General features: G+C 41.6%; 104 protein-coding genes and 5 pseudogenes (1 of these 109 only partly in view). 57 read left to right on the top strand and 52 right to left on the bottom strand.

The window, feature by feature from the left end; genetic code table 11:
- The 6 genes from RMZ43_RS19065 to RMZ43_RS19040 all read right to left on the bottom strand — a co-directional run.
- A protein-coding gene (locus RMZ43_RS19065) for a hypothetical protein (protein WP_322655912.1) crosses the window boundary here: on the bottom strand, positions 1-226 show its 5' portion. The gene continues 329 nt to the left of window position 1, outside the view; the window shows 226 of its 555 coding nt (coding positions 1-226); it begins with the start codon at positions 224-226; its stop codon lies off the left edge, out of view.
- Between the two features lie 137 nt (positions 227-363).
- Positions 364-1,257, bottom strand: a complete 894-nt coding sequence (locus RMZ43_RS19060) for a hypothetical protein (RefSeq protein ID WP_322655913.1) — start codon at positions 1,255-1,257, stop codon at positions 364-366.
- Positions 1,258-1,335: 78 nt separating this feature from the next.
- Positions 1,336-1,602, bottom strand: coding sequence for a hypothetical protein (locus RMZ43_RS19055; protein WP_322655914.1), 267 nt, complete (start codon positions 1,600-1,602; stop codon positions 1,336-1,338).
- The gene (locus RMZ43_RS19050) at positions 1,578-2,129 is read right to left on the bottom strand and encodes a hypothetical protein (RefSeq protein ID WP_322655915.1); all 552 of its coding nucleotides are present in this window, start codon (positions 2,127-2,129) and stop codon (positions 1,578-1,580) included. Before RMZ43_RS19050 ends, RMZ43_RS19055 begins: the two co-directional genes overlap by 25 nt.
- 222 nt (positions 2,130-2,351) lie before the next feature.
- Positions 2,352-2,624, bottom strand: a complete 273-nt coding sequence (locus RMZ43_RS19045) for a hypothetical protein (protein ID WP_322655916.1) — start codon at positions 2,622-2,624, stop codon at positions 2,352-2,354.
- A 92-nt stretch (positions 2,625-2,716) separates the two neighbouring features.
- A complete protein-coding gene (locus RMZ43_RS19040; protein ID WP_163937968.1) occupies positions 2,717-3,049 on the bottom strand; it encodes a helix-turn-helix domain-containing protein in 333 nt (110 codons plus the stop codon).
- Positions 3,050-3,437: 388 nt separating this feature from the next.
- Here RMZ43_RS19040 and RMZ43_RS19035 point away from each other — a divergent pair, with 388 nt between their 5' ends.
- Positions 3,438-3,866 carry a hypothetical protein gene (locus tag RMZ43_RS19035; RefSeq protein ID WP_322655917.1) on the top strand — a complete coding sequence of 143 codons (429 nt, stop codon included), beginning with the start codon at positions 3,438-3,440 and terminating at the stop codon, positions 3,864-3,866.
- Between the two features lie 183 nt (positions 3,867-4,049).
- Here RMZ43_RS19035 and RMZ43_RS19030 read toward each other — a convergent pair whose 3' ends face one another.
- The gene (locus RMZ43_RS19030; protein WP_322655918.1) at positions 4,050-6,461 is read right to left on the bottom strand and encodes an FAD-dependent oxidoreductase; all 2,412 of its coding nucleotides are present in this window, start codon (positions 6,459-6,461) and stop codon (positions 4,050-4,052) included.
- Between the two features lie 612 nt (positions 6,462-7,073).
- On the opposite strand from RMZ43_RS19030, the gene RMZ43_RS19025 reads away from it, so the two are divergent.
- The gene (locus tag RMZ43_RS19025) at positions 7,074-7,337 is read left to right on the top strand and encodes a hypothetical protein (protein ID WP_322655919.1); all 264 of its coding nucleotides are present in this window, start codon (positions 7,074-7,076) and stop codon (positions 7,335-7,337) included.
- A gap of 12 nt (positions 7,338-7,349) precedes the next feature.
- Positions 7,350-7,610 carry a hypothetical protein gene (locus RMZ43_RS19020; protein ID WP_322655920.1) on the top strand — a complete coding sequence of 87 codons (261 nt, stop codon included), beginning with the start codon at positions 7,350-7,352 and terminating at the stop codon, positions 7,608-7,610.
- A gap of 50 nt (positions 7,611-7,660) precedes the next feature.
- Here the strand turns inward: RMZ43_RS19020 and RMZ43_RS19015 are convergent, their stop codons facing one another.
- On the bottom strand, positions 7,661-8,311 hold the full coding sequence (locus RMZ43_RS19015; RefSeq protein WP_428850853.1) for a thermonuclease family protein: 651 nt from the start codon (positions 8,309-8,311) through the stop codon (positions 7,661-7,663).
- Positions 8,312-8,489: 178 nt separating this feature from the next.
- Positions 8,490-8,942 (bottom strand): DUF1392 family protein, encoded by a 453-nt coding sequence (locus RMZ43_RS19010; protein ID WP_322655922.1) that lies wholly within the window; start codon positions 8,940-8,942, stop codon positions 8,490-8,492.
- 116 nt (positions 8,943-9,058) lie between these two features.
- Between RMZ43_RS19010 and RMZ43_RS19005 the strand changes: the two genes are divergently transcribed.
- Positions 9,059-9,820: a sugar phosphate isomerase/epimerase family protein gene (locus RMZ43_RS19005; RefSeq protein WP_322655923.1), complete on the top strand. Its 762-nt coding sequence runs from the start codon at positions 9,059-9,061 to the stop codon at positions 9,818-9,820.
- Between the two features lie 569 nt (positions 9,821-10,389).
- On the opposite strand, the gene RMZ43_RS19000 is transcribed toward RMZ43_RS19005, so the two are convergent.
- Positions 10,390-10,665 (bottom strand): HU family DNA-binding protein, encoded by a 276-nt coding sequence (locus RMZ43_RS19000; RefSeq protein WP_322655924.1) that lies wholly within the window; start codon positions 10,663-10,665, stop codon positions 10,390-10,392.
- A gap of 505 nt (positions 10,666-11,170) precedes the next feature.
- Between RMZ43_RS19000 and RMZ43_RS18995 the strand changes: the two genes are divergently transcribed.
- Together RMZ43_RS18995 and RMZ43_RS18990 are read left to right on the top strand one after the other, a co-directional pair.
- Positions 11,171-11,461, top strand: a complete 291-nt coding sequence (locus tag RMZ43_RS18995) for an HNH endonuclease (RefSeq protein WP_322655925.1) — start codon at positions 11,171-11,173, stop codon at positions 11,459-11,461.
- Positions 11,462-11,741: 280 nt separating this feature from the next.
- Positions 11,742-12,392 (top strand): hypothetical protein, encoded by a 651-nt coding sequence (locus tag RMZ43_RS18990; RefSeq protein ID WP_322655926.1) that lies wholly within the window; start codon positions 11,742-11,744, stop codon positions 12,390-12,392.
- Between the two features lie 222 nt (positions 12,393-12,614).
- Here the strand turns inward: RMZ43_RS18990 and RMZ43_RS18985 are convergent.
- Positions 12,615-14,207, bottom strand: a pseudogene (locus tag RMZ43_RS18985) (alkaline phosphatase D family protein).
- Positions 14,208-14,606: 399 nt separating this feature from the next.
- The gene (gene ftsH / locus RMZ43_RS18980) at positions 14,607-16,400 is read right to left on the bottom strand and encodes an ATP-dependent zinc metalloprotease FtsH (RefSeq protein WP_416212471.1); all 1,794 of its coding nucleotides are present in this window, start codon (positions 16,398-16,400) and stop codon (positions 14,607-14,609) included.
- Positions 16,401-16,753: 353 nt separating this feature from the next.
- On the opposite strand from ftsH, the gene RMZ43_RS18975 reads away from it, so the two are divergent.
- Both RMZ43_RS18975 and RMZ43_RS18970 read left to right on the top strand, forming a co-directional pair.
- Positions 16,754-18,304, top strand: coding sequence for a deoxyribodipyrimidine photo-lyase (locus RMZ43_RS18975; RefSeq protein ID WP_322655928.1), 1,551 nt, complete (start codon positions 16,754-16,756; stop codon positions 18,302-18,304).
- A gap of 182 nt (positions 18,305-18,486) precedes the next feature.
- On the top strand, positions 18,487-18,630 hold the full coding sequence (locus tag RMZ43_RS18970) for a hypothetical protein (protein WP_322655929.1): 144 nt from the start codon (positions 18,487-18,489) through the stop codon (positions 18,628-18,630).
- Between the two features lie 118 nt (positions 18,631-18,748).
- On the opposite strand, the gene RMZ43_RS18965 is transcribed toward RMZ43_RS18970, so the two are convergent.
- Positions 18,749-18,937, bottom strand: coding sequence for a hypothetical protein (locus RMZ43_RS18965; RefSeq protein WP_322655930.1), 189 nt, complete (start codon positions 18,935-18,937; stop codon positions 18,749-18,751).
- A gap of 15 nt (positions 18,938-18,952) precedes the next feature.
- On the opposite strand from RMZ43_RS18965, the gene RMZ43_RS18960 reads away from it, so the two are divergent.
- The 4 genes from RMZ43_RS18960 (at position 18,953) to RMZ43_RS18945 (ending at position 22,449) form a co-directional block, all read left to right on the top strand.
- A complete protein-coding gene (locus RMZ43_RS18960; RefSeq protein WP_322655931.1) occupies positions 18,953-19,192 on the top strand; it encodes a thermonuclease family protein in 240 nt (79 codons plus the stop codon).
- Between the two features lie 19 nt (positions 19,193-19,211).
- Positions 19,212-19,721 carry a thiol-disulfide oxidoreductase DCC family protein gene (locus RMZ43_RS18955; RefSeq protein WP_322655932.1) on the top strand — a complete coding sequence of 170 codons (510 nt, stop codon included), beginning with the start codon at positions 19,212-19,214 and terminating at the stop codon, positions 19,719-19,721.
- Positions 19,722-20,279: 558 nt separating this feature from the next.
- Complete coding sequence (locus tag RMZ43_RS18950) at positions 20,280-21,737, top strand: prenyltransferase/squalene oxidase repeat-containing protein (RefSeq protein ID WP_322655933.1); 1,458 nt, start codon at positions 20,280-20,282, stop codon at positions 21,735-21,737.
- Between the two features lies 1 nt (position 21,738).
- Positions 21,739-22,449: an HAD family hydrolase gene (locus tag RMZ43_RS18945; protein WP_322655934.1), complete on the top strand. Its 711-nt coding sequence runs from the start codon at positions 21,739-21,741 to the stop codon at positions 22,447-22,449.
- Between the two features lie 373 nt (positions 22,450-22,822).
- Here the strand turns inward: RMZ43_RS18945 and RMZ43_RS18940 are convergent, their stop codons facing one another.
- From RMZ43_RS18940 to RMZ43_RS18885, 12 genes are all read right to left on the bottom strand, one after another.
- Positions 22,823-23,110, bottom strand: a complete 288-nt coding sequence (locus RMZ43_RS18940; RefSeq protein WP_322655935.1) for a hypothetical protein — start codon at positions 23,108-23,110, stop codon at positions 22,823-22,825.
- 299 nt (positions 23,111-23,409) lie between these two features.
- On the bottom strand, positions 23,410-23,712 hold the full coding sequence (locus RMZ43_RS18935; protein ID WP_322655936.1) for a DUF262 domain-containing protein: 303 nt from the start codon (positions 23,710-23,712) through the stop codon (positions 23,410-23,412).
- A 30-nt stretch (positions 23,713-23,742) separates the two neighbouring features.
- Positions 23,743-26,148, bottom strand: coding sequence for an exonuclease domain-containing protein (locus RMZ43_RS18930; protein WP_322655937.1), 2,406 nt, complete (start codon positions 26,146-26,148; stop codon positions 23,743-23,745).
- 387 nt (positions 26,149-26,535) lie between these two features.
- Positions 26,536-27,183: a ribonuclease III domain-containing protein gene (locus RMZ43_RS18925; protein ID WP_428850852.1), complete on the bottom strand. Its 648-nt coding sequence runs from the start codon at positions 27,181-27,183 to the stop codon at positions 26,536-26,538.
- Positions 27,184-27,255: 72 nt separating this feature from the next.
- A complete protein-coding gene (locus tag RMZ43_RS18920; protein WP_322655939.1) occupies positions 27,256-31,545 on the bottom strand; it encodes a helicase-related protein in 4,290 nt (1,429 codons plus the stop codon).
- A 10-nt stretch (positions 31,546-31,555) separates the two neighbouring features.
- Positions 31,556-31,777 (bottom strand): type ISP restriction/modification enzyme, encoded by a 222-nt coding sequence (locus tag RMZ43_RS18915; RefSeq protein WP_428850897.1) that lies wholly within the window; start codon positions 31,775-31,777, stop codon positions 31,556-31,558.
- 100 nt (positions 31,778-31,877) lie between these two features.
- On the bottom strand, positions 31,878-32,273 hold the full coding sequence (locus RMZ43_RS18910; protein ID WP_322655940.1) for a nuclear transport factor 2 family protein: 396 nt from the start codon (positions 32,271-32,273) through the stop codon (positions 31,878-31,880).
- Positions 32,274-32,805: 532 nt separating this feature from the next.
- Complete coding sequence (locus RMZ43_RS18905; protein WP_322655941.1) at positions 32,806-33,162, bottom strand: hypothetical protein; 357 nt, start codon at positions 33,160-33,162, stop codon at positions 32,806-32,808.
- Positions 33,143-33,493 (bottom strand): DUF5674 family protein, encoded by a 351-nt coding sequence (locus RMZ43_RS18900; protein WP_322655942.1) that lies wholly within the window; start codon positions 33,491-33,493, stop codon positions 33,143-33,145. The genes RMZ43_RS18905 and RMZ43_RS18900 overlap by 20 nt, the downstream gene beginning before the upstream one ends.
- 84 nt (positions 33,494-33,577) lie before the next feature.
- Positions 33,578-34,558 (bottom strand): hypothetical protein, encoded by a 981-nt coding sequence (locus tag RMZ43_RS18895; RefSeq protein WP_322655943.1) that lies wholly within the window; start codon positions 34,556-34,558, stop codon positions 33,578-33,580.
- Positions 34,559-34,666: 108 nt separating this feature from the next.
- Positions 34,667-35,239 carry a helix-turn-helix domain-containing protein gene (locus RMZ43_RS18890; RefSeq protein ID WP_416212468.1) on the bottom strand — a complete coding sequence of 191 codons (573 nt, stop codon included), beginning with the start codon at positions 35,237-35,239 and terminating at the stop codon, positions 34,667-34,669.
- Positions 35,229-35,450 carry a helix-turn-helix domain-containing protein gene (locus RMZ43_RS18885; RefSeq protein ID WP_322655944.1) on the bottom strand — a complete coding sequence of 74 codons (222 nt, stop codon included), beginning with the start codon at positions 35,448-35,450 and terminating at the stop codon, positions 35,229-35,231. Before RMZ43_RS18885 ends, RMZ43_RS18890 begins: the two co-directional genes overlap by 11 nt.
- Positions 35,451-35,835: 385 nt before the next feature.
- On the opposite strand from RMZ43_RS18885, the gene RMZ43_RS18880 reads away from it, so the two are divergent.
- Positions 35,836-38,886 carry an SUMF1/EgtB/PvdO family nonheme iron enzyme gene (locus RMZ43_RS18880; protein WP_322655945.1) on the top strand — a complete coding sequence of 1,017 codons (3,051 nt, stop codon included), beginning with the start codon at positions 35,836-35,838 and terminating at the stop codon, positions 38,884-38,886.
- Between the two features lie 33 nt (positions 38,887-38,919).
- Positions 38,920-39,624, top strand: coding sequence for a hypothetical protein (locus RMZ43_RS18875; RefSeq protein WP_322655946.1), 705 nt, complete (start codon positions 38,920-38,922; stop codon positions 39,622-39,624).
- A 52-nt stretch (positions 39,625-39,676) separates the two neighbouring features.
- Here the strand turns inward: RMZ43_RS18875 and RMZ43_RS18870 are convergent, their stop codons facing one another.
- Complete coding sequence (locus RMZ43_RS18870; protein WP_322655947.1) at positions 39,677-41,335, bottom strand: hypothetical protein; 1,659 nt, start codon at positions 41,333-41,335, stop codon at positions 39,677-39,679.
- Positions 41,336-41,353: 18 nt separating this feature from the next.
- Positions 41,354-43,558 carry a CHAT domain-containing protein gene (locus RMZ43_RS18865; protein ID WP_322655948.1) on the bottom strand — a complete coding sequence of 735 codons (2,205 nt, stop codon included), beginning with the start codon at positions 43,556-43,558 and terminating at the stop codon, positions 41,354-41,356.
- 46 nt (positions 43,559-43,604) lie between these two features.
- Here RMZ43_RS18865 and RMZ43_RS18860 point away from each other — a divergent pair, with 46 nt between their 5' ends.
- The 13 genes and pseudogenes from RMZ43_RS18860 to RMZ43_RS18800 all read left to right on the top strand — a co-directional run bounded on the left by RMZ43_RS18860 (position 43,605) and on the right by RMZ43_RS18800 (position 64,369).
- Positions 43,605-47,765, top strand: coding sequence for a caspase family protein (locus RMZ43_RS18860; protein WP_322655949.1), 4,161 nt, complete (start codon positions 43,605-43,607; stop codon positions 47,763-47,765).
- Between the two features lie 159 nt (positions 47,766-47,924).
- Positions 47,925-50,654 carry a caspase family protein gene (locus RMZ43_RS18855; RefSeq protein WP_322655950.1) on the top strand — a complete coding sequence of 910 codons (2,730 nt, stop codon included), beginning with the start codon at positions 47,925-47,927 and terminating at the stop codon, positions 50,652-50,654.
- Entirely contained in the window at positions 50,654-53,440 is a 2,787-nt protein-coding gene (locus RMZ43_RS18850; RefSeq protein WP_322655951.1) for a hypothetical protein, read from the top strand. Before RMZ43_RS18855 ends, RMZ43_RS18850 begins: the two co-directional genes overlap by 1 nt.
- Before the next feature lie 163 nt (positions 53,441-53,603).
- Positions 53,604-54,671 (top strand): trypsin-like peptidase domain-containing protein, encoded by a 1,068-nt coding sequence (locus RMZ43_RS18845; protein WP_322655952.1) that lies wholly within the window; start codon positions 53,604-53,606, stop codon positions 54,669-54,671.
- Between the two features lie 170 nt (positions 54,672-54,841).
- A complete protein-coding gene (locus RMZ43_RS18840; protein WP_322655953.1) occupies positions 54,842-56,011 on the top strand; it encodes a hypothetical protein in 1,170 nt (389 codons plus the stop codon).
- Positions 56,012-56,161: 150 nt separating this feature from the next.
- A complete protein-coding gene (locus tag RMZ43_RS18835) occupies positions 56,162-57,412 on the top strand; it encodes a hypothetical protein (RefSeq protein WP_322655954.1) in 1,251 nt (416 codons plus the stop codon).
- A gap of 47 nt (positions 57,413-57,459) precedes the next feature.
- Positions 57,460-57,831, top strand: a complete 372-nt coding sequence (locus RMZ43_RS18830; RefSeq protein WP_322655955.1) for a hypothetical protein — start codon at positions 57,460-57,462, stop codon at positions 57,829-57,831.
- Positions 57,828-58,010, top strand: a pseudogene (locus tag RMZ43_RS18825) (hypothetical protein); the annotation flags it as partial. The gene RMZ43_RS18830 and the pseudogene RMZ43_RS18825, both read left to right, overlap by 4 nt.
- Positions 57,993-58,322 carry a WD40 repeat domain-containing protein gene (locus RMZ43_RS18820; protein WP_428850896.1) on the top strand — a complete coding sequence of 110 codons (330 nt, stop codon included), beginning with the start codon at positions 57,993-57,995 and terminating at the stop codon, positions 58,320-58,322. The pseudogene RMZ43_RS18825 and the gene RMZ43_RS18820, both read left to right, overlap by 18 nt.
- Entirely contained in the window at positions 58,323-59,516 is a 1,194-nt protein-coding gene (locus RMZ43_RS18815; protein ID WP_322655957.1) for an XRE family transcriptional regulator, read from the top strand.
- Positions 59,504-60,418 carry an AAA family ATPase gene (locus RMZ43_RS18810; RefSeq protein ID WP_322655958.1) on the top strand — a complete coding sequence of 305 codons (915 nt, stop codon included), beginning with the start codon at positions 59,504-59,506 and terminating at the stop codon, positions 60,416-60,418. The genes RMZ43_RS18815 and RMZ43_RS18810 overlap by 13 nt, the downstream gene beginning before the upstream one ends.
- A complete protein-coding gene (locus RMZ43_RS18805) occupies positions 60,408-61,523 on the top strand; it encodes a VWA domain-containing protein (protein ID WP_322655959.1) in 1,116 nt (371 codons plus the stop codon). Before RMZ43_RS18810 ends, RMZ43_RS18805 begins: the two co-directional genes overlap by 11 nt.
- Positions 61,511-64,369, top strand: coding sequence for an AAA-like domain-containing protein (locus RMZ43_RS18800; protein ID WP_322655960.1), 2,859 nt, complete (start codon positions 61,511-61,513; stop codon positions 64,367-64,369). Before RMZ43_RS18805 ends, RMZ43_RS18800 begins: the two co-directional genes overlap by 13 nt.
- Positions 64,370-64,382: 13 nt before the next feature.
- Here the strand turns inward: RMZ43_RS18800 and RMZ43_RS18795 are convergent, their stop codons facing one another.
- From RMZ43_RS18795 to RMZ43_RS18730, 14 genes and pseudogenes are all read right to left on the bottom strand, one after another.
- Positions 64,383-65,147 carry an HIRAN domain-containing protein gene (locus tag RMZ43_RS18795; protein ID WP_322655961.1) on the bottom strand — a complete coding sequence of 255 codons (765 nt, stop codon included), beginning with the start codon at positions 65,145-65,147 and terminating at the stop codon, positions 64,383-64,385.
- The gene (locus RMZ43_RS18790; protein ID WP_322655962.1) at positions 65,144-66,064 is read right to left on the bottom strand and encodes a HipA-like protein; all 921 of its coding nucleotides are present in this window, start codon (positions 66,062-66,064) and stop codon (positions 65,144-65,146) included. Before RMZ43_RS18790 ends, RMZ43_RS18795 begins: the two co-directional genes overlap by 4 nt.
- A gap of 100 nt (positions 66,065-66,164) precedes the next feature.
- Entirely contained in the window at positions 66,165-67,475 is a 1,311-nt protein-coding gene (locus tag RMZ43_RS18785; RefSeq protein WP_322655963.1) for a clostripain-related cysteine peptidase, read from the bottom strand.
- Positions 67,476-67,551: 76 nt separating this feature from the next.
- Complete coding sequence (locus RMZ43_RS18780) at positions 67,552-69,339, bottom strand: Hsp70 family protein (RefSeq protein ID WP_322655964.1); 1,788 nt, start codon at positions 69,337-69,339, stop codon at positions 67,552-67,554.
- 29 nt (positions 69,340-69,368) lie between these two features.
- On the bottom strand, positions 69,369-71,243 hold the full coding sequence (locus tag RMZ43_RS18775) for a ligand-binding sensor domain-containing protein (RefSeq protein WP_322655965.1): 1,875 nt from the start codon (positions 71,241-71,243) through the stop codon (positions 69,369-69,371).
- On the bottom strand, positions 71,240-72,019 hold the full coding sequence (locus RMZ43_RS18770; RefSeq protein WP_322655966.1) for a hypothetical protein: 780 nt from the start codon (positions 72,017-72,019) through the stop codon (positions 71,240-71,242). Before RMZ43_RS18770 ends, RMZ43_RS18775 begins: the two co-directional genes overlap by 4 nt.
- Positions 72,019-73,206, bottom strand: a complete 1,188-nt coding sequence (locus RMZ43_RS18765) for a CHAT domain-containing protein (protein WP_322655967.1) — start codon at positions 73,204-73,206, stop codon at positions 72,019-72,021. Before RMZ43_RS18765 ends, RMZ43_RS18770 begins: the two co-directional genes overlap by 1 nt.
- Positions 73,203-76,619, bottom strand: a complete 3,417-nt coding sequence (locus tag RMZ43_RS18760) for a macro domain-containing protein (RefSeq protein ID WP_322656019.1) — start codon at positions 76,617-76,619, stop codon at positions 73,203-73,205. Before RMZ43_RS18760 ends, RMZ43_RS18765 begins: the two co-directional genes overlap by 4 nt.
- A 21-nt stretch (positions 76,620-76,640) precedes the next feature.
- A pseudogene (locus RMZ43_RS18755) lies at positions 76,641-76,991 on the bottom strand (PadR family transcriptional regulator); the annotation flags it as partial.
- A 72-nt stretch (positions 76,992-77,063) separates the two neighbouring features.
- A pseudogene (locus RMZ43_RS18750) lies at positions 77,064-77,402 on the bottom strand (PadR family transcriptional regulator); the annotation flags it as partial.
- The gene (locus RMZ43_RS18745) at positions 77,392-78,600 is read right to left on the bottom strand and encodes a CHAT domain-containing protein (RefSeq protein ID WP_322655968.1); all 1,209 of its coding nucleotides are present in this window, start codon (positions 78,598-78,600) and stop codon (positions 77,392-77,394) included. The pseudogene RMZ43_RS18750 and the gene RMZ43_RS18745, both read right to left, overlap by 11 nt.
- Positions 78,597-82,106 carry an NB-ARC domain-containing protein gene (locus RMZ43_RS18740; protein WP_322655969.1) on the bottom strand — a complete coding sequence of 1,170 codons (3,510 nt, stop codon included), beginning with the start codon at positions 82,104-82,106 and terminating at the stop codon, positions 78,597-78,599. The genes RMZ43_RS18745 and RMZ43_RS18740 overlap by 4 nt, the downstream gene beginning before the upstream one ends.
- A 388-nt stretch (positions 82,107-82,494) precedes the next feature.
- On the bottom strand, positions 82,495-82,959 hold the full coding sequence (locus RMZ43_RS18735; RefSeq protein WP_322655970.1) for a hypothetical protein: 465 nt from the start codon (positions 82,957-82,959) through the stop codon (positions 82,495-82,497).
- A 192-nt stretch (positions 82,960-83,151) separates the two neighbouring features.
- Positions 83,152-83,397 (bottom strand): helix-turn-helix domain-containing protein, encoded by a 246-nt coding sequence (locus RMZ43_RS18730; protein WP_242054395.1) that lies wholly within the window; start codon positions 83,395-83,397, stop codon positions 83,152-83,154.
- Positions 83,398-83,526: 129 nt separating this feature from the next.
- On the opposite strand from RMZ43_RS18730, the gene RMZ43_RS18725 reads away from it, so the two are divergent.
- The 14 genes from RMZ43_RS18725 (at position 83,527) to RMZ43_RS18660 (ending at position 93,921) form a co-directional block, all read left to right on the top strand.
- Positions 83,527-84,441, top strand: coding sequence for a hypothetical protein (locus RMZ43_RS18725; RefSeq protein WP_322655971.1), 915 nt, complete (start codon positions 83,527-83,529; stop codon positions 84,439-84,441).
- Positions 84,442-84,590: 149 nt separating this feature from the next.
- Positions 84,591-84,917, top strand: coding sequence for a hypothetical protein (locus RMZ43_RS18720; RefSeq protein ID WP_322655972.1), 327 nt, complete (start codon positions 84,591-84,593; stop codon positions 84,915-84,917).
- Positions 84,910-85,113, top strand: a complete 204-nt coding sequence (locus RMZ43_RS18715; protein WP_322655973.1) for a hypothetical protein — start codon at positions 84,910-84,912, stop codon at positions 85,111-85,113. Before RMZ43_RS18720 ends, RMZ43_RS18715 begins: the two co-directional genes overlap by 8 nt.
- Before the next feature lie 25 nt (positions 85,114-85,138).
- Entirely contained in the window at positions 85,139-85,528 is a 390-nt protein-coding gene (locus RMZ43_RS18710) for a hypothetical protein (RefSeq protein ID WP_322655974.1), read from the top strand.
- Between the two features lie 100 nt (positions 85,529-85,628).
- Positions 85,629-86,471, top strand: coding sequence for a hypothetical protein (locus tag RMZ43_RS18705; protein ID WP_322655975.1), 843 nt, complete (start codon positions 85,629-85,631; stop codon positions 86,469-86,471).
- Positions 86,472-86,537: 66 nt separating this feature from the next.
- Positions 86,538-86,747: a hypothetical protein gene (locus tag RMZ43_RS18700; RefSeq protein ID WP_322655976.1), complete on the top strand. Its 210-nt coding sequence runs from the start codon at positions 86,538-86,540 to the stop codon at positions 86,745-86,747.
- Between the two features lie 16 nt (positions 86,748-86,763).
- The gene (locus RMZ43_RS18695) at positions 86,764-87,162 is read left to right on the top strand and encodes a hypothetical protein (protein WP_322655977.1); all 399 of its coding nucleotides are present in this window, start codon (positions 86,764-86,766) and stop codon (positions 87,160-87,162) included.
- On the top strand, positions 87,159-88,196 hold the full coding sequence (locus RMZ43_RS18690) for a DNA cytosine methyltransferase (RefSeq protein ID WP_322655978.1): 1,038 nt from the start codon (positions 87,159-87,161) through the stop codon (positions 88,194-88,196). The genes RMZ43_RS18695 and RMZ43_RS18690 overlap by 4 nt, the downstream gene beginning before the upstream one ends.
- An 11-nt stretch (positions 88,197-88,207) precedes the next feature.
- On the top strand, positions 88,208-88,666 hold the full coding sequence (locus RMZ43_RS18685; protein ID WP_322655979.1) for a DUF1392 domain-containing protein: 459 nt from the start codon (positions 88,208-88,210) through the stop codon (positions 88,664-88,666).
- A gap of 29 nt (positions 88,667-88,695) precedes the next feature.
- The gene (locus tag RMZ43_RS18680) at positions 88,696-89,454 is read left to right on the top strand and encodes a hypothetical protein (RefSeq protein ID WP_322655980.1); all 759 of its coding nucleotides are present in this window, start codon (positions 88,696-88,698) and stop codon (positions 89,452-89,454) included.
- The gene (locus tag RMZ43_RS18675) at positions 89,426-90,100 is read left to right on the top strand and encodes an alpha-ketoglutarate-dependent dioxygenase AlkB family protein (protein ID WP_322655981.1); all 675 of its coding nucleotides are present in this window, start codon (positions 89,426-89,428) and stop codon (positions 90,098-90,100) included. Before RMZ43_RS18680 ends, RMZ43_RS18675 begins: the two co-directional genes overlap by 29 nt.
- Before the next feature lie 114 nt (positions 90,101-90,214).
- Entirely contained in the window at positions 90,215-93,406 is a 3,192-nt protein-coding gene (locus tag RMZ43_RS18670; protein ID WP_322655982.1) for a plasmid replication protein, CyRepA1 family, read from the top strand.
- A complete protein-coding gene (locus RMZ43_RS18665; RefSeq protein WP_322655983.1) occupies positions 93,390-93,590 on the top strand; it encodes a hypothetical protein in 201 nt (66 codons plus the stop codon). Before RMZ43_RS18670 ends, RMZ43_RS18665 begins: the two co-directional genes overlap by 17 nt.
- A gap of 1 nt (position 93,591) precedes the next feature.
- Complete coding sequence (locus tag RMZ43_RS18660) at positions 93,592-93,921, top strand: hypothetical protein (RefSeq protein WP_322655984.1); 330 nt, start codon at positions 93,592-93,594, stop codon at positions 93,919-93,921.
- On the opposite strand, the gene RMZ43_RS18655 is transcribed toward RMZ43_RS18660, so the two are convergent.
- Positions 93,901-94,872 (bottom strand): M48 family peptidase, encoded by a 972-nt coding sequence (locus RMZ43_RS18655; RefSeq protein ID WP_322655985.1) that lies wholly within the window; start codon positions 94,870-94,872, stop codon positions 93,901-93,903. The two genes, RMZ43_RS18660 and RMZ43_RS18655, sit on opposite strands and share 21 nt — an antisense overlap.
- A gap of 308 nt (positions 94,873-95,180) precedes the next feature.
- Entirely contained in the window at positions 95,181-95,378 is a 198-nt protein-coding gene (locus RMZ43_RS18650) for an NblA/ycf18 family protein (RefSeq protein ID WP_322655986.1), read from the bottom strand.
- A gap of 109 nt (positions 95,379-95,487) precedes the next feature.
- Here RMZ43_RS18650 and RMZ43_RS18645 point away from each other — a divergent pair, with 109 nt between their 5' ends.
- The 3 genes from RMZ43_RS18645 (at position 95,488) to RMZ43_RS18635 (ending at position 96,747) form a co-directional block, all read left to right on the top strand.
- Positions 95,488-95,793, top strand: a complete 306-nt coding sequence (locus RMZ43_RS18645; RefSeq protein ID WP_322655987.1) for a hypothetical protein — start codon at positions 95,488-95,490, stop codon at positions 95,791-95,793.
- Positions 95,794-96,020: 227 nt separating this feature from the next.
- Positions 96,021-96,527, top strand: coding sequence for a DUF1993 domain-containing protein (locus RMZ43_RS18640; protein ID WP_322655988.1), 507 nt, complete (start codon positions 96,021-96,023; stop codon positions 96,525-96,527).
- The gene (locus tag RMZ43_RS18635; protein WP_322655989.1) at positions 96,514-96,747 is read left to right on the top strand and encodes a hypothetical protein; all 234 of its coding nucleotides are present in this window, start codon (positions 96,514-96,516) and stop codon (positions 96,745-96,747) included. The genes RMZ43_RS18640 and RMZ43_RS18635 overlap by 14 nt, the downstream gene beginning before the upstream one ends.
- Before the next feature lie 356 nt (positions 96,748-97,103).
- Here the strand turns inward: RMZ43_RS18635 and RMZ43_RS18630 are convergent, their stop codons facing one another.
- Positions 97,104-97,982, bottom strand: coding sequence for an MBL fold metallo-hydrolase (locus RMZ43_RS18630; RefSeq protein WP_322655990.1), 879 nt, complete (start codon positions 97,980-97,982; stop codon positions 97,104-97,106).
- 148 nt (positions 97,983-98,130) lie between these two features.
- On the opposite strand from RMZ43_RS18630, the gene RMZ43_RS18625 reads away from it, so the two are divergent.
- Positions 98,131-98,337, top strand: coding sequence for a hypothetical protein (locus RMZ43_RS18625; RefSeq protein ID WP_428850851.1), 207 nt, complete (start codon positions 98,131-98,133; stop codon positions 98,335-98,337).
- A gap of 291 nt (positions 98,338-98,628) precedes the next feature.
- Here RMZ43_RS18625 and RMZ43_RS18620 read toward each other — a convergent pair whose 3' ends face one another.
- A complete protein-coding gene (locus tag RMZ43_RS18620; protein WP_322655991.1) occupies positions 98,629-98,826 on the bottom strand; it encodes an NblA/ycf18 family protein in 198 nt (65 codons plus the stop codon).
- A gap of 241 nt (positions 98,827-99,067) precedes the next feature.
- On the opposite strand from RMZ43_RS18620, the gene RMZ43_RS18615 reads away from it, so the two are divergent.
- Both RMZ43_RS18615 and RMZ43_RS18610 read left to right on the top strand, forming a co-directional pair.
- Complete coding sequence (locus RMZ43_RS18615; protein WP_322655992.1) at positions 99,068-99,193, top strand: hypothetical protein; 126 nt, start codon at positions 99,068-99,070, stop codon at positions 99,191-99,193.
- Positions 99,190-99,393: a hypothetical protein gene (locus tag RMZ43_RS18610; RefSeq protein ID WP_322655993.1), complete on the top strand. Its 204-nt coding sequence runs from the start codon at positions 99,190-99,192 to the stop codon at positions 99,391-99,393. The genes RMZ43_RS18615 and RMZ43_RS18610 overlap by 4 nt, the downstream gene beginning before the upstream one ends.
- Before the next feature lie 30 nt (positions 99,394-99,423).
- Here the strand turns inward: RMZ43_RS18610 and RMZ43_RS18605 are convergent, their stop codons facing one another.
- A complete protein-coding gene (locus RMZ43_RS18605; RefSeq protein WP_322655994.1) occupies positions 99,424-100,686 on the bottom strand; it encodes an MFS transporter in 1,263 nt (420 codons plus the stop codon).
- Between the two features lie 333 nt (positions 100,687-101,019).
- Between RMZ43_RS18605 and RMZ43_RS18600 the strand changes: the two genes are divergently transcribed.
- Entirely contained in the window at positions 101,020-102,378 is a 1,359-nt protein-coding gene (locus tag RMZ43_RS18600) for a glycosyltransferase family A protein (RefSeq protein ID WP_428850850.1), read from the top strand.
- Positions 102,379-102,570: 192 nt separating this feature from the next.
- Here the strand turns inward: RMZ43_RS18600 and RMZ43_RS18595 are convergent, their stop codons facing one another.
- Genes RMZ43_RS18595 through RMZ43_RS18585 form a run of 3 tightly spaced genes read right to left on the bottom strand, consistent with a single transcriptional unit; the run spans position 102,571 to position 105,021 of the window.
- Entirely contained in the window at positions 102,571-103,161 is a 591-nt protein-coding gene (locus tag RMZ43_RS18595; protein ID WP_322655996.1) for a class I SAM-dependent DNA methyltransferase, read from the bottom strand.
- Positions 103,158-103,907, bottom strand: a complete 750-nt coding sequence (locus RMZ43_RS18590) for a PIG-L deacetylase family protein (RefSeq protein ID WP_322655997.1) — start codon at positions 103,905-103,907, stop codon at positions 103,158-103,160. The genes RMZ43_RS18595 and RMZ43_RS18590 overlap by 4 nt, the downstream gene beginning before the upstream one ends.
- Positions 103,897-105,021, bottom strand: coding sequence for an acyl-CoA dehydrogenase family protein (locus tag RMZ43_RS18585; RefSeq protein WP_428850895.1), 1,125 nt, complete (start codon positions 105,019-105,021; stop codon positions 103,897-103,899). The genes RMZ43_RS18590 and RMZ43_RS18585 overlap by 11 nt, the downstream gene beginning before the upstream one ends.
- A 223-nt stretch (positions 105,022-105,244) precedes the next feature.
- Here RMZ43_RS18585 and RMZ43_RS18580 point away from each other — a divergent pair.
- The 4 genes and pseudogenes from RMZ43_RS18580 to RMZ43_RS18565 form a co-directional block, all read left to right on the top strand.
- Positions 105,245-105,778, top strand: a pseudogene (locus RMZ43_RS18580) (DNA cytosine methyltransferase); the annotation flags it as partial.
- A 68-nt stretch (positions 105,779-105,846) separates the two neighbouring features.
- Positions 105,847-106,179, top strand: a complete 333-nt coding sequence (locus RMZ43_RS18575) for a DUF1392 family protein (RefSeq protein WP_322655998.1) — start codon at positions 105,847-105,849, stop codon at positions 106,177-106,179.
- Positions 106,176-106,679, top strand: a complete 504-nt coding sequence (locus RMZ43_RS18570; protein ID WP_322655999.1) for a DUF488 family protein, N3 subclade — start codon at positions 106,176-106,178, stop codon at positions 106,677-106,679. Before RMZ43_RS18575 ends, RMZ43_RS18570 begins: the two co-directional genes overlap by 4 nt.
- Before the next feature lie 84 nt (positions 106,680-106,763).
- Positions 106,764-107,075 carry a hypothetical protein gene (locus tag RMZ43_RS18565; RefSeq protein ID WP_322656000.1) on the top strand — a complete coding sequence of 104 codons (312 nt, stop codon included), beginning with the start codon at positions 106,764-106,766 and terminating at the stop codon, positions 107,073-107,075.
- A gap of 74 nt (positions 107,076-107,149) precedes the next feature.
- Here RMZ43_RS18565 and RMZ43_RS18560 read toward each other — a convergent pair whose 3' ends face one another.
- Positions 107,150-107,965 (bottom strand): SDR family oxidoreductase, encoded by an 816-nt coding sequence (locus RMZ43_RS18560; protein WP_322656001.1) that lies wholly within the window; start codon positions 107,963-107,965, stop codon positions 107,150-107,152.
- Between the two features lie 398 nt (positions 107,966-108,363).
- Between RMZ43_RS18560 and RMZ43_RS18555 the strand changes: the two genes are divergently transcribed.
- Entirely contained in the window at positions 108,364-109,590 is a 1,227-nt protein-coding gene (locus RMZ43_RS18555) for a cytochrome P450 (protein ID WP_322656002.1), read from the top strand.
- A 66-nt stretch (positions 109,591-109,656) separates the two neighbouring features.
- Here the strand turns inward: RMZ43_RS18555 and RMZ43_RS18550 are convergent, their stop codons facing one another.
- Positions 109,657-110,019, bottom strand: a complete 363-nt coding sequence (locus tag RMZ43_RS18550; RefSeq protein ID WP_428850894.1) for a hypothetical protein — start codon at positions 110,017-110,019, stop codon at positions 109,657-109,659.
- Between the two features lie 176 nt (positions 110,020-110,195).
- Between RMZ43_RS18550 and RMZ43_RS18545 the strand changes: the two genes are divergently transcribed.
- Positions 110,196-111,416, top strand: coding sequence for an ISAzo13 family transposase (locus tag RMZ43_RS18545; protein ID WP_322656003.1), 1,221 nt, complete (start codon positions 110,196-110,198; stop codon positions 111,414-111,416).
- 304 nt (positions 111,417-111,720) lie between these two features.
- On the opposite strand, the gene RMZ43_RS18540 is transcribed toward RMZ43_RS18545, so the two are convergent.
- The gene (locus tag RMZ43_RS18540) at positions 111,721-113,376 is read right to left on the bottom strand and encodes an IS1182 family transposase (RefSeq protein WP_322656004.1); all 1,656 of its coding nucleotides are present in this window, start codon (positions 113,374-113,376) and stop codon (positions 111,721-111,723) included.
- Between the two features lie 85 nt (positions 113,377-113,461).
- Here RMZ43_RS18540 and RMZ43_RS18535 point away from each other — a divergent pair, with 85 nt between their 5' ends.
- The 3 genes from RMZ43_RS18535 (at position 113,462) to RMZ43_RS18525 (ending at position 115,102) form a co-directional block, all read left to right on the top strand.
- On the top strand, positions 113,462-113,848 hold the full coding sequence (locus tag RMZ43_RS18535) for a hypothetical protein (RefSeq protein ID WP_322656005.1): 387 nt from the start codon (positions 113,462-113,464) through the stop codon (positions 113,846-113,848).
- 414 nt (positions 113,849-114,262) lie between these two features.
- Entirely contained in the window at positions 114,263-114,502 is a 240-nt protein-coding gene (locus RMZ43_RS18530; RefSeq protein ID WP_322656006.1) for a hypothetical protein, read from the top strand.
- A 126-nt stretch (positions 114,503-114,628) separates the two neighbouring features.
- On the top strand, positions 114,629-115,102 hold the full coding sequence (locus RMZ43_RS18525) for a hypothetical protein (protein WP_322656007.1): 474 nt from the start codon (positions 114,629-114,631) through the stop codon (positions 115,100-115,102).
- Positions 115,103-115,343 lie beyond the last annotated feature (241 nt).

Here is a 115,343-nt window from a genome sequence, read left to right as displayed (position 1 = left end):
GCAGTTCTTTAAGATATCCAGTTAAAGCAGTTTGAGGGACATCACTCGGTTCACCATTTAGTGTGTACCATAGCCCTCCGTGCTGGCGATTACAATATATCTTGCAATTGCCAGCTTCACTGTGCAATCCTAATTTCGGCTTATTGATTGCTGCAACTAACTGCTTGAGCAATTCTTCCTGGCGCATCAAAGCAGCAAGTAAATCCGATGTTTCTTGAGGGTTCATTTGTTTGTACCAAAAGCATTTTCACTTTTGCATTGGCGAAGCCGTTTAATTGTGATATGTGAAGCGTAGAGCCAATAAAATAGCGCTCTTGATTTCACAAAAGCGCTTTTTATTACTCATTATTTGCCCTGTACAGATTATTGATGTGAATTAAATCTTGCTAGCAAATCTTCACGAGATAATTCAAGGCATAGGGGAGTAAATTCTTCTGGTGTTAACTGCAATAAACTCTCGACTACTCTTGAGAGTTCTTCATCCATAGAACCAAATCTGAATCTTAACAAGTTTTCAACAACTTGACGGCGTTCTTGTTGCACTCCTTGCTGTTTAGTAGTTTCTTCCCACTGCTGGTAAGCTTGCGACAAATTCATGATTAATTCCTGCTCATCTTCTGTTAAAGTTTCTTGCTGTTGAACTATAATTACCCGCAAATTAGTAATCAGTTTGAGAGTATTTTGTCTTAATTGGTTGCTTTCAGGTAATGCCAGCAATTCATCAATGGCAGTACGTTGCGTTTCGCCTCTACCCAAAATCCTTAGCCATAATGTTTCTTCTGTTACTGGTAGCTCGTTAACCGCTACTAGTGCTGCCCTAAAACATTTCTGGAAAAAGTAAACTCCCCTGCTCCACTTTTCTAAATCTAGTTTAACCTCTAAATCCTCCAACAGAGAGGCTGAAGCGCTAGGCGATATAATCCACAAACGAGCTAAACTATCTTCTGGTAAGCTGGTTTTCTCCCGCTTGGCTTTGCGTTGTGAGTCTGCAATCACGGTGAACAGTTTCAGAAAACAGTTGCGTACCTCTGACCTACTGGGTTGATTGCGGAATGGTTCCAAAAGTGCCGTATTTAATACAGCTATTCTGCCCAACAATCCAAGATTTTGAGCTTGGGCAGTTGGTGTGCTTGTAAACAAAACGTCAACAAATCTGGCTTCATCAGTGACTTGTTTGTTAACTTCTACTCTACCTAAAGGAGACAACAACTCCTCTAATAATTCCTTAGAAAACTGATCGTAAGGCTTGCTAGTCATGTTTTAAAGACGAACTGTATTTTATTTTACAAGGATTGGTTATGGTTGCATGGTGGGTATTAAAACCCACCATTTCAGTTACGCTGCTACTAACTCCCGACAAACTTGCGGCAGTTCAATCGGAGCAGTTGTCCTGGATAGAACCTCTACAGCCTCTTTCACACTCCAGTACCGTACTCCATCGCCACAGCGCCAGTAGTATGTCTTGCGGTCGTTTTCCCAGACTTCCTCAGCGTTTCTAACCTTGAAGAGTATGCCCAAAAACTCACCGTCCAGATATACATTGTGAGCCGTCTGAAGGTCAGTGCGTCCTACATAAGTCAGTCGGTAGCCGTCCACTGGCATACACAAATCTTCTGCACGAGTCCCGCGATCCCACAGTTACCGCACCCATGTCCTTCGCAATCTGGACAGATAGCAGCAGGCATATTCCACTTCGGCAGGGTGAAGTCCCATTCAGCCGGTGGGGTTAATATTCGAGCCTTGTGAGAGATATAACAACCAGCGTGACCGATTACTTTATCAGGATAGTATTGGACGCTTAACGATAACCAATCACAATCACCTAACAAGCCTATTTTCTCAGCAGCTTGTTTCAATTCCTTATCTTCTTTGTGATTGCACTCTACTGGAGTAGAAAGGCTCTCTTTCACCTCTGCTACTGCACGTTTGAAACACTCTTTGTGGTATCGAGCATAGCCGTGGGTCATTTTCACCCAAACGATATCATCCGAGTTTATCCAGATAGTTACTACATCTTCGGGCTTGCACTCTTTTGAGTAGTCCGACTGATTGACGATGGTTGCAATGATTTGGCGATCGCGTGTGGTTAGCGGATCTTTTGTTGGCGCAAGAACTGAAATTTGTGTCATGATTATAAGTTGCCTCTTCTTTAGTAGGTTGGGGCATAGGGGCGATCGCGTAGTTTTCCAGACAGAGCGATCGTCCTATTTATTGGTCATCTTGTTGTGCTGAAGGCACAACACTCTCAATCTAGATTTGGCGAAGCCTTATAAAAGTATTCCAGGGTAAAGCATATTAACTGAGGATCAAAACACCAGACAGCACAAAGCTGTAGAGAAGATATTGGGATGTTACCGTGTCCTCTGTACAGCCATGTGGAAACTAATTGAAAAGGCGATTACATACTGAGGAGTAATAATCGCCTTCATTCTGGGAGGATTGAAGTTTTTACAACCAGTTTTTAGACGTGGTAGGTCATCGGAATCATCTCCGGTGGCTTGAGCAATACAAGTTTTTGGCTTCCGGCTGCTAGTCCCGGTGGCGGCTGGTTTTAGGTTTCGTATCGTTAACTCGATTTGTAAGGGTTGAATTTTGAGCGCTTCTTTATTTTTCAAAAGAGGCATCGCGCTCATCTCCTCTATTATGATTACTATATTACTACGCACACCAGTAGTTGTCAAGCAGTTTTTAATGGTGAGCGTAGTAGATAATTCTCTTAGCTGTTGTAATCTATGTTCCAAATAAGTGAAGTGATATCCCCATCTAAAGCAGCACAAAGTTTTTCTAGAATTTCTGTACTAACAGTCATCTGAGTTGGTTTTTTTGGTTTGTTAATAAAGACGTGAGGAGTCTCTAGCTGCTGAATATAAGCCACAGAAACTCCCACAGCATCAGATAGCTTTTGTCTACTATATCCAGCTTTGTCTCTTAGCTCTCTGAGTTTTTGGGCATTTTCTTCATTCCACCTAAACGCAGCGATGGGTGTTACATCTACTGTGATATTCATTTTTACTTTAATTTTATTTTCACTGCGCTCGCCAGTTGACATGATAATATTATTAATATACTGGTGTCAACCATAAGGCTACACCAAGCAAAGGTGAAAGCGATCGCTTGCCCATTAGCAATGCGATTATTTCAGCCTGCGTCAACTGGAGAAACACAACACCTGTTCAAAGCCTCTTACGGTTAATTTCCTCAAGGCCAAGTGAAACTCACAAAGAATTCATTGCCATAGAGATAAGAAACCGAGATATAAAACTACTTAACTAGCTTTGAGAATCCAGGCAAGGTTTAAGAATGGCTCTCACCAGCAGTAATTGTGGAAGGGCTTGAAAGTTGATATTGCTACCCTAATCTCTACCGCTAGAAAGATTTATACAAAGGACAAGAGGTTTAAGGTAGGTACAACCAACAGTAACGCAAGGAAAAAACAAATGAATCTACCTGCAACTGTTAGCACAAAACTCCAGAAAAGTGCGGCATTTATATTGCTTTCTCTAGCTTTGGTCGGTTTAGAAATTCCTTCTTCAACTGGACAAAGCTTGCCAAATAGCTCAACCAAATCGGCTCCGCTTGTTGATGGAACATATTTATACGGCGAAACTCCTAAACCTAATCAAATAGGGAAAGCCTACTTAGTAATGCAACATCAACAAGGAAATATTGTCGGAGCTTTGTACTATCCTAATTCTGAGTTTAGTTGCTTTACAGGAAAACAGAATAACAACACAGTTTCTGCTAAATCACTTAGTTACAATAAAGCAAAAACTGAAAATATGAAAATTAACCTATCCAATTTTCATCAAATCAAACTTATTAGCGCTAACGACCAACGCATCCTCTCAGTCTGCAAGCAAACATAGGACACCAAGCCTAAAACAGATTCCATCGCTTCCCGAAGAGTGTCAAACAAAAGAGAGTTGTTTGTTCCCTTGTTCACCTCTGTCTGCTAGAAAAGCGCAGAATACACTAAAATTTACTCATTTAGGCGGTAATTTTTCGGTTTTTAACTCAAACACTGCTGTAGAACAGTTCCTTTCGGGCTGCTAGAAAAAATCTTTCTTAGTATTGTAGAAATTGCTAGAATTGGCTACCTGATATTCCTCTTGAAGGGTTGAAAAGTCATGATGGCTCAAAACAATAGCAATGGCAATATCCCTCATACTTTGTGATTTTTCCAGTCTTTCTCCCAAATAAATCTGCCAATAAATTTCCACATCACTTTCAAGAACTGGCTTCTCAATTTCTGTAATAACACCATTCTGCTTTGGATGAATCGAGGAAGCGCTGTACTTCCACTCATTTCTATCCTTGAGAATGATATCAGGCGAATCACCAATCTGTAATTGGAGATGTAACTCGTTTAGACGTAGCCCCTGATATATGTAAAACATTCTTGATACAAGCGCTTCCGGGGGGCGTGCAGCTACTTCCATTAGGATTGCTTCTTCACTGAGAGAAGGTAGTAATAAATCTATATTGAGTACACCATTTTTCGGGTAATTGTGTTCTAAACTTTCTAACACATCACTTGAAAATTGCCAGAGTTTCTGAAATTCTGGTTCTTCTTCTCTAACAATAATATTGCCAATTTGATGGCCAGAAATGAACTCATCATTAGGTCGATACTGCTTGCAGGCAGCGAAATAACAAGGCTGACCGTTTTTTAGAACAACACTTGTATTGTATAACTGACCTCTTATAAATTCATTCATCTCATATTCGGAATCTGAATCTACATTGCTTTCACACCAAGCTTTCAAATCATCAACAGTATAGATTATTCTGCTTTTTTCACTTCCAGCTCCGATAACTGGTTTGATCAAAATGTGATTACCTAGTTCTTCTAGAACAAACTTTAAGTATGAAACCGGCTCTTTACGGTATTGATCTTGAGCAAAAATCAGATACTTAGGCACCCGAATCAGGGAATTTTTGAGGGCAGATTTGAGGTAACTCTTATCAGTAAACTGCTGGATCATGGTTGGGCGATCGCCTGGCAGATTTAGAGCCTCACGCAACTGTGCAGCTAACAGTACTGAATACTCGTCGTTGGTGATAATCCGGCAGCTATTATCTAATAGTTTATAGTCAGTCTTAATCTGTTGATAGGTTTGGAGCAGATTTTGTAAATTATAAGGTTCTACAATCTGCACAAGATCCAAGTATTGATACTGGGAGGGTACAACCTCACTGAGTCCTCGCCTACTACAGAGTAAAACTAGATTTCTATTCTCTAAGCAGATATGTCTAAAATCAGTTTTGCTCAGAAACATATCATGTAGCATGAAGACAGTCTGCTTATTGCTATCTATCTTACTACTATGTAAAGCAACTGGATTTGCCGATTCGCCGAGCATTTGTTGTACTAAGTGGACAATTTCTTGTGAACATCCCCATGACAACGTTACACCTGACCCTCCATGTCCATAATTATAAAATATGTGTGTGTTTAAAACTCTTTCCACACAAACATTTTCCGATGTTAATGGTCGTAGACCAGTCCTAACAGGCTCCTGATCATCTAGGGGGAGTTCTTTTAATTCCGGTAGAAACTCTAAACAACCATCATACATCTGTCGAATAATTGGAACCTCAAGAGATAAGTCTGTACCCCATTGGTCTTGCTGCGTTAATCCTCCTAAGACCACCAAATCATCCCCTCTAGGAACTATAAAAATGATGTCTTGCTCATTTAAAGAAGATTCTTCATGGGAAATGCAATGAGCATCCTTGACAACTTTCCCTAGATTTTTAACCCTGACAAGTGCGCCCCTCACGGGATACATGGAACTATCCCCTGTAGTTGCTATTGAACCTAGCCCAGCACAATTAATAATTGCCATTGCATTAAAACGGCTAAGTAGTTCCTGTTCGTTTTGAACGACATTGACAGTGATTTTCTCCTGAATAATTTCACATCCAATATCCTTTACATATTGAAGTAGCCAATTCATGTAAACATCGGTATTTGTCATCGGAGCCATGTGTTTATAAGCATCTTTTATACCTCCTTGAAAATTCAAATCAATCGTTTTTTTGACGATATGTAAACCTCTTTCAAATCCATCAACTTTATCCTTCAACTCATTCATTTTGCTTAGATCAGCAGGTCGATTTTCCAAAACATCCTTAAAATAGAAATACCCATCCCTCAAATAAATTCCTGTTTTTTCTGAACCAAACTCTGTGTGTATTTTCTTGAATTTATTATAGGTAGTCATACACCAGTCTTTAGAGCGTTCCAGCGATCTCGGAGATCCATGACGACCACAGACTGCTGGAGGCCATTCCCATAATGCACCTGCCACAATAGAGGTTAAATCTGGAGCAAAACGATCTGCAACAATCACAACATTAAAACCCGCCTCTCTTAGACATATAGCAGTTGTTAGACCACTGACTCCTGCTCCAATTACTAAAATGTTCGTATCATTTTTTGCTAATGGATTGTTCATCAAAGGTTCTCTCGATTTTTTGTACTACAAAATCAATGCATTCTCTTGCACATTACTAATATTAATTGGGACAATTTTGGGGTGACGCAGCGTTAAGGAATTCTTAGCCTTTGACATTTACTGCTACAAAAATTATTTATTAATAGTTTTCGATTAAAAACTAAGTATAAGCAGTATTAATAATTCTGAAAATGAGTAACTGTTTTTGAGTACTAGCTCAATTATAGATGAGCTTCTTAGTACAATATCTAATAAATTTGTGACTAATTGAGCAACCTACTGGTTAGCCTTTAAGAGACTCGATAAGACTACGAACTTGTAAATTTCTTACTTACAATATGTCTAGAAAGTAAGACAGTCTCCCAATACATACACCACTCATCACTCCAATTGCCTATATCAGCACCGCTTTCGCCAATAAAAGAGAAAGAACATCAATTGTGGAAGCGATGAACTACAAAGAATAGAGCAAAAGAGAGAGGAGTTCGACTTCAACCTTCGACTAGCTTGAATCAACACATTGCACACTGAGTATCTAAAAGTAAAAGGCGAAATATTGTTATTGGCAGCCAAGGTGGAGTGAGGCTGTTAAAGCCAGATTAAACTAAGAGTATGAAAATTGGTATTTTCGAGCAGATGACAGTTAATAATGGATTGATTCTTACGCTCTTTATTCTGATTATAAGCCTGCTAGCTCTTGGCTATGGTTTTGGTGTGAAAGCTCAACGTTTGCCCTTTACGGCAGAAATTGGGTATAACCAGCAGCAATGGCAATTTCTGCGATGGTGGGTCAAATTAGCCTCCTTTGCTGGAGTTTTGTTACCGATGTGCTTGTTAGCCCTGGCTTGGAAACAACCATCTTCAGGGGTATTTTGAGGAAGTTACCTGTTGATAGTCGCCGTACAACTCATATCTGAACGTGTTTTTAGTCGCTCCCTAGTGCCAAGTATTGTTGTACCTATTGGCTTTTTATACACAGCTTTTCGGTTGTGGCAATTGGTAGATGGATTCACACAATTAACATTTTCCTATTTGACATTATTGGGTTTTGGCGTTGTTGTCTTGTTTTGGGTTTCTAACTTAATAATGTTGATGGTGATGCCCATTCCAACAATCTTTAAAGGTTCGGAGTCAATTGAACAATCTTGATATTGATAAAACATTTTTACTGCCTAATTAAAAGCTGTGTTTCGTTGTAGTTATTTTTCGCAACCCACACCATCACCATCTCTGTCAAACCCATGAGGATCGGGTGGCAGCACTTTAAACCTTCGTTGGCTAATATCTCGGCAATCCAAATCGGGTGAATTCTTTGGAATGCAAAAATCTGGGTAAGAGGGATCACAGTTATTCTGTTGCTGTGGTTGAATCGGCACTGATGTTGTCTTTTGGGTAGCTCTGTGGCGGAAGTCCCAAGGCATCACAGGATTAGCCTGATTCCAAAATGCTAAACGCTGTTGTTTAGCGCTGTTTTCACCCTGCAACAAACTATCTTTAGATTGTGGGCAACCTTTGAGATACTGGCGATAAACTACAGCCTGACCCTCTTGCACCATATTGAGGTTGACACTGCGATTCTCGACAAACACCTCTGCAACCAGGCGCTTATATTTGTCAGTTTCAATAGCACGTACAGTAACGGACTGTCCTACTGGAAGTAATTGCTTTAGTCGTTTTGCAGATTGTTGACCCCAAGGATTCTGTTTCATCTCTGGTGCATCGATGCAAGCAAGGCGGACTGTTACAGTTTTGTTACCAGTTCTCACTCGTATGGTGTCACCGTCACCGACGCTTACAACTGTAGCAGTAAGGTTATTAGCAACAACTGGTAATGTTTGAGCTAGAAGCAAAACGCTAATTGCAACAAAGCCAAATTTTGGGAGCATCTGTAGTAATAATCACTATATACTTAATACTTATGATGCCCAGATTAGTAGTTAAAAGTAGCTAATAAAACCAGTAATTTGAGATTAATAATCCAAATTGTTAGTTAACTTGGTGCTGCTCTTTTGTCGCAACTGATAATCGTCATACGCTAACATTGACTAAATCAACATCAGCAAGCCATATTGTTCTGCTTTGGGCAGACACTTCTTCTAAAATTGGAGAGCGCCACTCTACCCCATAGAGCCAATTATCTTTGAGGCTAAAAATTCCTTGAATAATACGGCGTGTCGGCTGTTCACCGAAATCAACCTCAACTATATCCCCCAATTTAAAAGCTGGAGTAAAAACAGTGGACTTCTCTAGTACATTAGTTCTATAAAATTCTTGTTCAGCTAAGTAGAGAGTTTCACTCTGGCAAACAATTGCATAAATCCATTGCTGTCTTTCCCACTGAACACCACAGCAGTAGCCTGACAAATCTGAGATTGACAACAAAACTTTTTCTAACATTTTCACTGCTAAGGGAGGCATGGACTGGCCCCATTCAGGAGAAATATGCCAACAGGATTCTAAGGCGGTAATTTGGTTAATCATCTGGGAATGTAGTTCTCTTTTTTATACATACACTCACTTGCATCAGCCTGATCCGGAATATAATTCAAAATAAATATAGAAGTGATTGACTGATATCTGATGTTTATTAGCAGAGAATGAACCAACCCACGCTCGCTTATGTGGAAATGTCTCTACCAGATGGAACTCAGGCAGAAAAATTTGCAGCCATCCGGCGTTGGGGCATCGGTTTAGAGATTGCTAATTTGGAGGATATACAGATAGACGTGTATAAATCTGCCCAGATCCCAATTACTGCTGTGCAGGCATATCAAATGCACGATTTCCATCCGCTTCATCGGAATGCCGAACATCGTCATCAAGCCAAAATTCATGTAGAACATACCTTGGAGGTAGCCGCTCAACTGAATGCCCCTAGAATTGTGACAGTCTGCGGCTTTGGATATAATCTAGCAGATAATCCATTAGAACGAGCGGTGGATTTCTTCTCCAACTTGGCTCAACGAGCAGCAAAGTTAGGGGTTCGCATCATGATCGAACCCTTGAGTCCCAAACGTGCTGGGGCATTAACACATCCTGATGAGATTGTGTCTCTCATCAGATGCCTAAATCAACCAAAGGTGTTTTCTATTTTGCTGGATACTGGACATCTGCTCGATAGTGGTTTTAATCTCAATTTGTTTTTCTCCCTTTGGCAGTATCCAGTTGAAGAACTGCAACTCAAAGGCATGAACTCAACTCCACCAACCTTGACCATACCGTTCACGAACTGGATAAAAGCCAAATCCCCGCCTGATGTTATTTGTATAGAGCATCGTCAGGCTATTTCCTGGAAAGAATTTGACCAGATTATCCAAATATGTTCTCACTCCCTAGAGAAATTAAATAGAAACATTTGAGTTGCAATTACCCTTGTGAGTTTACAGGAACTGAAACAGCATTGGGAATTCTGAAGCGATCGCTTTAAGGTGAAAGCTATCCATACCATCCCTATCTTTATCAAACCCGTGCAGATTTGGCGGATTAACTTTAAATTTGCGGTCAGGAATATTAGGACATCACTATATAATACTTATGATGCCCAGACAACTAATTAAAAGTAGCTAATAAAAGCAGTAACTTGAGATTGATAACCCAAATTGTTAGTTAACGTGAGGCTGCTCTTTTGTGCTGTGGACGCAATAGTAAGCGATCGCCTACGGCGGGATACTGTTGGCGAAAGTGTTACAAACGCAGAAACAAAAGTGTTACAACTAAAAGCCGCAACGACAGATTGAAGGTTTGAGCTTAAGTGATACTTGAAAACACAACTATGTATTATATTCGCCAACAGTATCCGGCGGGCTGTTACGCCATCGCGGTTGTGTAACATCTGCAACCCAACACTCACGTTCCCTCTAACGTTGCCCCACGCTGCCTTGAAAACAGCGAACGCAGTGATTGGATTGCTAGTGGTAAAGCAATTTATCTATGGCGCTACTTTTTCTTTAAACTGTTTTCCAGCAGAAAACGCAGGCACTTTAGTCGCTGGGATAGTCATTGGCTCATTGGTTTTGGGATTACGCCCTTCGCGTTCTGAGCGATCACGTCGCTCGAATGAGCCAAAACCAATCAGCGTTATCTTCTCTCCATTCGCTACAGCTTCGATAACTACTGACAAAAAAGCACTAATCACTTCATCAGCTTGCTTTTTTGTGATGTTGGTCTTTGCCGCTACAGCATCCACTAATTCACCCTTGTTCATAAATCACCCTGAAGTATTGCCAGTAACGGAAATCTAGCATTAATAGCTCTTGTTGGCAAAGGGTAAAAAGAGTAAAAATCTAGTGACATACAAAAATTGATAATGCGCGGCTACTACTGCGTTCTTGCTCTCTCCTTAGATTTCCTCTCATCAGCATCCCATCGTCAGCAGCTATATTCTGTGGACTGCCAAGGAAGAAGCTCAAAGTCGCAGATATCATCAATGAATTCGGTAGTATTTGGGATACCTTGGCGTTACTTCTAAAACTTTGTAATGCCAATTTCAAGATTATTCGTTTTTTGCGTAAAGTTTCAGACAGGAGGTGAATAGTATTATATAACGGTATTTACTATGCATTAACCGGGGACAACAGTATAAGTCTCCTACATAACTTACTTCTATCAAAAACTGCTCTGGACAAAAGCTAGGGCAGTTTTATGTTGAGTCGATTAGTCCTAAGTTGAGTAATCGCTATGATATTAGATAAGGTTTTATCACTCATCTGGTGTCAAATAATCAACACAAGCAATGCCAACTGTGTCAAAGAGAGATGGAACATTTAACTGTCCATCACTTAGTTCCACGACAAAATACCAAACGCAAAAAACAAGACTCAGGCCCAACAGCAAATATTTGTTCTGCCTGCCATCGCCAGATTCACGCTTTATTTGATAATAAGCTGCTGGCCTTTGAACTCAACACTCTAGACAAGCTCAAAAATGAGCCGCAAATGCAAAAATTCTTAGTTTGGGTAAGAAAGCAAGACCCAGGTAAGCGAATTTCAGTTCATCGATAAACAATAAAGCGTTGTTTGTACTAGTTGTATCCGTCATCTAAAAGAAAAACTAGAAACCGTTAACGTTCAACCAGAAGTGAGCATCGCTTTCTGGTGGGATACGCCTGTTGATAGACGCGCACGGCAGGAATTGGAATTGAGTTTAATTTTGAAGTGGCGTAGTTCATTTAACAAAGAAAACTGGCAGAGATGAGGTCAGCCGTTTGGGTAGGGTGAAGAGAATTTAAATATTGCTGTATTCTTATACTCAGGCTTTTCACTGCTAAATACCTAAGTTTTTATGCATCGCTCATACACTACATGGCTTGTGACAATGGTATTGGCTTTTATTGGTTTTGGGTTAGATGTAAAAAGTGCGATCGCACAACAGCTTTACACATTCAATGCCACTTATGACGTATTCTCCACGTCTAAACCCATTACGCCAGATGTTTCAGCAACAACTATTTTAGGGCAAAGTATTGATGCTCCTTATGATTTAACGAAGGTTAGCGGTTTAACATACAGCCAAGTTAACTTTGCTACTGGAGAGTTCCGATTTAACACAGATGCCGCCACATTTGGCTTGCAGGGCTTCCCAGTAGGCGAGGTAGTGTTGTTTGGTAACGGCAGTAATAAATTGTTTGGCACAAATAAAGCTACTGGAGTAATTGATTTCCTCTCCTCAAAAGGCACTGCTACTAATATTTTTACTATTACTAGTGGCGAAGGTTTATTTCTTGGCGCTGTCGGCACACTAACACTTAGAGAAGTTTATCAAATCAGTCTAGACCCAAATATTCCTACCACAGGCAAATCAAAAGTCAATGGAACCATTCAGGTATTTTCAAAAAACATTCCAGAGCCAAGCACTACCACTGCGTCGGCTCTTATAGGCATGACGGGGGTGGCTTTTTGGCTACGCCGACAACGAAATACGCCCACTTTATAGCGATCGCTATAAAGCGTAAGCAAAAAGCTCCTTAATCGTGTAATCTAGTTGGCATTGAGCCGAAATCCTTGTAATTTCCTACAAGATGGTCTGAAAAACCTTATCCTGTTTGCCTTTTAGAATTTGCTACATCAGAGTCAAAAAAGCCTCTATTTACAACAAAAAATCAAGCCTTTTAAACTCATATTGCAGGACATTACAAACATCTCGGCTTGATACCTACTAAACTTTTGCTACAACTCCCTGATTTGGCAACTCGAAGGAAGCCGCCGTAATGACAGATGCATTTGGATTGGACACTGTAATTTCAGTAGGTTGAGACTGAGGCAACAGTCGGTAGTCACTACGCCAGCGTTCGCGGTTGAGATCGCAGCGAACATAACCGCGCAGTCTACCATTGAAATATTTCACCCACGGGTTCTGTGGCAATGCTGCTTCTACGTCGAATGTCCAAGGACAGCTTGAACTAATCGAAGTACCAACAAACTCAGTCGCTACTGTTTGTGAGTTAGAGTCGTCGAAGTTAGCCTTAAGGTCATTAACCCAGCTAGAATGCCAGTCACCACTAATGACTACGGGGTTCGATGGGCGGCGTTGCTGGATGAAACCCAGAATGCGGTTGCGAGAGGCAACATAACCATCCCACTGGTCAAGGTTGAAAACTTCTCCCGCTCCGGTATCGTAGTCAAACTGAGCCATAACAATCTGTTGAGCAATGACGTTCCAGCGAGCGCTAGAGCGATCTAGTCCTTCAAACAGCCACCGCTCTTGCTCGGAACCAGTCATTGTGGCAGTTGGGTCAGTAGCCTCAGCGCATCGCGGCTTACGTCCGTCACCACAGGGTTGATTGGTACGATACTGGCGGGTATCTAAGACATTGAATTCAACGAGATCACCAAAAGTCAATCGTCGGTAGAGCTGCATATCAATGCCTCTAGGGATTGAGGAGGGACGGAGCGGCATGTGTTCGTAGTATGCCTGAAAAGCGGCAGCACGGCGGGCAAGGAACACCGAGCGTGATTGTACTTCGGGGTCTTGAGGAATTTCGTCGGCCCAGTTATTATCAACTTCGTGGTCGTCCCAAGTGACTAACCAAGGAAATGCAGCATGAGTTGCTTTTAGGTTTGGGTCACTCTTGTACAGAGCGTGGCGGTTACGATACTCCTGTAAGGAAAATGGTTCACCATTGCCATTGTGCGGGCGTAGCGCAGTTGTACTCGGTGCGCCTTCATAAATATAATCACCCAGATGAACCACTAGGTCTAAATCCTCTTGAGCCATATTTTTGTAGGCGGCATAATAACCACTTTGCCAGTTTTGACAGGAAGCGAAGGCAAAACGGAAGCGATTAACGCGATCTCGCGGGTTAGGAGCAGTACGAGTTCGTCCAATAGGACTGACTTCATTACCTACCCTAAATTGATACCAATACCAACGGGCAGGTTGTAATCCTTGCACTTCTACATGAACAGAGTGTCCAAATTCTGGAGTAGCCATCTGTGTGCCACTGTGGACAACTTGCTGCATCTTTTCATCGGTAGCAATCTGCCACTGCACTGGAACATTATATGGTGGCATCCCACCACCATTGAGCGGATCGGGTGCTAAACGTGTCCACAGCACTACATTATCTGGAAGTGGTTCACCGGAAGCGACACCCAGACTAAAAGGATAATTAGAGAATCGGGGTTGAGCCAGAACTTTGTTAGACCATTAATTGGCAATCGCAAAACCAGTTAAGGCTCCAGTCCCAATCAAAACTTGTCGCCGTCTCAAGCGACTTGATAGCAAGCGCTCGAAGTTGAAGTTCTGCATATACTCCCCTGATTGTCGCGTTTGAATCACAGCAAAGTGTAACAGCGCAACTTTAATGCCTCTTTGCAATCAGGTTAAGCGTTGATTATTCCAACACAACCTTAAATTGTTTAATCTGAATTAATCCCTCTTTTGTCACTTTCGGCAGAGAATAATCTGTAACCCTTGCCCAGATAAGATTTTAACTGTAGAGCTTTGTTTGAAGGTTTCTATTAGCTTGCGATCGCTAATCTTCCCACTAAATCTAGGTTTCATCATTTAGCTCCAATTTTTATTTCCCCAGAGTGACAAAAGAGGGATTAAAGGGTAAAGAAATATTCAATTTCTTTCCCTTGATCAAAACAATGCCAATAAGTCTATTGATTTGCAAAGGTTTTTGACATCTGGTGAGTGAGGATGCTAACCCTTCATCAACCAATTATTCAAACTTATCGGTGCTTGCACTTGAGACAAAATCCGTTGCAACTCATCGCCTTCTAACACCTCTTTCTCTAACAAGGCTTGGGTCGTAGATTCTAGCAAGCCACGGTTGAGTTCCAGAATCTTCAAGGCCATATCGTGTGCTAGATCAATGTTTTGTTTGACTTGGCGATCAATCTCCACCGCAACTTCCGCACTAATTGACCGACGAGAACTGCTGCCTTGTAAAAATTGGGCTGAGTTCTTTTCAAAGGCAATCGGGCCAAGGGTATTACTCATGCCATATTGCGTGACCGCACGCTCGGCTAAATCTGTCGCTTTTTGAATGTCGTCACTAGCTCCGCTAGAGACTTTGCCCAAAATAGTTTCCTCAGCCGCTCGTCCACCAAGCAAGGTTGCAAGTTGTCCACGCAATTCATCTTCTAGCAGCAAGAAGCGATCTTCCTCTGGCATTTGCAGAGTATAACCCAACGCTCCCACTCCACGAGGCACAATAGAAATTTTGGAAACCTTGCTACCACCAGGCATGAGTGCGCCAACAAGAGAATGTCCAACCTCATGATATGCTACGGTTTGCCGTTCTTGAGGAGTGAGAATGCGCGAACGCTTTTCTAACCCTGCAATTACCCGTTCGATCGCCTCCTTAAAATCTGCCATGAGAACCGCTTGGTGATTGTTGCGAGCCGCCATCAGCGCTGCTTCATTAACAAGATTGGCTAAATCTGCACCAACAAAGCCAGGGGTTTGGGCGGCAATTACCTCTAGATTCACGTCTTCGCTGAGAATTACCGAACGGGTATGCACCAGCAAGATTTCTAATCTACCGCTCTTATCGGGACGATCTACCAAAACTTGCCGATCAAAGCGACCAGGGCGAATCAGGGCCGGATCAAGGATTTCAGGACGGTTGGTGGCTGCAATCACGATTACGCCATTATTGCCATCAAAACCATCCATCTCTGTGAGCAATTGATTCAAAGTTTGTTCCCGTTCATCATTGCCACCGACTACATTATTGCCGCGAGTCTTACCGATGGCGTCTAGTTCATCAATAAAAATAATGCACGGGGCTTGGCGCTTGGCTTGGTTAAACAAATCACGTACTCTTGATGCACCTACACCGACGAAGACTTCAACAAATTCTGAACCGGACATACTCAGGAAAGGAACCCCGGCCTCGCCAGCAACGGCCTTTGCCAAAAGGGTCTTACCCGTTCCAGGAGATCCGACCAAGAGTATACCCTTGGGGATTTTCGCACCAATCTTGCGGTACTTTTCGCCATTAGACAGGAAGTCAACAACCTCTTGAAGTTCCCGCTTGGCTTCATCTGCACCTGCTACATCTAAAAAGGTCGTACCTATTTTTCCCCGATTGTAGACCCGCGCATTACTTTTACCCATCTTCATGCCAATGCCTACACCACCACCCGCATTGCTAAATTTCAAAAGCCATGCAAACGCACCAACCAGTATCCCACTAGAAAGAAGTAAGCCAATAATGCCTGCGGTGTTGGCAGAGCTATCGTTAAGGGTAATAATTTCTACATTATGGCTTTGCAACAAGCTTGTTATATCCCCTTTTTGTCCAGAGGGATCGGTATAGTAGCGTTGGCTCCCAAATTCTGGTTTGAGGATATATTCAATGCGATCTGGCTTAATTGTAACCTGTTGCACCTCTTCAGATTTGACCTGCTCAATAAACTTGCTGTAGGTCGATTGTGAACTGGTTTGGGTCTTCATAGAACCGATTCCTAGTGGGAGCAAAGGGAACATTAAGAAGCCGGAGATATAGACTCCTTGCACACATTCAGACTTCTTACTATCTTGATTCTCCTGCAACTGTTTTCAAGTCAACAGATGGGATTACTACACTCTTTTTAGGGTTTTCCGAATGAGTTCGCAATTGTGGGTTTATTTGACTTTTTAAAAGAAATGATAGAAAAAAATATTCTGATACACGGGTCTATGATAACCAGCACATGAGGGGCAATTACATCGTGGCTTCAACTACCTATTTCCGAAACTCAGTAGAATTACTAAAAATTAGACTTGGCTGCGGATACTCAACTTCGACAGCAAAAGATATTTTTGGTACAAACGTATTATATACTATGCTAAGTTAAACTATGCACCTTTTGTGGTTTCGTCGGGATTTACATTTAACTGATAATGAAATTGTCACGCTAGCAGCTGCTAACGATGCAGCAGTAATACCATTCTTCATCATTGACCCTTGGTTTTATACCTGGGCTGATGTCGGGACTGCTAGAGTCCGATTCTTGTTTGAGTCCTTGGAAAACCTTAACTCAAATCTGCAAAAGTTAGGTAGCCAACTGTACTTAGTTGAAGGTAATTCTACATACATAGTACAAGGCTTAACAAAGCAGTTAATCGAGCAGAGATATAAACCCAAACTTTTCTTTAACCGTGATGTGCAAGTAGAGTATGGTATCAGCCGGGATAAAACTATAGTTGATTTCTATAAGCAGTTAAACCTTGATTACCATATTGGACTAAACAACTTTCTGCAATCAGCAGAGCAACGTGACGAGTGGTTTAACGAATACTATACCTATCAAAGACAATCCCAGCATAAAACACCAGCAACTATTAATACACCTCAAATCACACTCAATCTAGCACAGTTAACATTTGAAGAAATTAAACAGAAATACCGAAGCTTTTGGGCAGTAGAGAAAGTTTATTTTCCAGGGGGCGAAACACAAGCACAAGCTAAACTAAACTCTTTTCTCAAAAAAAGATACTCTGGCTACCATTGGAAACTTTCTCGCCCAATGCTTTCACAGCTTGGGGCAACATCTCATTTATCACCACACTTAACTTTTGGGACTATTTCAACTCGCATTATTTACCAAAGCACTAAAGCCTTAGCAGAAGAATTAAAAACTCAACCCAAAGCAGAATTCTCCCTCAAAGCATTTCGAGACCGTTTGCGCTGGCATGATAGTTTTACGCAGCGACTCTATTCTCATCCAGAAATTGCTTACACTAATCGTTACAGGGAGTTTGATCAACTATATACACCAGAAACATTGTCAGGAGCAAAACAAGAATTATTTCAGGCGTGGCAACAAGGAATGACAGGTTTTCCATTGGTTGATGCCAGTATGCGACAACTCAAAACAATGGGTTGGATGAATTTTCGGATGCGGGCAATGTGTGCCACATTCCTAACTATTAACTGTGGGATTTCCTGGCATCACGGAGCTAAACACTACATGAATTATTTAGTAGATGGAGATTTAGCAATTAATAATTGGCAATGGCAGATGCAAGCTGGTGTAACTAATCCACTTAGTGATACTTTTCGCATCTATAATCCGTCGAAAAATATTGCTGAAAAAGACCCTCAAGGAGACTTTATTTACCACTGGATACCGGAACTACGGAGCTACAGTTTACCAGAAATTCAGCAGGAGAAATATATTGATACTAGTAGCTATCCTAGAGCGATTTTAGATTGGTCAAAGACGCGTAAAGTTAATGGAAAAGTTGTTTCTGACTTACGAAAGCAAACCAAACAGCGATTGTTAAGCCAGGGTGGAGATGAATACAACAACGCGAACGCTGCTAAAATAACAGTTGAGAAATACTGGCAGCATAAAGACAGAGAGTATAGAGAATATCAACAAAAGCTTTCCCTGACACAAGAGTGAAGCATTATCTAGATTACGGATGGTGCGCGAGATTTTTACCCAACGGATAACAGAAAGTCTTTTACGGTGATGATTGTTGGAAATAAAATTATCAATCAGGTAATTCAATCTCAAATGATAGCGATCGCACTCTCGCCCAATAGCTGCTGAAGATTACACTCAGAAATTATCGAGGGAAGCTCATGAACAACCAACCGAATCACGAAAACCTTAGCCCACAAGAAACGCCATGTCCTATCTGCGGCTCACAAAATTTTGTTTGGGGTCGTACCGTTGGAGAATCAGTAAGTCAGTGGGTGTATTTCCGTGCTGATGGGGCTGGGTGAGGGGAAGGCGAAAAGCTACGGGCGCGTAAATGTAGAGATTGTAATAATGTTCAACTGTTTACATAACTTGAAAAAAAATCGCTAAGAAATGTTCAGTGCGAAAAAGAATTGTGATTTCTTATATTGCAACAATAGAGGGAGCAACATCAAGCCATCGTGGAGAACCAGCATAATCTGAACTGCGATCGCTGGAGCTACCATCAGCGCTATCTCGATTTTCCAAAGAACTAAGCAGCCATCCATCGCGCTTACCGAAGAATGGATCGCTACCCAAGTAGCAGATGGGGACAGCATCACAGTTCGTCAAACTGATGGCAGCCAAATGTCAGTCGAGCTTTGTGGCATCGATGCCCCGGAACTGAAACAGGGTAAAACCCCAGGACAACCACTGGCCAATGAAGCAAAACAGAAACTACTCAAGCTAATCGCGACTGCCCATAACCAACTGATGATCGTTCCAGTAGCAATTTTCAAAAATATACAAGACGAAGAGACGTTTGTAATTCATATTAGGCATTATTTATTAATGAAGAGAGGCGTTACGCTTGATGTAAGGAAATAAACTTAGTTAAGATCCCGAAATGTCCTCACCACAAATCCAATCTTACGGTTGTAACAACTCTCTAGACCAGCCTTTATCCACTCTGCCGTCGTGGAAAATCAAACTGCTGTATGACGGTCAATGTCCCTTGTGTCTGCGTGAGGTTAACTTTTTGAAGAAGCGGGATGCGGGTCGAGGGCTGGTGGCGTTTGTAGATATTGCAGCTGATGACTACAATCCCCAAGCAGATGGCGGTGTTGACTATGAAACTGCAATGGGGCGTATTCATGCTGTGTTGTCAGACGGAACGTTAGTTAAAGATGTTGAGGTTTTCCGTCGCATTTACGAAATTCTGGGGATGGGTTGGGTCTATGCTGCAACTTCCTTACCAGTTATCGGTGCTATTGCCGACTTCCTATATGGGATTTGGGCTGATTGGCGACTTTTTCTAACAGGACGACCAGATTTAGCGACTATTGTACGAGAGCGTTCTTCAGGGCAAGCTTGCAAGACCCAAAGCCGTTGTCGCTTAATGGATGAAGATGACTAAGGGGTTTTCCTCTCTACCAGACGCTACTCGCGTTCGCTTGAATTAGGGCGATCGCTTCTCCCATACTTTCCCCCAGAACTAAAACTTGTTAACAATTATTGGGTGCGATCGCTTCCAGCACTGCGCTTATGCTCAATCGTCTATGTCAATAGCGTAGCTTATCGCTGATAATAAGACTTGATTTTGGATGATTTTCCATGATAATCTGCGTTTGGATTTTAAAACCCGGTTTGCCGATAGGTTTATCGTAGCTTTAATAGCATACTGTATTTTTAATTTGAATTAGCCATCGTTGGCATAAGTAATTCTAAAACTGTTTTGAGAGAAAACTCATGGTCATTACAGAAAAACGTAAACTTGGACGTTCAGGGCTTTTTGCCTCAGAATGTCGCTAAACTCCTATTTTATCGTAGAGTAAGATAGCAATCGCCTATTCAATCTGAATTGCTCAAACCCATCCACAGTAAGCATTTATCTTTTGCGGATAAGTCTATTACTATGCACCACCACCAACTCATAAATTGCCAAAATAAACTTACGCACTATTTAAGAGAGCAAGTGAAGACAGACGGATCTGTTCGAGATGGTTGCAAAAGCCGTGTACTTGAATCCTCGTTGATGTTCTACTTGCTCAAGATCCAACAAATATATCCAAATTCTCAGTATCAACTCATTCAGTACTTGAGTGCTGAACTTGGCAAAGAGCAGAATAACAAGTTCAACAAGGCTTTAATTCTTGGAGCATTAGGTAAAAATACATCTGAAGATGCACAAGTTGTGGAATATTATCTGAGAGGCTTTGAGCATTTTACAACAAGCCGTAAGCGTATGCTATTCAGTGCAATCCTCGCGGAATTACAGGTAATACCATACGATGGTCAATATCAGATAGAACATTTCTATGATCTTGGTTATCAAAATTGGGTTGCAGCTGAAATATGCGCTCTCAAAGTTTTATATGCTTTTGGTTTAAACCAGCCCCAATGGGTCAACCGTGATGACGTTGAATTTCTACTGGCAACACAGAACAATGAGTCCATCTGGGAAAAACATGTTCTGTGCAACATTATCATATTATTGGCACTTCAGAAATTTCCAGAACACCATCATGTCATCTTAAAGGGAATTAACAATTTGCTTAGTTGTCAAAACTCAGATGGCGGTTTCCCTTTTATTGCTAGTTTTGAGATTTTCTGCACAGCCACAAATGGAATAGCGTTAATAGATACAGGAGTTGAGATTGAGACTCTCTTACAAATGGCACAGTACATAGCCGGACAACAGCAATCAGATGGCGGATGGTCGTATGCGGAGGGTACACGTCAGACTGACGTAGATGATACTTCTTTTTGTGTAGAGTTTTTACAGGCAGTTGAGCCTAACAAATACAAAGAATACATTTCAAAAGCACAGGCGTATCTTCTGGCTATTCAAAATGAAGATGGTGGCTTCCCCACTTTTGTGCGTGGTAATCCCTCTGAAATTACCATGACAGCCGCAGCACTTAACGCGTTGGCTCCTTGGGCTGCTGATTATACAAATGTCTTTGAGTTGGGACTGCGCTATATTACTAGCCAACAAAAACTCGACGGTTCTTTTGAAAGGAGCTGGAGTCTGAGCGAGGCACAGGCGATCTTCCGTTCAGTGTTAGCAATACGTAGCTGTAAAGTTATTCAGTCACCCCAGCTTTTAGAGAGCATTTATACAGCAGAAGCTAAAGCACTAAACTACCTGCTTCGCTCTCAAAACAGCGATGGCGGTTGGGGTCATCAATTAGGTGAGGCGAGCGACGTTATCAGCACCTCTTATACCCTTATTGCCCTCAGCACTCTTGGTGATACTGAAACATTAAGGCGAGGTGCAGGCTACCTAATTCTACAGCAGGATAAACAAGGGAAATTTATCTCCATTCCAGATCAAGCAGCTCCCCGTCCTATCCCTTATGATGTTCCTATTCTCACTAGCATCTTCGCTCTAATAGCTCTTAAGTACATGGCTGCCGTTATTACAGAGTAATATGCAAAGGAACGATATAAAAGTTGCTGCCCTAGATATTGACGGAACTCTCTACCCTGGGGCTTTAGGGCTTCAGTTACTACAAGCATTGACAGCAAATGGTATTGGTAATCGCTCTAAGATCGAGGATATTTTTAAAGTCATTGAAAAATATCGCCTCAATGAAATTGATTTCCAAACTATGGCCATTAACGCTTATAGTCTCTTTGCAGAGGCTATTGCAGGTATCTCACAAACTGTAATCCAGCGTACAGCTAGGCAAGTATGGCAGCAAGAACGAACCAAACTGTTCCCTTTCGTTCCGAAACTTATCGATATTCTCAATAGCCAAGGATACTCCCTTGTATTAATTTCAGGCAGTCCAAATGAAATCGTTTGTTGCCTAGCTCAAGAGTTTGGGATTTCAAAATACCAAGGCTCTATTTTCGCAACTCACCAAGGTAAGTACACTGGAAAAGTCAATCTCAGCTCAGGAGAACTCGGTAAGAAGTATTCTATTTTTTTACAGATGGTTAAGGATTGGAAGGTAAATCTGGAGGAATCCCTCGCTATAGGTGATTCAATAACTGACACAGCATTGCTTGAGATCGTCGGTAAACCTGTAGTGTTTGAACCTCATCCATCATTAATGTTGATTGCCCAAGAGAAAGGTTGGCTTGTTACCGACCGCAATGATGTTGTCAAACATATCATGAAGTTAGGAAACTTTTAAAACTAAAGCGTTGTCCAAAATAGCCCCGATTACATGGTGTTTCTTGAGCATCCGATTTACTTTAGTGCTGAAGCAGCAGCAAAAGCTGGGCGTGAATGGATTTATCAAAAGCGGTAAAGCGGTTAATTCATTCGGTGGTAATCCAAGCCGGAAAAGACTTTCGTCGTACCAGCAGGAGAGCTATCACCTTTAATGAAATTCAAAATGCAAAATTCAAAATTCTGTTAGGAAGAATAAAAATAATTTTGAATTAATTCGTTCGTTCAAGCCCCCGCCACAATCTCTGATTTGGCGGTCAACAAAAGGGTGGTGAGTTCAAAGCTAATACTAATTGTCTTTAATTTTGAATTTCGAGAAGCGACTTGACTCAGAATTAATGACAAGTAATTACAAAAGGATGTATCCTCATTTGTACATGAATCAAGGTTTGGTGAGATTCTACTTCAAAGCGTCCTCGAATCACTGGTAAAAACGAGTTCCGGTAGTGAATTATGCGACTGATTTGAAACCCTGATTCCGAAATGGTTCCTTGATAAAGGAGGTGTTTTTTAGAGAATCTAAATGCTTTTGTCGGTTCAACTTGTGCATTCAGCCGTTGCAGAACTATAGGCAGGGCATCAGGTGTCAAAATCGTAAAGCTATCGTCGGGTAATACTTTCATCTTGATTGAGGTTGCTGGCGTTTAATGGGAATGAACATATTGCTATCTTTTAATAGATTTGCTTGTTTGATTTAGTGAGTTAAGCTAATACTGCATTTTTCTAATAAGTTATAAACCCTTTGGTTTGCAATTTTTGTATGAAGCCAAATGATAAAACTTTATAGATGTTGGTGAAATTGGCTATAACTCTTAAGATTCTCCACTAAGAAACTTTTGAGTTTTGCTCATTTAACTTGTCTGCTAGTTTCTGCCAACTTTCGGCTGCAATACCAAAGTTATCTTTTGCATCTTGGAAAGAATTAAAGTTTCGTTGCAGCCACCCTGGGTCTACCCCGCACAATTCCATAGAAGGAGGTGATGCGCTGCTGCCCATCTAGCAGCAGTTTAACTGTGCCTGTGGAAAGTTTACCATCGCCACGAGCATGGTCAATTGCTTGTTCGGTTTTAGTTTCCCAGACTAATAAGCTACCAACAGGATGTCTGCGATACAGCGAATTCATTAACCCACGCACTTGGTCACGATTCCATACGTAACCACGTTGGAACTCTGGGAGTGCAATGTTGTCGAGATCGATTTGGTGAAGGATAGTTGTAATATTCATAATTTATTTTTTCTAGACAACTTATAATACTTATGCTGCTTTTGCAAAAGATTTACCCAGATCAAACATACTGAATAGCCAGTGATGCCATTCTTTATAAGTGATAAATACTTTTAAAACTGATTCCAAATCAACATCTAAATCCCTATTTTGAATGTCAATAATTGTCTGATAGGTCAAATCCAAAGCAATTCTGTCGTCTTTGGCGAACGGCTTAAACTTTCCATTCAGGGAATTATTCAGTTGAGTTATTCTCTCTCTTCCTACTTTACCCTTGACTTCAGTTAATCGCTCATCTCGAAATAAACCAAAACGGTCATGGGGATGCAGGCTTACTAACTCATTGAAATTAGTGATTCGGCTAGTAAAAGACGAAGTACTTGGGTCAACTTGCAGAAACCCCATTACATAATTTTTATTACCAGTCTCAACCACAAGATGTTCTGGTAAAACTCGCTTTCCCAAACGATATTGAGTTAGTCTAATTGGCTTTATATGATTAAAAGCTTCAGCAATAGTTTTGAGTTTACCCATGTCATCATAATCAGAAATGATCGGAAGGTTACTATACTGGTGTTCAAGTTCAGCCTTCTTTCGAGTTAAATACTCAATAATGTTATCTGAGGTATGTAGTTGAAGCTTAGGAGGTTCAGGAAGAAACTGCTGACGCAATTTTGTTAAATCAACTGACGACCCTGGTTCCTGTATCGCTTGAACCAAATCTAGAAATGCTTCGGTTAGTTTTTGCTGTTGCTGCTGTACAATTCTTAGCTGTTGCTCTAGTTGTTCTTTACTATCAAGCTTATGCAGGTTTTCTTTGACAGATGCTAGAGGAATTTGACGAACCCTGTAGTTATAATAGTCTGCTGCTCGGTTTAATACCCCTCTAATTGGCTTTTGTCCAAGAATATCTTCCAAATCCTTAGAGCTAAATAATAGTTCTAAAGGAATATCAAGCGCCTGAAGCTTCACCCGCAGAATCGCTTCAAGTTCTGTTTCATCTGGCTGACGTAGATAAATCTGGTACTGAGAGACTCGACCAATAATTGAGTTATCAAAGCTAGCTTGAAACTGTTCCCATCGATCGGGGAACATATTGAGAATAATTAAACTGTTAGGAACGTGAGTAAAAATTTCTTTGATGGCTTCCCCAAAATTCAACAAGATTTCTCGGTTATGTGACAGCCCCAATCCTTCTAGCTGATCGAAGACGATAATTAAGGGTTCATCCAAGATAGATAGTTTAGCCAAAACTGAAATTGCTTCCAAAGAAAAGGCTTCTTGGCTGAGGTCTTCTCCCCAATTTGGCAAACCAACTAATTCTGCCTCTTCTTTAGATAAGATATTGGCAGCTAACCAACGAGTAGCGATATCTTTGCGTCGTGGGTCAGTATAACTACAATACTTAACAATTCCCTTGAGGATTGCAAGAGCAAAACCTCCAGAAGAATAATGACCCGCCCACCACTCGTTGATTCGTTTTTCAATGTGTTGCCAGTAATCTCGTCTGCGCCCAGTTCCTTCGGCTCCAAGCGCATCTAAATTTTTATCTTGTAGAGCTTTAATAATTTCTTGGTCTTTCTGAGATGTAACTCGGAAACTGAGAATTTTATAAAAGCTATTGATAATCAGGTAGTCTAATTGAGTAGCAGAACCAACCGACTGTACCAGGGACTCCAAAATGCGGCTGTAGATGTGATGCAGCACTGCTTTGGGATGGTTCGGTTGACGGATAAATAACAGTCGATTATTGGCTAGTCGCTCATTGGCTAGTCTCATCATCAAGTGAGTTTTACCAGTCCCCGGCTCTCCAATAACTACGACTCCTTTACTCTGGCGATTGGAATCTAGTTTGATGTCAGCCAAAATTGACTCAAGAGTAAGATATTCTTGGCGATAAGTGGCAAAATAATCAGGGTGAGTCTGAAACGGAGTATCAACCCGACTAGCACTAAATGGATTAGGCTTTTGTTTTAATTGCTCAATCATCATCTGACGATAAAGCTGGTAAGTAAACTGGGCATCATACCGAGCAGCATGAGCCATATCTCGAACAAAGTAGCGGTTATTTACCTGCAAATTAAAATGCTTACTCAGGTGTTCTAGGGAATAGCTTTCTAGCTCTGGCCAAACACTTTTTGCTTTTTCCCAAGTACACTCGTATTCTAGTTTGGGGCAAAAAAGACCAACTCGGCGAAAACTGGACTGAAGTATCTCAATATCATGCAAGGCATAGTGGCAGACTATTTTCTTTCCTTGGACAAGGGACAGAAACTCTGTAAGCAGAGTTTTGAGACTTTTAAGGTTAGGCAGATTCTTGTTGTGATTGGGATAATCACTAGAAAACCCTTCATAAATCAACCGTCCCTGACTATCCACTATCGCCAATTCACTTAATTCCGGTTTCCCCTCAGTATCTAAAACTACAAAGTCCATATAACCTTGACTACGAGTAAGCTATAGCAAAATTAACACAGGTATTTTAAAATGGGTATAATTTGTATCACTTAAATAAGTAAGATCGGAAAATATCAGTAGATAACCTGACAAGTATCAATGTCTTTCAATGGTCGCAGTCAGTATTGATGTGATGAAAATTTTCCACAGCGATCGCATATATCCCCGCCTTATCTCTAGATTTCCTTTCTCAGTACCCCATCACTAGGAACCATATCTTTGGCATAGCGTGTTGCCAACCACGGCATCTGCTCAAAGTCGCAGATGTTGTCTATGATGCGGTAGTACTTGGGATTGCCTTGGAATTAGGAATGGGTCATTGTTGTTTGGTAGATTTCCTTGCTTGGTTTGTGTGGGGTGATCGCTTTAATCATCATCATCACCAGGGGCCCATCCATAGTCAGGAAAATTTTCCAAACCAATCATGTCTAAGTAATCTCTGGTATCAAGACTCATATCCTCAAAATTCTCCTCATCGTCTTCTTCATTATTAAGAATTTCGTCTAAAGCATCTGCTAAAAAGCGCTTAATTAGCCAAGAGCTAGCTTGAGAAAAATCACGCTTAAACCCTAAATAAACTGCACCAAATACAGCCTCAAACATTTCTGAAAAAAGTCTCTCTTGCTCATTTAAAGGTTTTCCTTTTAGACTTTTTCCTAATAGGCAGAACTCTGGTAAATTTAACTCAATAGCAAATTCTGACAATTTAGCTTTATCTACAAGTGATTGTTTAGCCTCAGTAAGTTCACCTTTTGTAGATTCAGGAAATTTTTCATATAAATAGTCAGTAACAATAGCACTAAGAATTGCATCTCCTAAATGAGCTAGCCGTCTGTAAGCTTTCTCTTGTAAATCTTTTGTCTGCCTATCTACATTTGATTCATAGATAAATGATGGGTGTCTTAAAGCAATTTCTAGCGCTTCTGTTGCCTGAAATTCACTTATACCAATTCCTTTCAAAATAGCTTGAATTTGCTGTTGTCTTTGCTGTTCTGGTTTATACAATTGTGTCACGATTTAATAATTAATATGATGATTTTTAGTTAAAAAGTAGTAAAAAGAAGAGAGTATGTCTACTACAATCGCTTATGCCCTTAATAAAAGAGCAGCTAAAGAAACTTGTATACTGGTAGGTTTAATTCCTTCAAATACAATTAGGTTGAGTTTGTCTGTATCTTGCACTAACTGAATCACAAAGTTTTCATCATCCAAAATTGCTTTATTCCCATCGGTATACTCTTTTAAAAGTTTTTGTACAGCCTTCATCTCCTTCCAAGTGTTTAATTTTTTTAACGTACTCTTAACAGCTGCTCGATCTAAACCTGCTGGAAAGTGATCAAGCATACTCACCCGACGTTGAATTTTAGTAATGCGCTCAGAGGTAACGCTAATGTTTTCTAGGGTTTCTGGCTGTTCTAATTCAGCAACCTGTTGCTGTTTTAAAACCACCAGTTTGTTATATAAAGATTGAGCGCATGATAGTAAATATTTTGAGGAGAAAACATTTCCCGCTATCGGAGTTTTGAAGGCAGTAGCGATCGCCATACCATAACCATCGTTTTCCCCGGTTTGGTCATTCCAGAACAAAGTCTGCTGTTTCTCTAAAATTGGTTCTCCATTTGGGCCAAAATATTGCACTGTCAACGCCACTAATCCGGTAGCTTCATCTTTTTCACCAGTGCGGCGACCTACAGTAATTGGATTGGCTTGGTAATCTTCACCCAATTCTTTTAGTAACTTGCTTAGTTCTTCACTATGCAGAATCTCATTTTGGGTATAAAGGTCGCGGCTAGTTTCCTGTTTTTTATAGGCATCTTCTTGTAAATTACCCTGCTCTATCTTTCTAGCTTTGACTAAGCTCTGAACAAAGTCGATGTATCCTGGCAAAATTTCATCATCAAATAGGGTATCACCATAAATAGAAGCCCCCAATGTGTTGACATTAGAAATGGTAGGGATGTTGGGGTTAGGTTCAATACTAGCGATGTCTCCATCATTTTGGGCTAAGTCTCCTACGAGTTTTTTATTCAGATTTGATAGGCGAGAAGCTTGCCGTAACAGTTGGCTTTCACTGTTGGCATAATAAACATAAATGTTCTTAGCTTTATGTTGCTTGGGGCGGTCAATCCGTCCAATGCGCTGCTCCAAAATCATAGGATTCCAAGGCAGGTCAATATTAATCAAATAATCAGCATCTTGTAGATTTTGACCCACTGATAAAGTTTCTGACCCAATTAGTACGGCGATTTCTTCCTCTGGCTTTGGGCGTTCTGTAGGATTTTTACAAGTAGCGTCTGGGGCAAACAGTCTAAATATTTCTTGGCGATTTAAAGTAACTGGGCTACATTTTGGTTGCAGTGCGTGACCAGGACTTACTTTTTGAGGTTTGTCTGAGTTATTTGTGTAATACAGCTTTGTAGAACCAATCAGCATCCCAATACCTTTAGATGCGATCGCACTGTCACGAGCCATGTAACGGTAGTAATCAATTACGGTGTCGCTAAAAGTTGAAATTAACAGCACTTTATGACCCTGACTTACCAGTTCTGCTACTTTTTGAGTAACTTGCTTACGTTTGTGGTCAACCAAAAATTCATCTATTAATAGGTTTTGAATCTGTTCTAGCTGATGCAAATCACCTTCACAATCAGCCAACATTCGCTCATAAACTTTTTGGGCATTGTTAGGATTATCTCGTAAGTTATCTGTGGCAATATCAATAGACCGCCTTAACTGCTGACGCTTTTGTTGTTGTTCTGCCTCGTTTTCGTCCTCGTCTTCTTCCCCATCTTCATAATCCTCATCCCAGCCTTCAGGGTTGTAATCATCTAAAAAACTTTCTGGTTTATCCTTCTTGTCGGATTCAAAATTGTAGTGAATTAGCAAAAATTCTTTCAGCCCATCAGCATCAGGAGAAACTGATTCTAGGCGTTGTTGCATCTGCCGAATGCGATCACCAAAGTTTTTGATAGTCCGATTCAAGGCATACATACTCGATTCAGCCCGTTGTAGAAAGAATCGGCGTTGGTTGCCTAATAGACTTCGCTGTTCGACGCTACCTGTTAAATAACGAATTGGATCAGCAAAGGGAATAAAAAGACTGGTTTCAAATTGAGTGAAAATCTGCTCAAGTGCTTGTTCTGTACTAATTTCAAAATGTACAGGTAGCCATTCTGCTATCCGTTTGGCATACAAATTTAAATCTGGGGTGGCTTCTCGCAGCATTTGGCGGGTGCGCTGAAGAAACAGTTCGCGGTAGGTACGCCGAAATAGTTCAGTATTATCTGTAAAATTTTCTACCCCAATTTCTCGATTTTGAAACCATTGAGCGACTTCTGCGGGGAACTTTAAATCATTGAATCCTTGAGGACGACTGATAAAGGGCGAGAGAATGTTATAAATATCTTCCCGGCGATTGTTCCAAGGTGTAGCAGTCAACAGTAGAAAGTAACGTTGCCGAGCAGACTTGCGTTCGCCCTTGGCGTTGGCGAAGCCATCGCTTTCTTGAATTGATGCACAGGTTTTATGAATGCGGTTTTTATAATTGCGAATGCCTTCGTGGGCTTCATCGATGATAACTAGGTCAGGGCCACCGTAGCGATTGAAATCTGCAAGAAAATTACTACCTTTGCGGCTCATCAGGTTTTTATTGTAAAGCTCGTAATCGTTAGATTTAAAGCCTAATTCTGCCATTTCTCGCTCCCAGTTGGGGTAGAGTTTCTTAGCAGCAATGATCGCAATCTTAGCTTGACCGTTCTGCTGACGATACAACCACGAGACGGTAGCTGCTAGTCGAGTTTTCCCCAATCCTACAGCATCAGCGCAGACAGCAACACCAAAATCTTGCATGACTCTTAGGCAATGTTGCGCTCCAGATTTTTGATGCTCAAACAAGATACCTTGATTTAACAGTTCATCTAATAAATCACTACGTTCAACCCGGAACTGACGGGGGCGCTGCTGTGCCAACCAGTAAAGAAAATCATTTGGTGTGCCGTGATTTCCTGCCAAAATTATTTCTACAGCTTGTTTAAACCCTTCAATTTCACTGAAATCTGGAATTTCTAGGGATTGGCTGACGGCTGGAGGATTTTCGGGTGAGTTGTGATAAGTGCCTTCGGTGGTTGTAACTTTGAATTCGGTTAACTTTGTCGGCGGATGTTCTGAGTCTACCTCAACTTGACCAATAATCCGTTCCGAATCTTGGCTGTCAATGGTGATTTTCACCAATTGATCATCTACAACCTCAATGCTTTCTATTTTGTCTAAATTTTGACCTGTGATTTCAACTTGGGTGGTTTCCCCAGGGGCAAACTCATCAGGATTGATAGATTCAATAACTGGTTCTTTTAACTTGGCACGGCGATCACGTTCCGTCAACACCTGCTGTAAAAACTCTTGGGTTAAGTCAAAGGTAATGTCATCTCGCTGCCACTCAACATCAAACTGACCAATACTTTCAAATATGGCTTCTGCATCTAGAGAATCCCAAGAGTAGAGAAAAGTTACACTCTCAGCATTTTTAGAATGTGCTGCACGGGTGAAATTATCTGAGCCTTCATGCAGAATATGGTTTTCTAACTGGTCGCTCAGGATACCAGTTTTTCTGTGATAAATACCTCCTCCTGACTCCATTTTTACAAGTTTAATTTGCAAAAAATTCAGGCGAACTAACTCTGCCAAAATTTCTGTCCCACTAAAGGCACTATCTTCTAAACCCTTAAGGAATTCAGCTAGGGTACAATGAGCAAATTGGGCGCGGTAATTAGGGTCTTGTAATTTCTCCAGTTCTTGAACATCAGCCTGCTTGGTGAATCCTTGCCAGTCCATCAATAGGCGAATTTGACCCTCAGTTTGCACAATTGAAGCAAGAGGTTCTTCATATAGTTTCAGCACACCACTATCAAAGTAAGCCGTAGAACGGCGATAAATTTGGGTGCGTTCTAGGGCAGAGCCGATGAAGACATTGTACTTATCTAGCTGATCAGGCAAATTGAATCTACGAAGACGACCTTTAATTTCTAAAAAGCTGCCTGCAAGTAAAGCTTTTTCTTTAGTTACACTTTCTTTATGAAGGAATTTTTCAATAACATTTAGATTACTAATTCGCAGCAAAGAGACACTAGGTACATTTCCATCTTTAATGGGAGTATATTCAAAAATCTTAGCGCTTTTTGGATCAATTCGTAGTATTCTGTAAGTCGCTTGTTTCCCACCAATACCTAAGAACTTCACAACTGTTTTTAACAGCCTGTCAGCATCGCGGTGCTTGAAGACGAGCCAGTATTGATTGTCAACGCCTTTGATGGGATTACCTTGGGGTAGATAGTAGGGGCGTTGTTTACGAATTAGGTCTTGGATAAAGTTTTCAAGCATAGTTAATAACTTACTGAATAGGCCAAGCTGGAATTACTGCGTCAATCTTTGCCATAAGTTCAATGGTTTCTTGGAGGGCTACAACAATACGCTGGTAATGTTGGATATCATCATAAGTGAGAGTACGTCCTTTACGGTCTTTGAGCCATTTTTGGCAGACTTGATAACCACCTACGTAAAAGTTCCAAACTTCTTCTGGCACGCCTGTAAATTTATCTCCTATTTTGTTGATGATGACAGCACCATCATTAATACAGAATCTGACCGAAGTTATTAACCTCTCTTCATTGCGATTAGTAAAGCAACGGCTCGAATTGTAACTGCCTTCTCAATTACTCATTGGGAGTTCTCGTCTTTTGAATCATCTGTTGGATTGTTTCAGTTTCGCCAATTTCATAAAGACTGATCAAACCATCCTCAATAGTAAAAATTTGCTTAATTGTTGCATCCGCAAGCAAATTGCTTTGCAAATCTCTGACGATTTGATGAACGGTAACGACATTTCGATTGTTTTCATCCGTCTCGAACTTTAAGGTTTCAAGCTGCACTTGAATAACCTTATATTGATTAGTCCAGTATTCGCGCACCGCGTCGCGTCCATAAACGAAACCGCCTGACACCCCGTTGGCCCATTTTACTTCCGGGTGCATCACCGAGATGATTGTTTCAAGCTCGCCTTTGTTGAAAGCTTCGTATAAATTTTGCAGAAACTGCTGATTTGAACTCATAATTATTCACCATCCAATACGAATGTTATTAAAACAAGAAAGTAGCCCAACTATTTACTATACGGAAACTCAACAAAAAGTGCATCGTGGTTTTATTTATCAACTATTAACAGATAGACCTGACAACCGCAGACCTTTAACTTAGGAACGAAACCATGTTGATCTACTGTTAATGGAAGAAACAGAGGGAACCCCTTTCTACGGACTGCTTCACCGCTTTGTGTAGACGCTCTGCTCTTGTCCGGTCAGTTCAGGTACTTCAACAGTAGTTACCGTGACCGCCTCAAAATCATCATTTCATTCCCCCAACACCCTCAAAATCTTCCTAACCACCCCTTTCTCAAGCTCCATCTGCTGAATATGCTTCAGTAACCGCCTGGGGATGTACTTTGAGGACTTGAGGATGCGCGATCACACTCTGTAGGTTTTGGTACTATTTGGCGCATAAGCTATGTCTGCGATTATAAATCGCATCACGCAATCTTACATTTTTGGTGAAATCCTAATATTTTGGATGCAAGTAGTAGCAGATTCAGGCGGATGGGGACAATAAACCTGACATATCTAATACCCTCTGTGACCAAGTACTCGCTTGCTCGGACATATTTTTGCGTTCGCTCTCATCAGACCAAAGACTATCAAGTTTTAATCTCCATCGTGCCAGTTGAACTTGAATGTTCACCAGTTCTTCAGCATATTCAGGTTCAATTTCTGCTGCCGTCCATTCAATAAAACATATAGTTTCATCTGTCACACTTTCAACAGCTTCTTTATAAGCGCTGTTACAAAATGTTCTAATCCTCGCTAAATTGGAAGCTATATGTCCTAAGCGAGTTGATGTATTTTCACTTTGAAAATGTACTTGTTTTTCATCTAAACTCTGGTTCATATCCCCCAATTAGCTCCTGAGTTATTTTTTTTACACGTTCTTTAATCGCTGGGTCTTGAATTAACATTGAGCGATTATTTTGGCTGGGGCGAATGTTAATAATCGATTCATAAGCTATCGATTGGTCAAAGGGAGTCCAATCCGCACCCCAGATATCTCGCTGTCTACTACCGTCTTCAAGCAATGCTGCTTCACAGTAAGCGTGTTTCTCTCCTCCTCCAGCCAAAATCCCTTTTTCAATGTCTACTGCCACTTTAATGTAAACTCGCAAGGTTTGCAGCATTAACTCCACTTGTTCGAGAGTTGCTCTTTCCCTAATAATCAGTACCAAAATCTCACCCTACCTGTATAAATGCACAAGTCAAAATTCTACTTTGTAGAATCCCTTGAATCCCAAAATTAATCACTTGCAGCACTATGGTATGATTTCCAACTCCAGAAAACTCAACACTTTCTCTTCCAAATCCGTCAAATAAGCCCGCTTCAGCTTCCCCAACATCTCCAAAAACTTCTGCACCGATTCCTCTAGTCCACTGGAATACACCCGACCGATACGATCGCAAATCACCTGCATCTGCTCACACTCGGCAGGCAGGTAGTTGAAGGACTTCAGATGCTGCAACCCAACTGTATATTCGCCATCCCAGGTTTTGACGGTGCAACTGAATTGGCCCACATGGTTTACGATACCCCAGCACCCACCCTTGCCTCTGAGTTCGGGGTTGTCCTTAGCAAGAATTTGGCAGACTTCGCCAATTTGGTATGTGTTTGGTACTTTCGTCCTTTCCATGATGCGCTGCACCACATCTTTGACAATTCTGGCTGGCGGCACTTTTCCCCCTGCCTGCTCCACCGCTTGCCGCCATACTTCTTGCTGTTGCGATGGTTCTAGCTTAGTCAGTGGTCGAACTTGGCGTTCGGTTGTAGGTAAAATTTGGGAACCATTGGTTCCCATTTCATCCGATATCTCGTTTTTGGAACCAATGGTTCCCATTTCATCCGGTATCTCATTTTGGGAACCATTGGTTCCCATTATTATGTTGTCAACTACATTTGAAGCAGCTATTAAATAATTTACATGGCGGTGAGTATACGCAAAGCGAGAACGGCAATATTCCTCAAACGTCTTGTGGGTCGAGCGGTACAATCTGCGATCGCGCAATTCTGCCAGTGCCTTACCCGCCTCAAAAAACGCTCTTTCCACACGGCGCTCTAGGTGAAGGCGATCGCGTTGTTCCGTTTCGGACAACTCCTCTACTTCAGCAGCAGTAACTGTAATTGTTGCTGTAGCAGGATTTTCTGGATCAAAGGTGTCTTCGGCAGAACTAGCGGTTGCTTGTAAATTGTTGGAGACAGCAGAGGTGGCTTTTTTGCGGTTCGAGGATGGTTTAGTCATGATTCCACCCTTTCAAATGGTATTTCTCAGACTAGATAACAATTTTATGGTTGTAGTCACGAGCTACAATCACTCGTAAAAAAACTAAGGGCAAGGCGAGAGGAGTGGTTAATCATCGAATTTCACTCCTAAATCAATACCAAGTACTCGCTCAATTTTCCTTAATGTGTCTTCAGGCAAAGCATCTCGTATTCGTTCTGCCTCAATATCGTGCCAGTAAGATCGGCTAATATCAGCTTCTCCTGCCAAAACCTCGACTGAACGCCCATCAGCTTTTCTAGCTTGTTTAATTTTTCCTCCTAAACCTGAAATTTCAATGTCTGTGTAGCGTCTGATTTTCACCGCGCCTGGAGGAATGTTCTGATAAGACTTACTCCATAACTGAAAAGTATTAAGCAGTGGATTAAAGTGACTGATCAGCGCATCTTCGATTTCAGCCAAAAGATTATGGTCGGAAACCTCAATGTAAGCAATTCTGACATTACCTATTCTTTTTAGATAACCGTAACAGTGATGACTACTCCATCTATTTTTGAGATTGACGGTTCTACCGATATACTGCACTACGCCATGAGAATCTATAGCGAAATAGATGCATGACCTTGCTGGTAACTGCGATCGCTCTTGAAGAGATACTGAAGGTAAAGCAAGAGGATCGATAGTGGCAGGATTAATCGCCATTGTTCAACTCCTGGGCTGGTATCCATTTCAATAAAGTATCTGGTTGTATTTTGTATCGACTACAAATCGCGTCCATGACATCTCTACCAAGATACTGAGCGGAATTGTTGTACAGGCTATATGCAGTAGTCCGGCTAATACCAGTTTCTTGCCAGAACTGATAAACGCTTATTCCCCTGCTGTCAACGAATTCCTTAATTCGATTTCTCATGGGCATACTTTAGATCACCAGTACTATTATATTCCAAATCAGTTTGCATTCCAAACTAGTTGTTAATATAAAGATATAACAGAATCACTACTGACTGTGAATCTGAAACGCCTTTGTATTCTACAAATGGAGTCTCATGCTCAATATTTGCTTTTGCATATTACGAGACAATGTATAAAATTTGTTTATGCACCAAACTTATTGGCTCAAAAGTATTCATTAATATAAGATATTTCTATTTCTATTGATTGAGGAGATTGCCTGAACTTTAAAATTGCTAGTGATAACCTGTTTAATATTCTTTGCCATTTTCTTCAAATTATTTTTTGTGGCTAAATGTATATATACTACATAAAAACACCATGTAAGTCATAGCTTAAACCTAATGAATCGAGATGCATTGGTAGTGGGAATTAATCAGTATCCTTTCTTAAAAGATACTCCAACAAGCAAAGCGAAACATCTTTTTACCCCTGCCAACGATGCCGAAGCGATCGCGCAACGTTTAGAAGAATATGGTAATTTTCGCGTGCGGCGACTGCCAGAAACGATTCAGGGTGAACAGCGTCGAGTCACATCTGATGGTTTAGTCAAATCTGAGACTTTAGAAGATGCGATCATCCACTTATTCAACCCAGTAGGCGAAAATATTCCAGAAACAGCGCTGTTATATTTTATCGGTCATGGTTTACGCAAAAATCGCGGCGGGGTAACTGAAGGTTTTTTGGCTGCCAGCGATGTTGATCCCCGAAAGAATCAGTGGGGTATTTCCCTACGATGGTTGCGAGAACTGTTGCAAAAAAGTCCCGTCAAGCAGCAAATCGTCTGGCTGGACTGCTGCTACAGTGGAGAACTATTCAATTTTGTAGAAGCAGATTTGGGGACATCGCTTCAAGAACAGACGCGGTTTTTAATTGCTGCATCAAGAGAATTTGAATTTGCACAGGAAGATATTCAGGGAAAGCATGGGGTATTTTCCAAAGCACTTTGGCAAGGACTTGATCCCAGACAACAGCCAGATGGTTTGGTCAACAATGACAAATTAATTGAGTATATTGCTCAAACCCTCAAGGATGTTCCCCAGCAGCCGATTTGGTATAACCCCAACCGGGAAATTATGCTCACCGGTGAACGGGAAGACGTTCTCATCCACATCCCAAATGGAGTTTGTCCCTACAAAGGGTTACGCTTCTTTGATGTTGAAGATGCTGCCTATTTTTATGGGCGCAAAGTATTGACCCAAAAGCTGATTCAGCACGTTCAGGTGGGTAAGGGAAATTTTTTGGCTGTGTTGGGGGTATCGGGGAGTGGTAAATCTTCCTTACTGCGGGCGGGGTTGATTTACCAGTTACAGGAACAGCGCAGATTACCAGGGACAGAGGAATGGAAAATTCGGATTTTTAGCCCAGGAGAGCAACCTCTAGTGAGTTTGGCAACTGCATTTCTGGATGAGTTAGCCACAGATATGCAGCGTGCAGAACAGCTAAAAGTGGCAGACGAGGCGATCGCACAAGGAGAAACAGGGCTAGCACGATTAATTAGAGCATCGCGATCGCCTCGCACCCTACTAATTGTCGATCAGTTTGAAGAGATTTTTACCGTTTGTCAAAGTCCAAGCGATCGACAGCAGTTTATTTCTAGTTTATTGGGTGCGCTCAAACAAACAGGAGATAAACTCTGCATAATATTTGCTATGCGTGATGATTTCTTGGGTAAGTGTGCTGCATATCATGAGCTAGCTAATTTGATTCAAACCAATCTGGTGATGGTAACTCCCATGTCTTTAGAAGAGTTGCAGCAAGCAATCCGAGAACCGGCAGCAAAACTAGGACGGAAGGTAGAAGAAAATTTAATCAATGCTATTCTCAAAGACTTGGGAGTTGAGGTAGGACAACCCACACAAGAAGCTGAACCGGGAATGTTGCCTTTGTTGTCATATACTTTAGAGCAGCTTTGGCAACGACAGAAACTGAATTGGTTGAAGCTAGATAGTTATCACCAATTAGGCGGGGTGCGAAAAACCCTAGAAAATTTGGCAGAACAAACTTACAAGGAACTTTCGACTGAAGAACAACGGGTAACGGACTTGATTTTTATTAATTTGACTCAGTTAGGGGAAGGTACACCAGACACACGCAAGCAAGTTCCGCAGCAAGATTTAGTTTCTTTGGGTAAATCTGCACAATTGGTAGAGCAAGTAATTCAAAAGCTGGCACTAGCGAAGTTAATCGTCACTAGCGAACAACGCAGAGGTGATGAGAAAGTGGCGGTAGTGGATGTGTCCCATGAAGCTTTGATTCGCCATTGGTCAAGGTTGAGGGAATTGCTGGATAATAATCGGGAGGCGATTAGAACTGAGCGCAGAATTAAGGCGACAGCCGAAGAATGGGAAGATAAAGGTAAGTCTGTTGATTACTTGCTTACAGGGTTGAGATTGGCAGAAGCCGAGAAGTTTTTGCAAGAGCAAGTTGATATTGTACGTCTGTCAGGTTTGAGTTGTGAGTTAATAGAGGCTAGTCAGAAAGAGCGCGATCGCATTGCTACTGAACTGGAGCGACTAGAAAAGGAAGAATTAGAACGAGAGCGACTTGCACAACAGCAAGAATTACAAAGAGAAAAACAAGCACGACGCGGTTGGCAATGGCTGGCTTTTGTACTCGGTATTATTGCCACGGCTACAATAGGGTCATTTGTTTACCGTGAAGTGTTGCGGCAAATAGCGATTCGGCATTGGCAAGCTGAAATGATACCTATTCATGGTGGCTACGCTACTATCGGTACAAGTGAGTCAGGTGATGCCTATGCCGATGAAGAAAAACCTGTATGGCATCCTTATATTCTTGGTTTCCAAATTCAAAAGTTTGAAGTTTCTAATCGTTTATATCGTCTTTGCGTACAAGCGGGACATTGTGATCGGCCAGTAAACCCCAGCCGTTTATATAATGACAAATTATTAAACTATCCAGTAGTAGAAGTAACAGTCTTTCATGCATCTGAATTCTGTGATTGGTTAGGAATGCGCTTACCGACAGAGCTAGAGTGGGAAAGAGCAGCACGGGGTGTAGAAGGGAAAAATTTTCCTTGGGGAGACGATCCTCAAGTAATTAAGTTTGCTAATGTTCCATTTTCTGGAAAATCAAACACAGACACTGAAGAAATAAATAGTTATCCACAAGGAAAGAGCCAAGAAGGAGTTTACAATTTGATTGGAAACGTTGAAGAATGGACTTCATCCTATTTTCAAAATTCATATAGAAACTACAATCCACAACTCATTTGGAAAAGTCCACAATCACCATTAAGGACAGACTTATCCTTAACTACCAGAGGAAGAAGTTGGACAACAGAAATAATGCGAGTAACAGAACGTTCTCAAGTACCAGCTACACATCATAAAGATGACACAGGAATACGTTGTGCAAAATCAGTGAATTGATAGTTAAAATTCTCAACAAAGGAGCAAAGTTAAATGTCAGACCTAATTAAAGTAGAATTTACGCCCTTAATTAATCGTTACGAAACTACTGCTATTTTTAAAGATAATCAGGGACAAGAATTCTTAATTAAGATTAGTGGCTACAACAAAGAAACAATAGAAAAAATTATAGAAACATGGTATATTAGTTTTGATACACAGGTTTTATTATCTCAAAAATCCAAAGATAAAAATAAAACTTTACTTCAAAATAATAATTTTGAATTAGATAAACATCAAAATTTAGAAGGAGTAGAAGATAATACTAATGTAAGTTCAAATAATAATGAAATAGACATTGTTTTCCAAAATATAAATAATAAATTCCCCTATAATTTTCAGTTTAAATTAAGCAATGATATTCAACAAAATTTATCTGATGGAGAACAAATAGCGTTTAAAATTAATCCAAGCAATCCAGACATAATTTTTAGAAATCTTGGCATAGTTGTTACAGCAAATATTTTAGTAAGTAAAAATGGAGCTAATTTTACTATGTTAGCAGCCCAATCAAAAAATGCACCAGATAATGCTTGGATACCAGTTGACGGGCCAAAATTTATATCTGTATCTAATGGTCAGCCTGGACGTGGCAGCCTACAATACACGGTAGGAGATAAGAATAAATGGTTTAAAATTAATGTTGAAGGACAGCGTGGAACTAATTATGAAATAGACGGGAGTTGGAAGATTAGGTAAATAAAGTTTTATATTCTATTTGTTAAGTGGATCTATCTTTTTGCCTGTCATTTCAATTTTTTAATTGCGCTGATTCTCCCCCTACTAAATTACTCAAACTGCGGCTGGCGACATCTGCACTCAATCCCCAAAGTATCAATTCTAAATAATTAGAAAAGGGGTCAGCACCAAAGGTCATCCCCTTTTCTACATACAAAGCGCGTATCCCTACTAATGATAATCCTACTAACAACGTTAAAGATAATAGTGGTCGCACAATCCAGAATGTTGTTTCTGCTCGCAACTCATTAGATACTCCCGCGATCGCTATAAAGAGTTGGTGCAACCATGCAAACCTAGCTGATTGAGTTTTCTGCACCTGTGTCGCACGTTCAGCAGCTGTTGTAGCCACAGCCGCTTCATTTGTAGCTGCTATCAAACTAGGATTGGGTTGTTGATTTGCTCCCATCATCACATTACTGAATTTGACAAGACTCTCCTGTATCTGTTGCAGCAATTCTTTAGCTTTATCATCGTTTTCTAATTTAATCCAATTTCGCACTTCACTAATTTTGGCTAATAATCCGTTTTCACCACCCACATCAGGATCTTGTTCCATATCTTTTAACTGCTGTTCGATTTTTCGGAGGCTAGTTAAGCAATTAAGACGCTCTTTAATCTTGGCTAAATCTGCGTTAACTGTTTCTAAATCCATTTGAGTAACAGAACTGCGGACTTTATTAACCATCGGACTGAGAATTTCTTGGTCTTGTTGGTCAACTTGAGCAATTATGTTCTCTACTTCGTAGACTTTCGCCAAAGCATCCGATTGGGGAATCCCCTTCTCTTGCATATATTTGAACAATCTGCCCAGAACAATACCCACCAATAAAACTAAAATTGGTATTACTGGGCCAATACGCATACTTAAATCCACTGGAATCGACAGTCTGCCCTCTCGACCTTCCATTGTCAAGTAAACTGCCCCCGTATATCGGTCGGGAGGAATTTGCGATCGCTTCCAGTTCAAAGGCAGACTAATAATTTTATTAGCAGCTAAAGTTTGGGGACTTAGCGGGGATTCTACCTCAGTTTTAGTAATTTGATAGTCAGTTTGTTTCCCTTGTAAAATTACTTCAGCACTGGTAAGAAGCACAGTTGCTTGATTGGGGTTATCTAAATAAATTAACCGTTGATTTTGGAAAGCGCTGGCGGGGAGTAATAGATGAGCTAAACCACAGTCCCAACTGCATCGGACTAATTGCAACTGAACTTGTTCTGAATCTTTTACAGGTACTAATGCAGGTCTAGCTTTCGCTTTCACTGTTAAAGGAATCACCAAAGCCTCAGACCGCTTTTGACTAGGTAAAAGTATTTCAATCTGTCCTTGATAAGTTCCTGGTAGCTTTACACCATTCAGCTTCACCTGAAAATCTTTTGGTAAACCCGCTTCTAGCTTACGTTCCCCGATTAACTCTATCTGCTGACGACCAATTACCTCATCACCTTCGGTTCGCTTCAAATCTGACGGTAGGAATGTCCAAGCTGTTATATTCCCTCCAGAGGCTGTTAACCGGATGTTGCTAATTAAGGCATTCTCTTCCCCAAGCCAACCTTTAACTTCTAACGGCTTGTCTTTGGCATCAACTTCAATTTTGACATTAGTTTGAGCAACAGCCGGAGCAGGGCAAATGAGCAAAATCAGGAGTGCAGCAGTAATCCAGCGTTTCATGAGAGGTCAAGCAGTTAATTATGGGCGATGCGCCAACGCACGAGCTAAAGCAATCTCATAAGGAGCATACAATGAATACACTAAACCCAAAGGATTGAGATTTTGCTGAAGCATTTCTCGACGCACTGTCAGCATAGCTTGTCCTAAAGGTTCTCCGCGAAATACTCGCTTCAGTAGGGTAATGGCATAGAGTTCTGCAAATAATTCTGGTACAGGGCATTCCGTACCAATTACGCCACTAGCACCAGCAGCACGAAAGTCATCAATTAAGCTGATGTAACTCTCCGGCCCATAATCCCCAGTAGCGCAGCCGTTGAGTAAGACTAAAGGGCGATGCTGCCAATTTACCTCGCAGGCTTCGAGAAAATTACTGGAAATTTTGTCATCGCTCAGTTGCAAGTAAGGCAGCTGTTCAGTTTCATCTATACCGCCGTGACAATAAAAGTACACAATATCTAAATCAGAACTGTAAGTTGCCCAAATATTCTCCAGTTCCATGATTTCTTCAGCTATGAGCATTTTCACGTAACCAAGTTGTTCAATTTTAGGCAGGTGGCTTTTCCAAAACCTAAAATCCCGCCAGACGTTGAAATTGATATACAAAGGTTGATTATTGGCAATTTGCCATACAAGGGTAGGTGTTTGAGAAAGTTCGCCACTTGTCCAAGCTGGTAGTTGCTCGATAGCATAGCGGTAGCCCCAAAAAGCATGGGGGCAAACAACTTTGTAATTATCCTTAAAAGGACAGTCAGTACAGTCGATGTCGTGATTGAGAAATTCTTCGCAGACATGAACTTCTTTACTGGTCATTACCTTACGCTCATACAGTAACGCCCAAGGAATTGTAGACTTTCCCAATCCTAAAATTGGGTTAATCGGGTTGACTTGGATGACACTATCGGGTTTCAAGGCGGCGCGTAATTTTTCGCCACTGTCTTCACCTAACGTTCGACCTTTGTTTTCGGGAAGTAGTGAGCGATATAAATATCGTCCAGCATCGGCTAACTGAGGTAGCCAGGTATTCAGCAGCTTCATATCGCCTTGGGTTTTAAACTGATAACCCTCTTTTGTAGAAGCCATTGAGTGCAATTTTTGCCGCACTCTAGCGATCGCATTTCCTAACCCAGATTGTAAATTTGTACTATAAAATACTAATTCTTGATTGCCCTGTGTCCTGTCCAGAAAGCGTAGGTCAGTGCTGCCATCCCGTGTATCAACTTGTACATCTACAGTTAAGAATCGCTCAGGCAGCAGTGCTAGCTTGTCATGAGTCAGCAAGTCAGTGGTAGTAAAGGTAATGGTAGCAGTTTGAGGTGGGCGCAGTGACTCTGGGATTTCTGCCCCGGCTACGGGGATGACGAGGATTGCAAGTTGCTTTGACTGAAGCAGATATCCGCGATATAACAAGTCCACCTGAATGTAGCCTCGACCTTCAAATAAGTTAGGTTTAACGGTGAACTGTACAATATCTGATGCACCACTGCGGGGTAGGGTTAGCTTTTTGAGAGTTGCATCAATGTTAAAGTCCTTAGAAGCCACTACTAAATCTAGAGGTAGGGATTCCGAGTCATTCCAAACTTGAGCCAAGGCTTGATCTGGAAATGGAGTCGGCTCACTCTCTATTCCTTTTCGTTCTGGGCTGATGTCTACAAGCAATAGATAAGTCTGTCCGTAAATTAAGGGTTCGCTGGGTGGAACAGTTATGTGATGGCGTAGCCCCTCGCAGGCATCGTCAGGGTTAACAAAGTAAGTATTAAAGTAACGATAGTTTTCTACATAGTTGGAGATTTCTTGTATAAAAGGTAACTGCTTAACAGTATGGTCTTGGTTGGAAAGACGCAGGATGGAACTGGTAAGGCTAATTACCGGGTTTGGTTGATTGTTGGGTTCACCTTTGGTTTGACCATCAAAGGTAATAATTTCTTTTGTCTCTCCGAATAGTTCTTTCTCTAAATAAGCTAGGCTTGGTAACAATTCTCTAGGGATTCGACCGTCTAAAGCGTCTAATTTGACTTTTCCTGCTTCAAAAAGCTGATGTAAAGTAGAATTTGCCTGAATTATAGTAATTAATTCTGGTTCAATAAACTCCCAGTAATCAGGATCGAGAGCTAGTTGCTGTCCTACATCTTGCAGAAGTGCTTGTTCATCTTCGCTCAAAGGAATTTCCAGTTTTTTCAGCGCCAGTAACAGAGCTAGTAGAGTTTTGGTAACGGAAGAATTCATTGAAGTAGGTTGCTTGTAATACTTTATACGGTTAAAATTCTTAGCTATGAAAAGAGAAGCACTTATAGTTGGTATCAACCAATATCCTTTTTTAAAGAATACACCGACAAGTAAAGCCAAGCACCTGACTACCCCAGCAACGGATGCAGAAGCGATCGCGCAACTGCTGGAAGCTGATGATAATTTTCAAGTGCAACGACTGCCAAAGCGGGAGATTAATGGCAAAATACAGGTTGATCCAAATGGACAGGTATCTCTTGGGGAATTATCACGAGAAATTAACAAGTTGTTTTGTTCAGACAATAATCGAGACACGGCACTATTATTTTTTGCTGGACATGGATTACAGCAGCTAAATTCTTTGGGTAATAAGAGAAAAATCTCGTTGGCAACAAGTGATACTAAAGGAACAGGGGAAAATAGCATATTGCTCAATGATTTGTGGGAGTTGTTAGAGGAGAGTCCTGTAAAAGAGCAAATTATTTGGTTGGATAGCTGCTATAGCGGAGGATTATTAGAATTTCAAGATAGCGATTTACCAAGACGGATTTCTGGACTTAGGCGCTTCATAATTGCCGCATCTCACAGTTCAGAAGTTGCTTATGCGCGGCTAAATGGTAAACATGGCGTATTGTCAGGGGCACTGATAGAAGGGCTTGATCCTAGTAAAATACCACAGGGTGATTGGATAACTGATCGGACACTGGCAGATTTTGTGGAAAGGGAGTTAAAAATATACTACGAACAGACAAAAATTCCTCAAATTCCACAAATTAGGAGATCCGATCACTCAATCAAACTAATTCTCGGTCAAGGAGAAAAACACCAGGAATTAGAACATAGTGAAAATACCCTTTTACATTCTTCTGGACTGTCATCTTTTGTATCGTGGGAAGATTTTTTTCGTGAATGGCTAAATACCAAAAAGCCATTTAATCACGCTTGGCGACTTGTTGGTAGAACAGATTATCTGCAAAATCTTAACGATTTTGTGCAATCAGAGGAACAAAAAATCGTCATCTTACCTGGACGTGGGGGAATTGGCAAAACCAAATTACTCCTTGCTTTTGCAGAACAATTTAATAATTCCAATTTGACCCTATGGTTTGTAGAAGAAGGAGTCCCTATCACAGCACAAAATGTAGTTAATTTACCTAAAAATAATTGTGTGGTAGTGTTAGATGATGCACACCGTCGTGAAGAAGATGTAGCAGTTTTACTTACGTTTTTCCGGCAAAACCACACGAATAAATTAATAGTTTCATGCCGACCTTATGGTGTGGAATACCTGCAAGCAATTTTCAGACAAGCTGGTATCGATTCCCGTCAAATTAAACGATTGGATGAACTCAAAGAATTAAGTCGTGATGATGTGAAAGCTCTAGCAAATCAGGCACTAGGTGAGAATTATGCAGATTTAGTGGATAAATTAGCTACAGTCACAAAAGATTGCCCATTAGTAACTGTAGTTGGTGGGCGATTACTAGCAGAAAAAGCAATACTTCCGTCTTTACTTGAACGAGATGAAGACTTTCAATATAACGTAATAACGAGATTTAGAGATGCTATTCTTGGGCAGATTGGTCAGAAACTTGAACCCGAGTTTTGTAAGGAATTATTAAAGCTAATTGCTGCCGTCGCACCAATGCGATTAAGTAATGAACAGTTTAAACAAGTAGCAGCAGAATTTCTTCAGGTTAGCACGTCTAAATTAGTAAGTAGTGTTGGGATACTTGAACAATCAGGAATTTTACTTCGCCGTGGCGGTATTCTAAGAATTACTCCTGATGTACTTGCTGACCATATTCTATATGAAGCCTGCTTAACTGCTCAAGGAGAATCAACAGGTTATATACAAGAATTATTCAATAAATTTAAATCGGTTTGCCTGGCAGAATTACTTAAAAATTTTGCTGAACTTGATTGGCGTATTCGCTATAAAAGCAGAAAAGAGACAGATTTATTAGCAAATATTTGGCATAATATTTGGGAAGATTTCCGTTCATCATCAAATTATGATAGGTGCAAATGGTTAAATGTTATTAAGACAGTAGCTTACTATCAACCAAGACAAGCATTGGAGATAGTTGAATTTGCCATACGTAACCCTACCACAATATCAGAAGATGAAAGTATAGCAAGAATTTACTGCTATACACATAATAATGTGCTAGTTCAGCTACCTGAAATACTTAAAACTATTAGCTACACTTTAACTTATCTGCCTTCCTGTTGTGAATTGTTATGGGAACTAAGAAAATCTGGTGGAATAGGCGTTTTACAAAAAATTGCTAGCTATGATATCAAAAAGTCAGTAAAATTTAACCAGATTATTCTAGTAGCAGTTACTAACTGGCTGCGTTTATCAAACCAAGCAGATGATATATGTTTTCTACTTGATATACTCGACCAATTTTTAGTCAAAAGTTCTCATTCTGAAGAATTTGAGAGTTTTACACTCACTTTTACTCCTTTTGCTGTAAGCTTTCAAAATACTCAACAAATTCGGGAACAGGCTCTTCAGTTGATTATAAACTGTACTAAAGCAACTGAACTGAATGTAGTTATCCGAGCAGTAAAGAGTTTAGAAAATGCGCTCCGAAAACCTGTTGCTTCTTTCGGTAGAGAAATTACTCTTGAAGAAGAACAACAGTGGATACCTGAACAATTAAAGATATTAGATAATTTTAGTTCTTTAATACAGGAAAATATTAATCCACTAGTTAATTTAAGTATTATTAATGCACTTTTATGGCATACCAGCTATAACTCCTTCACAAAAGTCAAGCGAAAAGCCAAGAAAGTCCTCAAATCAATTCCCAAGTCTTTTGAATTAAAACTTACTGCTGCTTTGAGACATAGTTATGACTGGGATTGGTTATGTGAACAGGAAAAGCACTCAAGTATTAATTCTGATATTCTGAATAAGCGTGCAGAAGGAATTTGTCTACACATAGCTAAAGAGCTATTACAGAGATATCCAGATGCAACAGAGGGGATGGAGAATATCAGTGCAAAGTTAGAAGATTTAGTAGGCACTGGCGTATCTCCTTTTCCTTATACATTTTTAGGTAAATTATCTCAACTTAATCCTAGTTATACTGAGAAAATATGTGAGAAATTAATTGCTAATCCAGATTCTCCTCTAACGATATATTTATACTCATTGCTATTCGGAGTCATCAATACAAATTATAGTCAGGCTATTGCTATTGTCCAACGTGGTGTAGACACTGACCATCCTACCCTTTGCCAAGCAATTGCGGGTGGATATTTTAATATTGACATTACTAACAAGCTTCTAAATCACAGCAATCTCACAGTTAAACAGCTAACTATAGGTTCTTTGCCTACTATTTATAGTGTTGAACCGAGGCTAGCCATAGAAACAGCACTTCAAGCAGATATAGATAACAGCACAGAACTAGCTAGCAGATTGTGTCAAGTGTTTGATAAATATGCCATTTCTCCAGATGTTTTGAAAGATGAAGAATTAATAATTTTACTAAATAAGCTCGAACCTGTTCAAAACATAGAAGAATATCATATCAGTGAATTCCTAGCTTATGCTTCAACAAGAACTCCACGCTCTTTAATTAACTTACTCTTAAGAAGAATTAAGCGGTTTGAAGAAGCGGGAGAACAAAATTACCAGCCGCTTCCCTATATAGCATTTCATCACGGACTTGATGGTTTAGCTAATAGCAATGAATACGAGGATATTTTGCGCGATATTAGACAAGAAGCACTAATAGGAACATACTACACTTATTTTTGGATACCTAAATTATTTGAAGAAGCTTCATTAGGATTTAATTCTATTAGCTTAAAAGTGCTTGAAGAATGGATTAACTCTAAAGATATAACCAAAATTAAAACAGTTAGTTTGCTCTTGAGTGATGCATACCAAGGATTTGTTTTTCAGCATATAGAGTTTGTCAGAAAATTAATAGAACAAGCCTATACTCTTGGCGATGAATGTTATCGAACAGTAAAAGGTAACTTATTAAAAACTGCAATTTCTGGTGATCGTTCTCGTGCTATTGGGCTTCCAGCGCCAGCAGATATTACGTTAGAAGAAAAAGCCTCCACTGTAGCAGCACAATTTATTTTTGGTTCAGCAACATACAAATTTTATAATTACCTATCTAAGTATGCTAGAACTAATATACAGGATGATCTGGCTTATGATGAAGAGTTTGATTAATCAAATTACAGAAATAAAATACTTAGTTAATTCAGTCCAGCAGCAGATATTCAAGTCTATTTCAGTAGCGATCGCACAGTAAGTTTCAGAAAACAACACTGCTTCACTTTAGTTATAATCTACACATTCAGCCCAAATACTTATTTTCACATTGTCCACATGAGCCGAGATGCTTTGGTAGTAGGTATCAACAAGTATCCTTTCCTCAAAGATTCAGCAACAGGTAACTACAAGCATCTTACAACCCCTGCAACTGATGCGGAAGCGATCGCTCAACTTTTAGAAACCCACGGGAATTTTCGAGTCAAGCGCTTTCCAGCCAGCAATATAGATGGGAAATTGCAGGTTGAACCAGATAAACTAGTTAAGACAGAAGAATTAGAAGCAGCAATCCTCGATTTATTTCTCCCAGAAAGTGGGAAGCCTCCAGAGACGGCGTTGTTATTTTTCGCTGGACATGGGCTGCGAAAGCAATTAAGACAAAGTTTAACGCAAGGTTTTTTAGCAACTAGTGATGCTAGCCCTAGCAAAAACTTATGGGGTTTATCGCTGCGAGAGTTGTGGGATATTTTGCAGCAAAGTCAAGTACAACAGCAGGTTATTTGGTTAGATTGCTGTTTTAGTGGGGAATTACTCAACTTCAAAGATACCGAACTGGGAAGACATAGTTCGGGGTGCGATCGCTTTTTGATTGCTGCATCCCGTGACTATGAAGTTGCCTATCAGCAGTTAGATGGTAAACATGGGGTGCTTACAGGTGCTATTTTAGCAGGACTTAACCCAGATCAAGTTTCAGAAGATGAGTGGATCACAAACCGGACGCTAGCAGTTTCAGTTGAGCAGAACCTACAAAGATATTACGATTTAGTTAAAATTCCCCAATCCTCACTAATTAGCAACCACGGAGAAGTTATTAAGCTGATTCAAGGAAGAGCTAAACATCTTTTACAAAATCAGCCTAGTATGAAAAACTCTCAAAATCTTAAATTAGAATCTAACACTATCAATGAGTTAGTAAATTTGCTGCAACCTTTTTTGGAAAATGAGAGAGACCGCCATTCATTTTTAGTTTTAGCTTTGGGTACTGATGCACCTGTCTTACAACATATTGATTGGAGTGGTTCTGTAGCAACTTTTGCACCCCTTATGCTGGATCAGTTAGTAAATATTGGTGGAGAACAAGCTTTTTATGCGGTTTTAGAACATGCGAAATCACAGGTAGGGACAGAGGTAAAAGAACGTATCAATAAAGTTATTGACCAATTTAATTTATCTACTTTTAAAGAAATTAAGATTGCTCTCTCTGACTGTTCATCTGATCTTCAAAAGTTGCAGCAAGAATCAGATTACGTACTAGAAAATATACTAATAAATATTGGTGGTTTCAATCTCCCCCGAACTGATTTAATTGCTAACGCTCAAAAATTAATTTCAGAAGCATCGTTAATCGAAATAGTTGGCTCATCTGGAGTTGGTAAGTCAGCTTTATTGAAAACTCTTGTTGAGTATCAACGAAAAAAAGGTCAGGTCTTAGTCCTTTCAGGAGATCGTATTACTGGGACAAGTTGGAGTAATTATGCTGGCTCATTACAAATTCAACAGCCGTTAAATAAACTACTTTTAGCATTAAGCAGAAATACCCAACCAACTATTTTCATTGATGGAATTGATCGCATTGGTGAGACAGGTAAACAAGCTGTTGTAAAAGATTTGTTTTATAGGTTAGCGGAAGTTCCACTCAGTGAAGAGGGTTCTCGGCATTGGACAGTTATATTCACGGCACAGGAAGAAAATCTTCGGGAAGTTTACAAATGGCTTAACTGGCAAGCACTAGGAGAGCCGACAAGGTTGCAAGTACCAGAGTTAACCCAAGCAGAACTCCAAAGTGTCGTTGAACATATTCCTCGACTCAAACCACTACTATCTCTTAGTCAGCTTTCGCCTATTCTTAAGAATCCATTGATGTTGAGGCTTCTGGAAGACCCACGTATGCTTCCAAATCCAGAAGACTTACCACCTATTGCTACGGAAATTGAAGTAAGTAATGTGTGGTGGTCAAGAGTTGTCATTGGCCAAAATCTTATTGTTGGTGAAGGTAGAGAGCAAATACTTATAAGTCTAGGTGAAAAGGCTGTTAAATCTCCCGGAACTCGACTCCGCATTGAAAATGCTTATCCAGAAGCAGTTGTTTCTCTAAAACAAGATCGGATTCTTATTCAAGATCCTGATCGGCGATTGTTTCGCTTTGGTCATGACTTGCTTGAGGACTGGGTTATGCTTCGTGTACTAAATGAATATCGAGACAAACTGCCTGCTTACCTCAAGGAGTTGGGTGAACCTTTCGGTTTATTAAGATCTGTTCAGTTAGTGGGAGTCTCTCTCCTGGAAAATCATGCCACATCTGAATCTTGGATAAACTTGATTGAACAAATTGAACAAGCTTCGGAACTTTCTCCTAGATGGCGGCAAGCATTACTGACTGCACCTCTAGTATCTCCACGTTCCAGCGAATTGCTTGATAAAGCTGAACCGCTACTTATAGCTGATAATGCACGACGGCTTATTGAGTTACTGGTTGCGGTACGTACATTGGAAGTAATGCCGAACTTTTCACTAATGTTTTTATTTACAGAAGCAGAGCTAAAGTCAAGCGATCGCGTGATGCCGATTTTAATGAGCGACCCCATCCCAAGATGGTCAGTTTGGCAACCTTTCATGGGTTGGCTGCTAAAACGGATCAATGATTTACCTACTAACCTTCGTCCAGAAGTTGTCAAGCTAATGGAGATTTGGCAAGTCAAGTCACCAACAGGCTCAATTTATCGAAAGGAAATTGGTGAAATAGCGAGCGCATGGCTTAAGGAACAAGAAGCAAGCAGAGGTTGGTAATGTCGAAATATCACGAATATGAAACCAGTTTACATAGAATAATCCTGTACTCAGCAGATGTTCTGCCAGAGCAAGTGGAAACTTATCTCAGCGAACTTGCTAAGTCTGAGAATGACGAAACAAAAGAAGAGGTAATTTCTAAAATTCAAGACTTTAAGCCTCTTGTCGATTCAATTCCCAGAGGATTTGTTGATTTTGTAATCAGTGTGTTAATCCAAAAGCCAGTTAAACCGAAAAATCACCCTCATATTCCTAGAAGAATAACTAGCTCACTAGAAGATAGAAACTTTGGTATAAACGATATCTTGAATTTCATCCCGCCTGCACCTGTTCAAGGACCATTCTTCTCTCTCTTACTTAATAATGAGGATGAAGGACTGCGGCTAGTCCATGTTCTCACCAATGCGGCATCAGAAAAATGGCATGAGTATAAACAGCGAGAAGAATTTGACCGATCTAAATTGACTCCTTTACCAGTCACTATTAACTTACCCTCTGGTTACCGTGAATTTTGGGGTGATACTCAAGTTTATTGCTGGTTTCGAGGAACAACTGTTGGTCCATATCCAGTGATTTCTGCCTTGATGGCATTAGAAGAGTGGATGGAGAGACAGATTGAAGCAGGTAGAGATGTTGAAACTCTTTTTGAGAAGGTGTTGTGTGGGAGCAATTCTGTTGCTGTACTAGGTATTTGCTTAAGTATGGCACTTGCTTATCCTGAAAAGTGCTTAAAAGTAGCGTTGCCAATTGCAAGCTGTCCCGACATTTGGGAAATGGACATAAGTCGTCTAGCTTATGACAGCACCAATTCATGGGATGGCTTTAAGGAATGGGAATGGAATGAGAGCAAGAAATTATATTATGAGGTTCTGGAAAGGCGAAATAAAAGACCGCAGCGATCACGGGAGATTAGAGGTTTAGCAATGTACTATGTTTTGTCGAGTGATGACTTTTTAAGAGTTACATTCGAGCAAGCTGTTGAGCAATTTACAGAAAACCTACCCTTTCGTTATCAACAAGAAAAAACAGACCCAAACGCTGTGGCTGCTCTTAGAGACAAGATGGAAAACTATCAAGTATTTGGGAGGAGAGAAAATTATCGGCAACAGCAAGTAGGTGAATATTGGCACATCTGGGTTGAGCGACCCGAAGAAATTAGAAAACGCAATGAGAAGCTTCTTAAAGCTAACGTTGAATTGGAACGTTGGCTTGGTGTGTACCTATGGGCAGAAGAGACTATAAAAAATGGTAAAGCACATGAGAGAATGACTTTAAAAGAGGCTGTTAGCGCAGCTAAGGAATTACAAACATCTGAAGACTTTGCAGAAATGGAGCAAGAAGATATTCATGCTTCTGTTACTCGTTTGAAAGCAATAGTTGGTGTTGCCGCAGCTATTCTCATTGCAGATTTTGAGTGGTCAAGAACACAGAATCATTTGGAATGGAGCCGTGCTATTTTACTTGCGGCTGCTCGTATGCCTAAAGCATCCATGTATGCTATGTCACCATCTAGCGTGAAAGTTTATGCTGGGCGAGGTTTAGCTTTATTGGCTACTCATGGTGTAGCAGATACTGAAGTACGGCAGCAGATTCTCCAGTTAATAAGTGAGTCACTAAGGCGTATTTCCGATGCTGGAGAAGTGGTAAAAGCAGTATTTGGCGGTCTACAAAATGCCTGGAATGTTGACCCAGTATTGTGCTGGAACGCTTTGAGCCTTTGTCTCTCGCTATCTGTAATTCCTGGCCAACTTTACTATGGAACTCGTGTTGGGCAATTTGAAACCGGCTTTGAGGAGCTAAAGACTTGGGAAGACAATGTAATTCAGAATCACTTTGATTATTTAGCAAAAGATGAAATACCTGAGTTTCCTAGAATTCCCACAGCAAAAAATATTGTTTTTGTTCACGATAAAACTAAATATGGACTTTATGCTTTGCCACTTACAGAACTGTGTCGAGACTCCAATACAAAAGACAAATTAATTCAGCTTTGTGACGATTTAATAGCTCGAACAATTGTAGACAACTTGCCAGTGGAAGATAAAGGTTATTCCCAGTCTCATAAGCCCTATATGTGGAATCCTTTTATTTTTAATTGGGCAGCATGTTTAGCACAATCGCTAAGTGTTGAGGAAACTCGTCAGCACATTTTGATACCATTGCGAGACAATTGGTCTCAGATTCCAGAACTGACAGCCGATCTTCTGGATGGATATATCAGTCATCAAATCGCTTACGTTGAGGGGCCAACCGCACAAGCTTTAGAAACTTGGAAAGAAATTTGCAACTGGGTATTGGATAGTCCAGAAATTACTAGAGAAACCAGTTATGACTACCTTGATCGGGATACTGGGGAAGTTTTACAACTGATCATCTTTACCCAGCATGGTAGTTCTCGTATTAAGGATGATTGGCAGCACGCCCACCTTTTTATTGATATTTTTGACAAGTGGGTTAGCGTAGCTGGTCATAATCCTTACGCTTATAGCCATCTTCTTACAATGCTCAATGGTATTGGCAGGCAGTTTGCACCAGAACCAACACTCGAATGGTTAAATCTATGCTCGAATATAGCGGTTCATGAACTTTGGAGTGAACAGCGTGGGAATGGAAGACGGACAGCCGAATTATTAAACCGTATTTGGAATGGCTTTGAGCAACAGATTCGTAATGATAAGGCAATCCTAGAACGGTATTCTAATCTGGTGTATCAATTGTTGGAAGCTGGTATTCCCCTTGCAAGTATACTTCGACAGAAGTTAGAAGGGCGAGGAAGTTCAGCTTGAACTCCCCATAGGTAAGATTCAACCCCAAGCAGAGGAAACAGTCAATTCTACTTCCACTGGTACTTGCTGTAGATATAGCGAAAATTATCCATGCAATCACAGAATTATAACTAACGGGACTAAATATTTAAATATTATTGAACTTGCTATAGGAGTAAAGACATTGACTATTCAGCTATCGCAACCTGACTTCCAACGCCTCACCCGTGTAGTTCAAAATTTACCCGATTTTGCTGATGTACGCGGTCGCCGAGATTTTCTTACAGGAGCTTTTGGAGGAGATCCGAAAGCAGACATAATACTAGCGCGGCTAGATTGGGAAGGTAGCCCCATGAGTTTCTCTGTGAGGATAGTAAGCTTTTTGTCGCAGTTTGGACAGGTTGCTTACGGTAAAGAAGCCTTGGCAGTTTTCCTCAACCATATTCAGAACTATATCGGCGATAGTGATGATAAAGACTTTATTCTGGGCTTATTTCAAACATATCCTCTCCTAGATGTTGCCAGTACTCGCAGTCGCTCTATTGATTCTTGGCGCGGAACTGACAGTATAGTTGACATACAGGAAAAAATTATTGGGGAAGATACCCTACGCCACATTTACATTTTAAACCTGGCTCTGGAAGCATCAAAAGCTGTGGTGCGTATTGCTACTCCTAAAGGTGCGGGTACAGGGTTTATGATCGCACCTAATTTACTAATGACGAACAATCACGTCATTAAAACTCAGGAAGTAGCGGAAAAAAGTAATTTTAGCTTCAACTATCAACTGGATATCAACGGTAAAGAATGCCCAACACAGATTATTGGGGCTTTACCGGATGGTGCTTTTTACACTAATGAAGAACTGGACTATACAGTAGTAACCCTCAAAGAAGTACCCGACTTTGGCAAACCCTTAATCTTCAAAAGTAAATTAATGCGTCGAGATGACCGCGTAGCAATTATTCAGCATCCTGGCGGTCATTTGAAGAAAATCTCCATACAGAATAACTTTGTTGCTTACGCCGATAATCAAGTGTTGCAATATACTACTAGTACAGAACCAGGTTCATCGGGGTCGCCTGTTTTCAATGATGATTTTCAGGTGGTTGGTATTCACCATAGCGGTGGTATGTTAGTAGAACCAAATACCCAACAAAGGTATTTACGTAATGCAGGAACGAGTGCGATCGCTGTTTTAAATGACTTGAAAAACAACGCACCGGAAATTCATACTCGTTTAGCAAAGTAGTTACAATAAACGACTGTAACAATCAACCCAAACAATGCTGGTATTGTAAAGGTTTCGCGTGTATCTATCCTTATTTTGGAGATTAGAAAAGCAATACAAGCAAAAATGAGTGTATTCTCTTATTATGTATATATACATACATAACTCTCTGGGTAGCGATAGATAGCCGTATGGCAATTAACAGCGAATCAATGCAAAAATTATTACCTTTGCTTAGACCCCTGATGGAGAATGAAAACCAGCGTCGGGGGTATTTAATTAGGGCATTGGGTACAGGTACACCTGTGTTACATAATCTCGCATTAAATACGCCTACTAATGATTTCATTCCCAATTTGTTGGATAAATTAATCGCGTTCGGAGAAATTGCCCCAGGCCAACCTGCTATTTGTGCATTATTGGAAGTGGTTCGTGAAGAAGTGGGCGAAGACGTAAAGGTAAGGATAGATGAACTGCTGCAACAGATTAGGCAAGAGATGGACTTAATCGATAACATTCAACATATTGTAAATAGTCCCACACCTGATAATCCTCTTCTAGTCGGTATCATGGTAGATGTTTCATGGACAATGAGCTCTTCTATCCAAAATAGTTCTGATAAGGAACAAAATCGCTTTGAAGGTTTTCAGAAAGCTCTTCATAAGTTAGTTAACCGTGCGAAGGAATTATCCAAGGACAAATCAACTGGTAAAACTCTTCCTGTTCTGAAGCTTTTTGCGCTGGGTTTTGGTTTTGGGAATCTTTGGTCTTTGCTTTTGCAGAATGATTCAGGAGAAAAAGTTCGTGACCTCCTTTCTCTACCAGACACATACGACTCTACAGTTACAATTGATCGGTTGGTAGAACACTGGGAACAGTATGAACAAAATATCAATAACATGGCTGGAAAAATGTTTGGTGATACTCCTATGCTTGAAGCTTTTCAAAAAGCTGAAAATCTGTTAAAAACAGAAAGAGCAAAACCGCTTTCCTACAATGAACCGATTCTCTTTGTTATTTCTGATGGGATACCAACGGATGCCTCAAAAGAAGAGGTTACTAATATCGCTAAACGCTTGAGGGAACAGGGAGTAATCATAATTTCTTGTTACGTAACAGATAAAAATGTTATAGATTCACGGTGCCTTTATGAAGTACCTCTTGAAAGTTGGGATGAGGGAGCAATACTCATGTTTGAGTGTGCATCAATTGCTGAAAAAAAATCGCCATTTTACTCTTATCTTAAAGAATTTGGTTGGGAGATACAACTAAACGGACACCTTTTTGCTCAAATCAATAATTCTGAGTTTTTGTCAGAGTTTTCAGAGGTGATTATCAGCCCACTACTGAAGATAAAGTGAGTCTATATAAACTTTACATTTATATGAGGAGGACCATAAGTAAGTGCTTAAAAAATAGAATAAGTTTTTTAAGCTTGTTTGTCACAGATAATTGAATTAACTTAATGTCATTGATCAAGATTAATTTATCTAAAAAATGATACATATATTATGAAGACTGCAATCTCTTCTCAAAAAAATAAATACGTATTTGTCGGTTTTGCCGTCGATGTTTCTGGCTCAATGCAAAAAAGTATTCGTAATGAAAAGAGTAAAAATGAAAATCGTTTTGATGGGTTTCGAGAGTCATTAAAACAATTATCACAGGAAGCTAAAAAAGAAATTGAAATTAATAAAGAAAAAGGTAACGGTGCTTCAATTGATGTTTTTGCATATGCTTTTGGCCTGGAAGATATGGATTATTGCGACCTACTAACTCTAATAAAATTTGGACAGGAAATGGCGTTTAACCAAACAAATAAAGCAAATACATCCCAGCGCACATACAGCGATCCCTATGGAGAGCTAGAAGATATTGCTAAAAAGAATGGAATACAGGATATTCCTGGATTTAAAACTTGGATCATGAAAGCTCTACCTAGAAGTAAAGAAGCTCAACGTCTTGCAGAAAGGTTGCATAAATATCCACAGATTGCAAAGCATATCGCCAAGTTTCTCCCAAAAAACTTTATAGAGGCAGGAATATCTGGCTCAGGCTATTGGGCAGAAAAAACTATACCAGGTCTTGGTAATTACATAGCAAATGCGGTTGATCCTACAGGAAACCGCAATAACCTGAATAAGGCAGAGTCCTTAGCGAGAGAATTTGCTAACGCTTCTGATGACGAGGTGCGTAAAATCATCATTCGTGAAGTAGGCAATAAAGAATTAAGTGAACGCGGTAATACAACTATGCCATTAGAAAAAGTTGTAGATTTACTTAACAGCAGGGAGGATGAACTAGAAGATATCGAATCTCTAATTTATGGGAATACACCTATGCAAAGTGCGTTAAAAGCTGTTAAATCTCGTTTTGAGAAAGAATTACGCGACTTACCAAAAGACACAATACCAATCCTGTTTATCATATCCGATGGGATACCTACTGATGGCAACCCTATGTGGGTAGCTCAAGCACTGAAAACTACTGGAGTTCATATCATTTCATGCTTTGTGACAGATCAGGATATTATCCATCCCCGTAAGCTTTTTAATACAGCAGAAGCAGGATGGAATGATGGTGCGCGGCTGATGTTCAATATGGCATCACCTATAGAAAAAAATTCAGACTTTACACGTTTTTTAGTAGAGATTGGATGGACAGTGCCTTCAAATGCACAACTTTTTGTCCAAGTGAATCATACAGACGTATTAGATGAATTTATTCGTGTGGTCTTAAGCCCAATAAAAGAATCATTATGATACAAAATATAAGTAAAATTTAAGCCTGTTTGTCGAAATAGTAACTAATGGCGATCAGTAGCGACATCATCCAAAAATTATTGCACCTACTTAGACCATTTATGCAAAGCGAAAGCCAGCGTAAAGGATATTTAATGCGATCACTAGGCATGAATACACCTGTATTAAATCGCTTGGTATTCAATCAGCCTGTGGATGATTTCATCACAGATATGTTGAGGGAACTGGTAGCATTAAGTGAAACAACTGCTGCTAAACCTGCATGTGCTTTGTTGGAAGCGATTCGTGAAGATGTGGGAGAAGACGTAAAGGTAAGCATAGATGAACTACTGCAACAAATTAAAAAAGAATTAACAGAACAGAAAAAGCAAGTTGATGAACTTCTTGTGTCACCTTTAGCCGTGATGGGCGATTTTTAGTGAGCGGTGGGATTGATGGTGCAATAATGATTTGGAATTGGCGCAATGGGGAGAGAATACGTACCCTAAATCGCCCTTCCGACTTTTTTGGTTCGATGGTATCTTGGTTCGACCGTTCGGTAGGGTCAATTCGGTCAGTTGCTATTAGCCCTGATGGACAAATCATTGCTAGTGGAGGTACAAGTGTTGGTGATAATGGTGTTTCTAATCCACCAATCAAGCTATGGAACACAAGTACTGGAGAGGAAATACGTATTCTTACTGGACACAAAGATTCTGTGAATGCGATCGCGTTTAGTTCAACAGCAAAAATTATCGCCAGTGGAGGCGAAGATAATACAATCCGAATTTGGAATTATCAAACGGGAGAACTGATACAGACTCTTGAACCTCAAAGTCTGGTAAATTGTCTTGTTTTCAGTCCTCATGCCAAAATTTTAGTTAGTGGTACTGATGATTCCAAAATTAGGATTTGGGGTGTATCTTCCTAATTGTACGTATATCTGTTTAATTTCAAAGATGATAAAAGTAATACAGGCAAGATAAACCAAACTTCCCAGGCATATACACCCCTTTCCAGTGCTAGTGAACTGATGGCAATAGGTAGCGATTTAATAAACAAGTTATTGCCTCTGCTCAGACCTCTGATGGAGAATAAGGACGAGCGTCGAGGACATTTAACAAGGGCGTTGGTTGGTGCGTCTGTGTTAAACCGTCTGGATTGGAGTTTAACTACTGATTCGTTTATCGTGGATATGTTCGTCAAACTGGTGGAATTTGGTGAAGTTACTCCAGGGAAACCAGCAATTTGTGCGTTACTAAAGGTAATTCGTGAAGATGTGGGCATTGATGTCCAAGCCACTATCGATGCACTGATTGTAGAATTTCTACCGCCAGCAGCAACCCAAACTATTTCTACACCACCACATTTACTGTTTGATTTACTGCTGCAAATAGACTTTAAACAGCAGGTGCGGTTAGTGGAAGATGTATTGGAACAACATCGAACAGCTGCATTCCTGGTTCACGGGGAACCTGACTGTGGACAAGAATTACTGGTTACTCGTTTATTCCGGATCAAATCAGCATGGAAGAATAACTCTCCAATTAAAAACGATGTTACCAATAATGCGGCTTACCGGAGTACTGAACGCTTGTGGAAACAACTAGCTCGTTCCTTTGTACTGCCCCTAGATACTAAACCAGAACATATTATCGATAAAATTTGTGATCGCTGGCAGACTCAAGATGTCATTCTCATCTTTGAAAAAATTGACTGTATGCCGCCAAAGGTTCTTGTAGGCTGGCTTCAGGAGTTTTGGGAACCGCTAGTAGATAGGGGAAAGCTCAATCCACCACTGAAGGATACGCATTTGTTGATGTTCCTAGTTGATAATTGTGGCAGTGTTTGTAAATCACAAGTCATGCTAGCAAAGGAATTTGATGAACCGGAATATCCCCGAATTCCCCTCTACTTACCACCCCTTAGTCCATTTCCACCCGATATCTTAAAAGATTGGCTAAGGGATATGAAAGTCTTTCGTGATTTGCAGATCCCTGCTGATTTAACTTATCAGCGATTATGGGAAAAGTCCGATAACGGCATTCCTCAATTTGTCTATGAAGAAATTTGCACGCACTTTGATTTGAGTTGGGAAGGAGGCTTGGCGAAATGGTTGATTTAGCAAGTGTACTCACCGCCAATGGTAAGCAATATTATGCTGGCAAGCCAATTTCACCTCAAGAGTGTCAAAAGTATGGGCTTTCTCCTTACTTGCCATCTTCAGAACTTATTAAAGCAGTTAACCTTGCTATTTTCTTAGAAAAACGCCCCTTATTGCTCAAAGGTGAACCGGGATGCGGTAAAACCACTTTAGCGCAGGCGATCGCTCACGAATTGGGTTTACCCTACGAAGCCTGGTATATTAAGTCTACAACCAGGGCGAGGGATGGACTTTATACCTACGATGCTGTTGGTCGTTTGCATGATGCTCAACTGGCTCGCATGGGGGAAGCAAAGAATTCTAAAGTTGAGAATTTAGATAATTATATTAAATTGGGGCCTTTGGGACGTGCGTTTAGAAATGAACGACGCACTGTAGTGCTAATTGATGAAATAGATAAAGCTGATATTGACTTTCCCAATGATTTATTGCGAGAGTTAGATGAACAGAAATTTACGATTGAAGAAAAGGGGGAAGAAGTCAAAGCAAATTACTCTCCCATTGTCTTCGTTACCAGCAACGATGAAAAGGATTTACCTGATGCTTTCCTGCGGCGGTGTTTGTTTTACTATATTCAGTTTCCTTATCCACAGTTAGCTAAGATTGTCAAGTCACATTTTTTGGAATCTTCCTCTGATTTGGTGGAAGCTGCGGTGAAGCGTTTTAGCGAATTGCGGCAGAAAATGGAGAAGGGGAAAGCTGGTAAAAAGGTTAGCACCAGTGAGTTGTTGGATTGGTTTGCAGTGTTGCGGCAATTTCCTGAAGATGAGGTATTAAAGCAGTTAGAGGGAGAAATACCTTTTCCAGAAGTTCTGTTCAAGAAATGGGAAGACCATCTGCGGTATTTGAAGTATGAAACTTGAAGAACTACCACTGCTGGATATTTTTAACAGCCTGCGATCGCGGCATGGTTTGCCGTTGGGGGTTGAAGAATATCTAGTGGTTGCACGTAGTTTAGAAGCAGGTTTTGGAATTAGCAATAAACAGGAATTAAAGCAGCTTTGCTGTATGTTATGGGCAAAGTCTGAGGAGGAAAATCGCCTGATTCGTCGGTTATTTGAGCAGATGTGGCGACATTCTCCAGCAGAATCAAGGAAGGAAGATAAAAGCACAGAAAATAATATTTCCAAACCTACACGGGAAGATTTACAGGTTCCCCCAGTTGAAACACCTTCAATTGATGAGCCATTGCCTGATTTAGAGACAACTCCCACTATTATCCCAGAACCAGTACAAGCAGTCCAAGCTGTGCGGAGTAGTCGCGGGGATAGGGAGATAAAACGCCCCCGCTATATGCTTTTGACAGAGTATTTTCCCGTTACCAAACGACAAATGAAGCAATGCTGGCGTTACCTACGTCGTCCAGTGCGCCAAGGAGTAGCCACAGAGTTAGATATTGAAGCGACGGTAGCAAAAATTGGGCGTGAGGGTACTTTACTCCAACCTGTACTGATGCCACCGCGTACAAATCGCACTGATTTGGTGTTACTAATTGACCAGGAAGGCTCAATGGTGCCATTTCACGATTTATCGCGGCAGTTGGTGGAAACAGCAGAACGGGGAGGACGATTGAGAACAACTAATGTATTTTATTTTCACGACTACCCAGATGAATACTTGTACCGTCATCCAGCGATGCTTGATGCCAAGGCTGTTTCTGAAGTGTTGGAGGAAATTGGCGAACGAGCGGCAGTATTAATTATTAGCGATGCTGGAGCAGCACGCGGGAACTTGGACTCTGAACGAGTTGATAATACTAGAGTGTGGATTGAGCAGTTACAGCAGTCGGTGCGTTATTTCGCTTGGCTCAACCCCATGCCTACTGAATGCTGGCGACAAACTACTGCTGGAGAGATTGCCCGTTTCGTGCCGATGTTTGAGATGAGTCCGCAGGGGATGAGTGCGGCAATTAGTGTGTTGCGAGGTCGATATATAGCTGGGGAGGTGATGTACTCATGGCTGATGTGACCGCAGACATTAACCAAAGCCGTGTCATGAGAATTGCCCACCGACGGATTGAAGGATTTGCCCAGCAATTTGGGGAAGCACACCGCAACTTGGCTCGTCATGCGGCGTTTCCTTTAGTACTTACGCCTGATTTACTCTACCAAATTTGGGCAAACTTTGTCCCTGAAGCCCCTTGGACTGCGGTTGCTCATGTGCTGCTGTCGCGGTTGTGTCGGCAAGTGGGTTATGAGATGTATGAAATGGATATTGCTGACCGAAATTTATTGTTGCGAGAACTGAAGGAGGAGTTTGGGCAAGAAAGGTTTGATGAGTTGGGGGAGTTTTTGCTGGATTATGTGGCGCAGCGACTGACTGATGATGACGCAGATACGTGGGATTTGCGGGAGGCTCAGGAGTGGACAGCGTTGGCATATACTAAGCCGGATGAGGCGGCGCGGGAGTTGGCACAGGCACTCAGTCGAAGGGTGAAGCAAGAGGATACGGGGGAGGTGTTGCGCCTTTGTTCTTTAGTAGAGTCTTTTGCAGAACCTTTGTTAAAGGCTAAATTTGAGCCTTTACTTATCTACACAGATGGGATGGCAGCTTTAGTTCGTGGTAATCAGAAGAGCGCAGCATCTCAATTTAGCAAGTTGCTGATACAGGGTCATCAAGTTCAAATTGCTGGAGTTAATTTAGATATTCCACAAGAAAAATTGAATATACCTATTATAGGTAACAATGAAAATGAGGCTTCTCAACAGGAAATAAACTATGTTGAATTGAGAGCTAATTCTGCCTTTTATGTAGAACGACCCCCCATCGAAGAAAGTTGTTACGAGAACATTTTGCAGCCTGGTACTCTAATTCGGATCAAAGCGCCTCAGAAAATGGGTAAAACTTCATTGATTCTGCGGATTATTGATTACGCAGCGCAGCAAGGCTACCAGACTGTAATGTTGAATTTTCAACAAGCTGATGAGACACTTTTTGCAGATTTAGATCGGTTTTTGCGGTGGTTCTGTATCAGGGTTGGTGAGCAACTGGGATTACCGAATAAGTTAGAGGATTATTGGCAGCAAAGATTTGGTAGCAACTGGAACTGTACCTATTACTTTGAAAATTACGTGCTATCAAAAATAAACAGTCCGATAGTTTTAGTATTGGATGAAGTCGATTTAGTCTTCCAACACTTTAAAATCGCCACTAATTTTTTGTCATTGTTACGTGCTTGGAATGAGCAAGGAAAGCATGAGGATATTTGGAAGAAACTTCGGTTAGTAGTGGCGCATTCCATAGAAGATATCCCACAAGATGTTAATACATCGCCGTTAACTAATGTTGGTTTGTCAATTGAATTGCCGGAGTTTAGCCGCGAGCAGGTGCTTGATTTGTCGAGACGATATGGACTCGATTGGAGTTATACACAAGTTGAGCAGCTAATGAGTTTGGTGGGAGGACATCCCTATTTGGTAACGGTGGCGCTTAATACTATTGCAAGGCAAAATAGTACACTAAATGTATTTTTGCAAACAGCACCCACAGACAACGGGCCTTACGGCGATTATCTGCGAGAATGTTTATCAAGTTTAAGACAGCGCCCAGAATTAGTTGAAGCTTTCAGGCAGGTAGTTACTAGAACCAGCCCAGTAAGATTAAAGCCAATGCAAACGTTGCAGTTAAGCAGTATGGGCTTAGTATCTGTGCAAGGTAACAATGTTACTTCTCAGAATGATTTGTACCGTCTATATTTTCGTGAGAAGTTAGACGTTTACTACAGAGTTGGGGGAACTTTGCCTTCTGAAGCTTTTAGCTATGTAACAAGGCAAGCAGATCAAGAAATTTATGAGGGATTAAAGGCAGGAAAGTTTTGCTATGTACTAGGTTCACGGCAGATGGGAAGATCCAGCTTGCGGGTGCGAATAATGAAAAAGCTGCAAGCAGAAGGTATCGCCTGTGCTGGTATTGACCTTACTATGGTTGGCGGTAGTGATATTACTCCAGAGCAATGGTACGCAGGTTTGATTTACAGTATTGCAGACTCTTTCGCCATTGATGAAAGGTTTGATTTCGATGTTTGGTGGAGCGATCAAAGTTCTCTACCGCCAGTACAACAGTTGGCTAACTTTATCGAAAAAGTACTGCTTGCGGAGATTCCACAATCTATTGTCATTTTTATTGATGAAATCGATAGTATCTTTGGATTAAATTTTTCAACTGATGATTTCTTTACATTTATTCGTAACTGCTACAATCAGCGTGCTGAGAAAGCAGAATATAAACGGCTAAACTTTGCCATAATGGGGGTAGCAACTCCCACAGATTTGATTCGAGATACCAAACGTAGCCCGTTTAATATTGGTCGAATCATTGAACTTAATGGCTTTGATTTCAATGAAGCCCGAATTCTAGCACAAGGCTTAGAGGAAAAGGTAGTCAACCGCGAAGCCGTCCTCAGAGAAGTGTTGTTTTGGACAGGTGGGCAACCATTTCTTACCCAAAAGCTATGTCAACTTATCGAAAATTCCAAATCTCCTATTCCCGCAGGGAGTGAAGCGCAGAGGGTGCAGAAAACCGTGCGATCGCGCATTATCGAAAACTGGGAAAAGCAGGATGAACCTGAGCATTTGCGGACGATACATCGTCGGATTTGTTGGGATAAGCAGAGTGTTAGTAAGTTGCTAAGACTATATCAGCAGATTTTACAGCAGGGAGAAATTACAGCAGATGATAGTCCTGAGCAAATGGAATTGCAATTATCGGGTTTAGTAGTTAAACAGCAGGGTAAGCTAAGAGTTTTTAACCGTATTTACGAGCTTGTGTTTAATCAAGCTTGGGTTGAAAGAGAGTTAGGGAAAGCAGATTTTTAGTAAATCGATAACTTTACGTAGATTGGCTCGCCATTTGTGCAATAAGAGGCTGATAATTACGACTTGAAAAGGGGCGAAAATCATCTTGAACATCGACACTCATTTTACACAGCAGGCGAAATTGGAGTGGTGTTGGAGGTTTATTGACACGCTCTACCCAAACCTCTAAGTTAGAATTTTGTCGAAGCAACTCAAAAACTTCTGCCAGCAAATATCGCGGACAATAACCAACAATGTAGTGGTCTGAGGTATTTAAAATTAGAGCCTGAGAATCGTAGGGATTTTGAAATTCGTGAGCTAACCATAACTTTTCCCCAGATTCAAGTTGATTAATCCGCTCAATTGCACTGCTTGGTAGGTGTCGCAGCCCATGCGAGAAAAAGTAAAGATGGTACTGTCCCTGTTCATCAACTTCTGGACAAGGAAAAACTGCGAGTGTATCTGTTTCTCGTTCCCCACCACTACGGGCTAAGATTGTAATTGGGTCATTTTCATCATTTGGAATATTGAGCCATTCAATAAAACTTGAATAATCAGGACGTGATCGCGACATTAACCGATTAGCAAACACTGCAAATAATTGAGTTGATGTATAAATCTCGTCTAAGCGTGGAAACGAGGACAAAGGTTTAAAAGCAGATTTCTCTTCAGCCTCTTTTACACCTTGGGTATAGACAAATTGATAGATACCTTGGTCAAATGTTAACCGACCAATGGTGAACCAAAAGTGACTAATAGGGTCTTGCCAAGCTAGAAATAATGTTTTCGTTGTCTTCAAGATAGTGTTTCCCTCAACGTAAGTAGCCTGTGTTTATTGATTTCCAGAATGGACTGAGCAAAATTACTTGCTTCCGGAGAGATGCGCGAGCGGTTAATGCGATTAAAAATCTCTAAAATATTGGCTTTTGAGATGTTTTCAAGTTGCGCCAACCACACACAAGCTGCTTTGGGATAGCGATTAGCAACGAGTGAGAATACATCAAAAGTTTTAAGAGTCTTTCTATCATCAACACTGCCATAAAACGCTGAGAAACATTTGTTTGCATAAGCCTCAACTGAGCGTTTCTGTCTTTGAGAGTCAGAGAGGTCGCGTCCTAAACTTGAAGCATGGTCGTAAGTAGGTGCTAGGTGTTCCGTTTCTTCTGAAGTCGATGCTATTTTCATTCGGACAATCCCCCAGTTTTCGTGGTGACGGTCTCCATTGCCAATCCACGCATCTAGCAGAAGATAGCCAACAAACACATCTACTGCTGTTTGGATGCCAGAGGGCGGTGTCCAATCAATGGGTAAATTTACAGATTCGCCTGCGATCGCCCTCAGCACTACATCTATTGTATGTTGAGAAACGCCGTAAGTCTCAAACGCAGGGTAGTTAGCCACAATTGAGGAAAGAAGCTCGTTACCATGAACAAGCGTCCCCCCTTGTGGTAAAAAATTGGGTGAGACGACACCGCGCGAGCCTTCCCAAGTCGAAGCCAATTCATAAACAGCATGGGGAAGTCCCAATAGGGAGCATAATTCTGATGCGACTTTTTCTGCCCAGTCTTCCCCCAGGTTTTCTCGGCTTTGCTTATAAAGACAACGACCAAGTTCTTCGTGGTCAAACCAAAACTTATATTTGCTACCTAAAGTTTCATTTGAGGATGCTTCATAAGCTTTTTGTGTAACAAGTAAAATTGGAAATTCCGAGGTCATAAATCGAAGATATCGCAGGCTAACACCTGGAAACAAAATAATACTACATTTTCCTATCTAACTGGGTCCAAATATTTTACTTTCACTTGATACGCAATCCTTAAACCAAATCATTAAGCCTCTGCAAAAACTCTCCCCACCCACAACTAGCAAAATCTGACCTCTCGTAAAACTGACAATAACCTCTCATTGGCGAATAAATCGACAGCCCCTTCACACGTTCAAATCTCACACCTGAAGTCATATTTGCTAAAATTAATTGCGGTTCAACTTTAACAATCATCAAATCCATCACTTCATCAATAACCTGGGTTAATTCATCACTATTCCCAGCATATTTATCCCGTAAAACACTTAAAAAGTCATATAAATCTACAAAGTCACTATCCTTAAAACGCACCGCTTTACGTTGAGCATGGTACAGCGCTTTCTCAGTATAAATATCTTCTTTTACCACCAATTGACGCAAAACATCTGCCAATCTTCCCAAAGCCTTAGCTAGTTTCTCAACCATTCTCAAATTTGTAGCTGATTGGGTAATTTGAGTGACACTGCCCCGCGATTCTCCTTCATAGTAACGCCCGTACTCCTGTACAATTAACTTTGCCAATACTTCCGATATCATTTCTGGATGGGCGGTTAAATTCTGCAAAATTGCTGTATAGGGATAACCTGTTAGGGGTTCTACCTCTTGCGATGCAACCATATAACTAGCATTTGTTCGCAGTTGGTACGCCACTTCCACCATGCCCATTAAACAGGCATCCATGCCAATTAAGCTAACTTTTTTACCCGTAATCGCTTCTGCTTCCTGAAAAGCCTGCTGAAGTTTGGCATTATCCAAGAAATCTAAGGACGAATCATCAAAAGCGATCGCTCGTGAATCTTCATCATCTAGTTGTAGCACTTCCGTAATTGAGGAAAGGAAAAAAGCACGAGACAATCTTCGATTATTTCGGGTAAGCGATCGCACTTCATCCTGACTTGCCTGAATTTCAACACCACGCGATCGCGCAAAAGCATAAATATCATCTTCTTTCCAGCCAGTACCGTGATTCCACAAAATCACCGCATAGTTTTCTGCCGGATAATTCTCAATTCCCCAAACAATAAAGTCCCGTAAGGAGCGAGGATCACCCATATTCTGCTCTGGGATATTCTCAATTTGCCTGGGTTCTTCTGAAGGGCGGATATATATGCGGTATGTATGTTCGCGGTCAGATAGAGTATCAAACTGCACCAAAACAGCCACATCTGGAGTAGACCCCACAGCTTCCATCTCTGCAATGTCTTGATAGCCTTGCGCCTCCATCGGAGCCATCAAGCGTTTACCTTGAAGTTTCTCGAAAACCTTACCGTTATCTCCGGCCATGTAGACCATCATAGTCCAGCGACGATTATTTTGAGTCATGTTTTAACATTCTGCATTTAAAGTTCTTCTTTTTATACAAATCTATCGCTGCGATTACCGCAAATTCCACAAACTATTAGTTGATGATTTTGCTTTTAAGTTCGGTAAGTAGTTCCTCTGCTTGGTTAACGTCGCGGCTATTAATAGCTACTTTAAAGTTTTCTAAAGTTTCTAACAGTAGATTGTCAGATGTTTTATCTTGATTAATCACACGTTGCAGTCGGATTATTTCTTCTTCTAACTGAAAAATTCGATTGGTAAGAGCGTCTTCATTTTCATGCACTTTCGCTTCTTCAAGTTTCTGGTCTACCTCTTGTTGAGTCAAGCGATAAAAGCGGTCAAATGTCTTCTCTACAGGTTGTCCATCGGTGGTGATATCTTCTGCTAATACATGGAGAATACCATCGTGGTCAACTTTGAACATACAATTAACCCGAACTTCCCCAGCTGGACGAGTAGTAGCTAGGTTGAGAACCACTTCACCGATAAATTCATTGTCCCCGGCAATTGGTCGTTCACCTTGATAAATGCGAAAGCGGATACTTTCTTGTCCGTCGCGCTGAGTAGTAAAAGCTTGGGAACCCTTGCGCCACTTGGTAACTGGTATCGGTTCATTGGCACAAATAATCGCATCCATCTTGCTGTTAGCCAATTCAATTCCCAAAGACAAGGGTGTTATGTCCCAGAGTTTCACCTCCTCCCGAAGATAACCACATAATCTTGCCCCCTGAACCGCCGCACCTCTAGCTACAGCTTCATCTGGATTTACAGAGTCGTTGATTTTCCAACCGTAGCGATCGCGCAGTGCTTCCTTGATAGCAGGTAGTCTAGTTTGTCCACCAACTAACAATACTTGGTCAATATCTGTTGCTTGCAACTTTGCTTCTTTCAAAGTTGCATCGCAGATATCTAAGGTGCGGTTGATAAAAGGTTGCACAAGTTTTTCTAACTCAGTACGAGTTAATATTGCTTCTAGCCCCAAACATTGATTTTCTACAGCAAAAAGATTTGGAATACTAATTTGATACTCTGTGGCTTGAGTCAGTGCAATTTTGGCAATTTCTGCTGTTTTTCTGAATTGGGAACGCAAGCTATTATCTTCTGCAATAGGTAAATCTACATCATGCTGCTGCTTGAACGCTTTCTTCATCCAACTCATAATTGCTAAATCTAAATCATCCCCACCTAAATGGGTATCGCCGCTAGTAGCCTTTACCCGAAACAAACCATGTTCAATTTTCAGAATTGAAATATCAAATGTACCACCACCCAAGTCATAAACCGCGACTGTTTGGGGTTCTGTACCCAAGCCAAACGCTAAGGCCGCAGCTGTTGGTTCATTAATTATTCGACGAACCCGTAACCCAGCTAATTCTCCGGCTTCTTTCGTAGCCTGACGCTGAGACTCGCTAAAGTAAGCCGGAACAGTAATGACAGCTTGGGAGATTGTTTTACCCAAAGTTGCCTCAGCATCTTCTTTCAACTTACGCAGAACTTGGGCAGAAATCTGTGGAGGTGTAAAAATTTCTTCACCTACACAAACAGCAACTTTGCTCTGCTGCATTTCTGTAATAGTATAAGTAACTTGGGTTTGGTCGATGCGTACCCGTTCATCACGAAAGGTACAGCCCATAAAGCGTTTTACGGAGTAGATGACTTGACTAGGATGACTGGTGATGAAACCCAAAGCTGATTTACCGACAATGGGTTGATTTGTTTGGGTATCGAACATCACAACAGAGGGAGTGAGGCGATCGCCTTCTGAGTTGGACAAAACTCTCGCCTGTCCTGTGTCTGGTTCCCAAATTGCGATCGCTGAATTGGTTGTCCCTAAATCAATCCCTAAAATATCTACCTCACTCACCGTCTACTCCCCTTTCAATTTTAGATTTTTTAATATGTGTAGCAACTTAAACCAGAACGTGTACCTACCCATAATTTAGTCTCTTTATCTTCACCAGTGGTGATGGTAAATGCTATAACTCGATTTGCCCCCAAACCACTATTGTGGATATTAAATTCGTTGATTTTCCATCTATTGCCCTGACTTAGGAGACAAAATAACCCCTTATCTGTCCCAACCCATAAACTACTATTGTTCTTATCCCATACCAAGGCTGTTATGATTCGGTTCTCAAGCTCAGGTATTAGTTCCCAGTTGTCAACATTGCCTATGTATAACCCCTGACTTGTACCCACCCAAACCTGTTCCGACTCATCTCTATTAATTGCTTGTAGCGATCGCACATCTGCACTACCTAAATTACCAGTAATTGAAGTCAGTCGTTTTGTATCAGTTTTATATAACAACAATCCTGCCGAAGTACCCAGCCAAACATTGTCTGTGACAGCTTGGGCAATTGCTTGTAGCCATCCCCTCACAGGCAGTTCCTTGTTATAAATTACTTGTACCCAAGCTGAATCTTTGTACTGATAAAGACCATCTAACCCAACAGCCCAGTAGCGATCGCTTCCAGCAGTGAGGGTTAAAATTGGTTCCGAAATATTGGGTGCGGTTTGGAGCTCGTTCTGCTGTTTTAAGCCATGTAAACCACTACTCCAACTCGCAACCCAAACAGTTTCTTGGTCTTGGCTGGTGATGATAGCGCGGATATCTTGGCTAGCAAGTTGTCCATAGCGTCGCCAACTTTCGGTAAATAAGTCATAACGAAATAAACCTAGTGCCGTCCCTATCCATAAAATAGAACGGTCTGCAAATTGCTGCACTGACAACGCTTGCACTAAACTACTGAAAGTGGGTGGAGATTTTTCGCGGGAAGCTAACCCAATGACATCAGGGGAATTATCTGTTAAGTGCAAAAGTATTTGTTTGTTCTCGCCGCGCAGTAGTCCATCATGAGTACCAATCCATACTTGATCGTCTCTACCTGTTAGCAAGCTGGTAATAGTTGCATTAAATCGTTTTTCTGTCAAGGGTGTCCAACCAGTTTCTGTTGCTAAACCCACCTGTCCGCCACAGGCTGCCCAAACTCCTTGCAGATGGGGAGCTAGGGCAGTAACTTCACCAGGATATGTAGTATCAATTTTATGTGTTTTGTTCGTCGTTAAGTCAATGCGTACCAGTCCGCGAAGAGTGCCTAACCACAGGTTTTCATTTTGACGAGCTAGCGTGAGAACATCTGGCTGTACGCTGTCGCTGGTACGCATCCAACTAGAATTTTTGTAATTATAAACGCCTTGAGCATTGCACAACCAAATATCATTTTCGTCAACAATAGACATTACTCTCGGAGGAAAACCAGCAGGAGGTAATTCGATAGCGGGTTTGCGGTCTGGAGTGTTAATAGCATAAATACCGCTAGCAGTTCCAGCCCAAAGTTTACCAGTAGAGTCCAAGGTCAAACAACTTACCTTTACCTCGCCCAGGATACGGTAAGGTCGCCAAGTATCATTTTTTAGATAATAAATTCCAAATTGTTCGTGAGCAGCCCAAACTTGACCCATACCATCTACGGTAACTGCTAACACTGAGTTACCTGGCAAACCATGTTCGCTGGCATATCTAACAAATCGGTTTAATTCCAGCTTCCAATGCAGTATCCCACCCCCAGTCGCCAACCATAAATCTCCCTGTGTTGGGTCAAAAGCTAAAGAGCGAACATGGCGCTGACTTGCCAAGTTACTCCATTCTAAAAAGGCTTTATCGCTAGGTTGTTCTTGTTGCGGTGCAGTATCAGCAACGGGGATGGGCAAATCTTCTACCCCTATTGGTAATGGTAAATCAAGTTGGTAGTCTTTACTACTCATAATCTATTGGTGGAGGTAATTCGCCCCCACTCCTCTTTTAATTTGTCTAACTCAGCTTGTAATTCGTAATTTTGATCTTGCTGCTGTTCGATACATTGATTGAGAAAATTATGCCAGTGTTCTTGACTTTTTTGCTGTTGCTGCCAAAGTCCGTAACGTGAATCTTTATACAAACGTTCTGTTGCTTGCTTTAAATTTTGTAGCTGTCGGTTTAACGCTCCCTCCCAAATCTTCAGACGTTGGTATTGCTGTGTCAAGTTTTCTTGGGAGTTACGAGTTATCCAAACTACTCCCCAAGGTAATTCTTCTAAAACATCAGCTAAACTGGCGGTAGCGTCACTGCATAAACCCTGGAGATTAGCGAGTAATTCTGCATCCTCAGCGTTGACATCAGGATCTAATAACCGAAAAATATGCTCTAGTAGCATATCTTTATCAATCGCTTCTGGGTCTTTGAGGCCAAATTCTGTTGTTTGTTCTTCCTTGTAGAGAAAATTATCGTTTCCTACATCCTGCTGTTGGGTGTCGTCTTCATCCTGGGTAAAACGTTGAATTTGGCTACGAAGAGAAGCAATTTCTGCTTGTAAGCGCATGGACTGGCGACGTAATGCACCAACAACAGCCTGAAATTCGTTGTAAGCTGCTGCAAGATTTGTTTCCAATGGTGCAATTGTTTCCCGTGCAGTAGTAATTGAGGAGCGCAATTGTTGCAGTTGCGTCAGTAACTTCTCTAATTCTGCTTGGGTAATTGCTGAGGTAGATGGGTAGTTTTTCATCAGGCGACACCTACTGTAGCCAAGGGTTGAGTTAATCGATAGTAAGGCGGACTATAAAGACCATAGGCCAGGCCTAAAGGGTTATTGTACTCCTCTATAAAATATCTGCGGGTAGCTTGTAGGGCTTCCCCAATTGTCATTTGTTTATCTATAAAAAATGTATAAAATTGTTGAGCAAACGCCGCAGCAAAACGGTCGGGAACGGGACAAGCGGTTGCAATTACTGCCTCCGCACCTCGCTTAATAAACATTTGGGGTAAGTTAAAAGTTTTGCGTAAAGCATCAGTTCCACCTGCTGACTGACAGGCATTTAGAAAAACTAATGGTTGGCACTGAAATCGTTTATCTTGTTTGACCAAAATAAAAGATATAGCCCCTAATTTAATCACTAAAGGTTCACCTTCTTCTCCTTCATCCTTTAACAGAGAAAATAGCAGGGTATCTACATCTAATTCTTCTGACTGACAGTGACAAGCAAAATGGAGAATGTTATGGTTAGCTTCTATAAAATAATCAAGTAGGTTTTCTCCATTTTCAATTTTTGTTAATTTACCTACTGCTGAAAGCAGAGAACAACGGCTATTTTGCAAGGTGCGAATCAATTTTTGAATTAGTAGCCATTCATTTTGATGAGCTTCTCGCAGTCGATGATGCAGACAAAACATCATATCTAATGGTGTGGTTCTGTCTGCTAAAAAGCGAGATATATCTTTTTCAGGAGTGAGAATTCGAGCCGGGGTGTAGCGCAGTCCCCAAAACATTTCTGGATTAGGTTCTTGATAATTATCCCCTGCATAGAGTACTTCCCAAGGAAAAAGTACCCGCTCAGATATAAAGGTGGGCGCTGGGATTTCACTACCCATCATTTTACAGCGACCTTCGATAAGTTGACGGGAGCCTTCTTCTTCAAAAAATCTACGGTAAGCTGCTAAACCCCACTTTGCCAGTTCTTTCATTTCTTGCTGGCAAGTTACCGCATCTAATTTGATACTTTTGGTTTGATTAATTGCTTTTTCTAGTCTCCAGAAAGACTCTAAAACATTATTTGTAAATTTTAGAAGTTCTTCATCACTAGCACTTATTTTAAACTTTTGCCAACCAATATTATAATAATTTTCTTTAGGGATTACAATTGGTAAAAAAGATGCCATTGTTTGATGGCGAATAGCGCTACTAATACCGCTCATTCTTCCCTCCCGTTTTCTATGTTGAGAGAGAAATTTAGGCTATGAATTGGTCGCATCCCATCTGCAAAGTACACCTGAACTAAAGCTGAGGTATCAGTAATTTCATTAGGTACAACTAGGGTAAACCAGCCTAAATAATCACCTTTACCAGTAAGTTTCATCGTGACGGGCAAATCTGGAATCACTTGCAGACCATAGGTTACGATATGTACCTGTAAATTTTCAAAGAGGAGATTCTCTGCTACCTCGATAACTCTATCTTCATGCCACACAGGGGGATTTCTTCGCAAAGTAACACGAAAACGAGCGATCGCACCAGGGGGCAATGGGTCATCAATTTCCCGTCCTATAGGTTCGACAATGGCATAGCCATCACCAGGAACGGGACGGTAAGGACGCGCCATTGGATCGCCAAACAGTACGTAGGCTAGCCAGTCGAGGGAATCAGGTGCAGCTACACGGGCTAATTGACGGCTAGTATAAAAAGCTTCGCTCAAGGAAGCGCCAGCCCACAGACGGTTGTAAAAGCAACTAATAAAGGCAGCTTCTACTGCTGGTTCTACAGCCCAGAGTGAGCCAGTGAAGCCGCTACATCCAGCGCGGATAAAAGCGGATGCCCATGTGTTTTCTAATGCCGTCAATTCTGGCGCATCGGTTTTCACGTAACTCAAGGTGACAAATGGACGATTGCGCCGCAGGTTGAGTTTGGCGGGACGCATTTGGAATTCTATGTCTTCTGTGTGGTTGATATTATCTAAAGTTACGGGAGCGTTACGAAGGTCTGCATCTGAGGACTGACTGTAGCGAATTAAATGCAGACCCCGGATAGCTTCAGTGGAATCATGCAATACACCTGCTGGTAACGACTGGGGTGGAGGTGCGCCGGGGGCTTCGAGGAGAGTAGCCCAGAGTTGGGGTTGTTCGACGTTGGCGTAGTGGGCGACGTTAACCGCTCCTACGGGAAACTCGTAGGGTCTGGTGTCGTTTAATTCTTGTAGCCAGCGGCCAATGATGAAGCGATCGCCAAAAAATCTTTGACCATCATATAATAGTTCCCAGGGTATCCAGGCTTCTTGATCAGCGACAATTAAAAGTGTAAAAGTAGAATTTTGGGGTATTAAACTGCGAAACTCGCTTTGTAGTTGTGTGGGGATGATTTGCCCAAACAGGTATTGACCAAGGGAAATTAAACGAGATTTTCCCTCAGTGGGCAAACTACCAGATATATTTTCGAGTGTAGCTGCTAACAATCCCCGCGTCTGTTCTATCCAACTGCTAGAAAATGCATTTGCTGTATAAATACTATTACCTGTAAATACTGAGGCAAAGCGGAAGCTTGTTAGTTGGTATTGGAATTTATAGGTAGAGTTTGTTTCGTTCCAGATGGTTTGGATGCGGAGAATGAAATCCGGTTGGGGAACGGGACGGGGTTGGGTCGTGATGCGTTGAGGAGTGAAGGTTGCTTCGTCTATGTCGGCGACTTGGATTTGGGTTTCTAGTTTTGTCTCAAAGGTATCGCCTCGGAAAATTTCGGCAGTGATGGTCGCGTTACCTGAACGGAAGGCGGTGAGGTGAAAGCGGGCAGTTTGCGTTTCTTGGGCAGTGTCAGGGTCGAGGGGTAGGCTGGCAGTGTTATCGCCATTGAGTTGGAAGCCCGGGGCGTTGAGGATGATGTTTAGTTCGTTGGCGATAGTATCATTGTGGGAAATTTGAAATAGATAAGTTTCATCCTCGCTAACTCCAACTTGGTTGAGATTAATTGATATTTCTACCTCTTCACCGACAATAACTGCTTTAGAAAATATAGCTATTGAAACCTTACAAACTACACTACTTTTTTCTAAAAGCAGCCTTTGATAGGCAATAATGTAAGCCTGATATGTAGCTTCGTCTACAAATGCAAAAATAACCTTCTCTAGCTGACTTCCTTTTTTTAGATGATTTGTTGTAATTTTCAATATTTCTGTGGCTAAGGTTGCTGGACTTAAACCCGCAGCACCACTACCAATAGAAGGAAAAGCTAGAGTCCAAACATTATCCAATTTTTCTGCCTCAAGTAAAGCAGCATTGATTCCCTGCCCTACACTGGAAATTGTATGTACATTTCTACTGACTTCTGTAGGTGTGTGTATTAGATATTGAGCAGATAGAGAACCTGCATCGGTAACAAATACTTCCCCTAGTCTTAAAATTGGTTGCTGTCGTAATTGATTATATAGCTCTAAGCCTAACCTTTCGTGTAACTGAAAACTAATAGACCCCCCATAACTTACATCTAAACCTGTGGGATTAACCAACGCATCTACATCTAAATCCAAAAGATTTCGTTTGACAAACTCTATGCGTGCAAGTGGGGTATTATAAATGATAGGTTGAGGTGAACTCGCAAATTCGAGTTCTCTTTGGTAATATTCTAAAAGATAATGAGCCTCGCTAAGTTTTTCTCGAATGATTGCAAATTCATCCGGAAAATTATAGGTGGTATAAATTTTTAGTGCATCTTGATAGAAAAGGATAGCGTATTCGATATTATCTAAGTAATCTATATAATTTAAGTTATTACTGTGTGTTTTTGCTGTGTATGCATTTCCGATATTCTTGCACGTATCTGCCCATTTATAAGGAAATGCTTCACGAGTGTAAACTTGTCGTGCGGCTTGATAACAAGCGATCGCTAATTCTAGATTTTCTGCTTTGTCTCCCTGTATTTTATTAAAGTAAGCATCTCCCAAACTACTTTGTATCCTTGCCCATTCAGAGGGAAAAGTATCGGCAGTGAAAAAAGCTAATGCTTTTTTGTATGCAGCAATGGCTTTTTTTATATTGCTTGCTTTGTCTCCTCGTATTCTATTACAGTAAATATCTCCCAAATTGTTTTGTGTCCTAGCCCACTCATTAGGAAAGGTTTCGAGCGTTAAGATTTTTAACGCAGCCTTATATGCAGCAATCGTTTTTTCTATCTTATTTGCTTTGTCTCCCTCTATTCTATTAAAGTAGATATTTCCTAATTTATATTGAGTCATTGCCCATTGTGTGGGAAAAGCTTCGCGAGTAAAGACTGATAAAGCTGCATTGTAAGCTTTAATCGACAGTTCTAAATTATCTGTCTTATTACCATTCAATCTTTCACTGTAAGCATTACCTAAAGAATATTGAATTTCAGCCCATTGCTCCAAAAATCCATCGCGAGTACATACTTGTAATGCTGAAGTATATGCAGCTATAGAATTTTCAATTTTTTCTGCTCTATTTCCAGAGATCCTTGTATAATAGGCATTTCCTAAATTTATTAAAGATGCTATTTGACCAGAAATATAGCCTATTTCTCGCGCAACGGCTAACGACTGTTGAAAATAATCTATTGCCCTTTTATATTCTCCTGAAGAAAGAAAAGCATTTCCCAGTTCATTCAAGATATTTGCTCTTTCTTCAGTATTATTATATTGCCGCCAAAGACGAGCTAAATCTTGTGCTTGTGGAATCCATTCTGGAGACACTAGGTACATCCGCCGAGAACGTCCGCGTCCTTCGAGTTTTCTCCAATATCCTGTAATTGCCTGATAGTCTTCGAGAAACTTAATAGCACTGTAAAGTACGGTATCCGAAAGGCGATAGATAGGGTATTCAGTTTCTAAGCGTTGAATTAATTCGGTTCCGTAAGACTCTCCTTGTAATAAAACATACAAAATATAACAAACTGCTAGTTCTTGACAAAGGTATGTAGGAGGAAGATTTTCAAAAAATTGATAAATAACCTTTATTCTTTTTAAGAGGGTAGCAGATATTGTTACTTCAGGTGATTGTATAAATATATTTGTATTATTAAAATTTACTTTTTTATTATAAATATTTCCAACCCTTTTATGGATATATTCTTGCCACAGTTCAGCTAAATTTTGTGCGTGAGTTTGCCATTCAGGAGAAATTCGGTACACCTTTCTTTGTCGATTTCTAGTTTCAAGCTGCTTATCAAAGCTAGTAATTATGTTTTCTTGATCAAGAAACTTGATCGCATTATAAAGTTCGGTATTTGAAAGTCGAAAATTAGGATATTCTGTTTCTAATCTCTGTATTAACTCTGTCCCATAGGATTCCCCTTTAAGCAAAACATAAATAATATAACAAACTGCCAATTCGTGACATAGGTAAGTTGGCGGAGGATTCTCGAAAAATTGATAGATATCTTCAAGTTTCATTCAACCACCTCATTCGATAACCCGCAGGACTATAAACCCCATAAGCCAACCCCAACGGATTATGAAACTCCTTCAAAAAATACCACCTCGTCGCCCGTAATGCCTCCCCAATTGTCATAATCTTAACGACTTTCTCCCCAGTTATTTCATCCTCCACTACCATCCCCCGCAAAAAAAACTCATAAAAAACCTTCGCAAAAGCCGCCGCAAACATATCCGGTACAGGACAGACTGTAGCAATCACCGCCGCCGCACCATGCCGAATAAACACCTTTGGTAAATTGAAAGTCCTCCGTAACTCATCCACACCCCCAGCCGACTGACAAGCATTGAGAAACACCAACGGCTGACAGAGAAATTTCCCCTGGCGCAACAAAAATTTGTAAGTTTCTAACTCCAAAACCAAGCCATTTTCTGTAATCTCTTCATCTTGAATAAAAGAAATCAGCAGTTTATCCCCTAACTTAGTTTCCTTACAATGGCAAGCAAAATGCAACATATTATGGCTAGCTTTGTAAAGATACTTAAGTAAATCATCGCCCAAGGGATCGCTGGATTGACCATTAGTCAAATTGCAAGCTGTCCCCAGCAAAGTGAAGCGGTCTTTTGCTGTCACCCTCACCAATCTTTCAATTTCTGGTCTTTCTTTTTTATGAGCATGAAGTAATCTGTGATGCAAGCAAAATAACATATCAGAAGGTTGTGCTTGCTCCAAAACATAATCTGAGATATCTTTTTCTGGGTTGAGAATCCGAGCCGGGGTGTAGCGCAGTCCCCAAAACATCTCAGGATTTCCCTGTTCGTAGTCTTCCTCACTACCCTCAAACAAAACCTCCCAAGGAAAGGGCATAACTTCAGAAACAAAGGTGGGAGCTACATTTTCATTTAGGCGACTAGTGAGGATTTTATTTGGTCTATCTTCACCAAAAAATGCTTGATAAGCAGTCCGTCCCCATTCAGCTAATTTGATTAAATATTGATTGCACAAACCCGCGTTTAGTGCGAGGCTTTTTTCTTTATTAACAGTTATTCTTAAAGCATCAAAACAATCTAAAATTCCTTCTGTCAGCACTTCCAAAACTTTATTATCAGGTTTAGGAAAGCTCCACCGACCAATTGAGTAGTAATCTTTATCGATGATAATTTCTAAGCAAGAACTAGTCAAATTTACACCAACTGGACTGCCAATTCCTTTCATTGCGCCTCACCATCCTGCTTAACAATATTCAGTGCAAAACGCAAATTGTGAACAGCTTCTATCCCGTCCTCAAAGTATACTTGAACTAAGACTGAGCGACTTTCCATTTCAGCAGGAGCAGTAAGCGTAAACCAACCTAAATAATCTCCGGTAGCTGTGCGTGTCATAAGTATTGAATCACCAGGAGTAACCTGCAATCCAGACGTGACGATAAAAACACGTAAATCATCAAAACTTAAATCTTCAGCCACCTCCATTAATCGATTCTCGTACCATACAGGAGGGGTACGGCGCAGGCTAACGCGAAACCTTACTGTGCTTCCTGGCGATACTGGGTCGTCAATTTCTTGACCAATGGGTTCCACAACCGCATAGCCCTGTCCCTGCACAGGTCGGTAAGGACGCGCCATCGGGTCGCCAAATAATACATAAGCCAGCCAGTCCCAGGATTCTGGTACAACAGTTTTAGCCAATCTGCGAGCCGTTTGGAACGCCACACCCAAAGTTTGCCCTGCCCAAATGCTGTTATAAAAAGCACTAACAAAAGCTGCTTCCACATTCGGTTGCACTGTCCAGAGGGAACCAACAAAGGCGCTACAACCTGCTCTGACAAAGGTAGAAGCCCAGGTTTGCTCTAATGCTGTTAATTCCGGTTGCCCTGCATTTAAATAACTTAAAGATACAAGGGGATGATTGCGACGCAGACTCAACTTGGCTGGTTGCACTTCACGCTCAATATTCTGAATATCGCTACTGCTATTAACCCGCACTGGCGCATCCTGGCGGTTTGTTGTGTCCACAGATTGACCATAGCGAATTAAATGCAAGCCACGTATTGATTCAAACAAAGTAATATCATTAAATATACCAGCTTGCATGGAAATAGGTGGCGGCGCTCCTGATGATTGCAAAAGCTCAGTCCAAAGTTCCGGTTGTTCCACACTAGCATAATGGGCAACATTCACTGCACCCACAGGAAATTCATAGGGTCGTGATTTTTCTAACTCCCAAAGCCATCGGCCAATAATAAAGTGATCGCCTAAAAATTTCTGCCCATCATGCAACAGTTCCCAAGGAAACCAAGCATCCTGGTCAGCTAATATCAGTAAAGTGAAAGGGCGGTTGAAACCTGCTATGGTGCGAAAGGTATTTTGCAGTTCTTCTGGGAGTAAGGATTGAAATAAGTACTGACCGAGAGAAACAAGGCGAGAACGGAAATCTTCTCTAAGGCTAGTTGCTGCTTCCTCAAGGGTAGTTTTTAATAATGAGTGCGATCGCTCGACCCAAGTAGTAGATAAAGACTGTGAATTGTAGTCAACGTCATCCGCGAATAGCAGACGTGGTTGATAGCTATCGATGTGATAATTGAAAGTACAAGCAGAGATATCTGCGTTCCAAGTAGTACGGACTTGGAGAATTATATCTGGTTGGGGAACGGGACGCGATCGGGCAGCAATAAGCGGACGTAGTTCTGTTTCTTCAAATGCAGTAACTTCTACTTCTGTTTCAAGTGTAGTTTTGTAAGTTTCTCCACAGAAAAGCTCTGCCTTAATTTTGGTTATGCCAGAACGGAGGGCAATAAGATTGAAACTTGCAGTTTGGGTTGTGGTTGCAGTGTCTGGATCGATAGGTAAGCTTGTGGTGTTATCGTTGTTGAACTGAAAACCGGGAGCAGTGAGAAATATATTAAGTTCACTTCCAATAGCTTCAGTCCTTGAAACTTCAAGAAGAAAAACATTTCTATTATCATTTCCATCTGGACTCAACTCAACAGTCACTGCCAATTCTCCTCCAACCGTAGTTGAATGTGATGATATGTTGAAAAATAGATAAAAACAAACTATCGGTTCTGACTGGGTGACTGGAAATGGGTTAATAACTTCTATTGACCTGTCTAACTGTGGAGGCTGCCCTGTTTTTTCTAAAAAAATAGCACGAGCATCTGCAAGAGACAAACCTAGTCCTGGCAAACCTCCTTGACGCTTAGATGTTGGAGGAGAAGTTAATAGATTGCGTGCTAAATCATGGAATAAGTTATGTAAACGATAGGTTGGTGTTCCATCTACCAAAGGGTCGCCAGACAATAATAGTGCTTTAGAGTAGAAGTAGTTCAACTCATCTGCTGCATCCCGCTCATCATCCATATCCCATAGCTTTGCAGTTATTTGCCTAGTAATAGTCGTACCCTTCGGTAATACTCCCAGCCAGATGAAATTTTCTCGTGTTTCCTTTGATAATCGCTGTATGCTCAAATTTAATGAAGCAGTTAAACTGAGTCTTTTTAAGCTGGCTTCATCATTAACATCTCTGGCTAATTGACTATCTAATGTTTTTAATCGGGCTGCCTCTTGCTGCATATTCTGCACAAGAACTGTCCAAGATATACCACCAGCAACTTGGGCAGCCGCTAGTTCCAATGCCAATGGCAAGTAACCAAGCTCTTTTGCTAAAACTCCTGCCAATTGAGTTTCTGTGTCAGTGAGGTTACGTCCTAATTTCTTAGTCAGCAGTTCCATCGCTTGGGATGACTTCATTACATCTAGAGAATATGTGCTGGCTCCAAGAAATGTGGCAATTCCTGCTTCGCGGGTTGTTACCAAAACTTGACAACGCGCTCCACCAACATTAAATGCTTGTGCATCTTCTAGATTCCAAGCATCGTCTACTACTAACAGCACAGCTTTGTCATACAGCAGTGTACGCAAGTGATTGGAAGCTGCTTCTACGCTTGCAGCTTTAAAGTTGTAGTCCTCCAATGCTTGCACCCAGCCACTAAGCAGGGATAGAAGATTAGGCTGCTGACCTAATGTTGCCCAAAGAATCCCGTCACAAAAGTGAGTTTGTACATCTTTATCATGTGCCAAAGCAGTAGCTAAGGTCGATTTGCCGACAGAACCTAAACCGTGAATGGCGGTAATGACTAAAGTTTTAGTATTTGATGACTCCGTGAGCAGGCGAGTCTTCAAATCCTGTCTGTACTCTGGTCGGTCTACATAATAAGTTGGTAGGGGTGGTGCTTGTTGGGGATTTAACTTTACCCTTACCCGTTCGGGCGTGTCCAGCCAAATGTTAAAAGTACTACCTCTTTGCTCAATAGTTGATGTTTGAGCCGCATTAATAGCTTTTTCTATATTTTGGATAAAAGTTGAAGGATATAATTTTTGAGATTGCTGCTCTACAGCTTCTTTTATCTCCCTTAGAATTTCAGCCAATTTTGGCGATGGATGAGTTTCTGCTGCTGTTGCTAATTCCTGTGCAGCTTGATTGACTTCAGCATTAGCTTTAGCAGCAGATTCCACTTCTAGTAGAGCTTTGCCATAATCTAAGGGTTGAGAGGGTGCTTTTTCAATAGCAACTACAGTATCGGGAGAGTATTTTTTGAGAGTAACAAGAAACTGACCAGTCTTATCCCATAACGCTCCGCCTACCTTTTCGCCCGTTTTTTCTAAAGCTTTAATGGCAATCACAGTCCCAATAGCGATCGCACCAGCAGTTAATGGCTCCATCTAATAATTTGTAAGCGCAGCATACATCCTATTTTACTATTGCCACAAAGATTAAAGTTACACAAAATCTTTTGGCTAACTGACGGTGTGATATTCACCCTTGTAGATATGTATCCAGAATTTTTTGACGTAAATAGAGGGAATATACTTTCATTTTTACGTTTCACTAGATGCACTGTCCTGACAATCGCCCAACACCCACCCTTACCTCTGAGTTCCAGGTTGTCCTTTACGAGAATTTGGCACACTTCCCCCAACTGGTAGGTATTGGGTACTTGGGTACGCTCCATAATCCTTTGCACCACATCTTTGACGATTCTACCAGTTGGCATTTTCCCACCAGCAAGTTCTACTGCCTGTTGCCATACCTCCCACTGTTCTTGAGGTTCTAGCTTTGTAATGGGTCGGACTTGCCCTTCACTAGTGGGTAAAATTGTGATCCATTTGTTGTCAAATCTTCAGGCGGCAAATTTTGACAACAATTTGTTGTCAAATTCTCGTAGACATCAGCTGCTGCAATCAGATAATTTGACTTTTGACGGCTATGCCCAAAGCGATCGCGGCAATAATCTTCAAAAGTTTTGTGCGTGGAACGATACAGTCGGCGATCGCGTAACTCAGTCAATGCCTTCCCTGCTTCAAAGAACGCTCGTTCTACCCTACGCTCCAAGTGCAGGCGATCGCTCTGCTCCTGCTCGGTTAGTTCCGGTACTTCAACAGCAGGAACGTCCAGAATTACTACATCTTGATTATTCTGGGAAGAGATATCTTGCTGTGTTTTGCTAACTGGTGGTTCTGAGCCAGCAGAGACGGTGGAAGTAGGTTTGTTGCGGTTAGAGAATGGCTTTTGCATGGCTTCGCTTCCTACTTATCACTATTTTCAGATTTACATCAAGGTCAACCCCTATCACTGATTTAATTTACGAAGCGTTTTCTAGGTTAGGGATAGATAGCTTTTTATCGACAATTTGAAACCAATGTATCTGCTGTATAAAGTATTTATGCATTTATGCTTAATTATGAGTGCCAAATAGTTTAAGTCTCATTAGCTATGGGAAGCATCAAATTTCCTTTTGCTTTCCTTTGCAGCCTCAATAACTTCTTCAAGAGTGCATTGGTAAACTTCCAAAAATTTGGGTATGTCTTCAATTGGCAGCCTGGGAGTGTGCCGCCCAATATCCCAGTTACGGACAGTTGACTCAGCAATTCCTAACCTTGATGCCACATCTACTGTTCTTAACCCTGCTTTTTCTCTTAACCCCTTCATATCCATAACAAATAGTAATACCAATAGAATATCAGCTAGTGAACACAGTTGACAAGCGCAGTTAACTAGCGGATAATAGATACATAAGAGAAGCGCCCCTGACTGCGAATCTGAAGCGCTTCTTTTGCCCTAAATTTAAAGAGCCTTCCAATTATGACTCACGCCGTTTACACTTATCAACAGCTGCAACTGAAATCGATTGCCCATCTCAAGCAAATTTACAGCGAAATCGCCTGCACAGTCGAAGTAAGTGACAAACGCTGCAAGGATGCCTGGATTTCCGCCATTGTTAACTACCAGGCAAGCAAGGTTCAGAAACTCGCCCCTGCTGCCCCCGACAACCAAACCCTCGCCCAAGCCGAACTCGACCACTTCATCGTTGACCAAGCCCAAGCCATAGCTCCCGAACCCCTCACAATAGTCGAAATCTCGTTTGACCATCACGAATATTACGCTGGCAATCAACTGGTAGCCAGCATCAGTCATGACGACAACCATTTAACGCAACCCTGGGTAGTCATAGTCAACGAGAAAGAAGTATTTCGTGCCAACACTCTAATGCGTTGCGATCGCTTCATCTGTACTCACTACAAAGATGGCACATTACCTGTGCAGGAAAAAGAAGCAACACCCTCCACGACCGAAAACCGAATCATGGCGCATATCTTCAACGAATGCCAGAATTACGGGTTTGAAGTTCTCGATAATGGGATTTATACCCACGATACTGAAGACGGCAAACTACGCAAATTGGGTCAAGTCGGATGCACTAACAGTAACTGGTGGGTGAAGAGGGGTTGTTCAGGTCAGCAGCAGTATTCTAACTCGGTGTTTGATGCTGTGCGATCGCTGTCGATGGCAGATACTTCATTCGCAACTGAACCCATTCCTGAATACTTGCAGCATCGCCCATTGCAACAGCTGACTACTGAAGAATTACAGCAGTTGCTAAATGCAGAAGTGGCTAACTGTGAGCAGTTGTTAGATCGTCCTGTTGACGAACTGACCTCCCAGGACTGGGAACGGTTACGGGAATATGAGCCGTACTGGGAACTGGTAGCAGCGTAATTCCCATTTCCAATTCGCAATTCGCAGTTTAATTGCGACTTGCGTTAGCGAGGTACGAGCGTCATTGGAAATTGCGAATTGATATTGCCCTTTCCCCCTTCCCCCTTCCCCCTTCCCCCCTTCCCCTAATAATTCATTCATCAATCACTATGCAACCCACAATCGCAATCCCCCAACACTGGGGCTACCCACGCTTTGCTTTGGGACAACGTACACAACAAGGCACGATTCTAGGACTTTACTACTACCCATTAGGCACAGAGTTGGCTGAACAATTTGATGCTGGTTGGCGTTATGTCCTGATGCCTAATAAAAATTCTGATGAAATATCGTACTTGCAAGAGAATCAAATTCAGCCGCTCTCTTTGCAGGAATTGTTCACGCAAATTACCGCAGAGATTGACTTTTATCAACAGCAGATAAGCATTCTCAACCGACAGTTAACTGTATTGGCTAGAGGTGCAAACAATGGCTAAGGAAGCAAACAACAGCTTTGATCGCAGAGCCAATCATTTACTGCGTTTACTTCAACTTTGTGGTGGTTGTGTGCCTCTGCACTCTCTCCAATGCCAAGTTTCAAATTCAGTTATTCAAACTCTGTTGGATAAAGAACTGGTGCAAGTGCAGAACACAGGACGCGGCTTTTTGTTGGAGATTGCCGAAGATTTTTAGGTTATTAATCCCAGAGGACACAATTATGAAACTTTACGCTAAAACCATTTTACAAACTTTACCTGCTTGGGCAACTGTTGTTACAAAGAGTGCAGATTTATTTGAAGTTGAAATCAACGATGAACACCCTAATTTTCAATCTCTGCTTGAAGAGTTGGAAACCGAAATTGATCTAGGAACATTCGGCGTTAAAGCTGAGGATTTATGCTCACGGCTGGGTATTGAAATGTCTAGCCCCAGCCTCCAGCAATTAGTTGAACAAGCTCAAACTCTGATATCTCTTATTGCTACGCATCCAGACTATAAACAACTGTTGGACAAGGGATATCAACCTGATTTAAACGTTGCCGATGCTAGCACTGCGCTCACTTATTTGCAATGGGAGCTAGAGCGCAATCGAGAATCTTCTGTTTAGTAAAGAAGCGATTGCTTGAATATCAGCTTTTCTTCAAGCAATCGTAAAGCGCTGAAAGTTTACGCTACAGACCACTAATTATTGCATAGGTCAACAAAATATGGTTACTGAAATCAAACTAGGTTTATGCAACCCTCCCGAACCCATCTATTTATATGTCAATCAGGGGGAAGTAGACGGGGAATCTTTCGTTTGGTACAAGTTCAATATCAGCCAGGATAAGAAAATCCCAGTTCCTCAAAGGGCGTTAACTGGGTATTTGTCAGAACTGCGATTGACAACTAAAGAATTCAAAGGCAGGGACAATCTCAAACTGGATATTGTCGTGAGTGCTGATGAACTTTACATCATAAGAACTGGCATTGAAACCAACTTTGCAAAAAGCTTTCTTTTAGCTGCATCATTAGTTCAGGATTTTGACAAGCCACTAATTATCGTTGCTAATGCTGGCGACGAGAACACAGTTTTTTGCAATCTTTATGATGCTGTAACCAAAACCAAGATTTACAGAGAATGGAGTAAAGATTTAAATTGGGCAACTATCATTCGTGACATCCAATCTTTATTGGGTGCAACTTCAAACTCGATTCCCGAACCCCCACTGACTCCACCAAAACTTAGTGTAGTTCCTCAACCAGTACCGACTCAAGACTTGCGAGTTAAAAATATTCGTACCTTGCTTGATTATCCGCTTGATTTGGTCAAAGAGTGGTTGCAATTTCAGGATGTTGACCGCCCAAGTTTACTTAATATTAACCAGGTTAATGAACTAATCAAAACCATGTGTTTGGCTTGGGCAGCAGGCAAGTGTGACCATCCCAATCATGCCGAGTCTTCGTATCAAAAGCAGGTTGTTGATGCTGTTGCTAGCGGTGCGGATGAATTAACGGCAATCAGTACATGGATGCAACAGGTGCAAACTGCAAAAGCTGGAGCAGTGTAAATCAAAAGTCAAGATTCAGAATGATTCTGACTTCTGAATCCTCAATTAATCAAATAGGAATCAACCATGAGAGTCATCGTTACAGTAGTTGAAAAAATCATAAGTGAAGCGCACATCGATATCCCTGATGGGCTGAATAAATCCACAATTAGGCAGCACATAGTAGACCGCTACAACACTGGGGAGATGCAGACTGAGATGAACATTTTTCAAGTGGATTTTGAATCTATGAGCGCTCGGATTGTTCAAGAAAATTCTTCTCCTAAATCTGCATAAACATTGGAGGTAATAAATGAATCCCAAATGGACTGACGAAGAAATAGCAATCGTTGAGGAAATGGCTTGTCTTAACACTGTCAAACAAATAGCGTATCGGCTAAACAGAAGAGGATACACACGCTCAACATCAGCTATTCAAGAGAAACTGCACTTTTTAGGATACTCGGCACGTCCAATTCTTGATAATTACAACTGCTGCGAAATAGCCAGGGTTCTGCAACTCAATTCGGCTACTGTTTGGACTTGGGTAAAAAAGGGATGGATACGCACAACTCGGCGCTCTGGCAGATATCACCAAATCAAAAGCAAAGACTTAAAACGATTTCTTCAGAATCCGCCTCAACGCATTCAAAACCGCATTGCTGCCATTGATAAAGACGCTATCGAGTACTTGGTCGGGAGGTTGGAATGATACAGCAAATCACTCCCTTTAAAACCCAAAAAGTCCTTGACCTCTGCTCTGGTATTGGCGGCTTCACCCTCGGTCATCTGATTAGCGGTGGTTTTGAAACTATAGCCTTTTGCGAGATTAATCAGTACTGCCAACAAGTTCTAAATCTACGCTTCCCGCATATTCCAATTATCTCGGACATTCATGACATTACAGTTGAGTCTCTTTGCCGAGTCGGAGTTAAAGAAATTGACGGCATCATCGCAGGACTCCCCTGCCCTCCTTTCAGCCTTGCGGGGAAACGTCAAGCATCAAAAGACTCGCGTAACCTGTTCGGGGAATTCTTTAGAATCATTTGCGAGATTCGACCAGACTGGGCGATTGTGGAAAACGTACCCGGACTGCTTACTGCTGAGGGAAGTGAATTTTTCCGTGCCGTACTTTGGGAGTTTGCCTCGCTGGGGTTCGATGTCGAGTGGGGAATTGTTTCGGCAGTCTCGGTGGGAGCCGTCCATAAACGAGAAAGAGTTTGGATTATTGCCCACTCCCAAAGCCCAAGACGGGGAACATCCTGGAGTCAGTACACACAAAGCGGGACAAACCTTGCATCTGTCGGCGGCGGTGATAATGCCCACACCAACCAAAATAGATGCCAACAACAATTACAGGAAACCAACCTCATGCGGCAGAAACCTTTGTTACGAGGTGGGCAGCACTTCAAATCGTTCTCCTTCGACTTCGCTCAGGACAAGTCTCAATCCACTTTTTGTCAGCGCCATCATGGGCTTTCCCAACGGTTGGGTAGATATCTCATGGGACAGTCAGACCTTGACAGATGGCTGTGTGCTGCCACAGTCCCCAGCTTCAGTCGGCTCACTCGTAGAGAAGTTGCAGCGCTTCCGGCAGATAGCCAAAAAGAATATTGCCAACTCTATGCAGAATACCAAAGCCTCAGAAGACAACACAAACAACAGTTGATGGCTTTGGGTAATGCCATTGTTCCCCAATGCGCTGCACTGATTTTTGACCGACTCAAACAAATTTTATCCCAATAACAGAAAAACGCATGATTGACAACGTTAATACACTTCAAACAATCTGGTATCTCTCGCCACCTTGGAGACAAACAATTCCACCTGTTGAGGTCAATTTACTGGAGAGAGTATACCTCCGAACCACGAGAACATTCGGCTATTGCTGTGGGATGCAATGGAAACACGAATGTTGGATTTATTCGATTGATTGCCGTAATGAAATCCTCCACGCTACACAGAATCAAATCATTGGCACTGGAGATTTAGTTGCCATCAGTGTGCAAAAACCTGTTTTTGTTTTGGGCGAACGAGTTATCCTCTGCTCTCACGACAAGGGAACAAAACAACGGCTGATTCTGGGTATTGCACTGGTGCATAATTCTTGGTTTTACCTTGTTGAATTGATGTCACCAACGTTAATTAAGACACCAACTATATCTAATCGTTTCTCACTGGTTGGTGAGAAAAGTTTGGTGCGGGTAAATGTTTAATTCTTTCTAATCACGCAACAAAAAAAGTTATGTCACAAATTGAAATCACCCAAATCATCGAACAGATAAAACAAGAGATTGAAGTTAACACTAATGGTCAAGCGAAAGCTAGCCTTCGGGCAACTGCAAGACTTGCTGGGGTTAGTGATAAAGCTATCGGTAAAGCATTAGAGAGCGCGAACCTGGAACCCTCCAAACTAGCTCAAATGCTTATGCAGCAAAGCTTTGATGCCGCGAACCTAACTGACTGGAGAACCAGTGGTATTCCCGACACTGCGATCGCAATTATCCTAGAGTACTACGCTTACGAGGCTGGGCGATACTGCACTAAACAAGCCAGATTGGTATGCCGTTCATTCAACACCATCGGTATTCGAGCATGGATTCAGGACAAATTGGGCTGGACTAAACCCACCAATCCTTCCGAAACAGCGATGACACAAATACAGTTACTCGCTGCGATCGCCCAACAGATGGCACAGCAAGAACAATATTTATTGGAGCAACAACAGCAACAAACTCAAATCTTGGCGAGACTTAAAGCTGTTGAAGTTGAACAAGATAGGGTGAATACACCATGCGGTCATAAATATAGTGTTGTTGGATTTGCTAATCTTCAAGGTTTAGAAATATCGGTAAAAGAAGCTGGTACTAAAGGTAGAAAGGCAAGCGCATTGTGCCGAAAACAAGGGATAGAAATAGAACGCATTCATGACCCACGCTTTGGACGAGTTGGTTTGTATCCAGAAAGTATTTTGGTTGAGGTTTTTAAAGCTGAACAAAACTAACAGCAATTGCTTTGAAGTACACGCTTCTTACTTGGAAAAAACTACCATGCAACAACTTACACTTTTCGCTGAATCAACTCCAGTTTTACCAATCACTTACTATCCTGATTTCTTAAGCCAAGAACTTGCAAACGAACTCTACCAACACTGTTTAAAACTGGAATGGCAGCAGAATCAAATCAGGATGCTAGGTAAAACAATGCCCGTCCCTCGCCTGGAATGTATTTATGGTGATGCCGGATGTGATTACCTTTACTCCAACAGCATGTTTTTGAAACCACTATGGTGGACAGAGGCTCTGTCTAACTTGCGGGACAGAATCACTGCGCTAACTGGCTATAAGTTCCGCATAGTCATTGGCAATCAATACCGCAGTGGCCAGGATTCGATAGGGTGGCACGCAGACAATGAGCAATCAATGGGTCTAAATCCAGCTATCACATCAGTCAGCCTGGGTTCATGTCGCAAATTCCAAATCAAACTGAGAAATGGCAAACCCACTGACTTCTGGCTCGAACACGGCAGCTTGCTCGTGATGCACCCCGGCTGTCAGTCCACACATCTGCATCAGGTTCCAAAGACCAACAAAGTCGTCAGCACACGTATTAATCTCACATTTCGACCGCACACCGGAGGCGAGAGATAACGCTGTAGCTGGCTGTTGAGGATTTCATAGCCAGCACAAGCTCTTACAAAAATTTGAACCGGCGGCATGGGTGCAATGCCGCTTCATTTCCATGCGTCAAAAAACAGAGGAAATATGCGTATAATCGAATCTGATTCTCAAGCTCTACACTTACAAGAATGGCTCAACAGTAGAGTTGACGAAGAAATCTTTCATCTGAATGTGCGATCGCTCTACGGAACGTTACCCTACGAATATCTGCTCTACAGCCCCAAAATCTCCCGTCGCAATGATGGACGATTGCGCGATCGCGATTTGAAGAAATACCAGCACATTGAACTAGGCGGCTGGTGGTGCAATGGCGTTGACCCGCTTAACAACTACGCCCTGATGATGTGGGGTTGCTTCAAACCCGACCACCCCAGACGTGACCGCCAGAAAATCCACAAGTTCATCAAGTACGAGCATCCATACAGAGACGAGACACGCGCTTTCTTCCTCTTAGTGCCGAATCGTATTTGGGTAAAAGTCTCAAATCGCTCTGGTATCCCCATCACCGAAGAAGACTTGCAGCATCCTGGTGGGTTCTGGTACTGGGTTTGGCGGCATAATGTACCAGTCACAATAGTAGAAGGTGTCAAGAAAGCGGGGGCATTATTGACTGCCGGTTATGCTGCGATCGCTATCCCCGGTGTTAACGCTGGATACCGCACACCCCAGGAAGAGGACAAGGGGCAGGGTGCGGGGGGCAGAGGGGAAAATCTCTCTCCCCTGCTCCCTGCTCCCTGCTCCCCTGCCTATCCAATCGGTAAACCCTTTCTGATTCCCGACTTGAAACATTTTGCAACACAGGGGAGGATTGTTAACATCTGCTTTGACCAGGACAACAAACCTGAGACAGTCCAGCGAGTCAGAACAGCTATCAGTCGTATGGGACGGCTGCTGGTAAACGAGGGTTGTGAAGTGCGAGTGATAGATTTACCGTTAGGTGCAGAGAAAGGGGTTGATGATTTTATCGTTGCTCACGGTCAACCGGCATTTGACGCACTCTACAATACTGCCGTTGCACTGGAGTTGTGGGAGATTAAGCTGTTTACTTTGCTGACTTACCCGCCAGCGATCGCACTCAACCAAAGATTCCTCGGACAACTTCTCGTACCCGAAGGCGAAAAACTGATTATCCTCAAGGCTCCCAAAGGTACTGGTAAAACCGAATGGCTGGCAACTGAGGTGGCGAAGGCACACGACCAAGAGAGACGAGTATTAATCATCACCCATCGTATTCAACTGGGTGAGGCGTTGTGTAATCGCTTCGGTGTTAACTATGTTACCGAAGTCCGCACTAATGAAACAGGCACATTATTAGGATATGGGGTGTGCGTTGATTCGCTGCATCAGGAAAGTCAGGCGCGATTCAATCCGAACGACTGGGCGAATGATGTAATTATTATTGATGAATGTGACCAAGTATTCTGGCATTTGCTCAACTCTGGTACTGAAGTGCAAAAACGTCGGGTATCTGTTCTCAAAAACCTCAAGCAACTGGTACAGAATGTTTTAGGCAGCAGTCAGGGAAAGATTTACCTATCAAGTGCCGATGTGTCAGATACTGATGTGAAGTATGTTTTATCACTCGCTGGTGAATATCGAGTTAATCCATTCGTAATCGTTAACAACTATCGGCACATAGCTGGTAACTGTTACAACTATTCTGGAAGTAACCCGAAGAATCTCATCGCTACACTGGACAAAGCAATTGCCAAAGGTGGGCATCATTTATTATGCTGTTCTGCTCAGAAAGCCAAGTCAAAATGGGGAACGCAAGCATTGGAAGAACGTTTTCGCCGTAAATTCCCACACTTGCGAATCCTGAGAATTGATAGCGAATCTGTTGCTGACCCCTCTCATGCGGCTTTTGGTTGTATCGCTCATCTCAACGAGATTCTGACTCAGTACGATTTGGTTATCGCCTCTCCAAGTCTTGAAACTGGGGTCAGCATCGATATTCGAGGACATTTTGATGGTGTATGGGGGATTTTTCAGGGAGTGCAGCCGGTTAACTCTGTGCGGCAGATGTTGGCAAGGGTTAGGGAAACAGTTGATCGTCATATCTGGGTGAGAGAGTGGGGAATGTCGGTTGTGGGCAATGGTTCTACTACCATTGGAGGATTGCTCAGAAGCCAACACGTTGCAACACAAGCTAACATTGCGCTGTTGTCGGCGGCGGACAATGACGATTACAGCTTTGTTGACCAGAATTTTCAGCCAGAGTCATTGCAGACTTGGGGGAAGCGTGGTTCTGTGATTAACGTCGAAATGCGGCGCTATCGAGAGTCTGTTCTTGCAGGTTTGGTCGAAGATGGGTACACCGTTATTGATGCTTCGGATGCTGATGACGATGAAAGTGGGGTTGTTATCGAGTCGGTTAAAGCCGCGTCTGTTGAATTGTATGCTGCGGAGTGTAAAGCGATCGCTAATTCTGATGAACTCTCCCCAACCGAATTCAAAAAGCTGCAAGACAAAAGGGCGAAAACCAAAACCGAACGACATCAACAGCGCAAGGCAGAATTATCCCGTCGCTACGAAATTGACGTAACCCCTGATTTGGTTGAGAAAGATGACGATGGCTGGTATCCCCAACTGAGAATGCACTACTATTTGACACTGGGACGGGAGTTTTTGACAAAACGTGATGCGAAACGGGCAAAGGCGCAGTTGGAATTAGGGGAGAATTCCATTTGGAAACCGGATTTCAACAAGGGGCAGCTATTGCCAGGGGTGTTGTTGCTGGAAAATCTGAATCTGTTGCAGTTTCTTACACCAGACGTTCAGTTACGTGGAACTGACGACAAGATGATGGAGTTTAAGGCACTGGCTGTTGTGCATCGGCACGTTATCAAGAATTACCTAAATGTCAGTATCTCGGAAAAACTGACTCCTGTAGCGATCGCACAGAAGTTACTTGCCAAAATTGATTTGAAGTTGGATTACGTCGGTCGTCTTGGTTCACGAGACAACCGGGAGTGCGTTTATCAGTTTGTTGCCCCTGATGATCAGCGTGATTCGATTTTTGGGCAGTGGTTAAATCGGGATGAAGCATTAAATTGTGAATCGGTGTCAGTCACTAATAATATAGTTTTATCGACACCAGTGACTGACACAACCTCCCAAACATTAGAAGAGGTAGTGTCCAATCCCCAAAGACAAGCCTGGAAAGGGCTGAAACTAAAATTGCAGCAAGGCTTGGACAGTATTGGCTCTTCCTACAGTGAGTTAGTCTCCAAGTTTGGCGAAACTGTTGGAGTGGCTGATGGTGAGCCGTTTTGAAATGGGTATCTATCCCAGTGGCAAGTTTGGGTTAAGTTTGGAGGCGGGTGTAGGTCTGTGGTGTGCGATTGGTTGGTGGGGGTGTAGGTCATTCCTCACAAAACTCACCCGATTAATTGCATGTTATGGTAATCAGTCGAAAAAGTTTAATATAAAACAAATATTGCAATTTATGGAATTATGAAATGAGAATTACTAATATTTACGTCAAAAACAACTGCTTAGTATTTTGTATGGATGATGGATGTAAGTCAGTTTATCCTTTGTCAAATATTGTTATAGATACAGGCTTATCAATAGATTCACTCTCTCCCAATAACCTGACAGAATCGAGAGTGCAAGCAATTATTGAAGCGGAAGGTGAACAAATATCAATAGTCGAAATTAAAGGCCCGATCGGTAGGTTAGAAAATGCCGAAAATTGCCTTGATGTTGATTATAACGAAGTTTCTCATAGCTGCGTTTATTACTTTTCCGGGCAAGTCAATAAAATCCTAAATCAAATTTTTACCTAAAGATAAATCAGGTTTTTCGATTCTTGTTAATTTGTCTAACCATCTTGATGCTTCGTTATAAGATTTGAACTTGTTTTCACTAATACGGAACTCTTTAGTCTGAACCATTCTTCTTCCTTTAACCCACTTCGTGCCGTGGTACTTGTGCAACAATTCGTGATACAACACAAACTCAACTACGAACCCAAGTACTTTCGCATCATCTAGGGTTAAACTCATCACTATTCTGTCTCTGGCTGACTCGTAGTGTCCAAATTTACGGTAAGTGTTAACTCGGCTCCATGCTAAACGTGGTTTGGCAAGACTTGCTGCAAAATATTCATGATTGACTTTATCAAATAACTCATTTAGATTATAAAACTTGCCTTGTGGATTTTCTGCCACTACCTCGGCAATCAAATCAAGCTCTAACAATACAGCAATGTATTCTTCTGTACTAGCAAATGACCTGATGAGTCGTGTATTATCTTGACTCTTGCCAACAAGAGCAGATTCCACTAATGCTTGCAAAACTGCTTTTGGTGCATTTATAAATCCCTCACTAATCATAATCTCCGCTGTGCTAGCAGACTTTCTAACCTGATATAGCCCAGCTAAATTAGTTATTTCAATCATTAGTTTAAATGATTTTTGACCATGTATACCAAGAAGTTGTTTAGCACTTTCCAACACATAGCCAGTAGTTTTCAGGTGAAGTTTTAGATATTGTTCATCTGTCAAAAATTTAACCCATGAGTAGATTTTACTGGATAAATTCGTCAGATTTGATGGCGTTGCTTGTTGATTAGAACAGATGTTTTCAATTTTTGTTGCTGTTTGAATTAAAGTCTGATTTAGTTTTTGTATTTGAGTGGAATCATAATTAGGATTTGAAGATAAATGAAAAATTTCCTGTAATATGCTGTTTTGTTGAACTTTAATATTTTTTAAACTAATACTCTTAACGCTCATTTGATTTGTGTAACTATCAGGAATATGCCAGTTCTCACACCTTAATATTACTATTTAATCTGAGGCAATGATTCTTTGTAAGATGCGCCGCAGCGGACTGAATGGATGGCGTGATTTTTCGGCACAGATTGCGATCAGTAGAAAAGATAAGCAAATAATTTAACCTAGCAGTCAAAAAACCCAATACCAAATACCAATACCCAAAATCCCTCAAAGCGCCCACGCTTTGAGGGATTTGCATGAAAAAAAAGACAATTGTCTGTTCGTCATCTTCTGAGTCGCTTAAAGTAACGGGAGCAAGATTTGTTTTAGCCCAAGATTGAACCTGAACCAACTTCCCACTGCTGTTTGAGCAATTCTTGGTAAGTCGTTTCCCTTATCATCATCTGCTTATAGAACATTAGCAAAAACTCTTGAGCTTGTTCACGGGACATCTGCTGCACTTGATCAGAGAAAGTTCTAAGGCTAAATTCTTGTTCTAAAGATAATTCAATGGGTTGATTCATCGCTTTTATTTGAGTTTGCTAAATTAAGCAAATATTGCTTTATATAACTAAATGTTACGATATCTTTACAAAAAATAAAGGGTGTAAACCGTACTGATGTAGGTTAGAAATGCCGTATCTGCTACTGAAAACCTTGATATCACTCCATTGTGGCAACCTAAGTAAAAACCTAATTTCTAATATTCCTTACTCTGAGGTTTTTAAAAGCATTTTTCGCCTCTACTTTCGGCTGGCGATCGCAATCAGGCGGGCGAAACAGCGCCATCGCTCAAAAGAAGAGATGGGCAATACAATTATTCCTTTGGGCAAGAGTGATGAGCGTTGCAGCGTAATGGTGGAGTTTGAAGACGCTTGCCAAGACTTATTTGCTCAACTGCTGACAGATGCCCCGCAGTGGACTGAGTGGATGGCGTGAGAAAGTTGGGCACAGAAAGCGATCGCTAAAAGGTCAGTTCCTCCCAAGCAAAAAGAACTAACTCTTATCCAGCATCCAGAGATTATTAACTATGGGGAAACATTTAGTATCTTTGGATCTGTAACTAAATTTGGTTCCATATTCTTTGACACAACATCATAGTCAATACCCTCTAATATTAGATGGGGCGGCTCAAAGTGTTTTGAACTTTTTTTGGAGAAATCTCAATGACTATTTCAATGTACCAAGCTTTAATACCCGTGTCTATTCGCGCACTGAATAACCTTATAAACATTCTTGAAAAAGGTGCTGCTTATGCTGAAACTAAAAAAATAGATCCGAATGTCTTGATTAATAGTCGTCTCTCCCCAGATATGTTTCCATTATCAAAACAAGTGCAAATTGCCTCTGATATAGTAAATAGAGGTGCCGCACGGTTAGCAGGAATAGAACCACCTAAATTCGAGGACAATGAAACTACTTTTCCTCAACTTATTGACCGTATTCAAAAAACTATCTCTCATTTAAATACTTTTAAACCTGAGCAAATTGACGGTTCAGAAGAGAAAGAAATTACCCTACAGATGCGTGACAACACTCTCTCTTTTCAAGGAATGCCATTTCTCCTATATTTTGTTTTACCAAACCTTTATTTCCATGTCACAACAGCCTATGACATTCTTAGGCACTGCGGTGTAGAACTTGGCAAAGGAGACTTTCTTGGTCAGCCTTGAATTACAAACACCAGGTATTGACACCCAATCCCAAGACAATTCCCAAACATTTACCCAAGTGGAAGATCCTCTTGTCCTTGGATGGAAGGGGTTAAACCTGAAATTACGCCAAGGACTCGACAGTGTTGGAAAGTTCTACCAACAGCTGGTTTCCCAGCTTGGTGATGCAATCGGCGTTGCTGATGGGGAACCGTTTTGGAAGGCATATCTGGGACAGTAGCAGGTGGCTGTTAACTTTGCTTCGGGGTGTAAGTCTGTGGTGTGCGATTGGCTATGCGCTGTGTAACTTACTCTTTATCAGGGTCAGAAGCGTTTATACATCTACCAAATTACGTTTATCTAATTCCGCTATCGTCAAATTAGGGAAATTAACTGTTGACCTGATACATTATTATCTTCCAGATTACAGCCCCCACTTTTAAAATCATGGAACATTTCTTTAGTAAGCTTTCTAGATAGCAAATTGTAAAAGTTGTTTCTTGACAGGCTCAAAGCCAAAGCCAATCCCGAACTCAGGGGCAAAGGTGGTTATTGGGCGATTGTCACCGTAGTAAATGACTTGAGCAAGCGTCCTGATTAAGGTTCACGCCAGGAGTAGTTCATCGGCACCCAGGCATACCCCTGATCTTCTGCACGAATATGCCCCAATCCTGGGAAAGGCAAGTGGGCACCGGCGACGAGGCAGCGCGTTTTCTCCGCATTGGCTAACTGTTTGACACGTTGCGAAGCAGCAGCATCAGGATCGACATCATAAATGATTGCGATCGCAGGATGCAACAATTGAACCGAGGCAACGTGCAGCATGTCACCCCAGAACTCCATGCTCTCGCCCTGACTTTCAACGTGGTAGCAACTGTGTCCCGGCGTATGTCCAGGTGTGGGAAGCGATGTAATCCCCGGCAGAATCACCGTCTCGCCAGAAAATGGTTTCAGCTTGCCTGCCGCGAGGTAAGGTTCAACCGTCTTGATTGCTCCATAAAACGACTTTCTGCGGTTAGCCTGTGCTACTTCTGCATTCGCGCGATCAAGCCAAAAATCCACATCGGGCTGACCTACATAGACGGTGGCCCTTGGAAACATCAGTTGTCCATTTTCGACCAAACCACCGCTGTGATCGGTGTGAATATGAGTCAGAAGAACCATATCAATTTCATCGGGCGCACAGCCTGCCGCCTTTAGCGATGCCTGTAGCCTTCCACCCAGCTTTGATCCAAATAATTCTCCTGCACCTGTATCTACTAACACGCGGTGGTCTCCGGTATCGATCAGAAATACATTAATCGAGGTCTCGACAGGGTTTGCAAGGAAATTCCGGTGAAGGAGGCTATCGATCTTACCTGGGTTCGTATTGGTCAGAAGGGTGTAAAGATCCTGTGGTACTGTCCCGTCACTCAGTACTGTAATCCCGAAATCACCTAGCCCGAATCGATAAAGGCTTGGCGCTTGAGTTTTCATTGGGCATTCCTCAAATGTATTATTATGTTACATTATTTGGCGAACGGACAAACAATCATTTCGTTGACATCATGGCACAGCAAACTCCGAGTGCAAACAACAGTAAATCCTCAACCAATAATGATTAGTTATTTTAATAATGCTGAACATGCAAATCGCGCGTATTGCGATTATGCACCTTGGACTGGACAATGTTGGCTCTTGCTACAGCGAGTTAATCTCCAAAGTCGGCGAGGCTGTTGGAGTGGCTGATGATGAGCCTTACTGTAATGGGTATTTGGGGCAGTGGCTCCTTTGGGTTAACTTTGCTTGGGGGTGTACGTCTGTGGTATGCGATTGGTTGGTGGGGGTGTAGGTCAAAGTAGTTCACTATTCCATCAAAACCGAAAATGTGAGTCGGTTATGCAAGCAGTTTCCCAGTTTGGAGCAAATAATCTACTATTACCAAGCCATTGAAAAAAACCTAGAGCGGCAAAACTAACTTGAGAGGTGAAACGAAAGGCTTAGTTACGTTTGCGCGAAAGAAAATCAAAAACGATTTTTCTAGGTTTCCAAAATATCTCTAGCAAGTTTTACCACACTAGAAAAAAACAATTGTGTGTTCGTTTTCTTCTGAGTCGCTTAAAGTGACCAGAGCAAGTTTGTTTTAACCTAAGATTGAACCTGAATCAACTTCCCACTGATGTTTGAGTAATTCCTGGTAAGTCGTTTCCCTTATCATCATCTGCTTATAGAGCATTAACAAGAACTCTTGAGCCTGTTCACGGGACATCTGCTGCACAAGATCCGTAAAAATTCTCAGGCTAAATTCTTGTTCTAAAGATAATTCAATGGGTTGGTTCATAGCTTTTATTTGAGTTTGCTAAGTTAAGCAAATATTATTTTATATAAATAAATGTTACGATAGTTTTACAAAAGATGAAGGGGTGTAAACCGTACTGACATAGGCTATAAATGCCGTATCTGCTGCTGGAAACCTTGATATCACTCCATTGTGGCAACCCAAGTAAATAAAGTTTCTTACGTTGAGGTTTTTAAAAGCATTTTTCGCCTCTGCTTGCGGCTGACGATCGCTGTTGGAGAAGATGGGCAATACTTTGGGCAAGAGTGGTGAGCGTCGCGGCGTGATGCTGGAGTTTGAGGATGCTTGCCAAGACTTATTTGCTCAATTGGTGACAGATGCGCCCCAGTGGACTGAATGGATGGCGTGAAAAAGTTGGGCACAGATTGCGATCGCTTTCTGTCAGTTCCTCCCAAGCAAAAAGAACTAACTCTTATCCAGCATCCAGGGATTATTAACTATGAGGACTCGTCTTTGAGCCTCACCAAAATTCTAGTTGCACACCAACGTCAAAGCAATTCGCAATTATCAGTTCGCAATGACGCTCTCTACGAGATGCTAAAAGCGTAGCTTGCTTCGCTGTAAGGGTACGCAGACCCACTACCGTTGTGATTCTTTTGTTTCCGGCATTTTCAGCCACAACCAAAGAAGTCCGATCGCAGCGATAACGCCTAATGTGATAAAACCAACTTTATAACCTGCTACTTTGACCAAAAAACCGCTTGCTAGGTTGCTAATAGCAGCACCGATGCCAATCATCGTATTGATTGCTCCTTGTGCCAGATTAAATCGCCCGGTTCCTTGGGTTAAATCTGCAACAATAATTACAACTAGTACTGTAAAAATACCCGATGCAATGCCGTCTAAAACTTGTACTGAAACTAAAAACCAAGGGTTGTGGCTTATAGTATAAAGCCCAGTCCGAACTAAAACAGCAGCAAAAGCAATTAGTAGTAATGGTTTTCTGCCCCAACGGTTGGCGGCCGTTCCTGCCCAACCAGCTACGGGAATCATCGTTGATTGTGTCACCACAATCGCAGCAGAAATGTAGAGTGAGGGAGTGTTTTGCTGTCCTGCGGTTAACTCTTGACTAACTAAAGGTAGTATCGCCCCATTTGCCAGATAGAACAGAACTACAGACAAAGCAAATACGATCAGCGTGTGATTACCCAACAGATCCTTAACCGTAGCACGTTCTTTAGTATCATTTTCTTGTTCATCACCGCGAGCCTTTGTATTGTCAATATCTTGATTGCGAATCTGAAAGACTGAAAAAATGGTGGCAACACACAAAACTACTAAAAAGTAAAAAATCCAAATTCGTCCAGCAAATTGTCCTAACAAACCAGCAACAATTGCTGCACACACGTTGCCTGTATGGTTAAATACTTCGTTGCGCCCTATCCGCTTGTTTAAACGGTCTTTTCCTACCACTCCCAGCGAGATAGCTGAAACTGTTGGGCCAACGATTACTGCTGATATACCGATGACAGCCTGAGCTGCCACCACAGCAGGCAAAGCCGAAAAGTTGACAATCACCATATAGCTAATTGCAACAGCCAGAGTAGCTGTTGCAATCATTAATCGTTTATGACAAGAGGCATCAACTAGCGCCCCCGTTGGTGTTTGTGCCAGAATTCCAGCAATGCTAGTGGTCGATAGAGCAATACCTACTTGGGCTGGATTCCAATGACGATCTGCTGCTAAGAAAATTGCTAAGTAAGGTTCAAAAACATCTCGCACATCGCCCAAAGAAAGGTTGAGCCGATCCAAACTACGAACAGATGTGCTTTTAGAATTACTCAAGGAATGTTTATAACTACCAAAAAGCAGCTTATTAATCTTACGTTTGAGTTTTTGCATAAATCTGCTTTGGTCTGATTAGTTACTATTAAAATATAAATCTTAATAATATGTCATATTATTCTGATCATTCTTAAGACTGATTATTAGTAAAAAAATTAACTAAGATAGATGATTTAAGTATGATTTTCTCGTCGGAAATTTGCGTTAGCAAAAAGGTATAAAAAATATGCCTTGATTAGTAAAGCTTTTAGTGACAGTAGACAGACTTTAGTTTTTGATAGCTGATGTTTGGAGAGTTTTAATCAACACTAATCATACTGTAGGTAGAGCCAAAACAAATGAGAAAATATTCAAAATAGAGTTACAAATATTAATAATTTCTGATCGTGGATGAAATCTTGTGTAGCTGCTCCTGGAGATGGAAAAATGGTTTTTATGGAAAGTAAACGCTTGCTCTTCGTTGCTGACTTTCCATGTGTACAGCAGGGTAAAGACTTTTCTCAAACTTTAGTCCAAATACCACCCTCACCGCATTGCGAAGTTTGTGTAATTGTTCCAGTTCGCAATGAAGCTCAGATGTTGGCAACAACCCTTACTGCCCTGATACATCAAGTTGATCTACAAGGACAGCTTTTAGATCCCAGACGCTACGAAATAATTTTGTTGGCAAATAATTGTAGCGATGATTCAGCAGCTATAGCCCGGAGTTTCGCCCAAGAACATCCAGATATAGCACTGCATATAGTGGAAAAAACTCTGCCTCCTGCACAAGCCTATATTGGTCGAGTGCGTCAGATTTTAATGGATGAAGCATACCGTCGTTTGTGTAGCTTAGGACGCACAAGGGGGGTAATTGCTTCAACTGATGGAGACTCGCAGGTAAGCCCAACTTGGATTGCTGCCAATCTGTATGAAATTAACTGTGGTGCTGATGCTGTAGGTGGGCGAATTCTTGTTGAACGCACTGGTCGTGCGGATCTACACCCTTACGCCAGAGCTTGCTATCTGCGTGAAGTGGGCTACCGCTATTTAATTACTGAATTAGAAACTTATCTCGATCCCGACCCTGATGATAGATTTCCTAGACATTATCAACACTATGGAGCGAGTTTGGCAGTAACAGCAGAAATGTATGCACTGGCGGGAGGCTTACCACCAGTGCGGACTCCTGAAGATGTAGCTTTTTACCGTGCTTTGGTACGGGTAAATGCCCGTTTTCGCCATAGTTCTTTAGTGCGAGTAGTAACTTCGGCCAGACAAATTGGACGTACCAATGTTGGTTTAGCAAATCAGCTGAATGAATGGATAGAAATGGGACGGCAACAACAACCATTTGTAGTCGAGCCAGCAGGGGCTATCGAAACTCGTTTTGTTGCCCGCCGCCAATTACGAGTGATGTGGTGGTGCGTTCTTAATGGCTATCAGCCAGATCGTAAGAGCGTCGTATGCTTGGCAGAGATGCTGGGAGTTTCAGCCCAATGGCTTTTAGAAAAATTGACCCAACCTTATACCTTTGGTCAGTTGTTTGAACAAGTCGAAGAACGCCAGCAGTCAGAACAAATTTGGGCTTCGCGCTGGAAATTTGTGGAGATTGGACAAGCAATTGGAGACTTGCGCTTGCGTCTTGAGAGTTTACGGCTCACTCGGAGCAAACTCCAAAGAAATTCGACCCCGGATGATTTGGAACCACCTAAAGAGCTTTACCCTACGAAAAGCCTACAAAATGGGAGTCTTAAACCCTCGATCTAAGCGCGTCACAGAACATCCCATCCCACAGATCGTTTTATCTTAGCAGAGGGCAGTTTTCCCTAAGCCTAAACTACTCTCTGCAATAACTGCCTTTTTTGGTAAAACTAAATATCAAAAAATAAGGCTCATTTTATAGAAGAGAACAGGACAAGAGGATTTGGGGACAATTCCCCTTGTCTGTTTCTTCAATTTTCAAACTCGCTCGAATAAATCAAGTCGATATTCTTCATCCCGTTGACCTTTTAAATGCCGCAGTTTATTTGGGGTCAACTCAAAAAACGAGTCATGAACTTCATCCCCACTCAATGGATAATCACGGGCATAAAGTATCCAATGAACTAAAAGTAGATGTCCTCCAGGTTCCAGGTGTTCTAGAATGTACTGCTGGGATTTTTTCAGGTCTTCCCAGCACCAGTAATAGCCAACTTCCGAGACTAGGGTCAAATCAAACATCTCATCAGGATATTGCTCTGGAACACGCATAATCTGGAACTTGATATTGGAGAGATGCTGACAGCGCTCTTTTGCTCTATCCTGCGCCAGTTTTGAGACATCAACTGAGAGCAATGAGTCACAATGTTCTTGCAGTTTTTCAGTTAAAACGCCAATGGAACCACCGATTTCAAAGGCAGAACGATAGCGCTCTTTGGGTAAAGCTGCGATTGTGGCAGCATATTTGTTAGCTTCGTAAACACTTGTCTCAAACTTCCACGGGTCAGGATTTTCGCTGTAAAGTTTATCAAAGTAGCTAGGTGGTAGGGAATTAGATTGTAACGGGTTCATCGATTTTCCTCTATATAAACTTCCCAAGGATGAGTAAAATTTGCTAACATTTCGGGAGTTAGGCGAAAGCCTTCTGGATCATCATCAATTAAGTCTGTAGTTTGGGAACGATAAGCAGCGATCGCTTGCTGTTTCAACTCCACCACTGCGCTAATATTCAATCGCCAAGTTGTCACCTCAAGAGGTACTGGCAGACTCTCTCGTTGGTCAAAGTCCCAATCCCAAATCGGATACTCAATCAATCGGGGGGATAAGGGCAAGTCATTCAGCACTGTGTGAATTAACTTCCACGTCGCTCGGTGGTCTGTATGAGGGTCATATCGCCAGGGTAAAAAGATAATTTGTGGGGCGATTTCTGTAATGTAAGCACGACAACTAGCTACTGCACTTTGATACTGTGTTGAAATTGACCCATCCTGCATTCTACAGAAGGTGACATCATTCACCTCTACACCCAGCAATTTTAATGCTGATAGCGTTTCTGCTTCCCGCAGAGCTAGGAGTCTAGCTGCGGGATATTTCTGGGAACGAGGGTGTGAAAGAGTACCATCACTGATGACTAACACTTGCACATGACAATTTAAACACCGTAACAGAGCGATCGCACCTCCACAACCTAATGTCTCATCATCAGGATGGGGTGCAACAATTAGTACCGGGCTACAAGCGATCTCGTTAACTGAACGCCAGGGCAAAACATTAGGATTGTCTAGTGGTAATGCAATCAAGCCAAATTCATTCATCATTCCAAACTATTGAAGCCGGATTTGTTTCATGCAAGACATATTGCCCGACATTTGCCAAGGCTGCATCAAAAGCAGGTTGACGCAGATATAGAGTCAAATCTCGGATAATTCGTTCCATCGGATTTGGTGGTAGTAAGCCGCGAGTTCCCACAGAACGTTGACACAAATGCATCACATCAATGCAAATTTGCTCAATTGCTGTCCTGACCATGTTGGCATAGGCGACGAGTTGGTTTGCTTGCGGGTGAACAATAGTGGGATCGCCACCAAACACTGGTGCATAGGCTGCTACTCGATCCGCAGCCCCCCGCAGCCAGAGATTACCACTTTCAATGGCGATCGCCATTCTGCCAAGCCGTTCCTGTTGATATGGATCGTTTGTATATTCCAACTTTTGCAGATACTGACGAGTTAGGTTAAACAGTGCTTCTGCCCCACCTAGTTGCACAGCAGCAAACCGAATTACCCCAACAGATAACCAAGGCTGTCGATAGTAATCTCCTGGCTGGCCGATTAAATAGCTCCGATCCAACTCGACACCACTAAAATCCACTTTGTAACTAGCAGTAGCTCGCATCCCAGAAGGTTGCCACCAAGCTGGATCGCTAACTGTTGTCACTTCGTCCATTGGCACAATGCACATTTGCCAACCGCCTTCTGGCAATACTCCATTCACGAAAGGACGTTCAACATAGCCAGTACCAGTACAAAACGTTTTAGAACCTTCGAGCCGATAACGCCCATTCTCACAAGGAATTATCTTCACACCATCAGAGGCTTCAGCATTCCAAACGCCAAATATTTTCTGGCGATCGCGGGCATCATGAGCGCAGCTTGCGATCTGTTCTATGGAACCAAAGGTCTGAATCAGTTGTAGGGCGTTGATATGTCCTTCATAAATTCGCCCAACTGCCAGATTGCCATGCCCTATCTGCTTTAATAGCATTAAAAGCTCGTAGGTAACATTAGCATCAATTCCTGCACCCCATCCGCCTAATTCTTTCGCTAATGGTGCAGCCAATAACCCAGCCTTAGCAATTAGCTCAAACTCTTGCTTGGGAAAAGCAGTATTGCAATCGATTGCAGTGGCATTGTTTAAACAAAAATCCGCAATTTCTGCGGCACGTTTGAGATCCAGAGCAATGTTGGAACTATGCCATTTTGGGATGACGACATTCTTTAATAATTGGATGCTAATAGCCGACTCCTTTCTGTAATATTTCTTTATATCTTGTTAATAATAATTAAATTAAATCGGTTAGCATCTCTATCTTTTGTATGATTCTATACTCACCAAAAAGGGAGATTCAGGACAATGGAGTACACTTTTATTTGAGATGCAATTTGCTGTTAATTTTCTTCATTCTCCCACATTAGACATCTCCGAAAAACGGAAGATAAACGGGGCATGGAAGGGCAAAAGTATCGGCTCAATTCCCCCTGGTGCTGTCCCAATGATTCGTTTAATGCAACAGCAGGGGGCAACTAGGGAAGATATTATCGCTTTTTTGATAAAAGCGAAAACCAAAAAGACATCGCCAAAATTAGATGTCTGCAAAAATTTTGATGACACAAAATTAAAACCAGTTCTTCTAGATGATGCCCCTCAAGCTGTAGTACTGTTTGCAGGTGGCGGCGGGATTGAAGCGGGGATGGTGCAAGCCGGGATTCGTCCAATCATTGCGGTGGAGTTCGACCCCACAAAACCAGACTTGAGCAGGGCAATCGCACAAACTCATCACCGTAACTTTCATGAATATGGCTGCAAAATCATTCAGCTAACAGTTCAAGAAGTAGCACGGTTAGGATTTCTAGGTTTTCCCCGTCGCCCCGATTACCTCCACGCCTCCCCGGTGTGCGCCAACTTTAGCCAAGCTCACACAGCCAAAGCGGGTAAGTTTATGTCAAACCAGCCAAGGCATTCGGTTACTGTACTGGCGTGGAATGGTCGGAGCAAGGCTGGAAATATGAGGTTTTTACTCGTAATGACAACATTACTGTTTCGGGTAATGAACTCATTGAAACTGGTAACTTACAACCGGTTACTAAAGAAAAACCTGTGTTTCGATTGGGCGAGTTGGTCGAGTTTAGGTTTCACGGTGATGGGCCTCCGATTCGCATAGTTCGGGGGATTCAACTGATTAACGATTGCTGGTTCTACAACATCGAGTGGATGTCACCTGCTATATCGGAAAAAGGTGACGAGGTTTTTACTTCAGCAGATTCAATCGCACGAGTGAGTGACCATGACTTGGAGAGGGTGCGATTATGATTTATAGCTCATTCTATCGTGGCGAAATCCGAGGCAAGGCCATCTCAATCTCGCTCTACCCTCCCAAAAACTGGAAAGGTAAGCACCTGCCTTTGTTTGCTCCAACTCCTGAACTCCTGAAATGGTGGAAGTCATCAGCCCAGAATGCTGAAGCGGAACAGGAATATGAGCGTCAGTTTCTGCTGATTCTTCAGTCACGAGAACAATTGATTGAACTTTGGGTGAGAAAGCAGCAGCAGGCTAGTGCAGATATTACACTGTGTTGCTTTGAGAAAATCGGGGATTTCTGCTACAGGTATATTGTTGGACGGGAGGTGGTTGCGCGATCGCACCCTCAGATGTGGGGTGGAGAAGTTGGGTTAGTTACTGACCAAATGTCCACAAATGGGACACAAAATGATTCTGGACTTACACAATTAAGTAATGGTATCGGTCAGTCCAATACCTTAACTACTACTAGTATACTTATTGAAAAATCTTACACTCGTATTGCTACTTAGTTAAACCCATCGCAATCAAGCAGTGATAAAGGCACAGCAGCCCAAACCGTCCTCCTTTCAACGGAACGATCTACAAATGAAACCTTGGGTACTCACAATGAGAATATCTTTACAGCAGTCAAATCTACTACCGAACACTTGACTCTTCCTGAACTGCTTGGCAGGGTTAAGAGTTATAACTATCTACCTCCTGGCTGGGAAAATGTAGAGGTCATTGCAGATTTAGCGATCGGACAGAACAGTACAAGTCTACAATCTCGTTTGCCGGCAATGGCAGTCTGGGGTAGTGAAAGACTACTCTTAACCAGGGGGGTTTCTGGTGGTACGCTGTGGGGGGCGGGTGCTTTTTATGTTTTCAGTAGGGAGTATGTGGCGGTAGAGAGTTGGAGTGAGTGAGGAGAGAGATGTACTAAACTGTACTGTGGAGTAGTTAAAATCATTTACTCGCCACGCAGTTTCTGAAGTTTTGGTTACTTCTGGGTAGCAGTTGGCTTGCGAACGGTCGCAGCAGTTATACGATCAACCAATCCTGGCATAATTAGCTTTGCCCAAGGGAGTATTTTACCTTTCAACGTCATGATGTGTTCTCTTTTACGCTGCTCCATCGCCCAAATAATTTGATCTACACACTCATCTACTGACATATTGCCTTGCGTTTCATCACGCGGACTTTTGCCTAATGGTTTTCCATCTGCTCCCAAGGCTCGTTGCCGAATATCTGTGGCGACAAACCCTGGTGAAACAACCAATACATCTACTCCTGTTGATTGCAATTCCATCCGCAATGTATCAAAGAAGCCTTGCATGGCGTGTTTACTGGCAACGTAACCTGTACGAGTTGGAACACCTGTTTTGCCACAAATTGAAGAAATCGCCACTAATAGTCCTCGACTAGTTTTTAGATAGGGTAGGGCATAATGAGTACAATAGACCGCACCTAAATAGTTTACCTGCATTACCCGCTCAAAAATGGATAAATCTGTCACTTCATCAAAGCACGTCAGCATTCCAATTCCGGCATTGTTGATAAAAATATCAATCTGCCCAAATACGGTAATTGCTCTCTCTATCAACTGCTGGCAAGCAACGGCATGAGTTACGTCTGTAGCTACTGCAATCACCTTGTGTGTATGATTTGTGCAAGCAGTCAGTGTCTGTTCTAATCCTTCTTGATTACGAGCCGCTAGGACTAAATTTGCATCTTGTTGGGCTAACGAGATTGCCAGCTTTCGCCCAATCCCTGCTGATGCACCTGTGAGAACAATGGTTTTATTAGCAAAGCTCATAATCAATGTTTCCAGTCGGAAGATTGCTCATTCTAGAGCTTTATATTACCAGTCAATTTGCTTTTTTCTTTACAGCTAGGCGAAGATTTGGGGGATTGTTCAGCATTTGAAATGCTGGCTGTTCTTTGGGGGTTATCCTTCTCTGGTTCTGGCACAAACCCGAAATAAATCCCTAGCCTTCTCCTTTGGAGATGCTACGCGAACGTGGCTGGATCGTGGGCGTAGTCGATTATTCGTTTGTAATTTGGCTGGAGATTTATTTTTATGGATCTCCCCTACTGGCGCGGTTGATCCTCTGTTGGGTAATGGTTTCCCGTAATCTTTATACTTTATTCGTGGAATAGGTTCATAGTAAGCTGAATGAGCAAGTGCCTTGAAAGTAAGTGTTCTTGGGACAAATGACATCATTAACTAATCCAGAAAAAGACCGATATAATCTAACTGCCCCAGAAGTCTTTGCCAATCCCTATCCTACTTATCGTCGGATTTTGCAACAAGAGCCTGTTTACTGGAATGATTTTTTGGGGGGCTGGTATCTGATGCGTTATCAGGACGTTGCATTTGCAATGCAAGACAAACGGATTTCGGCTAAACGTCCGCCAATTAGCAAATTATCCCAATTAGAGCAACAGAATATATTTCCACTTTTGGAAAGTTTATCAAAGTGGATGCTGTTTTGCGACCCCCCAGAACACACACGTCTACGCACGCTATTTAATAAAGCATTCACTCCTCATATTATTGGCAGTATGGCACCCAGTATTCACTCTTTAGTAAACCAACTTATCGATAGTATTTATAAACGGGGTAACATAGATATTATTCATGATTTAGCTTACCCAATACCTGCAATCGTTATTGCACAAATGCTGGGTGCAAATTCCGAAGACTACGAACAGTTTAAGAAATGGTCATCAGATTTAGCTAAATTTTTTGGACTGTTCCGTATGGACACAGAAATTTTGACTAATGCTAAAAAAAGTATTCTGGAAATGAAACAATACTTCCACTTCATACTGGAAGAACGTCGTTGTCAACCCCAAGATGATCTCATAAGTAGCCTCATCTTTGCACAAGAGAAAGAAAATTCACTCTCAGATGAAGAAATTTTATCAAATTGTGTTTTCTTAACCTTTGCAGGCCATGAAACTACCACTAACTTAATTGCTAATGGCTTACTTGCTTTACTCGCAAATCCCAGTCAGATGCAAAAGTTAAAGAATGACCCTTCCTTAATCACAACTGCTGTGGAGGAGTTTTTGCGCTACGATAGCCCAGTACAACGGCAAGCTCGCATAGCACTTACCGATCTCGAAATCAATGGTCAACAAATTCGCCAAGGGCAGCGCCTATTTCTAGCGATTGGTGCTGCTAACCGTGACCCTGAGCAATTCTTCAATCCCGACAAATTAGATATTACACGTTCACAAAACCCACATTTAGCTTTTGGCAAAGGAACCCACTTTTGCCTCGGCGCATCCCTTGGCAGACTTGAGGCACAAATAGCTATAAATACCATTGTCCAACGCTTGCCTAATCTGCGGTTAGATACAGATCAGATTGAATGGTATGAAAACCCTTCCTTGAGGGGCATGAAATCAATGCCTGTTGCTTTCAATTTTTGAAATACTTCCCTTGAAGTGTAATAGATTTTTGTTTTAGGTTGACCCATAAAAATAGAACTAAGTCAATCACTCCCAAGTGATATCTGCATTCTCAAATAACGGCAATTGAATCACTTGGGTCTGTTTGGCATTATCCAGATTAGATAACGAAATCCCCAGCAATCTAATACTGCGATTCTCCAAGTTAATCGACTCAAACAGCGCTTTGGCTATCTCAAAAATCATAGAGAGTTCACTGATGGGAGCAAGCATTGTCTTACTGCGGGTTAACTGCTGATAGTCAGAGAACTTGACTTTTAACGTTAATGTGCGTCCTCGCGTTTCATTCTGCTCCAACCGTTGCTCGACAATTTGGGCAATCTGTTCAAGTTCTTGCAACATCTGGCTGATATCACTTAAGTCTTGTGCAAACGAAGTTTCTGCACCAATCGATTTGCGAACTCGATTTGCTTCAACTGAGCGGTCATCTTCTGCTCTGGCAATCTTATAGTAATAATTACCTGTTTTACCAAAGTGGTGTGTTAGGATTTAAGAAAAAATAACTTGAACGTTTTTTGAAGATAGAACTATGATCAAAGCATGGGAACGGGCAGGCATAGCAACCCATGTCAAAAGCAGAAATAGTTGAAGCAATCAAAACAAAGTACGAATATTTTTCTCCATATCTGAATGAGAAAACCCGTCGCATTTGGGCAGCAATAGAAGCTCAAATCCTGGGAAGAGGCGGCGTGAGCCAAGTATCTCTTGCCACTGGGCTATCGCGCACGACAATTTATGTAGGGCTAAAGGAATTAGACAATCAGAATCAATCAGCCAATCGAGAGCAAATACGCTGCCCTGGTGGGGGAAGAAAACTAATAGAAGAGATTGACTTAACCCTAGTAAAAGACTTGCAATCTTTAGTAGAACCTACAACATTAGGAGATCCAGAGTCACCTTTACGTTGGACGAGCAAAAGTGGAGCGAAATTGGCAAGTGAATTGCAACGAATGGGACACAAAGTTAGTTCACGGACAGTGCATACCTTGTTAAATTGGTTAGGGTATAGTTTACAATCGAATCGGAAAACCCTTGCTGGCTCGTCACATCAAGACAGGGATGCTCAATTTTTGTACATAAATCAACAGGTTGAACAATTCCAAAATCTAGGTCAACCGGCGATTTCAGTGGATACAAAAAAGAAGGAACTCATTGGTGAGTTTAAAAATCCTGGACAGGAATGGCAGCCTCAAGAAGAACCAGTCGAAGTACGGATACATGATTTTGTAGACCCAAAATTAGGAAAAGCGATTCCTTATGGGATTTACGACCTCACGTTGAATAAAGGTTGGGTGAGTGTTGGCATTGACCACGATACATCTGAATTTGCCGTTGAATCTATCCGTCACTGGTGGTTTAAGATGGGTCAACCTTTGTACCCAGATAGTAAACATCTACTTCTCACTGCCGACTGTGGTGGCTCTAATGGCTATCGTACTAAACTGTGGAAATTGCGATTGCAAGATTTGGCTGATGAAACTGGTTTAACCATTCACGTAAGTCATTTTTCTCCTGGTACCAGCAAGTGGAACAAAATCGAGCATCGGATGTTCTGTCACATTACGACCAACTGGCGGGGCAAACCTTTAACTAGCCTACAAGTAGTGATTAATCTCATCACTCATACCACCACAAATAACGGCTTAGAAATTCAGCCCATGCTAGATGAAAACCTTTATCCTACTGGTATTGAAGTTAGCCCTGAAGATTTGAATGCAATTGCAATTGAACGGCACGCTTTTCATGGTGAGTGGAACTATCAGATCAAACCAAGAACAATCAACTAATTGTTCAACTTATTTTTTCTTGACTCCTTGCTGTAGTTGGGGAGAAAGTAGCGAAGACACTGTTGGCGAATTCGGGAAATGCTTATGTAGAGCGGATGGACTGAGGAGTAAAGCGATGAATTTGTATGACCTCAAGCCATGTATTACATAACCAAAAATGCTCCTGATAATTGCTGCCAAATTTTTGAATGTCAACCGAACTGAAATATTTTGTTTTTTAAAAACTAACCATGTAATACACGGAAAAAGAAAATGATTGACTAATCAACCGTGTGTTACATGGATAAGGGACTCTAAGTATTGCTCAAGCGGGTTTGGGCTGTAATTGTTTGAAGCGAGAAATACGAGTTTTAGCAATTGGTACTTCGTTAAACCAAGCATCCAAGCGTAAAAAGTTAAGAGCAGTAGCAATTAGAATGTGTTGAAGATGAGTTTTTGCCAATCCCTTGTAACGAGAGCGTCGCAAACAAGTACGTCTGGTTCCTTGAGACAAAGTAGCTTCTATTCCTGCACGTTGGTGGTAAATTTTGAGAAATTCAGGTGTTTCTTGAGATTGACGACGAGTTTGCAGTGCTGTGTGAAAGGCTTGAGCGCGGATAGTCAGCCCACGAGGATCTTTTTTTGAACGTGTGCAACGGCGACGAACTCGGCAAGCTCGACAAGCGGCAGTAGGAAATCGAATGTCAATAATTGGCTGTCCGCGCTTGTCGATTTGAGGTAGCCAAGTCACACTCTGCTGCCCCATAGGACAAGTAGCTACTTGGTTGTCCCAATCAAACTTAAACTGGTCAGCAGCAAACTTCGAGTGATTACGCGCTTGCCAACTAGGGTCACTACGAACTGGGCCAATAATTTCTACATCATACTGAGTGCGGCTATTAACAAGATGTTCTGCCGTTACATAGCCAGTGTCCATTAAATGCTCGTTTGGTAGTAATGATTTTTCTTCTAGACCTTGATGGATAGGTTCAACCGCAGCATCATCTGTTACCGTAGACAAGGTAGTATAAACTTGAGTAATCAAGTGAGGACAATCATCACCACAAGTTTCTGTCACATGGGTTTTATATCCCACCCAGTCAACGCTACGCTTACTACTGTAATGCGCCTCAACATCATAAGGCGAGTGAATAGCAATTGTTGAAGGTGGCATATCTTTTGTTGTACGCCATTGCACAACACCTTCTTCACTAGGAGCATAAAACTGTTGTACCCAAACTTGCCTCAAGATTTCTACAGCCTTGATCTGGCGTAACCATTCGGGTGCTTCCATAGTATAAATGGCACTCAATAATGCAAATCCATCCTTTCCGATTAAGTTCCCCAAAGCCTCCCGCTCACTATCCAACTTCGGCAATCGGTAATTTTCTATCCGGCGGCTATAACGGTCAAACCAGTCACAGTGAAGGTGGTTAATGAACCAGTCTGGTGCTACAGTAGCTAAACTATTAAGTGCTGCTCGCAACGTCTCACCTAATGTTTCTAAGCGATTGAGGTTACGAACAACAGCGAGAATATGGGTTGAGTCAGTTCTCTGTCGCTCTCGTTTGAGTAATCCCAAATCCCGTAATCGCTCCAAGAGCTTATCCAACAACAATTGTTCTGCATCAGCAGAAATTAATCGCTGGCGAAATTCGCTCAGAATCGAAAAATCAAACCCAGGATCTGTCAAAGGCAAGCTTAAGGCACATTTCCAATCAATTCGGGAACGCACTGCATCTGCGGCTTGACGGTCAGATAAATTTTCCACAAACTGCATGATGCTAATTAAAGCCAGCCGCCACGGTGATTGTGCTGGCTGTCCCCGCTTAGAAAACAACGCTGTAAACACTTCATCAGCATAAATGCTGCCCAAGTTGTCGCGCAGTAAAACATAGATGTTGCCTTTTGGAAAAGCTGCACGCGCTACAGCTTCCGTATCTGGGGGAACCGGAGGAATACTTTGAGGCTGCATTGACATAAAACTTTCTTCCAAAGCGCGACTAGCTTTACTACATCACCATTTTATGTTTTACACTATCGTTGTAATACATGGTATTAAAAAAATGAAACGGGATATTCAGGGAAAGTTTGCACTCAAAAACGACGACTATCGTTTAGTTCGCTCCCTGAGACTAACCGATGAAACCTGGAAGACTTTGGGTATTGCAGCAGAATGCAACGGCTTAACTCGTGCTGACTATTTAGAACAAATTGTGCGGGACAATACTTTACCAAGTAATACATGGGAAGCCAATTCTTTTCAACCGTGTAATATACCGAATGTTGAGAATACTCAAACTTCAACCGCCTTACTGCCCCAACTAGAAGCACTTGAAGCTTTACGCGATCGCATTTTGTTGGAACTCAAGTTAGGTAAGCAAGCCACTGGATACAAAGCTGCACTGAAAGCTCTCAATCGTTTCATTGCTGAATTAACTACGAACCCATAGGCATTTCCCGAATTCGCCAACAGTGTCCTCGCTACTTTTACCCCTAGTTGGGTGACTTGTTCCGGCATTAAAAAGTTTTTGGCTGGTGGCGGCATAGTTGCTTTTAAACAGTTTCATCTTATTATTATGCAATTTAAGTGCCGATTAACTTACCTACCGTAGGCGAGTACGCCGGGAGTAGATTTACTATTTATTTTCTAGTGGATTTCTAACCAGTTGCGGTGAAGTGATAACCGAATACTGTGAATTGGTTGCTGAGTTCTACAGCATTGGGTCAAAACTGGCGATTTGTGTCTGTTCTGTTCTGTCGATATCTCATTTAAACCGCAATTCACAGACTTGTGATGCCAAATTGCCAAAACCTATCAATGTGGTTCGTAACTTCAAATTTTTCAAGCGAACGCGAGTAGCGTCTTGTACAGAGGAAAACCCAAGAGTGATCGCTCTCCCTTTACTCCTCAAATTCTTAACACTGCTATAAATCCCCATATCCAATCACACAAACCTACTACCATTCCTGGCAAAGGATTTGAGCAACGCCAAGCTACAAAAATCGATAAACTTGTTGAATATGCTGCGTCAACAACAGGGTCAAGTATGTTGGTGAAAAATCTGGCGCGAAGCTCCGGTTTGGGATCTGGAGATTCGGTTTGAGAGCTTTTGTGTTAGAAAAGCTACTGCTCAGGGAAAACTTGAAACAAGACCCTATGTTAAATAAACTAAGAGAATTCATATTACAAATTATCGAAGTTTTATTGTCAGCTAGTAACCTCAATCAAGATGAAAATATTACCCGACGATAGCTTTACGATTTTGACACCTGATGCCCTGCCTATAGTTCTGCAACGGCTGAATGCAAAAGTTGAACCGACAAAAGCATTTAGATTCTCTAAGAAACACCTCCCTTATCAAGGAACCATTTCGGAATCAGGGTTTCAAATCAGTCGCGTAATTCACTACCAGAACTCGTTTTTACCAGTGATTCGAGGACGCTTTGAAGTAGAATCTCACCAAACCTTGATTCATGTACAAATGAGGATACATCCCTTTGTAATGGCATTTTTAGGGTTCTGGTTTTTATCCTGGTATAGTGCAGTAATTCCCATAACATTGACAGGTGCTATGCCTAATTATGTGGCTGCGCTATTTGTGGGTATGCCGATGTTGATGCTAATTATTTTTTGGGTAGCTTTTTGGTCAGAAGCAAATCGCAGCCGCAGTGAATTGACTCAAATTCTTCAAGGACAAGTATAGTTAAGCTATAAGAGTTTAAGTACTCTTTATCTAAACTAGGATTTAGCACTGTACAAGTTAAGCATAATGTTGCTTGCTGTGAATCTCGGCTTTTCAGGCATGTCGGCTCTACCGCAGGTTTAAATAATTTGACTACCCAGATGCTGAGATATGTTGTAATTCAATCTCTAAAGGTACTGAGCGTTTCGAGAAAGCAATATCAGGGTCAGGGTTTTGGTTAACATAGAAATTCCACTGGTCA

The sequence above is a fragment of the Nostoc sp. CmiVER01 genome (assembly GCF_034531135.2).
Lineage (GTDB): Bacteria > Cyanobacteriota > Cyanobacteriia > Cyanobacteriales > Nostocaceae > Nostoc.
The sequence above is the reverse complement of the archived record's forward strand: the minus strand, read 5'-3'. Positions and strand labels throughout refer to the sequence as shown.

Bases quoted from the DNA above. Each gene is read 5' to 3' on its own strand.
- RMZ43_RS18740 (WP_322655969.1), bottom strand. From the start codon at position 82,106: ATGGAGCCATTAACTGCTGGTGCGATCGCTATTGGGACTGTGATTGCC.
- RMZ43_RS18935 (WP_322655936.1), bottom strand. From the start codon at position 23,712: ATGAATATTACAACTATCCTTCACCAAATCGATCTCGACAACATTGCA.
- RMZ43_RS19045 (WP_322655916.1), bottom strand. From the start codon at position 2,624: ATGCCTCTTTTGAAAAATAAAGAAGCGCTCAAAATTCAACCCTTACAA.
- RMZ43_RS19055 (WP_322655914.1), bottom strand. From the start codon at position 1,602: ATGCCAGTGGACGGCTACCGACTGACTTATGTAGGACGCACTGACCTT.
- RMZ43_RS18615 (WP_322655992.1), top strand. From the start codon at position 99,068: ATGGGCAATACTTTGGGCAAGAGTGGTGAGCGTCGCGGCGTGATGCTG.
- RMZ43_RS19050 (WP_322655915.1), bottom strand. From the start codon at position 2,129: ATGACACAAATTTCAGTTCTTGCGCCAACAAAAGATCCGCTAACCACA.
- RMZ43_RS18895 (WP_322655943.1), bottom strand. From the start codon at position 34,558: ATGACTAAACCATCCTCGAACCGCAAAAAAGCCACCTCTGCTGTCTCC.
- RMZ43_RS18555 (WP_322656002.1), top strand. From the start codon at position 108,364: ATGACATCATTAACTAATCCAGAAAAAGACCGATATAATCTAACTGCC.
- RMZ43_RS18660 (WP_322655984.1), top strand. From the start codon at position 93,592: ATGAGAATTACTAATATTTACGTCAAAAACAACTGCTTAGTATTTTGT.
- RMZ43_RS18920 (WP_322655939.1), bottom strand. From the start codon at position 31,545: ATGCTTGAAAACTTTATCCAAGACCTAATTCGTAAACAACGCCCCTAC.
- RMZ43_RS18645 (WP_322655987.1), top strand. From the start codon at position 95,488: ATGCCGTATCTGCTACTGAAAACCTTGATATCACTCCATTGTGGCAAC.
- RMZ43_RS18765 (WP_322655967.1), bottom strand. From the start codon at position 73,206: ATGAGCGGTATTAGTAGCGCTATTCGCCATCAAACAATGGCATCTTTT.
- RMZ43_RS18735 (WP_322655970.1), bottom strand. From the start codon at position 82,959: ATGCAAAAGCCATTCTCTAACCGCAACAAACCTACTTCCACCGTCTCT.
- RMZ43_RS18800 (WP_322655960.1), top strand. From the start codon at position 61,511: ATGGCTGATGTGACCGCAGACATTAACCAAAGCCGTGTCATGAGAATT.
- RMZ43_RS19030 (WP_322655918.1), bottom strand. From the start codon at position 6,461: ATGAACAATCCATTAGCAAAAAATGATACGAACATTTTAGTAATTGGA.
- RMZ43_RS19035 (WP_322655917.1), top strand. From the start codon at position 3,438: ATGAATCTACCTGCAACTGTTAGCACAAAACTCCAGAAAAGTGCGGCA.
- RMZ43_RS18720 (WP_322655972.1), top strand. From the start codon at position 84,591: ATGCAACCCACAATCGCAATCCCCCAACACTGGGGCTACCCACGCTTT.
- ftsH (WP_416212471.1), bottom strand. From the start codon at position 16,400: ATGTTCCCTTTGCTCCCACTAGGAATCGGTTCTATGAAGACCCAAACC.
- RMZ43_RS18695 (WP_322655977.1), top strand. From the start codon at position 86,764: ATGAATCCCAAATGGACTGACGAAGAAATAGCAATCGTTGAGGAAATG.
- RMZ43_RS18905 (WP_322655941.1), bottom strand. From the start codon at position 33,162: ATGAACCAGAGTTTAGATGAAAAACAAGTACATTTTCAAAGTGAAAAT.
- RMZ43_RS19025 (WP_322655919.1), top strand. From the start codon at position 7,074: ATGAAAATTGGTATTTTCGAGCAGATGACAGTTAATAATGGATTGATT.
- RMZ43_RS18975 (WP_322655928.1), top strand. From the start codon at position 16,754: ATGCACCTTTTGTGGTTTCGTCGGGATTTACATTTAACTGATAATGAA.
- RMZ43_RS18745 (WP_322655968.1), bottom strand. From the start codon at position 78,600: ATGAAAGGAATTGGCAGTCCAGTTGGTGTAAATTTGACTAGTTCTTGC.
- RMZ43_RS18805 (WP_322655959.1), top strand. From the start codon at position 60,408: ATGAAACTTGAAGAACTACCACTGCTGGATATTTTTAACAGCCTGCGA.
- RMZ43_RS18810 (WP_322655958.1), top strand. From the start codon at position 59,504: ATGGTTGATTTAGCAAGTGTACTCACCGCCAATGGTAAGCAATATTAT.
- RMZ43_RS18525 (WP_322656007.1), top strand. From the start codon at position 114,629: ATGAAAATATTACCCGACGATAGCTTTACGATTTTGACACCTGATGCC.
- RMZ43_RS18690 (WP_322655978.1), top strand. From the start codon at position 87,159: ATGATACAGCAAATCACTCCCTTTAAAACCCAAAAAGTCCTTGACCTC.
- RMZ43_RS18870 (WP_322655947.1), bottom strand. From the start codon at position 41,335: ATGAAACGCTGGATTACTGCTGCACTCCTGATTTTGCTCATTTGCCCT.
- RMZ43_RS18650 (WP_322655986.1), bottom strand. From the start codon at position 95,378: ATGAATCAACCCATTGAATTATCTTTAGAACAAGAATTTAGCCTTAGA.
- RMZ43_RS18655 (WP_322655985.1), bottom strand. From the start codon at position 94,872: ATGAGCGTTAAGAGTATTAGTTTAAAAAATATTAAAGTTCAACAAAAC.
- RMZ43_RS18860 (WP_322655949.1), top strand. From the start codon at position 43,605: ATGAAAAGAGAAGCACTTATAGTTGGTATCAACCAATATCCTTTTTTA.
- RMZ43_RS18955 (WP_322655932.1), top strand. From the start codon at position 19,212: ATGTCCTCACCACAAATCCAATCTTACGGTTGTAACAACTCTCTAGAC.
- RMZ43_RS18670 (WP_322655982.1), top strand. From the start codon at position 90,215: ATGCGTATAATCGAATCTGATTCTCAAGCTCTACACTTACAAGAATGG.
- RMZ43_RS18680 (WP_322655980.1), top strand. From the start codon at position 88,696: ATGTCACAAATTGAAATCACCCAAATCATCGAACAGATAAAACAAGAG.
- RMZ43_RS18775 (WP_322655965.1), bottom strand. From the start codon at position 71,243: ATGAGTAGTAAAGACTACCAACTTGATTTACCATTACCAATAGGGGTA.
- RMZ43_RS18970 (WP_322655929.1), top strand. From the start codon at position 18,487: ATGAACAACCAACCGAATCACGAAAACCTTAGCCCACAAGAAACGCCA.
- RMZ43_RS18945 (WP_322655934.1), top strand. From the start codon at position 21,739: ATGCAAAGGAACGATATAAAAGTTGCTGCCCTAGATATTGACGGAACT.
- RMZ43_RS18785 (WP_322655963.1), bottom strand. From the start codon at position 67,475: ATGACTCAAAATAATCGTCGCTGGACTATGATGGTCTACATGGCCGGA.
- RMZ43_RS18570 (WP_322655999.1), top strand. From the start codon at position 106,176: ATGATTTATAGCTCATTCTATCGTGGCGAAATCCGAGGCAAGGCCATC.
- RMZ43_RS18940 (WP_322655935.1), bottom strand. From the start codon at position 23,110: ATGAAAGTATTACCCGACGATAGCTTTACGATTTTGACACCTGATGCC.
- RMZ43_RS18710 (WP_322655974.1), top strand. From the start codon at position 85,139: ATGAAACTTTACGCTAAAACCATTTTACAAACTTTACCTGCTTGGGCA.
- RMZ43_RS18560 (WP_322656001.1), bottom strand. From the start codon at position 107,965: ATGAGCTTTGCTAATAAAACCATTGTTCTCACAGGTGCATCAGCAGGG.
- RMZ43_RS18535 (WP_322656005.1), top strand. From the start codon at position 113,462: ATGAAACGGGATATTCAGGGAAAGTTTGCACTCAAAAACGACGACTAT.
- RMZ43_RS18700 (WP_322655976.1), top strand. From the start codon at position 86,538: ATGAGAGTCATCGTTACAGTAGTTGAAAAAATCATAAGTGAAGCGCAC.
- RMZ43_RS18865 (WP_322655948.1), bottom strand. From the start codon at position 43,558: ATGAATTCTTCCGTTACCAAAACTCTACTAGCTCTGTTACTGGCGCTG.
- RMZ43_RS18715 (WP_322655973.1), top strand. From the start codon at position 84,910: ATGGCTAAGGAAGCAAACAACAGCTTTGATCGCAGAGCCAATCATTTA.
- RMZ43_RS18880 (WP_322655945.1), top strand. From the start codon at position 35,836: ATGAATCGAGATGCATTGGTAGTGGGAATTAATCAGTATCCTTTCTTA.
- RMZ43_RS18910 (WP_322655940.1), bottom strand. From the start codon at position 32,273: ATGAGTTCAAATCAGCAGTTTCTGCAAAATTTATACGAAGCTTTCAAC.
- RMZ43_RS18790 (WP_322655962.1), bottom strand. From the start codon at position 66,064: ATGACCTCGGAATTTCCAATTTTACTTGTTACACAAAAAGCTTATGAA.
- RMZ43_RS18890 (WP_416212468.1), bottom strand. From the start codon at position 35,239: ATGGCGATTAATCCTGCCACTATCGATCCTCTTGCTTTACCTTCAGTA.
- RMZ43_RS18840 (WP_322655953.1), top strand. From the start codon at position 54,842: ATGGCAATTAACAGCGAATCAATGCAAAAATTATTACCTTTGCTTAGA.
- RMZ43_RS18990 (WP_322655926.1), top strand. From the start codon at position 11,742: ATGCATCGCTCATACACTACATGGCTTGTGACAATGGTATTGGCTTTT.
- RMZ43_RS18595 (WP_322655996.1), bottom strand. From the start codon at position 103,161: ATGAACCCGTTACAATCTAATTCCCTACCACCTAGCTACTTTGATAAA.
- RMZ43_RS18625 (WP_428850851.1), top strand. From the start codon at position 98,131: ATGCAAATCGCGCGTATTGCGATTATGCACCTTGGACTGGACAATGTT.
- RMZ43_RS18685 (WP_322655979.1), top strand. From the start codon at position 88,208: ATGATTGACAACGTTAATACACTTCAAACAATCTGGTATCTCTCGCCA.
- RMZ43_RS18630 (WP_322655990.1), bottom strand. From the start codon at position 97,982: ATGAAAACTCAAGCGCCAAGCCTTTATCGATTCGGGCTAGGTGATTTC.
- RMZ43_RS18665 (WP_322655983.1), top strand. From the start codon at position 93,390: ATGGTGAGCCGTTTTGAAATGGGTATCTATCCCAGTGGCAAGTTTGGG.
- RMZ43_RS18960 (WP_322655931.1), top strand. From the start codon at position 18,953: ATGTCAGTCGAGCTTTGTGGCATCGATGCCCCGGAACTGAAACAGGGT.
- RMZ43_RS18930 (WP_322655937.1), bottom strand. From the start codon at position 26,148: ATGGACTTTGTAGTTTTAGATACTGAGGGGAAACCGGAATTAAGTGAA.
- RMZ43_RS18875 (WP_322655946.1), top strand. From the start codon at position 38,920: ATGTCAGACCTAATTAAAGTAGAATTTACGCCCTTAATTAATCGTTAC.
- RMZ43_RS18640 (WP_322655988.1), top strand. From the start codon at position 96,021: ATGACTATTTCAATGTACCAAGCTTTAATACCCGTGTCTATTCGCGCA.
- RMZ43_RS18590 (WP_322655997.1), bottom strand. From the start codon at position 103,907: ATGATGAATGAATTTGGCTTGATTGCATTACCACTAGACAATCCTAAT.
- RMZ43_RS18600 (WP_428850850.1), top strand. From the start codon at position 101,020: ATGAAATCTTGTGTAGCTGCTCCTGGAGATGGAAAAATGGTTTTTATG.
- RMZ43_RS18830 (WP_322655955.1), top strand. From the start codon at position 57,460: ATGGCGATCAGTAGCGACATCATCCAAAAATTATTGCACCTACTTAGA.
- RMZ43_RS19005 (WP_322655923.1), top strand. From the start codon at position 9,059: ATGAACCAACCCACGCTCGCTTATGTGGAAATGTCTCTACCAGATGGA.
- RMZ43_RS19040 (WP_163937968.1), bottom strand. From the start codon at position 3,049: ATGTCAACTGGCGAGCGCAGTGAAAATAAAATTAAAGTAAAAATGAAT.
- RMZ43_RS19060 (WP_322655913.1), bottom strand. From the start codon at position 1,257: ATGACTAGCAAGCCTTACGATCAGTTTTCTAAGGAATTATTAGAGGAG.
- RMZ43_RS18540 (WP_322656004.1), bottom strand. From the start codon at position 113,376: ATGTCAATGCAGCCTCAAAGTATTCCTCCGGTTCCCCCAGATACGGAA.
- RMZ43_RS19010 (WP_322655922.1), bottom strand. From the start codon at position 8,942: ATGATTAACCAAATTACCGCCTTAGAATCCTGTTGGCATATTTCTCCT.
- RMZ43_RS18620 (WP_322655991.1), bottom strand. From the start codon at position 98,826: ATGAACCAACCCATTGAATTATCTTTAGAACAAGAATTTAGCCTGAGA.
- RMZ43_RS18835 (WP_322655954.1), top strand. From the start codon at position 56,162: ATGAAGACTGCAATCTCTTCTCAAAAAAATAAATACGTATTTGTCGGT.
- RMZ43_RS18850 (WP_322655951.1), top strand. From the start codon at position 50,654: ATGTCGAAATATCACGAATATGAAACCAGTTTACATAGAATAATCCTG.
- RMZ43_RS18705 (WP_322655975.1), top strand. From the start codon at position 85,629: ATGGTTACTGAAATCAAACTAGGTTTATGCAACCCTCCCGAACCCATC.
- RMZ43_RS18855 (WP_322655950.1), top strand. From the start codon at position 47,925: ATGAGCCGAGATGCTTTGGTAGTAGGTATCAACAAGTATCCTTTCCTC.
- RMZ43_RS18725 (WP_322655971.1), top strand. From the start codon at position 83,527: ATGACTCACGCCGTTTACACTTATCAACAGCTGCAACTGAAATCGATT.
- RMZ43_RS18770 (WP_322655966.1), bottom strand. From the start codon at position 72,019: ATGAAAAACTACCCATCTACCTCAGCAATTACCCAAGCAGAATTAGAG.
- RMZ43_RS19000 (WP_322655924.1), bottom strand. From the start codon at position 10,665: ATGAACAAGGGTGAATTAGTGGATGCTGTAGCGGCAAAGACCAACATC.
- RMZ43_RS18545 (WP_322656003.1), top strand. From the start codon at position 110,196: ATGTCAAAAGCAGAAATAGTTGAAGCAATCAAAACAAAGTACGAATAT.
- RMZ43_RS18885 (WP_322655944.1), bottom strand. From the start codon at position 35,450: ATGAGAAATCGAATTAAGGAATTCGTTGACAGCAGGGGAATAAGCGTT.
- RMZ43_RS18605 (WP_322655994.1), bottom strand. From the start codon at position 100,686: ATGCAAAAACTCAAACGTAAGATTAATAAGCTGCTTTTTGGTAGTTAT.